This window comes from Kosakonia sp. HypNH10, from assembly GCF_029850615.1.
GTDB lineage: Bacteria > Pseudomonadota > Gammaproteobacteria > Enterobacterales > Enterobacteriaceae > Kosakonia > Kosakonia cowanii.
Genome location: NZ_JAOTIU010000001.1, coordinates 563,918 through 678,613, shown reverse-complemented (window position 1 = coordinate 678,613; position 114,696 = coordinate 563,918). Strand labels below are relative to the sequence as shown.

The 114,696-nt window shown below is 56.4% G+C and carries 101 protein-coding genes and 2 pseudogenes (2 of these 103 only partly in view); 54 read left to right on the top strand and 49 right to left on the bottom strand.

Annotated features, from left to right (window positions below; genetic code table 11):
• Window positions 1–1,110: the 5' portion of an MFS transporter gene (locus N7V53_RS03330; protein WP_023481536.1), read on the bottom strand. 192 nt of this gene lie to the left of the window's left edge; 1,110 of the gene's 1,302 nt are visible here — the first part of the coding sequence; the start codon lies at window positions 1,108–1,110; its stop codon lies beyond the left edge, outside the window.
• A gap of 304 nt (window positions 1,111–1,414) precedes the next feature.
• On the opposite strand from N7V53_RS03330, the gene N7V53_RS03325 reads away from it, so the two are divergent.
• Window positions 1,415–2,488: a LacI family DNA-binding transcriptional regulator gene (locus N7V53_RS03325; protein ID WP_279792073.1), complete on the top strand. Its 1,074-nt coding sequence runs from the start codon at window positions 1,415–1,417 to the stop codon at window positions 2,486–2,488.
• On the opposite strand, the gene N7V53_RS03320 is transcribed toward N7V53_RS03325, so the two are convergent.
• From N7V53_RS03320 to moeA, 6 genes are all read right to left on the bottom strand, one after another.
• Complete coding sequence (locus N7V53_RS03320; protein ID WP_279792072.1) at window positions 2,485–3,750, bottom strand: DUF1479 domain-containing protein; 1,266 nt, start codon at window positions 3,748–3,750, stop codon at window positions 2,485–2,487. The two genes, N7V53_RS03325 and N7V53_RS03320, sit on opposite strands and share 4 nt — an antisense overlap.
• A gap of 145 nt (window positions 3,751–3,895) precedes the next feature.
• Window positions 3,896–4,711, bottom strand: a complete 816-nt coding sequence (locus N7V53_RS03315; protein ID WP_023481346.1) for a Cof-type HAD-IIB family hydrolase — start codon at window positions 4,709–4,711, stop codon at window positions 3,896–3,898.
• Between the two features lie 234 nt (window positions 4,712–4,945).
• Window positions 4,946–7,378 (bottom strand): formate C-acetyltransferase/glycerol dehydratase family glycyl radical enzyme, encoded by a 2,433-nt coding sequence (locus N7V53_RS03310; RefSeq protein WP_279792070.1) that lies wholly within the window; start codon window positions 7,376–7,378, stop codon window positions 4,946–4,948.
• 4 nt (window positions 7,379–7,382) lie between these two features.
• Window positions 7,383–8,282 (bottom strand): glycyl-radical enzyme activating protein, encoded by a 900-nt coding sequence (locus N7V53_RS03305; RefSeq protein WP_279792068.1) that lies wholly within the window; start codon window positions 8,280–8,282, stop codon window positions 7,383–7,385.
• A gap of 151 nt (window positions 8,283–8,433) precedes the next feature.
• Window positions 8,434–9,204, bottom strand: a complete 771-nt coding sequence (gene moeB, locus N7V53_RS03300) for a molybdopterin-synthase adenylyltransferase MoeB (protein WP_279792067.1) — start codon at window positions 9,202–9,204, stop codon at window positions 8,434–8,436.
• A gap of 2 nt (window positions 9,205–9,206) precedes the next feature.
• Window positions 9,207–10,439: a molybdopterin molybdotransferase MoeA gene (moeA, locus tag N7V53_RS03295; protein ID WP_279792065.1), complete on the bottom strand. Its 1,233-nt coding sequence runs from the start codon at window positions 10,437–10,439 to the stop codon at window positions 9,207–9,209.
• 170 nt (window positions 10,440–10,609) lie between these two features.
• Between moeA and gsiA the strand changes: the two genes are divergently transcribed.
• From gsiA to gsiD, 4 genes are read left to right on the top strand one after another with little or no spacing between them, the layout of a single operon-like run.
• Complete coding sequence (gene gsiA / locus N7V53_RS03290; RefSeq protein ID WP_076769605.1) at window positions 10,610–12,481, top strand: glutathione ABC transporter ATP-binding protein GsiA; 1,872 nt, start codon at window positions 10,610–10,612, stop codon at window positions 12,479–12,481.
• A 33-nt stretch (window positions 12,482–12,514) separates the two neighbouring features.
• Complete coding sequence (gene gsiB / locus N7V53_RS03285; protein ID WP_076769606.1) at window positions 12,515–14,053, top strand: glutathione ABC transporter substrate-binding protein GsiB; 1,539 nt, start codon at window positions 12,515–12,517, stop codon at window positions 14,051–14,053.
• 49 nt (window positions 14,054–14,102) lie between these two features.
• Window positions 14,103–15,023 carry a glutathione ABC transporter permease GsiC gene (gsiC, locus tag N7V53_RS03280; protein ID WP_042716730.1) on the top strand — a complete coding sequence of 307 codons (921 nt, stop codon included), beginning with the start codon at window positions 14,103–14,105 and terminating at the stop codon, window positions 15,021–15,023.
• Window positions 15,024–15,025: 2 nt separating this feature from the next.
• A complete protein-coding gene (gene gsiD / locus N7V53_RS03275) occupies window positions 15,026–15,937 on the top strand; it encodes a glutathione ABC transporter permease GsiD (protein ID WP_034813897.1) in 912 nt (303 codons plus the stop codon).
• Between the two features lie 78 nt (window positions 15,938–16,015).
• Here the strand turns inward: gsiD and N7V53_RS03270 are convergent, their stop codons facing one another.
• On the bottom strand, window positions 16,016–16,867 hold the full coding sequence (locus N7V53_RS03270; protein WP_279792060.1) for a nitroreductase family protein: 852 nt from the start codon (window positions 16,865–16,867) through the stop codon (window positions 16,016–16,018).
• 127 nt (window positions 16,868–16,994) lie between these two features.
• Here N7V53_RS03270 and N7V53_RS03265 point away from each other — a divergent pair, with 127 nt between their 5' ends.
• The 3 genes and pseudogenes from N7V53_RS03265 (at window position 16,995) to N7V53_RS03255 (ending at window position 19,954) form a co-directional block, all read left to right on the top strand.
• Window positions 16,995–17,891 (top strand): LysR family transcriptional regulator, encoded by an 897-nt coding sequence (locus tag N7V53_RS03265; protein WP_270222677.1) that lies wholly within the window; start codon window positions 16,995–16,997, stop codon window positions 17,889–17,891.
• 108 nt (window positions 17,892–17,999) lie between these two features.
• Window positions 18,000–18,134: pseudogene (locus N7V53_RS03260) on the top strand (hypothetical protein); the annotation flags it as partial.
• A 224-nt stretch (window positions 18,135–18,358) separates the two neighbouring features.
• The gene (locus N7V53_RS03255) at window positions 18,359–19,954 is read left to right on the top strand and encodes an alpha/beta hydrolase (RefSeq protein WP_279792056.1); all 1,596 of its coding nucleotides are present in this window, start codon (window positions 18,359–18,361) and stop codon (window positions 19,952–19,954) included.
• 357 nt (window positions 19,955–20,311) lie between these two features.
• Here N7V53_RS03255 and N7V53_RS03250 read toward each other — a convergent pair whose 3' ends face one another.
• Window positions 20,312–21,082 (bottom strand): NAD(P)H-dependent oxidoreductase, encoded by a 771-nt coding sequence (locus tag N7V53_RS03250; RefSeq protein WP_279792055.1) that lies wholly within the window; start codon window positions 21,080–21,082, stop codon window positions 20,312–20,314.
• Window positions 21,083–21,171: 89 nt separating this feature from the next.
• Here N7V53_RS03250 and N7V53_RS03245 point away from each other — a divergent pair, with 89 nt between their 5' ends.
• Window positions 21,172–22,065 carry a LysR family transcriptional regulator gene (locus tag N7V53_RS03245; RefSeq protein ID WP_279792716.1) on the top strand — a complete coding sequence of 298 codons (894 nt, stop codon included), beginning with the start codon at window positions 21,172–21,174 and terminating at the stop codon, window positions 22,063–22,065.
• A 56-nt stretch (window positions 22,066–22,121) separates the two neighbouring features.
• On the opposite strand, the gene rimO is transcribed toward N7V53_RS03245, so the two are convergent.
• From rimO to N7V53_RS03225, 4 genes are all read right to left on the bottom strand, one after another.
• Window positions 22,122–23,447, bottom strand: coding sequence for a 30S ribosomal protein S12 methylthiotransferase RimO (gene rimO / locus N7V53_RS03240; RefSeq protein WP_023481461.1), 1,326 nt, complete (start codon window positions 23,445–23,447; stop codon window positions 22,122–22,124).
• 152 nt (window positions 23,448–23,599) lie between these two features.
• Window positions 23,600–23,911 (bottom strand): hypothetical protein, encoded by a 312-nt coding sequence (locus tag N7V53_RS03235; RefSeq protein ID WP_279792054.1) that lies wholly within the window; start codon window positions 23,909–23,911, stop codon window positions 23,600–23,602.
• Window positions 23,908–24,264 (bottom strand): cupin domain-containing protein, encoded by a 357-nt coding sequence (locus N7V53_RS03230; protein ID WP_279792052.1) that lies wholly within the window; start codon window positions 24,262–24,264, stop codon window positions 23,908–23,910. Before N7V53_RS03230 ends, N7V53_RS03235 begins: the two co-directional genes overlap by 4 nt.
• A 73-nt stretch (window positions 24,265–24,337) precedes the next feature.
• A complete protein-coding gene (locus N7V53_RS03225; protein WP_279792050.1) occupies window positions 24,338–25,228 on the bottom strand; it encodes a DMT family transporter in 891 nt (296 codons plus the stop codon).
• Window positions 25,229–25,330: 102 nt separating this feature from the next.
• On the opposite strand from N7V53_RS03225, the gene N7V53_RS03220 reads away from it, so the two are divergent.
• Window positions 25,331–26,665: a PLP-dependent aminotransferase family protein gene (locus N7V53_RS03220; protein WP_279792049.1), complete on the top strand. Its 1,335-nt coding sequence runs from the start codon at window positions 25,331–25,333 to the stop codon at window positions 26,663–26,665.
• Here the strand turns inward: N7V53_RS03220 and N7V53_RS03215 are convergent.
• A complete protein-coding gene (locus tag N7V53_RS03215; protein WP_279792047.1) occupies window positions 26,662–27,411 on the bottom strand; it encodes a nucleotidyltransferase domain-containing protein in 750 nt (249 codons plus the stop codon). The genes N7V53_RS03220 and N7V53_RS03215 overlap by 4 nt on opposite strands.
• Window positions 27,412–27,426: 15 nt before the next feature.
• Complete coding sequence (locus tag N7V53_RS03210) at window positions 27,427–28,176, bottom strand: DeoR/GlpR family DNA-binding transcription regulator (RefSeq protein ID WP_076769609.1); 750 nt, start codon at window positions 28,174–28,176, stop codon at window positions 27,427–27,429.
• A 104-nt stretch (window positions 28,177–28,280) separates the two neighbouring features.
• Here N7V53_RS03210 and N7V53_RS03205 point away from each other — a divergent pair, with 104 nt between their 5' ends.
• Window positions 28,281–28,667 carry an NUDIX hydrolase gene (locus N7V53_RS03205; protein ID WP_279792041.1) on the top strand — a complete coding sequence of 129 codons (387 nt, stop codon included), beginning with the start codon at window positions 28,281–28,283 and terminating at the stop codon, window positions 28,665–28,667.
• A 14-nt stretch (window positions 28,668–28,681) separates the two neighbouring features.
• Window positions 28,682–29,284 (top strand): LysE family translocator, encoded by a 603-nt coding sequence (locus N7V53_RS03200; protein WP_279792038.1) that lies wholly within the window; start codon window positions 28,682–28,684, stop codon window positions 29,282–29,284.
• A gap of 10 nt (window positions 29,285–29,294) precedes the next feature.
• Here N7V53_RS03200 and N7V53_RS03195 read toward each other — a convergent pair whose 3' ends face one another.
• On the bottom strand, window positions 29,295–29,753 hold the full coding sequence (locus tag N7V53_RS03195; RefSeq protein ID WP_279792036.1) for a YbjP/YqhG family protein: 459 nt from the start codon (window positions 29,751–29,753) through the stop codon (window positions 29,295–29,297).
• Between the two features lie 192 nt (window positions 29,754–29,945).
• Between N7V53_RS03195 and N7V53_RS03190 the strand changes: the two genes are divergently transcribed.
• Together N7V53_RS03190 and N7V53_RS03185 are read left to right on the top strand one after the other, a co-directional pair.
• The gene (locus tag N7V53_RS03190; RefSeq protein ID WP_279792034.1) at window positions 29,946–30,611 is read left to right on the top strand and encodes a DUF2625 domain-containing protein; all 666 of its coding nucleotides are present in this window, start codon (window positions 29,946–29,948) and stop codon (window positions 30,609–30,611) included.
• Window positions 30,612–30,744: 133 nt separating this feature from the next.
• Window positions 30,745–31,638, top strand: coding sequence for an alpha/beta hydrolase-fold protein (locus tag N7V53_RS03185; protein ID WP_279792032.1), 894 nt, complete (start codon window positions 30,745–30,747; stop codon window positions 31,636–31,638).
• Here N7V53_RS03185 and N7V53_RS03180 read toward each other — a convergent pair whose 3' ends face one another.
• Together N7V53_RS03180 and N7V53_RS03175 are read right to left on the bottom strand one after the other, a co-directional pair.
• Complete coding sequence (locus N7V53_RS03180) at window positions 31,639–32,220, bottom strand: histidine phosphatase family protein (protein ID WP_279792031.1); 582 nt, start codon at window positions 32,218–32,220, stop codon at window positions 31,639–31,641.
• Window positions 32,221–32,237: 17 nt separating this feature from the next.
• The gene (locus N7V53_RS03175; RefSeq protein ID WP_139568160.1) at window positions 32,238–32,621 is read right to left on the bottom strand and encodes a helix-turn-helix domain-containing protein; all 384 of its coding nucleotides are present in this window, start codon (window positions 32,619–32,621) and stop codon (window positions 32,238–32,240) included.
• Window positions 32,622–32,731: 110 nt separating this feature from the next.
• On the opposite strand from N7V53_RS03175, the gene N7V53_RS03170 reads away from it, so the two are divergent.
• Window positions 32,732–33,781, top strand: coding sequence for an NAD(P)-dependent alcohol dehydrogenase (locus N7V53_RS03170; protein WP_279792028.1), 1,050 nt, complete (start codon window positions 32,732–32,734; stop codon window positions 33,779–33,781).
• A gap of 10 nt (window positions 33,782–33,791) precedes the next feature.
• Here N7V53_RS03170 and N7V53_RS03165 read toward each other — a convergent pair whose 3' ends face one another.
• Window positions 33,792–34,157 (bottom strand): SH3 domain-containing protein, encoded by a 366-nt coding sequence (locus tag N7V53_RS03165; RefSeq protein WP_279792026.1) that lies wholly within the window; start codon window positions 34,155–34,157, stop codon window positions 33,792–33,794.
• Window positions 34,158–34,340: 183 nt separating this feature from the next.
• On the opposite strand from N7V53_RS03165, the gene N7V53_RS03160 reads away from it, so the two are divergent.
• Window positions 34,341–34,724, top strand: coding sequence for a biofilm formation regulator BssR (locus N7V53_RS03160; RefSeq protein ID WP_023481846.1), 384 nt, complete (start codon window positions 34,341–34,343; stop codon window positions 34,722–34,724).
• 130 nt (window positions 34,725–34,854) lie between these two features.
• Entirely contained in the window at window positions 34,855–35,961 is a 1,107-nt protein-coding gene (locus tag N7V53_RS03155) for a PQQ-dependent sugar dehydrogenase (protein WP_279792024.1), read from the top strand.
• 200 nt (window positions 35,962–36,161) lie between these two features.
• Here N7V53_RS03155 and N7V53_RS03150 read toward each other — a convergent pair whose 3' ends face one another.
• The gene (locus tag N7V53_RS03150; protein ID WP_279792023.1) at window positions 36,162–36,791 is read right to left on the bottom strand and encodes a glutathione S-transferase family protein; all 630 of its coding nucleotides are present in this window, start codon (window positions 36,789–36,791) and stop codon (window positions 36,162–36,164) included.
• A 233-nt stretch (window positions 36,792–37,024) separates the two neighbouring features.
• Here N7V53_RS03150 and dacC point away from each other — a divergent pair, with 233 nt between their 5' ends.
• Window positions 37,025–38,227: a serine-type D-Ala-D-Ala carboxypeptidase gene (gene dacC / locus N7V53_RS03145; RefSeq protein ID WP_023481806.1), complete on the top strand. Its 1,203-nt coding sequence runs from the start codon at window positions 37,025–37,027 to the stop codon at window positions 38,225–38,227.
• A gap of 29 nt (window positions 38,228–38,256) precedes the next feature.
• Here the strand turns inward: dacC and deoR are convergent, their stop codons facing one another.
• Together deoR and ybjG are read right to left on the bottom strand one after the other, a co-directional pair.
• Complete coding sequence (gene deoR / locus N7V53_RS03140; RefSeq protein WP_279792022.1) at window positions 38,257–39,015, bottom strand: DNA-binding transcriptional repressor DeoR; 759 nt, start codon at window positions 39,013–39,015, stop codon at window positions 38,257–38,259.
• Window positions 39,016–39,079: 64 nt separating this feature from the next.
• Window positions 39,080–39,688, bottom strand: a complete 609-nt coding sequence (gene ybjG / locus N7V53_RS03135; RefSeq protein WP_279792021.1) for an undecaprenyl-diphosphate phosphatase — start codon at window positions 39,686–39,688, stop codon at window positions 39,080–39,082.
• 252 nt (window positions 39,689–39,940) lie between these two features.
• On the opposite strand from ybjG, the gene N7V53_RS03130 reads away from it, so the two are divergent.
• Window positions 39,941–41,173, top strand: coding sequence for an MFS transporter (locus N7V53_RS03130; protein WP_023481331.1), 1,233 nt, complete (start codon window positions 39,941–39,943; stop codon window positions 41,171–41,173).
• A gap of 31 nt (window positions 41,174–41,204) precedes the next feature.
• On the opposite strand, the gene N7V53_RS03125 is transcribed toward N7V53_RS03130, so the two are convergent.
• Window positions 41,205–42,407: an MFS transporter gene (locus N7V53_RS03125; RefSeq protein WP_270220574.1), complete on the bottom strand. Its 1,203-nt coding sequence runs from the start codon at window positions 42,405–42,407 to the stop codon at window positions 41,205–41,207.
• Window positions 42,408–42,573: 166 nt separating this feature from the next.
• On the opposite strand from N7V53_RS03125, the gene N7V53_RS03120 reads away from it, so the two are divergent.
• The 3 genes from N7V53_RS03120 to N7V53_RS03110 all read left to right on the top strand — a co-directional run bounded on the left by N7V53_RS03120 (window position 42,574) and on the right by N7V53_RS03110 (window position 43,958).
• On the top strand, window positions 42,574–43,041 hold the full coding sequence (locus tag N7V53_RS03120) for a hypothetical protein (protein ID WP_279792019.1): 468 nt from the start codon (window positions 42,574–42,576) through the stop codon (window positions 43,039–43,041).
• 75 nt (window positions 43,042–43,116) lie between these two features.
• Entirely contained in the window at window positions 43,117–43,581 is a 465-nt protein-coding gene (locus N7V53_RS03115; protein ID WP_279792017.1) for a hypothetical protein, read from the top strand.
• A gap of 197 nt (window positions 43,582–43,778) precedes the next feature.
• A complete protein-coding gene (locus N7V53_RS03110; RefSeq protein WP_279792015.1) occupies window positions 43,779–43,958 on the top strand; it encodes a hypothetical protein in 180 nt (59 codons plus the stop codon).
• Window positions 43,959–44,318: 360 nt separating this feature from the next.
• Here N7V53_RS03110 and N7V53_RS03105 read toward each other — a convergent pair whose 3' ends face one another.
• The gene (locus N7V53_RS03105; protein WP_023481407.1) at window positions 44,319–46,004 is read right to left on the bottom strand and encodes an aspartate:alanine antiporter; all 1,686 of its coding nucleotides are present in this window, start codon (window positions 46,002–46,004) and stop codon (window positions 44,319–44,321) included.
• 280 nt (window positions 46,005–46,284) lie between these two features.
• Between N7V53_RS03105 and ybjM the strand changes: the two genes are divergently transcribed.
• The 11 genes from ybjM (at window position 46,285) to N7V53_RS03050 (ending at window position 57,699) form a co-directional block, all read left to right on the top strand.
• Window positions 46,285–46,656 (top strand): inner membrane protein YbjM, encoded by a 372-nt coding sequence (gene ybjM, locus N7V53_RS03100; protein WP_042718565.1) that lies wholly within the window; start codon window positions 46,285–46,287, stop codon window positions 46,654–46,656.
• A gap of 84 nt (window positions 46,657–46,740) precedes the next feature.
• The gene (nfsA, locus tag N7V53_RS03095; protein ID WP_139965040.1) at window positions 46,741–47,463 is read left to right on the top strand and encodes an oxygen-insensitive NADPH nitroreductase; all 723 of its coding nucleotides are present in this window, start codon (window positions 46,741–46,743) and stop codon (window positions 47,461–47,463) included.
• A 73-nt stretch (window positions 47,464–47,536) separates the two neighbouring features.
• A complete protein-coding gene (rimK, locus tag N7V53_RS03090) occupies window positions 47,537–48,439 on the top strand; it encodes a 30S ribosomal protein S6--L-glutamate ligase (protein WP_279792011.1) in 903 nt (300 codons plus the stop codon).
• A gap of 85 nt (window positions 48,440–48,524) precedes the next feature.
• A complete protein-coding gene (locus N7V53_RS03085; RefSeq protein WP_023481410.1) occupies window positions 48,525–49,007 on the top strand; it encodes a YbjN domain-containing protein in 483 nt (160 codons plus the stop codon).
• 349 nt (window positions 49,008–49,356) lie between these two features.
• Window positions 49,357–50,469, top strand: a complete 1,113-nt coding sequence (gene potF / locus N7V53_RS03080; protein ID WP_124968921.1) for a spermidine/putrescine ABC transporter substrate-binding protein PotF — start codon at window positions 49,357–49,359, stop codon at window positions 50,467–50,469.
• A 139-nt stretch (window positions 50,470–50,608) separates the two neighbouring features.
• On the top strand, window positions 50,609–51,742 hold the full coding sequence (gene potG / locus N7V53_RS03075) for a putrescine ABC transporter ATP-binding subunit PotG (RefSeq protein WP_023481693.1): 1,134 nt from the start codon (window positions 50,609–50,611) through the stop codon (window positions 51,740–51,742).
• Between the two features lie 9 nt (window positions 51,743–51,751).
• Entirely contained in the window at window positions 51,752–52,705 is a 954-nt protein-coding gene (potH, locus tag N7V53_RS03070) for a putrescine ABC transporter permease PotH (protein WP_023481728.1), read from the top strand.
• Window positions 52,702–53,547 carry a putrescine ABC transporter permease PotI gene (potI, locus tag N7V53_RS03065; protein WP_023481845.1) on the top strand — a complete coding sequence of 282 codons (846 nt, stop codon included), beginning with the start codon at window positions 52,702–52,704 and terminating at the stop codon, window positions 53,545–53,547. The genes potH and potI overlap by 4 nt, the downstream gene beginning before the upstream one ends.
• A gap of 66 nt (window positions 53,548–53,613) precedes the next feature.
• Window positions 53,614–54,090 (top strand): YbjO family protein, encoded by a 477-nt coding sequence (locus N7V53_RS03060; RefSeq protein ID WP_241174967.1) that lies wholly within the window; start codon window positions 53,614–53,616, stop codon window positions 54,088–54,090.
• A gap of 42 nt (window positions 54,091–54,132) precedes the next feature.
• Window positions 54,133–55,260, top strand: coding sequence for a 23S rRNA (uracil(747)-C(5))-methyltransferase RlmC (gene rlmC / locus N7V53_RS03055; RefSeq protein ID WP_279792005.1), 1,128 nt, complete (start codon window positions 54,133–54,135; stop codon window positions 55,258–55,260).
• Window positions 55,261–55,371: 111 nt separating this feature from the next.
• On the top strand, window positions 55,372–57,699 hold the full coding sequence (locus N7V53_RS03050) for an FdhF/YdeP family oxidoreductase (RefSeq protein ID WP_279792003.1): 2,328 nt from the start codon (window positions 55,372–55,374) through the stop codon (window positions 57,697–57,699).
• Between the two features lie 392 nt (window positions 57,700–58,091).
• On the opposite strand, the gene artJ is transcribed toward N7V53_RS03050, so the two are convergent.
• From artJ to N7V53_RS03020, 6 genes are all read right to left on the bottom strand, one after another.
• A complete protein-coding gene (gene artJ / locus N7V53_RS03045; protein ID WP_023481799.1) occupies window positions 58,092–58,823 on the bottom strand; it encodes an arginine ABC transporter substrate-binding protein ArtJ in 732 nt (243 codons plus the stop codon).
• A gap of 168 nt (window positions 58,824–58,991) precedes the next feature.
• Window positions 58,992–59,660, bottom strand: coding sequence for an arginine ABC transporter permease ArtM (gene artM / locus N7V53_RS03040; RefSeq protein ID WP_023481628.1), 669 nt, complete (start codon window positions 59,658–59,660; stop codon window positions 58,992–58,994).
• On the bottom strand, window positions 59,660–60,376 hold the full coding sequence (gene artQ, locus N7V53_RS03035) for an arginine ABC transporter permease ArtQ (RefSeq protein WP_023481425.1): 717 nt from the start codon (window positions 60,374–60,376) through the stop codon (window positions 59,660–59,662). Before artQ ends, artM begins: the two co-directional genes overlap by 1 nt.
• Window positions 60,377–60,382: 6 nt before the next feature.
• The gene (gene artI, locus N7V53_RS03030) at window positions 60,383–61,114 is read right to left on the bottom strand and encodes an arginine ABC transporter substrate-binding protein ArtI (protein WP_023481785.1); all 732 of its coding nucleotides are present in this window, start codon (window positions 61,112–61,114) and stop codon (window positions 60,383–60,385) included.
• A 19-nt stretch (window positions 61,115–61,133) separates the two neighbouring features.
• Window positions 61,134–61,862 carry an arginine ABC transporter ATP-binding protein ArtP gene (gene artP, locus N7V53_RS03025; protein WP_128483284.1) on the bottom strand — a complete coding sequence of 243 codons (729 nt, stop codon included), beginning with the start codon at window positions 61,860–61,862 and terminating at the stop codon, window positions 61,134–61,136.
• A 209-nt stretch (window positions 61,863–62,071) separates the two neighbouring features.
• Window positions 62,072–62,587: a lipoprotein gene (locus tag N7V53_RS03020; RefSeq protein ID WP_279791998.1), complete on the bottom strand. Its 516-nt coding sequence runs from the start codon at window positions 62,585–62,587 to the stop codon at window positions 62,072–62,074.
• A 100-nt stretch (window positions 62,588–62,687) separates the two neighbouring features.
• On the opposite strand from N7V53_RS03020, the gene N7V53_RS03015 reads away from it, so the two are divergent.
• Both N7V53_RS03015 and N7V53_RS03010 read left to right on the top strand, forming a co-directional pair.
• On the top strand, window positions 62,688–63,533 hold the full coding sequence (locus tag N7V53_RS03015; protein ID WP_034813914.1) for an N-acetylmuramoyl-L-alanine amidase: 846 nt from the start codon (window positions 62,688–62,690) through the stop codon (window positions 63,531–63,533).
• A 35-nt stretch (window positions 63,534–63,568) separates the two neighbouring features.
• Window positions 63,569–64,129 carry a WG repeat-containing protein gene (locus tag N7V53_RS03010; protein ID WP_279791996.1) on the top strand — a complete coding sequence of 187 codons (561 nt, stop codon included), beginning with the start codon at window positions 63,569–63,571 and terminating at the stop codon, window positions 64,127–64,129.
• Between the two features lie 5 nt (window positions 64,130–64,134).
• On the opposite strand, the gene N7V53_RS03005 is transcribed toward N7V53_RS03010, so the two are convergent.
• From N7V53_RS03005 to poxB, 4 genes are all read right to left on the bottom strand, one after another.
• The gene (locus tag N7V53_RS03005; RefSeq protein WP_187801945.1) at window positions 64,135–65,148 is read right to left on the bottom strand and encodes an NAD(P)-dependent oxidoreductase; all 1,014 of its coding nucleotides are present in this window, start codon (window positions 65,146–65,148) and stop codon (window positions 64,135–64,137) included.
• Window positions 65,149–65,238: 90 nt separating this feature from the next.
• A complete protein-coding gene (locus N7V53_RS03000; RefSeq protein WP_279791995.1) occupies window positions 65,239–66,675 on the bottom strand; it encodes a DUF2867 domain-containing protein in 1,437 nt (478 codons plus the stop codon).
• Between the two features lie 9 nt (window positions 66,676–66,684).
• Window positions 66,685–67,683 carry a low-specificity L-threonine aldolase gene (gene ltaE / locus N7V53_RS02995; RefSeq protein WP_279791994.1) on the bottom strand — a complete coding sequence of 333 codons (999 nt, stop codon included), beginning with the start codon at window positions 67,681–67,683 and terminating at the stop codon, window positions 66,685–66,687.
• A 38-nt stretch (window positions 67,684–67,721) separates the two neighbouring features.
• Window positions 67,722–69,440, bottom strand: a complete 1,719-nt coding sequence (poxB, locus tag N7V53_RS02990) for a ubiquinone-dependent pyruvate dehydrogenase (protein WP_279791993.1) — start codon at window positions 69,438–69,440, stop codon at window positions 67,722–67,724.
• A gap of 152 nt (window positions 69,441–69,592) precedes the next feature.
• Here poxB and N7V53_RS02985 point away from each other — a divergent pair, with 152 nt between their 5' ends.
• Window positions 69,593–70,021, top strand: a complete 429-nt coding sequence (locus N7V53_RS02985) for a DoxX family protein (protein WP_124968905.1) — start codon at window positions 69,593–69,595, stop codon at window positions 70,019–70,021.
• 113 nt (window positions 70,022–70,134) lie between these two features.
• Here N7V53_RS02985 and hcr read toward each other — a convergent pair whose 3' ends face one another.
• From hcr to N7V53_RS02970, 3 genes are all read right to left on the bottom strand, one after another.
• Entirely contained in the window at window positions 70,135–71,103 is a 969-nt protein-coding gene (gene hcr, locus N7V53_RS02980; RefSeq protein ID WP_279791991.1) for an NADH oxidoreductase, read from the bottom strand.
• Window positions 71,104–71,113: 10 nt separating this feature from the next.
• The gene (gene hcp, locus N7V53_RS02975; RefSeq protein WP_279791990.1) at window positions 71,114–72,766 is read right to left on the bottom strand and encodes a hydroxylamine reductase; all 1,653 of its coding nucleotides are present in this window, start codon (window positions 72,764–72,766) and stop codon (window positions 71,114–71,116) included.
• Window positions 72,767–72,910: 144 nt separating this feature from the next.
• Window positions 72,911–73,810, bottom strand: coding sequence for a lysine exporter LysO family protein (locus N7V53_RS02970; RefSeq protein ID WP_279791988.1), 900 nt, complete (start codon window positions 73,808–73,810; stop codon window positions 72,911–72,913).
• A 177-nt stretch (window positions 73,811–73,987) separates the two neighbouring features.
• On the opposite strand from N7V53_RS02970, the gene N7V53_RS02965 reads away from it, so the two are divergent.
• Entirely contained in the window at window positions 73,988–75,646 is a 1,659-nt protein-coding gene (locus N7V53_RS02965) for an ATP-dependent endonuclease (protein WP_279791986.1), read from the top strand.
• Here the strand turns inward: N7V53_RS02965 and N7V53_RS02960 are convergent.
• Entirely contained in the window at window positions 75,643–76,599 is a 957-nt protein-coding gene (locus N7V53_RS02960) for a VirK/YbjX family protein (RefSeq protein WP_279791984.1), read from the bottom strand. The genes N7V53_RS02965 and N7V53_RS02960 overlap by 4 nt on opposite strands.
• A 159-nt stretch (window positions 76,600–76,758) precedes the next feature.
• On the opposite strand from N7V53_RS02960, the gene macA reads away from it, so the two are divergent.
• On the top strand, window positions 76,759–77,874 hold the full coding sequence (macA, locus tag N7V53_RS02955) for a macrolide transporter subunit MacA (protein ID WP_270220594.1): 1,116 nt from the start codon (window positions 76,759–76,761) through the stop codon (window positions 77,872–77,874).
• The gene (macB, locus tag N7V53_RS02950; protein WP_279791982.1) at window positions 77,871–79,817 is read left to right on the top strand and encodes a macrolide ABC transporter ATP-binding protein/permease MacB; all 1,947 of its coding nucleotides are present in this window, start codon (window positions 77,871–77,873) and stop codon (window positions 79,815–79,817) included. Before macA ends, macB begins: the two co-directional genes overlap by 4 nt.
• 64 nt (window positions 79,818–79,881) lie before the next feature.
• Here the strand turns inward: macB and cspD are convergent, their stop codons facing one another.
• A complete protein-coding gene (cspD, locus tag N7V53_RS02945; protein WP_023481381.1) occupies window positions 79,882–80,103 on the bottom strand; it encodes a cold shock-like protein CspD in 222 nt (73 codons plus the stop codon).
• Window positions 80,104–80,745: 642 nt separating this feature from the next.
• On the opposite strand from cspD, the gene N7V53_RS02940 reads away from it, so the two are divergent.
• The 3 genes from N7V53_RS02940 (at window position 80,746) to clpA (ending at window position 84,805) form a co-directional block, all read left to right on the top strand.
• Complete coding sequence (locus N7V53_RS02940) at window positions 80,746–81,834, top strand: hypothetical protein (RefSeq protein WP_279791980.1); 1,089 nt, start codon at window positions 80,746–80,748, stop codon at window positions 81,832–81,834.
• Window positions 81,835–82,164: 330 nt separating this feature from the next.
• Window positions 82,165–82,485 carry an ATP-dependent Clp protease adapter ClpS gene (gene clpS / locus N7V53_RS02935; RefSeq protein ID WP_023481436.1) on the top strand — a complete coding sequence of 107 codons (321 nt, stop codon included), beginning with the start codon at window positions 82,165–82,167 and terminating at the stop codon, window positions 82,483–82,485.
• Between the two features lie 31 nt (window positions 82,486–82,516).
• Window positions 82,517–84,805, top strand: a complete 2,289-nt coding sequence (gene clpA, locus N7V53_RS02930) for an ATP-dependent Clp protease ATP-binding subunit ClpA (RefSeq protein WP_023481807.1) — start codon at window positions 82,517–82,519, stop codon at window positions 84,803–84,805.
• A 611-nt stretch (window positions 84,806–85,416) separates the two neighbouring features.
• Here the strand turns inward: clpA and infA are convergent.
• From infA to trxB, 6 genes and pseudogenes are all read right to left on the bottom strand, one after another.
• Window positions 85,417–85,635, bottom strand: a complete 219-nt coding sequence (gene infA / locus N7V53_RS02925) for a translation initiation factor IF-1 (RefSeq protein WP_001040187.1) — start codon at window positions 85,633–85,635, stop codon at window positions 85,417–85,419.
• A pseudogene (locus N7V53_RS02920) lies at window positions 85,563–85,739 on the bottom strand (hypothetical protein); the annotation flags it as partial. The pseudogene N7V53_RS02920 and the gene infA, both read right to left, overlap by 73 nt.
• 185 nt (window positions 85,740–85,924) lie before the next feature.
• Window positions 85,925–86,626, bottom strand: coding sequence for a leucyl/phenylalanyl-tRNA--protein transferase (gene aat, locus N7V53_RS02915; RefSeq protein ID WP_279791978.1), 702 nt, complete (start codon window positions 86,624–86,626; stop codon window positions 85,925–85,927).
• A 102-nt stretch (window positions 86,627–86,728) separates the two neighbouring features.
• A complete protein-coding gene (gene cydC, locus N7V53_RS02910) occupies window positions 86,729–88,450 on the bottom strand; it encodes a cysteine/glutathione ABC transporter ATP-binding protein/permease CydC (RefSeq protein WP_279791976.1) in 1,722 nt (573 codons plus the stop codon).
• A complete protein-coding gene (gene cydD, locus N7V53_RS02905; protein ID WP_279791974.1) occupies window positions 88,451–90,217 on the bottom strand; it encodes a cysteine/glutathione ABC transporter permease/ATP-binding protein CydD in 1,767 nt (588 codons plus the stop codon).
• Window positions 90,218–90,331: 114 nt separating this feature from the next.
• Window positions 90,332–91,297: a thioredoxin-disulfide reductase gene (gene trxB / locus N7V53_RS02900; protein ID WP_023481757.1), complete on the bottom strand. Its 966-nt coding sequence runs from the start codon at window positions 91,295–91,297 to the stop codon at window positions 90,332–90,334.
• A 550-nt stretch (window positions 91,298–91,847) separates the two neighbouring features.
• Between trxB and lrp the strand changes: the two genes are divergently transcribed.
• The 6 genes from lrp (at window position 91,848) to N7V53_RS02870 (ending at window position 101,520) form a co-directional block, all read left to right on the top strand.
• Window positions 91,848–92,342, top strand: coding sequence for a leucine-responsive transcriptional regulator Lrp (gene lrp, locus N7V53_RS02895; RefSeq protein WP_000228469.1), 495 nt, complete (start codon window positions 91,848–91,850; stop codon window positions 92,340–92,342).
• 120 nt (window positions 92,343–92,462) lie between these two features.
• Complete coding sequence (locus tag N7V53_RS02890) at window positions 92,463–96,605, top strand: DNA translocase FtsK 4TM domain-containing protein (protein ID WP_279791973.1); 4,143 nt, start codon at window positions 92,463–92,465, stop codon at window positions 96,603–96,605.
• Window positions 96,606–96,722: 117 nt separating this feature from the next.
• A complete protein-coding gene (gene lolA, locus N7V53_RS02885; RefSeq protein ID WP_094420343.1) occupies window positions 96,723–97,334 on the top strand; it encodes an outer membrane lipoprotein chaperone LolA in 612 nt (203 codons plus the stop codon).
• A 9-nt stretch (window positions 97,335–97,343) separates the two neighbouring features.
• On the top strand, window positions 97,344–98,687 hold the full coding sequence (locus tag N7V53_RS02880) for a replication-associated recombination protein A (protein ID WP_054803086.1): 1,344 nt from the start codon (window positions 97,344–97,346) through the stop codon (window positions 98,685–98,687).
• A 92-nt stretch (window positions 98,688–98,779) separates the two neighbouring features.
• Entirely contained in the window at window positions 98,780–100,072 is a 1,293-nt protein-coding gene (gene serS / locus N7V53_RS02875) for a serine--tRNA ligase (protein ID WP_054803087.1), read from the top strand.
• 299 nt (window positions 100,073–100,371) lie between these two features.
• Window positions 100,372–101,520, top strand: a complete 1,149-nt coding sequence (locus N7V53_RS02870; protein ID WP_279791969.1) for an MFS transporter — start codon at window positions 100,372–100,374, stop codon at window positions 101,518–101,520.
• 75 nt (window positions 101,521–101,595) lie between these two features.
• Here the strand turns inward: N7V53_RS02870 and pflA are convergent, their stop codons facing one another.
• The 4 genes from pflA to ycaO all read right to left on the bottom strand — a co-directional run bounded on the left by pflA (window position 101,596) and on the right by ycaO (window position 107,886).
• On the bottom strand, window positions 101,596–102,336 hold the full coding sequence (pflA, locus tag N7V53_RS02865; protein ID WP_023481584.1) for a pyruvate formate lyase 1-activating protein: 741 nt from the start codon (window positions 102,334–102,336) through the stop codon (window positions 101,596–101,598).
• Between the two features lie 192 nt (window positions 102,337–102,528).
• On the bottom strand, window positions 102,529–104,811 hold the full coding sequence (pflB, locus tag N7V53_RS02860; protein WP_023481517.1) for a formate C-acetyltransferase: 2,283 nt from the start codon (window positions 104,809–104,811) through the stop codon (window positions 102,529–102,531).
• Window positions 104,812–104,862: 51 nt separating this feature from the next.
• Entirely contained in the window at window positions 104,863–105,720 is an 858-nt protein-coding gene (focA, locus tag N7V53_RS02855; protein WP_270220603.1) for a formate transporter FocA, read from the bottom strand.
• Window positions 105,721–106,125: 405 nt separating this feature from the next.
• Window positions 106,126–107,886, bottom strand: coding sequence for a 30S ribosomal protein S12 methylthiotransferase accessory factor YcaO (gene ycaO, locus N7V53_RS02850; protein WP_279791965.1), 1,761 nt, complete (start codon window positions 107,884–107,886; stop codon window positions 106,126–106,128).
• Between the two features lie 137 nt (window positions 107,887–108,023).
• On the opposite strand from ycaO, the gene N7V53_RS02845 reads away from it, so the two are divergent.
• The 6 genes from N7V53_RS02845 to rpsA all read left to right on the top strand — a co-directional run.
• Window positions 108,024–108,716 carry a DUF421 domain-containing protein gene (locus tag N7V53_RS02845; RefSeq protein ID WP_023481687.1) on the top strand — a complete coding sequence of 231 codons (693 nt, stop codon included), beginning with the start codon at window positions 108,024–108,026 and terminating at the stop codon, window positions 108,714–108,716.
• 162 nt (window positions 108,717–108,878) lie between these two features.
• On the top strand, window positions 108,879–109,964 hold the full coding sequence (gene serC / locus N7V53_RS02840) for a 3-phosphoserine/phosphohydroxythreonine transaminase (RefSeq protein ID WP_023481286.1): 1,086 nt from the start codon (window positions 108,879–108,881) through the stop codon (window positions 109,962–109,964).
• 66 nt (window positions 109,965–110,030) lie between these two features.
• The gene (gene aroA, locus N7V53_RS02835) at window positions 110,031–111,314 is read left to right on the top strand and encodes a 3-phosphoshikimate 1-carboxyvinyltransferase (RefSeq protein ID WP_279791962.1); all 1,284 of its coding nucleotides are present in this window, start codon (window positions 110,031–110,033) and stop codon (window positions 111,312–111,314) included.
• A 133-nt stretch (window positions 111,315–111,447) separates the two neighbouring features.
• A complete protein-coding gene (locus N7V53_RS02830) occupies window positions 111,448–112,215 on the top strand; it encodes a M48 family metallopeptidase (protein WP_023481474.1) in 768 nt (255 codons plus the stop codon).
• A gap of 163 nt (window positions 112,216–112,378) precedes the next feature.
• Window positions 112,379–113,062: a (d)CMP kinase gene (gene cmk, locus N7V53_RS02825; RefSeq protein WP_023481374.1), complete on the top strand. Its 684-nt coding sequence runs from the start codon at window positions 112,379–112,381 to the stop codon at window positions 113,060–113,062.
• A 116-nt stretch (window positions 113,063–113,178) separates the two neighbouring features.
• On the top strand, window positions 113,179–114,696 hold the 5' portion of the coding sequence (gene rpsA / locus N7V53_RS02820) for a 30S ribosomal protein S1 (protein ID WP_023481457.1). Its footprint extends 156 nt past the window's final position; only the first 1,518 of its 1,674 coding nucleotides appear in the window; its start codon is at window positions 113,179–113,181; its stop codon lies beyond the right edge, outside the window.

Here is a 114,696-nt window from a genome sequence, read left to right as displayed (position 1 = left end):
GCCTTTGTCGAAGGACTCGACCACCAGCGCGCTCAACATGCAGGAGATGATCTGGTGGCCGAAGCCGCCAATCGAGATCAGCACAATGGTGATATAGGGATCGCGGGTGATCGCCACAATCGCCAGCGAGATCATCAGGAACGCGCCGGTCAGGGAACTGGCAACCACCGAATTGACGCGCGAGCAGCCGAACCAGCGGGTATAGAGTTTGGTGAGATAGCCGCTGGCGACGCTGCCGAGATCGGCGGCGAGGAAGGGGAGCCAGGCGAACATCGCAATCTGTTTCAGATCCATGCCGTGCTCTTTCGCCAGATAGAGCGGCACCCAGAAGCTCAGCACCGCCCATGCCGGTTCCGCCATAAAGGCCGGAATGGCAATGCCGTAAAAGCGCTTGTTTTTGGATACATTTTTCAGCGCGGTGAGGAAGGGCAGTTTCACCGCTGGCGGCTCATTATCCTGCTGAATAAAGGCCAGCTCTTCGCGACTCAGGTTCGGGTGCTTGTCCGGGTTGTGATAAAACGCCCACCACAAAATCACCCACAGCAGCGCCAGCACGCCGGTAAACATAAACGCCCCCTGCCAGCCAAACGAGGCGTGGGCGAAGTAGATAATCGGCGGTGCCAGCATCGCGCCGATGGAGAATCCAACGCCCGCCCAGCCCGCGGCAACCGGACGCTCCGATTTCGGGAACCACTCGCCGATGGTTTTGGCGTTAGCGGGCGTTGCCGCCGCTTCCGACGCGCCCATGGTAAAGCGCAAAATCGCCAGATGGATCCAGCTGCTTGCGCCAGCATGGAACATACAGGCCAGCGCCCAGATGATCGCGCAGACCATAAAGCCCACTTTCAGGCCAATCACATCGATTAACCAGCCACACAGCGGCTGGAACAGGGTATACGCCAGCTGAAATGCGCCGACGATCCATGAATATTGTTCGGTAGTAATACCGAGGCTGGTTTTCAGTTCCGGGGCCAGGATGCCCAGCGAGTTACGGGTGATGTAGTTCACCGTCACGCCAAACAGAAAGAGTACCAGCATCCACCAGCGTAATTTTTTGAAGATCCGGCGACTGCTTGTGGCCGCCACGTCGTTGTTAATCCCCTGGCTCATGGTGTTCTCCGCTCATCGTTTTGTAGGGACGTTGCGTTATCGCGGCCGGGTGAAAAGTTGTTATACCGCCAGGCGCGCGTGATGATTTTTTTCTTGGTTTTTGTCTTAAGAACACACACAACTAGTATGGAAGTTGTATGACACATTTACCGTAGGGGAGAAAAAAGCGCGGCTAAAGTCGATTTTGTGCAAGGATTCTCATCAATTGACCGAATATTGCGGCACACTGCAATCAAAGCCATAAATAACAGGCTTTCCGTCCTATGAAAATTTTCCCATTTCACAAACGGAGCAAGATCACAGAATGGATAAAAAGCTCAAAATCAGCGAAATTGCCCGGCGCACAAATCTGTCGACCAGCACCGTTTCGCGGGTGCTGGCGGGAAAAGCCAACACCAGCGAAAAAGCGCGCGCGGCGGTGCTGGCCTGCGCCCGTGAACTGGGGGTGATGGAGGGGATTGCCGCCGGACGGCTGCTGCTCAATAACCTGATTGTCTTTGCGCCGCAGCGCGCCTTTGATGAGCGCTCCGATATCTTCTACTACCGTGTCATTCAGAGCGTCAATAAAGCGCTCGAGCCACACGACGTGCGGTTGCGCTACTGCGCGCTGGAGGAGCTGGACAGCGACGCTAATGAATTTCTGGCGCGTATGAATGCGCCAGAGACGCAGGCGGCGATCCTGCTCGGCATTGACGATACCCATATTCACGAACTGGCGGCGGATATCGGCAAACCCTGCGTGCTGATCAACTGCCGCGATGGGCGTATGCGCCTGCCTTCCATTGCGCCGGATCACCGCACCATCGGCGAGTTTGCCGCCCGCTATCTTTTTGATATGGGCCACCGCGATGTGGTGAATGTGATGTGCCTGCGCCGTTACACCATGGATCTGCGTCTCGCAGGCATTAAAGCAGCGTGGCATCAGCAGAACCTGCGTTTTAACAGCAAACGGGATCTCATCACCGTACCCAGCTTTAGCGCCAAAGAGGCGGCGCTGCGGGTGGCGGAGTGGCTGAACGATCCGGCAAACAAAACGCCGCCGACCGCATTTCTGGTCAGCGGCGATTTTATGGCGCAGGGGACGGTGCAGGCGCTGCTGCAGCGGGGTTTGCGCGTGCCGCAGGATGTGTCGGTGATGAGTATTGACGCCTTTAACCTCGCGGCAATTCAGGATGTACCGCTCACCGCAGTGCATGTCCCGCGCGATGAGCTGGGCGCGGAAGCGGTGCAGCTATTGCAGCAGCGCCTGATCCGCCCACAGGCACCGACCGGCTCGCTGCTGTTAAACGGCACGCTCGCGGTGCGCGAGTCGGTGCGGCGGATACGTCCGGGACAGCGACGCACAGCAGTGGCCGGCGACGGGCTGTATGATGCTTAACTCTCTATCCCCAGCGCGCGCTTACCGTGCGCATTCAGATCGCTGAGCGTAAAGCGGCCTGACCAGTCGCGCTCATAATCTTCGCGCGGAAAATCGCCGGGCGAAGCGCCTTGTTCCAGTGCGACCTTCACCGTGCGGGCATAAGCAAGGTTCTTCTCGCACAGCGGGGCGGCGGGGATATACATCACATTGCCCCAGCCCTGCTGGTTTTCCACCGGGGCGACCGAGTGGATCACATCGCAGTGCCACCAGACGGAATCACCCGCTTCAAGCGGCGGAATGCTGCTCAGCGCCTCCATCAGCAGCGGGTGCCACTGCTCTGAGACCGGCAGCACGCGGCCGGGTGCCACGCCGCACAGCTCATCGTCCGGCACGTCATCCAGCAGCGGGCGCAGCAGAATATAGGCCATCGCCTCGGGGATCGGCACCACGTGCAGCAACCCCTGACCAGCGATCATATCCGACAGTGCCGTCCAGCCCTGGAAGGTGCGAAACACCGAACATTTAGTGGTGTTCTCAACCGTGTACTCCTCCACCTCGGTGCGGTGCGCCGCATTCCACGGATCGTACTGATCCAGATTGCCGTTAAAGACGTTGGCAAAGACGCGCTGATAGGCCGGCAGCAGCCAGCGCTCCAGCGCGCCGGAATCCGTATGCGCCCCCAGCCCTTTCGAGGTGGTGCCCGGCGGGCGGCGGCGAATGCGATCCGGATAGATGACGCTGATATCGGGGTTAAACCACGTGCGGCCTTCGCTCTCAAACCGCCACAGCCGGTTGAGGAAAGATTGCGCGGCCGCCATCTCATTGCTCTGGCGCGCCTGCATCTGCGCCTGCGACCAGTAGATGGGGTAGATCTCCGGGCGCGACGCCTCCAGCGTGCCGAAGAAGCTGTCGCCGGGGCCTTTATAGAGTTCATCAAAACGGTTTTGCGCCAGGTAGTCGAGCATCGCGCGATCCCAGCCCAGCGCCTGCTCGCGCGGGAAATGGCCTTTGATCACCACGCAGCCGCGACGTTTGATCAACGCGCGCTGCGCTTCTGTTACACGCCCGGCGGCGATATCGGCATAGTTCAGCAGCGGCCAGACGGATTCACCGCGGGCTTTTATCGCCTTAATCTCCTCCACGCGCTCGCTAATACGCGCGCTGAGTTGATCGAAGAGCTGTTGTACATCGCCAATTTGTTCACGCAGCGCCTGTTTCATCTGGCGGATGGCGGCTTTATGGTCGGCAGGAAGGGTTTCATGGGTAAACGTCATAAGCACCTCTTTCTTTCATTCGAAAGTAATTAAGATTACAAATGACAATCTAAGTTAAAAATAAGTTAATGCAAGTTTAAAAACTTGATGGATTGCACAAAGCGGGAAAAGGCAGAGGGAGAGTGCCGACGGCGGGGCGTCGGCAGGGGGATCAGCGGTCGAACGGGGCAGTGTTATCCAGCACCGCCTGAATCACATTCAGCACGCCGTGGTGGTTGTTGTCATCGGTCTGGTGACGAGCGATGGCTTTAATCGCATCGGTGGCGTTGCCCATGGCGAAAGAGTAGTCGGTCATGCGCAGCATCTCGGCATCATTTCCGCTGTCACCCAGCGTCACACATGCCTGCGGGGAGAGGTTCCAGCGCTTGAGCAGGCGCGAAATACCGTTGGCTTTATGCAGGCCGGGGATAATCAGATCGACAAAGCCGAAGCCGCTGGTCACCGGTTTCATAATCCCGTCGAGGGAGGTGTGCAGCTCATCGACCAGCGCCGGGATCTCGCTGTCCGGCAAATTCAGGGAGAATTTGAACAGCGTATCGTCAATCTGCGTGAAGTCGCGCACCGGCTTTAAGCGGTGATAGTGTTCCGCCATCAGATCGACAAACTCTTGCGGCGCGGCTTCGTTGATATAGGCGCTCTCAAGCCCGCAGGCGACAAAGTTCATACCGCCGCCTTTTAACAGCTCGCCCATCACTACCTGGGATTCGTGGCGGGTCAGTTCGCCGTGGAACAGCTGTTGGCCGTGTTCGTAGACCAGCGCGCCGTTTTCGGCGACGAAGGAGATGCGATCCTTAAGCTCCGGGAAGAAGGAGATGAGCTGGTAGTACTGGTTGCCGCTGGCGACCACGAATTCGATATTGCGCTGCTGGAGTTGCTCGAATTGCGCCATAAACCGCGTGCGATCGTACTTTTTGGCGTCATCAAGAAAAGTTCCGTCCATATCAGTGACGATAACTTTGACGGTCATATATAGCGCTCCTGAATGTCATAACGAGGAGCAACATTCTAGAGAGAATGAGACCTGAAGCACAAATTTTATTTCATTCGAAAGTTAACCGTCCTCTTTCGAGCCGCAGGTGTGTTGGCTGCGGTGGCTTACCCCGGTCATTTACTTTTTGTAAACTCCCGGGGATGCGCCACCTTGCCGCCTTCCTGCAATGCGAAATACCTGGTTAACGCGTAATGGTTTCTAACCTTAACATCACAACGTATGTTCGGTGCGGGCAATAATATCGTCCTGCGCATCCGGCGACAGAGCGGTGAAAAACGCCGAGTAACCGGCGACGCGCACTACTAAATCGCGGTACTGGTCCGGGTGCTGCTTCGCGGCCAGCAGCGTCTCGCGCGAGACAATGTTGTACTGAATATGCCAGCCTTTATGCACCTCAAAAAAGGTACGCAGCAGCGCCATCAGCTTCTGCCGGTCGCCGTCATTGTCGAGCGTGGAAGGGTTAAGCTTCTGGTTAAGCAGCACGCCGCCGAGGATCGCGCCAACCGGCAGTTTGCCGACTGAGTTGATCACCGCCGTTGGCCCAAGATGATCGGTGCCGGACGCCGGGCTTGCCCCCTCCGCCAGCGGCGTATGGGCTTTGCGCCCGTCCGGCGTGGCCATGGTTGCCGCGCCAAACGGCACGTTGGCGGAGATCGACGACGTACCGGCGTAATATTTGCCGCCAATCGGCCCACGTCCGTAACGCGGGTTATGATACTGCTTCAGCTCGTCGATATAGGTTTGATACGCGCGTACCAGCAGGGCATCAACATTCTCATCATCATTGCCATACTTCGGCGCGCTGTTAATAAGCCGCTGGCGTAGTTGTTCGTGGCTCAGGCCGTCGAAATCCGCCGCCAGCGCCTCTGCCAGCTGCTGCTGGCCGATAAGGCCTTGCTCAAACACTAACTTTTTCACCGCCGCGAGGCTGTTACCAAGGTTGGCGATGCCTACTTGCAGGCCGGAGACCCAGTCATACTTCGCGCCGCCCTGTTTAATACTCTTCGCCCGCTCAATGCAGTCGTCGACCAGCGCCGAGCAGAGGATATCCGGCACGTTCTCCTCAAGCATGGTGTCGACAACATACTCAATCTCAATCGATTTGCGCGTGTAGTAGCGGATCTGCCGATCCCATGCTTCTGTCACGTCATCAAAATGGCGGAAGTTGCCCGCCGACAGCGCCTCTTTTTGTGGCAGGAAAACTTTGCCGCTGGTGGCGTCGCGCCCGCCCTCCAGCGCCGCCAGCATCACGCGGGCGAAGTTAATAAAGCTCATGCCGGTGCAGCGGTAGCCCCACTTGCCGCCGACGGCGGTCTCGATGCAGCCAATTGCCGCGTAGTCGTAAGCATCAGCAGGCTCCACGCCCAGCGCGATAAAGGCCGGAATGACAATCTCATCGTTATTAAACGCCGGCATGCCAAACCCGCAGCGGATCACCTGTACGCAGGCCTCCAGAAAATCGTCACTCATTCCGGCGTGATAGCGCACGCTGAGGTTGGGCTGAGTGGAGCGTAACCGCCCGCAGGATTCGAGGATGGCGTAGGAGAGCGGGTTAACCGCGTCGCGGATCTGGCCGTTGTGCCACGCCTGCCCGCCGATGGTGACATTCTGGTAGAGCGGGCTGCCCGCCGAGGCTTTCGAGTGGCTGCCGGAGCGGATTTTGTTCACCTCCAGCAGCTTCAGCCAGCAGCTCTGCAACAGCTCAATGCCCTGCTCGCGGTGTAGCGTCTGTTGCAGCTCCACATCGCGACGCCAGAAGGGGTAGAGGTACTGATCCATTCGGCCAAACGACACCGAATGGCCGTTGGATTCAATCTGCAACAACAACTGAATGAAGTAGCAGAGTTGCAGCGCCTGCCAGAAGGTGCGCGGCGGCCGGTGGGCGATAAGCTCACAGTTCTCGGCGATAGCCAGCAGTTCGTCGCGGCGGCTTTCGCGTGGCTCCTCAGCCGCCATGGTGCGCGCAAGGTCGGCAAAACGCATAATATGCAGGCTGACGGCCTCAAGCACGATATCAATCGCTTTCAGGAACTGTTCACCGTGCAGATCCGCAAGCTGCGTCAAATCAATCCGCGCGCGGCGCTCGCGCACCTGCTCACGCAGGCCATCCAGCCCTTCTGCCAGCAGCAGCGGGAAGTTCACCGTCAGGTGCGCATCGCCGGAGGTCATATTGCCTTCGGCTTTGATAATGCCGCTCGCAAGCAATGCTTTTTGTTCGTCGGTAAACATGCCGTAGCAGCGATCCTGCACCGTCTGGCCGCGCCACCACGGGCAGACTTCATGCAGCACGCGCTTATTCGCTTCGCTAACCGCAAAGCCCGCGCCGGGGCGATCCGCCAGCTCATCAATCTCTTTCTCGATCCACGAGACGGTGTATTCCGGGAAGATCGGCGCGGCGCGCACTTCGCTTGCCTGATTGCCGATAATTAACTCGTCATGTTCGATCCAGATAGTGCGCTGCGCCAGGTGATGGGCTAACGCCAGCGCCCGGCGCACCGGCAGCGGTTTGTCCATATGCTGTTGGTAAATCTGCGTGTAGTGCAGCGCGCGTTCGGTGCAGATCGGCGGTTTTACAATCGAGATCAGCGCCTGTTTATGCGCGCGGATGCGCTCAGGCAGCATGTTGAGTTGCATCAGGGTCATAATCTTATCCTCGCAGTGTCGTCGCCAGCCCTTTCTGGCGGGCAAATGCCGCGGCGAATGCCAGCAGTTCAGGGTCGTCGAGCGGCTTTTCAGGGGCGGTACAGGTTTCGCCGAGCAGGTCAAACTTCTGCATGCCCAGCGTGTGATAGGGCAGAAAGTGGATCTCGCCGACGCGCAGCTGGTCGGCAGCGAAAGTAGTGATAGCTTCAATGGAGGCTTTATCGGCGTTAAAGCCGGGGATCAGCGGCACGCGAATAATCATCTTTTTCCCGGCGCGGGCGAGGCGTTGCAAATTATCAAGCACCCGCGCGGCGGAACCGTTCGTCCAGTTACGAAACGCATTCTCATCGACATGTTTAAGATCGGCGAGAAAGAGATCCACCCACGGCAGAGAGGGTTCGATATAACGCCACGGCACATGCAGGCAGGTTTCAACGGCGGTGTGGATGCCCTGCTGATGGCTCTCGCGCAGCAGCGCTTCTGAAAGTTCGGGGTGCATAAAGGGCTCGCCGCCGGAGAGGGTCACGCCGCCGCCGCTGCGATCGTAAAAGGGTTTGTCGCGCAGCACCGTCGCCATCATCTCCGCCACGGATTTCTTCTCGCCGCACACGCTTAACGCTTCGGTCGGGCAGCAGCCGGTGAGGGCATCCAGCGCGTTATCGGTAATCTTTCCACGCTGGATTAGGAGATGATTTTGCGCGCGTTGAATTACCGCAGGCGCGGCGCGTTGGCACAAATCGCAGCCGGTAAGGCAGAGGCGAGGGTCAAACAGCAGGTCGCGCGAGCGGGCGCGGCTTTCCGGGTTCTGGCACCAGCGGCAGCGCAGCGGGCACCCTTTCAGAAACACCACCGTGCGGATGCCGGGGCCGTCATGGGTTGAGTAGCGCTGAATATTGAAAATCATCGACCATCTCCATATATTTCATATGGAGATTAAATAGCTTTCGAATGAAAGTTGTTGTGATGGGGTTCGCGGTTTGCGCCTTGTGCCCGAAAGGGAAATTGCCGGGTGGCGCTGCGCTTACCCGGCCTACAAAACCGCCGTCATCCGGCAATTAAGCCGTGGGCGATGCGCCATCGCCGCACACTTCACACTGCGGATTGCGCATAAGCTTCATCTCGCGGAACTGGCACTGCATCGCATCGTACATCACGATCTTGCCCGCGGCGGGCGTGCCGTAATGGGTCAACACCTTAATCGCTTCCATCGCCTGCATCGATCCGATAACGCCGACCAGCGGTGCCATCACGCCTGCTTCCACGCAGGTCAGCGCATTCTCGCCAAACAGGCGGCTCAGGCAGCGGTAGCACGGCGCGCCGTCCGCCCAGGTAAAGACGCTGATCTGCCCCTCCATGCGGATCGCCGCGCCGGAGACCAGCGGCACTTTATGCTGAAAACAGCCAGCGTTGAGCTGGTTGCGGATCGCTACATTATCGGTGCAGTCCAGCACCAGATCGTGCGCGGCAATCTGCGCGAACAGCGCCGCTTCATCAAGCAGGGCATTAACGGTGACATACTCGACATGCGGGTTGATACGCAGCAGCGATTCGCGGGCAGAGTCAACTTTAGCGCTACCGATATCCGCATCGCCGTGCAGCGTCTGGCGCTGCAGGTTTGACAGCGCTACCGTATCGAAATCGAGCAGCGTCATGGTGCCTGCGCCCGCCGCTGCCAGATACTGCGCCGCCGCGCAGCCAAGGCCGCCGAGCCCGACCACCAGTACGCGCGCGGCTTTTAACCGCTCCTGGCCGTCAAAATCGAACCCGCGCAGAGTAATCTGCCGGTTGTAGCGCATCATCTCGCTGTCGCTGAGCTCTTCTGCCATCGTTAGCCTCCGAAGAGATGGTTAAACATCTCCACATTTACCCATTCGCCCGCCGCCACATTGCCACGCTCGCGCTCCAGCACCACGAAGCAGTTGCCCTGGCTGAAGGAGCTGAAAATATGCGAGCCCTGGTGGCCGGTGGTGCGCACTTCAAGCGTGCCATCTTCGCCGCGGCTGACAATTCCGCGCTGGAAATCGAGACGCCCCGGCGACTTTTTCAGCCCGCCGATAACGCGCGCACGAAAACGCAGTGGCGTCACATCCGCGCAATTGCCGCTCAGTTTCGCCAGCAGCGGCAGCACCAACTGGTAGAAGGTGAGGGTGGCGGAGACCGGGTTGCCCGGCAGGCCGCAGAACCAGCTATTTGTTAGCTTGCCGAACGCAAAGGGTTTGCCCGGTTTGATCGCCAGCTTCCAGAAGGCGATTTCACCCAGCTCATCAAGAATGGTTTTGGTGTAGTCCGCTTCGCCCACCGACACGCCGCCGGTGCTGATCACCACATCCGCCTGGCTGTCGGCGGCGATAAAGGTGTCGCGCAGTTTTTGCGGATCGTCCGGCACAATCCCGAGGTTAATCACCTCATAACCAAGTTGTTCCAGCATCAGGTGGACCGACAGGCGGTTAGTGTCGTAAATCTGCCCGTCAGCCAGCGGCTGGCCCGGCAGTTGCAGTTCATCACCGGTGGAGAAGAGGGCTACGCGCACTTTGCGCACCACGCTCACGTCGGCAATACCGAGGGAGGCCAGCACCGGCAGTTCAGCGGCGGTCAGTTTTGTGCCCGCCGTAAAGACGCTGGCCCCTTTAGCGATATCTTCGCCCGCGCGGCGAATGTTCTGATTAGCGCGCACCTCGGCGGTAAAACGGATGCCGTCGTCGGTCTGCTCCGTCTGCTCCTGCATCACCACCGCTTCGCAGCCCGCCGGGATCGGCGCGCCGGTCATAATGCGTATGCAGGTGCCTTGCGGCCACTCGCCGCTAAAGGGCTGCCCGGCAAAGGCTTTGCCCGCCACCGGCAGCGCGTTGCCGCCGTTGAGATCCGCCAGGCGCACGGCGTAGCCGTCCATCGCCGAGTTATCAAAACCGGGGACATTCAGCGGGGAGATAACATCTTGCGCGACTACGCGGCCAAAACAGGCGAGCAGCGGCAGGGTTTCGTGCTCAGTGAGCGGTGAAATGCGTGACAGCATTTTCGACAGCGCCGTCTCCAGCGAGATCAGGCCATTTGCAGATTCCATAATTTCTATCCAGTCAACGCGAGAAGCGGCCATTATGGCAGAAAAGGGGAGGGGTCAATATGACTTGCGTCTACCTCATTGTTATCACATTGCTTTACATCGTTGTAACGACTTCCTATATTCAGAAATCGTCTTTCCCAAAGGCAGCTATCGTAGAAAAGGAGAGTGGGGTGTCGCAAGGCTTTGAACCAGAGGCAGACGTGGTTCTTGACGTCAGCAATCTGAATATCGCATTTAGCCATGAGAAGCAGCTTACCCCGGTGGTACGTAACCTCTCTTTTAATCTGAAACGGGGCGAAACGCTGGCGATTGTCGGCGAATCTGGCTCCGGGAAGTCGGTTACCGCGCTCTCGCTGCTCAAGTTGATTGAGCAGGCGGGCGGCGAAGTGAACTGCGATCATATCTGCCTGACGCGGCGCAACCGCCAGAAGGTCGATATCAACACGCTCTCCTCCTCGCAGATGCGCAGCGTGCGCGGGGCGGATATCGCGATGATTTTCCAGGAGCCGATGACCTCGCTCAACCCGGTTTTCCCGGTTGGTGAGCAGATTGCCGAGTCGATTCGCCTCCATCAGAAACTGGGCCGCGAGCAGGCGATGCGCGAAGCCCGGCGTATGCTCGACCTGGTACGCATTCCCGAAGCGCAATCCATTCTCTCCAGTTTTCCCCATCAACTCTCCGGCGGCATGCGCCAGCGAGTGATGATCGCCATGGCGCTCTCCTGTCGCCCGGCGGTGCTGATTGCCGATGAGCCAACCACCGCGCTGGATGTCACGATTCAGGCGCAGATTTTGCAACTCATTGCCGTGCTGCAAAAAGAGATGTCGATGGGGGTGATCTTTATTACCCACGATATGGGCGTGGTAGCGGATATCGCCGATCGCGTGCTGGTGATGAACCAGGGCGAAGCGGTGGAGACTGGCAGCGTCGAGTGCGTCTTCCGCAACCCGCAGCACCCCTATACCAAAGCGCTGCTGGCGGCGGTGCCGAAGCTTGGCGCGATGAACGGCAGCGATCTGCCGCGCCGCTTCCCGCTCATCTCGGCGAAAAATCCGCAGGTGCAGGAGCCGGAAACGGAGCAGGATACTGTGGTGCCCGGCGAGCCGATTTTGCAGGTTCGCGACCTGGTGGCGCGCTTCCCCCTGCGCGGCGGCTTGCTTAATCGCATCACCAAAGAGGTGCATGCGGTGGAGGGCATCAGCTTCGATCTCTGGCCCGGCGAAACGCTGGCGATTGTCGGCGAATCGGGCAGCGGAAAATCGACCACCGGACGCGCGCTGCTGCGGCTGGTGGAGAGCCAGGGCGGCTCGATTACCTTTAACGGCGAGCGCATCGACACCCTGCCGGATCATAAGATGAAGCTGGTGCGCCGTGATATTCAGTTTATTTTTCAGGATCCGTATGCCTCGCTCGACCCGCGCCAGACGGTGGGCGATTCGATTATTGAGCCGCTGCGCGTGCACAATCTTCTCGGCAAAGCGGAAGCCCACCAGCGCGTGGAGTGGCTGCTGGAGCGCGTCGGGCTGAAGCCGGAGCACGCCTGGCGCTATCCGCACGAGTTTTCCGGCGGTCAGCGCCAGCGTATTTGCATCGCCCGCGCGCTGGCGCTGAACCCGCGCGTGGTGGTCGCTGATGAGTCCGTCTCGGCGCTGGATGTCTCGATACGCGCACAGATCATCAATTTGCTGCTCGATTTGCAGCGCGAGTTGGGGATCGCGTTTCTCTTTATCTCCCATGATATGGCGGTCGTGGAGCGGATCAGCCACCGTGTGGCGGTGATGTATCTCGGGCAGATTGTTGAGATCGGCCCGCGCCGCGCGGTGTTTGAAAACCCGCAGCACCCCTATACCCGCAAGCTGATGTCGGCGGTGCCGGTGGCCGATCCTGCCCACCAGCCGCCGCAGCGGGTGCTCTTATCCGATGATATGCCGAGTAATATTCGTAAACGCGGGGAAACAATGCAGCGCGTACAGCTGCAAAACGTGGGGCCGGGGCACTTCGTCGCCAGAACGACGCCCGGCAGCACGCAGTCGCGTTTTTAATTGATGACAGACAGGGTTTTTCAGGAGAGCAGCATGACAGAGATCATTTCCCGACACTGGCGGGCCGTTGCAGGCGTGGTTGTCGCGCTGACCGCCCTCCCGGCTTTTGCCGCGAAAGATGTGGTGGTAGCGGTTGGTTCCAACTTCACCACCCTTGATCCCTATGACGCCAACGACACGCTCTCGCAGGCGGTCGCTAAGTCCTTCTATCAGGGGCTGTTTGGCCTCGATAAAGAGATGAAGTTGGTCAATGTGCTGGCAGAGGGTTACACCGTCTCCGACGACGGACTGGTCTACACCATCAAGCTGCGCAAAGGGGTGAAGTTCCAGGACGGCACCGATTTTAACGCCGAAGCGGTGAAAGCGAACCTCGACCGCGCCAGCAACCCGGCTAACAGCCTTAAGCGCTACAACCTCTATAAAAATATTGCCAGCACCGAGGCGGTCGATGAGAGCACGGTGAAGATCACCCTCAAGCAGCCCTTCTCGGCGTTTATCAATATCCTTGCCCACCCGGCCTCGGCGATGATTTCGCCTGCGGCGCTGAAAAAATATGGCAAAGAGATCGGTTTCCACCCGGTCGGCACCGGCCCCTATACGCTGGAAGCGTGGAACCAGACCGATTTTGTGAAGGTGAAAAAGTTTGCCGGCTACTGGCAGCAAGGCCTGCCGAAGCTGGACTCCATCACCTGGCGTCCGGTGGTGGATAACAACACCCGCGCGGCGATGTTGCAGACCGGCGAGGCGCAGTTCGCCTTCCCCATCCCCTATGAGCAGGCGGCGGTGCTGAAACGAAACAGTAAGCTTGAGCTGGTCACCAGCCCATCAATTATGCAGCGCTACATCAGCATGAACGTGACGCAAAAGCCGTTCGACAACCCGAAAGTGCGCGAGGCGATCAACTACGCCATTAACCGCCAGGCGCTGGTGAAAGTGGCGTTTGCCGGTTTTGCCACGCCAGCGACCGGCGTATTGCCGCCGACCATCGCCTATTCGCAGAGCTATCAACCCTGGCCGTACGATCCGGCTAAAGCGCGCGAGCTGCTGAAAGAGGCGGGCTATCCGCAGGGCTTCACCACCACGCTCTGGTCTTCCCATAATCACAGCACCGCGCAGAAGGTGCTGCAATTTACCCAGCAGCAACTGGCGCAGGTGGGGATTAAAGTGCAGGTGACGGCGATGGATGCCGGGCAACGCGCGGCGGAAGTTGAAGCGAAAGGGCAGAAGCAGAGCGGTGTGCGTATGTTCTATACCGGCTGGACTTCCTCGACCGGAGAAGCGGACTGGGCGCTCTCGCCGCTGTTTGCCTCATGGAACTGGCCGCCGACGCAGTTCAACACCGCCTTCTACAGCAACCCGCAGGTGGATAAAGATCTGGCCGACGCGCTGAAAACCACCAGCACAGATGAAAAAGCGCGTCTCTATAAAGAGGCGCAGGATATCCTCTGGAAAGAGTCGCCGTGGGTGCCGCTGGTGGTGGAGAAGCTGGTTTCCGCGCATAACAAAAAGCTGACCGGTTTTTACATCATGCCGGATACCGGCTTTAGTTTTGATAATGCCGATTTGCAATAGATAACTCACGCCGCCTTGCTGAACTGGGGGCGGAGTGAGGGAAGATGAGATGCTGAATTATATTATTAAACGCTTGCTGGGCCTGATTCCGACGCTGCTGATTGTGGCTGTGCTGGTGTTTCTGTTTGTCCACCTGCTGCCGGGCGATCCGGCGCGCCTGATTGCCGGGCCGGAAGCGGATGCCGAGGTGATTGAACTGGTGCGTCGACAGCTCGGGCTGGATCAGCCGCTGTGGGTGCAGTTCTGGCACTACGTCACCAGCGTTCTGCAGGGGGATTTCGGCGTGTCGATGGCGTCGCGCCGCCCGGTGGTGGAAGAGATCGCCAGCCGCTTTATGCCGACCTTCCTGCTCACCCTTACCAGCATGCTGTGGGCGATGCTGTTTGGGCTCGGCGCGGGTATCGCCGCCGCCGTGTGGCGCAACCGCTGGCCCGATCATCTGGGGATGGCGGTTGCGGTGACGGGGCTTTCGTTCCCGGCCTTTGCGCTCGGGATGCTGCTGATGCAGGTCTTCTCCGTTGAGCTGGGCTGGCTGCCAACCGTCGGCGCTGAGAGCTGGCAACACTATATTCTGCCGTCGCTGACCCTTGGCGCGGCGGTGGCGGCGGTGATGGCGCGCTTCACCCGCGCCTCGTTCGTCGAGGTGCTCAATGAGGACTATATGCGCACCGCGCGGGCAAAGGGCGTCAGCGAAAAGTGGGTGATCCTCAAGCACGGCCTGCGCAATGCCATGATCCCGGTAGTGACGATGATGGGGCTGCAGTTTGGTTTCCTGCTCGGCGGGTCGATTGTGGTGGAGAAGGTCTTCAACTGGCCGGGGCTTGGTCGTTTGCTGGTCGACTCGGTGGAGATGCGCGACTACCCGGTGATTCAGGCGGAAGTGCTGCTCTTCTCGCTGGAGTTTATTCTTATCAACTTAGTGGTGGATGTTCTCTACGCCGCCCTAAATCCCGCTATCAGGTATAAGTAAGGATGCGATTGTTAAACTGGCGTCGACAGGCGATTTTAAATGCCATGCCCACGGTAAAACCGGGTCATGTGCGCACTCCATGGCATGAGTTCTGGCGGCGCTTCTGCCGTCAGCCCGTGGCCATGACCGCCGGGCTGTTTGTTCTGCTGCTGATCCTGCTGGCGGTGATTGCGCCGTGGATCGCCCCCTTTGATGCGGAGAACTACTTCGATTATGACCGGCTGAACGAGGGGCCATCGCTGGTGCACTGGTTCGGTGTCGACTCGCTCGGGCGGGATATCTTTAGCCGTGTGCTGGTGGGCGCGCAGATCTCGCTGGCAGCGGGTGTCTTCGCGGTGCTGATTGGCGCGGCGATCGGCACCGTGCTGGGGCTGCTGGCGGGCTACTACGAAGGGTGGTGGGATCGCATCATTATGCGCATCTGCGATGTGCTGTTCGCCTTTCCCGGTATTTTGCTGGCGATTGCCGTGGTGGCGGTAATGGGCAGCGGCATGGCGAATGTGATTATCGCCGTGGCGGTCTTTTCCGTGCCGGCATTTGCCCGGCTGGTGCGCGGTAATACGCTGGTGCTGAAACAGCAAACCTTTATCGAGTCGGCGCGCAGCATCGGTGCCAGCGACGCGGTGATCCTCTTCCACCATATTCTGCCGGGTACGGTCTCCTCCATCGTGGTCTATTTCACCATGCGCATTGGCACCTCGATTATCTCAGCGGCCAGCCTCTCGTTCCTTGGCCTCGGCGCACAGCCACCGACGCCAGAGTGGGGCGCGATGCTCAACGAAGCCCGCGCGGATATGGTCATCGCTCCACATGTAGCGCTCTTCCCGTCGCTGGCGATTTTTGTCACGGTGCTGGCGTTTAATTTGCTGGGAGATGGACTGCGCGACGCGCTGGACCCGAAAATTAAGGGGTGAGAAAAAGCGGGGTCTTAAACCAGCCCTGAGGGCTCAGCAGATGAGCCCTGAAAACTGGCGGAAGGTTGATACCTTCCGTTATTTCAATCTGAAACCGCGTTGTATTATCGTTTCGCGTAATTTGTCTCTGCCGCCTAAATAATCCATGCTGGTTGCGGACTCAACTACGGAGCCAGCCCAGGTTTTGTCGCTCATCTTCTGGCGGCAACGGAATGCCTGATAAGCGGTTTCATACCGTTCAAGATAGTCGCGATACCGATCCTGTTCGTATTGATTGTAATACAGCACCATTGGCTGAGCGGGTCGCGGCCGAATGCTGCTGGTCCTGCTCTCATCCGGCAATCCTACCGCCATACCAAAGGTGACAAAGCTGTACTCAGGCAGGTTTATTATTTCCGCGACCTCTTTTGCGATATTACGCATAATGCCGAGATAGACTATCCCCAGGCCGATAGATTCGGCTGCTATTGCCGCATTCTGCGCGGCAAGTGCGGCATCAATCGAAGCCATCAGGAAAGAGTCAAGGTAGTCGAATACAACCGGCGCTTTCCCCGCATCCTCTGTTAATCCGGCAGCGCGTGACAGATCCGCCACCCAGAGTAGCAATGCGGGAGCTTCCTCAATCCACGGAATACGATCCACAGGAACCGAACGGGCTACCGTGTCGGAAATCCGCTGTTTTAGCTGCGGGTCCGTGATGGCCACCAGGCTCCACTGGTTGAGAGCAGAGGAGTTTGATGCCGACTGCGCCGCAGCAACCATTGTCTCTATTGCGCCTTCCGGAAGCGGATGTGGCAGAAAGGTCCTGACCGATTTATGGCTCAGAAGGGCTTCAACCTGCGGAGTCCAGATTAGGTTGTCTGGTTTTTGTTGCTCTGTACCATATCGGGCCTCAAGTAATGCCTGCCGTTTTGCTTTAACTTCAGTCATGTTTGCTCTCCTTCAGTGCATTTGATGACCGCAGGATAGCTGGAGTGGCAAACGGGATAATCCCCTAATTTATGACTTCAGTTTTCATCTGTGTGTACAATCAGACGAGATAGTCTGGAGTATGACAATGGATCACCTGTTAGCTATACGCACATTTCAGCGCATCGTTGAGACGCGCTCTTTCACAAAGGCCGCAGCACACCTGAGTTTGCCGCGCTCCACTGTCAGTAAAAATCTCAAAGCGTTAGAAGCGCATCTGGGAACGAAACTCATCCAGCGCACCACCCGCTCTATCGCGTTAACGACTGAGGGCGCGGAGTATTACAGACGGATCAGCAAGCTCGTCACCCAACTTGATGAGACCGAAGGCGCAATGCGGGACATTGGTGCGGCTGCGAAAGGGAGGCTGCGAATCGACCTTCACTCCTCGCTGGCTAATTTTGTTCTTATGCCAGTGCTGGAAGAGTTTCGTGAACGCTATCCTCATATTCAGCTGGCGCTTGGGATCGGCGATCGTCCGGTTAATCTCATTGAAGAGGGCGTTGATTGTGCCATTCGCGCAGGGGAGCTGGCGGACTCTTCCTTGATTGCACGCACACTCTATAAAGATCGCTTAATCACCTGTGCAAGCCCTGGCTACCTTGAACAGTGTGGGGTGCCGAAAAACCTTTCTGACCTTGAGAATGGACACAGCATCGTCGGATACTTTAGTGCCGCGACAGGTGAAGCCTGGCCTCTGCGTTTCCGCACCAGGGGAGAGGATAAGCAGTTAGGCGCTTTTGATATCTCCGCCAATGACAGTGCAGCGTTGATTAGCATGCTGGTACACGGCATGGGCATCGGACAAACTCATGCCTCCGTAGCCAGGCGCTTTATTGAATCAGGCGAGCTTGTTCCTGTTCTTGAAGAGCTAACACACAGGCAGTTTCCGGTCTCAATCATTTATCCCCCTACCAGGCAGTTGAATGCTCGGGTGAGGATATTTATCGACTGGATGGTAGCCAGATTCTCTGAAAATAATTGAAAGGTTCAGGCTTGGGGAGAACTAACTAACTGCGCTGGGGGGCTGCTTTGAGCGAGGAGCGGATATTTACATATTTGTCCAAGTAGCAAAATTCAGTTAATCACTTCAGAGCGTGGTGCGCTGCTGTACGGTCTGTTCGGTACGTGCAGGCTCATTGGCATCGAACTGGAGGTTTAACTTCGCCATATCCTAAGCGTACTGTCGAAGTGGTCTTCCAATAAAGTGGCTGAATTTCTGCCCTAGAACGTTGCTCTCACCAATAAATAGCCGTCAATAGGGCACCACCGATTGATTATTCACAATTCTCTCATAGAATTAAAGCATTAATCGAAATCATTTCGGCCAACTCGACTACAGACTGATATTGTAGTAATTTATCTACTGTAACATGTTGAAATGGTGGCTAGATATTTGTATGTTATACGACACCACCTCCTGTAACAGTAATATTTATTTAAGTGAGCCCAATGAAAATCCAAAGATTATCTGAAGCTGACATACTATTATCAGCATTGTATTTAAAGATTTCCGATGACAAACAACAATTAAGAAAAATATCATATAAAAAGCTATTTGATTTAATTTTTATAGATGATTTTCGGGAGCAGGAGGACAGGTTATTATCATTGCTCCCTGAAAATGATATTTATAAAATACAAGGAATCATCAACACAAGAAAACAACAAAGATATATTGATGATCGGGCGGCATTAAGATTAATCAATATCATAAAAGTCGGTGCGCTTGACCACTATGTTAATTATCATATTATTAGATCGGAAAGATTCAAAGAAGACATTTACTTAGCTTTAGGAAAAATCAATGAATCTGTGTTGAATAAAAATAATAAACGCCATAGCAAATCAGATGATGTGTATAACTTCATAATAGAGAGTATTTTAAAGAAAAGAGAATCATTTCTTTCCAGACATGAGATGGAAGTTCTTGCTGAAGAAGTAAAAGAAACATTTGATAAGCGTAGACCATCAGTGGGTGACTTTGAAATAATAAAAAACTCAACGTACAGCAACATTGAAATAACAAGTAATTCTATTTTAACAGATGAAAAAACAAAACTAAAAAATGGATATACACCTTTAAGCATTTTCTGGGGAACTAACAGAAAAAATTCATATTATACAGAAGGGTTATATTTTACAAATGAACGAAACAATAGTGTTGAGAGAAGCGAGCAACTCAGGGTCGGTCGCTCTCTGGTCACCGTACCTGATTTACATAAAAAAGGAGAAATAGAAAGGCCAGAGAAGTGGTGGAAATTCTGGAAAAATACAACAGAAAATGTCAATCAGCATATAGTTATTCACTCCATTGACTTGATGGATAAAGAACAATGGAAGTTATCTTTACAGCAAGAAAGTACTGAAAAGGAAGGCCTTTTATTTATTCATGGTTATAACTGTAGTTTTGATGATGCCATCTACAGAGCGGCTCAATTAAAATTTGACCTAAAATTTTCCGGGTTAACATTCTGTTTTAGTTGGGCTTCTAAAGCTCAAGTTGAATCCTATACAGTTGATGAAGCAACAATTGACTGGAGCACCACACATCTGGAAGAGTTTATTGATTTAATTACAGATGAATTAAAATTATCAAAATTGCATATTATTGCCCACAGCATGGGAAACCGAGCACTTGTAGATGTAATTAAGCAGTGGAATGGCCGACAAGACAAAGTTCATACTGTTGTGTTCGCAGCCCCGGATGTTGATTCTGATAAAATGAAAAACACATCAAATTACTTTAATGCATTTGAAAATGTGACTTTATATTCCTCTATAAATGACATTCCAGTAAATATATCTACTGCAGTACATAAATACCAGAGAGCAGGTAATTCGGCCCCACCACTAGTTATGGATAACGCAGATACGATAGATGTCAGTAAAATAACAAAACCCTTATTCTCTCTTGGCCACAGCTACTACGCCGAAGCTTGTGAAGTGTTTAATGATTTATATTATCTAATTAATGAAAAAATCCCTGCATTAAATCGAAATGGTATAACTTATAAAGATGATTGGAAATGTTTTGTTCTTTCTTGATTGGCTATCCTTTTAAAAGGCGGTGCAATATTTAAATATGCCCCGCCTTTGACTAAACAATTAACGCCTGATCGCAGGCCACGTATGACCAGTGCTATCAATTCAGTGCGCCGCTACATGTTCCTCTGCTACGTATATGTGTTGCTTGGCATCCTTTACAGTTCAAGTAGGCGGGTTTCCATAGGTTTAACATTGATTCCTGCCGACGCTTCTTACTCAAGAAAGGGACTTAAACCTTGGCACTTCGTTGAGTTCCGCTTCTGGCACGAAGCGGACCGAGTCAGGAAGTGGGAGCCATCTTTTAGTAACAAATAGCTTTACCGTCCTGACACTGCTTATGTCAGTTTCAGAACGTTATTAAGTATCGGCAATATGCACTGCAAGCCCTTTTTGTCCCGGGGCAAGGTGATCGGACAGCACATGACGATCAGGGTAATCTCCCGCATTTTGCGCGCGGAAGGGAATCGGAATGTCGTCAAACAGCCCTGCCAGCCGGCCGCGCCAGTTGGCTTCCGCCTCAAATAAGGCGTCAGTGCCGATCCGCCCGCTACCGTAAACAGCAAACGTGGGTAATACCTCCATTCCCGTGTAAAAAAGGGTTCCGTGCGTGATGGGAAAGAGTAGTTGCTCCAGCGGGCCATTAATGCCCCTGTGAGAATAATCACGTTCTGGACCACCAACCGAAACGGCCAGTAGCGCACGCTTACCTCTAAAAGCACCTTCTCCATAACGATGCGCGTTGCCTTTATCCTTATACCCATATGCCAGGCCATACGCCCACACCCGCTCTATCCAGCCTTTCATAATTGCGGGCATGCTGAACCACCAGAGCGGAAAAAGAAAGATAACCGCATCGGCGGCCTGGACCTTGCGTTGTTCTTGTTCGACATCTGCTGTCTGTTGGCCGTGTGTAAAGGCGTGCTTCGACTCTTCAATAAAGGACAGGCGTTCAGTATTGATTCGATCAGGAAAGTCTTCGCCGTCAAATACTGCTTTCCACCCCATAGCATAAAGATCCGATTGAATAACGGTATGCCCCTGAGCCGTTAATAACTCCTGGGCAATATTGACAAGGTGATGTGTTAATGACGTGGTTTCAGGCTGGGCATGGACAAGAAGAATATTCATATAAATAGTCCTTTTAAGTAAGTCCCGACACACTAGCCCCCCATCTGGTATAGTTAAAATGAATTTCTAAAATACCCGGTATTGAAATGATTAATACCTTAAGAAATATTGATTTAAATCTGTTGGTTACGCTTGATGCACTTTTGTCAGAACATAGTGTTACGCGCGCCGCTGAACGCTTACACTTGTCGCAGCCTACAGTCAGCGTGCAACTCGCCAGACTGAGGGAAATATTTGACGATCCTTTGCTCCTGCCAGGCCCGCGTGGTATGCGGCCCACGGCGCGCGCCGACGAGCTTCGTGAACCTCTGCAGCATGCATTAGCCGCTATCCAAAAAGTGATTGCTCCTTCAGGCACCTTCAACCCAGCGCTGGCAAATCAGCACTGGCATGTCGCTGCTTTTGATTATGGTGCAATGACTATCCTGGAGCCCGCCCTGGCAATGTTACGCAGTGCTGCGCCAGCTACACGCATGGCAGTTGTACAAAGTCCTCCTTCACAAGTAGCAAGGAAAGCGGAACAAGGAGAGATCGATCTTGCTTTTATGACAAGTGACGAAGCACCAGTAAATTTACATCGCCGCACGTTGTTCACAGAACGTTATGTGCTTGCTGGACGCGCAGGGCATCCTCATTTGCATAGCCCACTTTCGCTTGAGAAGTTCTGTCAGCTTGAGCATGCCATTGTTTCACCGGAGGGGGCGGGATTTCATGGTGTGACAGATATCGCCCTTGCCGAAAGGGGGATGACGCGCCGTGTATCACTCTCTGTGCCAAATTTCCTGCTGCTTACTGCGGTCCTGAAGAGTACCGATCTGGTTGCAATGGTGCCGTGGCGGCTTGTGTGTGAAAACGATGCGCTGCAGATCACTGAGTCGCCTGTTGAGGTTCCGGGATTTGAGATGGTTATGCTCTGGCCCGAACGTGTTCACCGCGATCTCGCTCATCAGTGGCTACGTGAGCGCATCGCCTGTTCGATATAAATAGTGGGTCATTCTTAAGCACAAAAAACCCGGCGGGTGCCGGGTTTTTTTATCGCTTAAACGCGTGTGCCCCACAGGTCATACTCGTCGGCGTTCTCCACTTTCACGCGAACTATATCGCCTGGTTTGACGTTAGTGTCACCGTTCAGGTAGACCGCGCCGTCGATTTCCGGGGCATCGGCCATGCTGCGGCCAATCGCGCCTTCTTCATCCACTTCGTCGATCATCACCAGGATTTCGCGACCAATCTTCTCCTGCAAACGCTCGGCGGAGATGCGCTGTTGCAGCTGCATAAAGCGGTTCCAGCGCTCCTCTTTCACCTCTTCCGGCACCTGATCCGCCAGTTCGTTGGCGGTGGCACCCTCAACCGGGCTGTATTTGAAGCAGCCGACGCGATCGAGGCGCGCTTCGGTCAGGAAGTCGAGCAGCATCTGGAAATCTTCTTCGGTTTCGCCAGGGAAGCCGACGATAAAGGTGGAGCGCAGCGTCAGCTCCGGGCAGATTTCGCGCCAGCGCTTGATGCGTGCCAGCTGGCGATCGACCGCGCCAGGGCGCTTCATCAGCTTCAGAATGCGCGGGCTGGCGTGCTGCAACGGGATGTCGAGGTAGGGCAGAATTTTGCCTTCCGCCATCAGCGGGATCACGTCATCCACGTGCGGGTAGGGGTAAACGTAGTGCAGACGCGTCCAGACACCGAGTTTCGCCAGCTGTTCGCAAAGACCAACCATGCTGGTTTTCACCGGCTCGCCGTTGTGAAAGCCCATGCGGTGCTTCACATCAACGCCGTACGCAGAGGTGTCCTGCGAAATTACCAGCAGCTCTTTAACGCCGGCATCAACCAGGCGTTTCGCCTCAGAGAGCACATCGCCAATCGGGCGGCTTACCAGATCGCCACGCATCGACGGAATGATGCAGAAAGTGCAGCGGTGGTTACAGCCTTCGGAAATTTTCAGGTAAGCATAGTGGCGCGGCGTCAGTTTCACGCCCTGTTCCGGCACCAGGCTTAAGAAGGGGTTGTGCTGCGGTTTTGGCACATAGTGATGAACATGGGCGAGAACCTGCTCATAGCTGTGCGGGCCGGTGATCTCCAGCACTTTCGGGTGCACTTCGCGGATCTGATCCTCTTTTGCACCCAGACAGCCGGTGACAATCACTTTACCGTTTTCATTCAGCGCTTCGCCGATCGCTTCCAGCGACTCCTGCACGGCGCTGTCGATAAAACCGCAGGTATTGACGATCACCATATCGGCATCATCGTAGCTCGGGACGACATCGTAACCTTCGGTACGCAGCTCCGTAAGGATGCGTTCGGAGTCGACGAGATTTTTTGGGCAGCCAAGAGAGACAAAGCCGATTTTCGGCTGCAGGTTCACATTGCTCATAGTTCAAAAAGTAATCAGTTATAGGATCTTAGGCGAGGGATTGTACAGAGTTCCGGGCGGGATTTATAGCGGATTATCAGCGCAGCGGCATCGCGTGCGGTAAGTTATTTTGCTTCTTTATAGATTGCTGCCTGCGGGTGTGCGCAAAGACTTTAGACAGGATCAAGAATCTCCTGCACCCAGTCATCCCAGCACGCACAGCCAAGGTGTGTGATCACCGCGTTTTCGTTGGTCTCCAGCCACCAGTTTTTAACGATGGCATACTCCTCAGAAGTCAGCGCAAAGGGGCGCCAGGTGCCCATCCGGCAATCCTGGTCGCAAGGATCGCTGCCCCGTAACAAGAACTCATTCAGAAAGGCCAGCGGCGGAAAGTAACCGCTGCCGTCAATGATGCTGAAAATGCCATACGGCACGTGGATATTTGCGGTAAGAATACGTATCGCTTCCGCACTCTGGTTTATCATTGGCTCTTTTCCTGCTGCGCAACATCGGTGCGGTCACCGCGCGGAGTGGGGTGAGAGAAGACGATAAACTCAACCGCCGCATCGGAATCATTGCGCGCCTGATGTTTCGCTAATGGCGGGATCTCAATCCCTTGTAGGGCAGCAATGTGCTGCTTTTCGCCTTCCAGCTCCATCGTCAGCACGCCGCTGAGCACAAAGAAAAATTGCCGCGATACGGAGTGATAATGGCGCTGCTCCTGCGTTCCGGCGGGCATTTTCTCATGGATGATCATCATCTCTGGCCGCTTCACCAGGTACCAGCCGTCGCATCCCTCGCCCCAGTTATAATGCTCGGCATTCTCTTTGGAAATCATTTACTTCTCCTGGTGTTAGCGTCTCTTAACCACCGTTATACCGGGTATCGACGCACGGCATAAGCTGCCTGAATTAGCGGGCGCACTTTCGCGAGCCAATCACGCAGAGGATCACGCCCAGCGTCACCAGTAGCATTAGCGGGCTGACACGCTCGTTGAGCAACAGGGCGGAGAGAGCAAGGCCGAAAAAGGGCTGCAACAGCTGTAGCTGACCAACGGCGGCAATCCCGCCGCGGGCAAGGCCGTTATACCAGAAGATAAAGCCGATCAGCATGCTGAAGAGCGAAACGTAGCCCAGTGCGCACCAGGCTTGCACGCTGATATCAACAAGCGTGCCGGGTTGCGTCAGCCAGGCGGCGGGCAGCATCACCGGAAGCGACAGGATCAGCGCCCAGCAGATCACCTGCCAGCCGCCGAGCGTACGGGTTAAGGTTGCCCCTTCGGCATAGCCCAGCCCGCACACTACCACCGCCGCCAGCATCAGCAGATCGCCGGTCAGCGAAACGGCGTGGCTCTGCGCCAGCGCGAAGGCCACCACCAGCAGGCTGCCAAGCAGTGAGAAGAGCCAGAAGGCGCGCTTTGGCCGCTCGCCGCCGCGCAGCAGCGCAAAAATCGCCGTGCAGAGCGGCAGAAGGCCGAGAAAGACAATCGAGTGGGCGGACGTGACGTGCTGTAGCGCCAGCGCGGTCAGAAGCGGAAAACCAATCACCACGCCGCCGGAGACGATCAGCAGCGAGAAAAGCTGCGCGCGCTGCGGGCGCGGTTCGCGCAAGACACAAACAAGAACAATCGCCAGCAACCCGGCGAGCGAGGCGCGCAGAAAGGTGAGGAAAAAGGGCGACATCTCCAGCACGGCGATGCGCGTGGCGGGTAGCGAGCCGCTGAAAATCACTACCCCCAGCAGGCCGTTGAGCCAGCCTGCCAGCGCGGAATGTGCCGGTTTGTTTAGCGCGGAATTCGCCATCTTGACCTCGTTATCACTGATTAGTGGGAGCTTGAGCATTGATGGGCTGAATGGTAGGTTGAGCCACTTAAGACAATCAAATTATTGTCATGGATACATTTGATGAAAGCGCGCTACAAACAGCTGGTTGATCGCTTCGCTGTGCAGATCCGTGCCGGTGAGCTGCCGCCCGGCACGCGTTTACCGACGCACCGCTGCCTCGCCGGGCAGGAGCATATTTCGCTGGCGACAGCCACCCGCGTCTATCGCGAGCTGGAAGCGATGGGGCTGGTCAGCGGTGAAACCGGCCGCGGCACCTTCGTCAGAGAGATTGCGCTCCCTCCCGGTCACGGTATCGATCAGCTTGCCGTCGCCAGCGATGTGCTGGATCTCAACTTCAACTACCCGGCAGTGAGCGGGCAGGGCGAGCTGCTGCGCGAGGCCCTCAAACGCACGGCGGTGGAGGGCAATATTGAGGCGCATCTGCGTTATCAGCCTCATGGCGGGCGCATCACCGAGCGAGAAGTTTTCGCCGGGCACTTTACGCAGGGCGCGTTTCGCCCGGCGGCTGAGGATCTGCTGCTGGTGAATGGTGCGCAACACGGTTTGACCGTTACGGTTATGGGGCTGCTTAAACCGGGCGATGTGGTGGCGGTGGACGCGCTGACCTATCCCGGTTTTAAGGCGCTGGCCGAGCTTTATCATCTGGAGCTGGTGGCAATTCCGGCAGCGCAGGATGGCCCGGATCTGGCCGCATTGCACCAGCTCTGCCAGCAGCGGCGTATTCGTGCGGTGTATACCATGCCGACAATGCATAACCCGCTGGGCTGGGTGATGAACCGTCAGTCGCGCAAAACCCTGGCCGATATTGCTCGCGCTCACGATCTGCTAATCATTGAAGATGCAGCCTACGCCTGGCTGGTTCGCCGCGCGCCGCCGCCGCTCGCCTGTTTTGCGCCGGAAAGGACGGTTTATGTCAGTGGATTTTCAAAAAATGTGGCGACCGGTCTGCGGGTCGGAGTGGTGATCTGCCCGCCCGCGCTGCGGCCTGCGCTGGAGCGGGCCATCCGCGCCACGACGTGGAATGCGCCGTCGCTCATGACCTCGCTGGTCAGCCACTGGATAGCGGATGGCACGGTAGCCCGGCTGGAAAAGCGCAAGCTGGAAGATGCCCGGCTGCGCCAGCGCATCCTGCAAGAAACACTGGCCGGGCTGCCGTGCGTGACCCACCCCGACTCTTACTTTGCCTGGCTGCCGCTCGCTGAAGAGTCGCGTGCCGATCGGGTGGTGAAGCAGTTGATGGATAACAATATCTCCCTCTCAACCGCCGCACCCTTTTGCACCGCGCAATCGACGCCGCAGGCGCTGCGTGTTGCCCTCGGTTCGGTCGCTGTCGACACCCTGCGCGAAGCACTGCTGTCCATCCGCGAAGCGATAGAGTATGAAGCAAGCCGCTAGCGGCGCGCCTCATCCAGCCAGCGCATCAGCGCGTTAAGCCGGGCGGTGAAGTGCGCCGTATCATCCTCTGGCGTGTGGCACTGTTGCAGCAGCCAGCCGATCGCCTGTTGCTGCTGTGGAAAGCGTTGTATAACCCGGCTGGCGTACTCCTCCAGCGTCTCAGGCCAGTCATTATCTTCTGTGCGGCGTAACAGGTTGGTTGCGCGCAGCAGTTTACGTGCCGCAGCTCGCTGAATTTGTCGCGCATTGCCCGCCTCTGCCAGTTGCTGAAGATAGCCTTGCAGGACGGGAATGAAATCGCCGTTTACCGCCACGGCAATCTCGCGTGAGGGAGTAAAAGGCGTGAAGCGCAGGGAGAGATCCTCGCCCGCCACGCAGCGGCAGTGGTGCTTAAGCCAGTAACCCCAGCTGAACCGGTTTTCGTCGGCCAGCGCCTCTGCCAGCGTGCCACAATCAAAATCGACTTTGCTGATAAGCGGATGCTGCGCCTGCACATGCTCCGCAATTGCACAAACGCTATCGCGCTCCGCCGCGTTCAGCGCGCATTGGGTAATCAGGCAGACGTCGAGATCCGACACACCTGCCACCGCTGTAGCTTTCGCCACGCTGCCGTAGAGGTAAATACTGTGCACCTGCGCGCCGAGCCTGGCGCACAGCAGATCGATGACGTTATCGACGACCGGGCGAAACGCCGGTTGCAGTGGGGTGGCGGGTAAACAGGCGATAAAGCCGTCGGCATCAACCATTGAAAGCGCCTCCGGCTACAGCACGCTGATTTGCAACTGTTTGAACAGGGCGCTCATCTTCTCATCGAGCGGCTCATCGACCAGCAGCGTGCTGGCGAGCGTCAGATCGCCAATGCCAAAGGCCGAGGCGGAGTTGATCTTCTCCGGCGACGCCAGCACCACGGTCTCCGCCGCGCGCTCCGAAAGTGCGCGCTTGACGCAGGCCTCTTCATAGTTGCCGGTGGTAAAGCCTGCCTGCTCATGCACACCGGTGACGCCCATAAAAAAGAGGTCAGCATTGATGCGGCGAATGGACTCAATCATCGATGCGCCCACGGTGACCATCGAGTGTTTATATAACTGCCCGCCGATAACGATCACGTCCACATTCGGCAGGTTAATCAATCCGGCGGCAATGGTCGGGCTATGGGTGACCACGGTAAAGGCCAGATCCGGTGGCAGCAGGGTGACCATCTCTTCCGAGGTGGTACCGCCGTCGATGATGACGATATTGCCCGGCTGAATAAGATTGACTGCTTTCTGCGCGATGACGCGTTTTGCATGAATGTTCACGCTTTTGCGTACTTCAAATGGCGCAATCGCTGCCGACACCGCCAGCGCGCCGCCGTGGACGCGTTGCAGCAAGCCATCTGCCGCTAACTCCCGTAAATCCCGGCGAATAGAGTCTTCAGAGATAGCAAAGTGCTGGCTTAATTCACGGGACAATACCTGCTTATCACGCGCCAGCATCTCAAGTATCTTCTGCTTACGTTGACTGGATAACACGATTTCCCCTTTCACGATTGATCTTGATCTTGCACGATTATGCATGTTAGCGTGCCGCTTGTCAGCCTGACGATCCTAATTTTACGCAGTTTACAGGGGAAACTATGCACGCCATGCTTATTTTAATTGCCGGACCCGTACGCAGCGGCACCAACGGTGATGATGCGTTAATCAAACAGAATCTCGATGCCATGACGCGGGTTGCCGCAAAGGTATTCGAAAAAGGCCATACGCCGGTGATTGGCGAGTGGCTGGCGATGCCGCTGGCGGAATCGGCCGGGTCGAAGAAGATTGGCGATGAGATTAGCCAGGTCTTTTTGTACCCCGTCGCCCATCGCCTGATTCAACACTGCGATGCCATTTTACGCCTGCCCGGCGACTCGGCGGGGGCCGATAACGATGTGCGCATCGGGCGCGAGCGGGGCCTTACGATTTACAGCGCCGTTGATGAGATCCCCGACTGCGCCGCGCGGGAGTCATCTCCGGCTTAACGAAACGGGATGTAATGGAAATCAACATCATGGGGTTTATCCCCGTGCTTTTACCCGTCGCGCTCTCTCCGGGCGCGAGTTTTACCCTCGCGATGAACAGCGCGCTGGCCGGCGGGCGGGGTGGGTTACTGCGCACGCTGGCGGGCACCGCGCTCGGCATCTACACCCACGCGCTGCTGATTGGCCTTGGCGTGACGGCGATGCTCGTCTCCTCTCCCGCGCTGTTTAACGTGCTGAAGTATGCGGGGGCGGCGTATCTGATGTGGCTTGGCGTACAGCTGATCCGCAGCGGGTTAAAGACGAGTGAGATGACGCTACGCGCGGACGGACCGACGGTGACGCTGAAAGAGGCGTGGCTGGCAAACGTGCTCAACCCGAAAGCGATCGTTTTTTATCTCACCGTAGTGTCACAATTTGCCGGCAGCCGAGGCGATGTCAGCCACTATCTGCTGCTGGCCACCGTGCATGTGCTGGTGATGGGTGCATGGCTGATTGCGTTGAGCAACGTGCTGGTCTTTTCGGCGAAAAAAGCCAATCCGGCACGGCTCAAAAAAGGGGTGAATGTGGTGGGCGGCGCGCTGTTACTCATCTTCTCCGCCCTGTCACTGCTGCACTAAGCGGGCGGTGTCAGTAGAGCTTCTGTTCAAAATGCTCTCCGGCGTCAACCACCCGCCAGATTTTCCACTCGCCCGCTTCTTTACGCGTCCAGACCTGAAGATGAGAATGCTTGTTATCTTCTATCCCCAGCCAGACATCCAGCAGCATGTTGTCGCCATCGGGCCGCGCCGGTGAAACTTTGAGGTGCGGGATCCACGCGGGGTCGTAATCCTGGGTGTAGGTGAAATAGTCCGCTGCGAGGATCTCCTGCTCCGGCATCTGATAAATTTCAGCTATACGCCTCAGCAACGTAGCGGAGACATAGTGCCGCATTTCCGCTGTTTTGATCACTTCGTCCGGCGACGTGTTCTCGAAGGCATGCAGATAGAAGTTATAGAACCCGGTCACGTTTTTCTGTACGTCGGTGGCGGTATTAGCGCTGGCGAAGGGCAGATAACAGGCGAGCAGTAGAGAGATAATCAGACGCATGGCGATTCCTGCGAAAGAGAGGTGGGAGAGAAAAAGTGCGCTGATCCTGACATTGACCCAGGGCGGAAGAAAGCCTTTTATGCGCCCCGGCAGGGCAGATTCTGGTAGGTCGAAAAGGGCCTTCACTGCCTTAATGGCGTGCTGCTTTCCGGTATGATGGCAGAGATTTTTACCTCGCCTGCAGGAGAGCGGATGAAGACCTTAACTGAACTTATCGATGTGCACGATCCCGGCTGGGCGGTGGTGCAGGAGTGGCTTAACGCGGCCAGCAACCCTTACGAGGTGCTGACGAAAGAGGAGGCCCGCGCCGAACAGGCGCTGCTGCAATTACAGGTTACCACCCGCTCCCCGCTGGGGGCGCTGGTGTATGAAACCGGCGGGCTGCTGATTGATGATGGCTGGCTGCGTATTCTCGGCTCCGGCAGTGCGCGGCTGGCGCGCGATCCGATGGGCTGGACGCAAACGGCGACAGACGCGGGATCTTTTGGAGCGCTGCTGATTGCCGATGATGCGTCGGGCGGTTTTTTTGCCCTCAACGGCGGCGGGCTTGGAGAGGATATCGGCAACGTCTACTACTTCGCGCCGGACGCGCTGGCCTGGGAAGGGCTGGAAGTGGGCTACTCCGCGTTTATTGAGTGGGCGCTGTGCGGCGATCTGGCGCTCTTCTACCAGACGGTACGCTGGCCCGGCTGGCGGGAAGAGGTGCGCAACCTCGGCGGCGAGCAGGTTTACGCCTTCTTTCCCTTTCTCTGGACCGAGCCAAAGCTGTCGGTTAATGAACGCAAGCGCACGGTAACGCCGATTGAGGAGCAGTGGCGGCTCGCGCAGGAGCTGGCTGAGTCTATCCCTAAGTCGTAAAGGGGCAGGGCAGCGACACTTGCTGCCGCTTACCTGTTGCAATCAATAATGATTCCCATTAACGTTTGCTCTCATTTTGAGTTCAGCCGATGCGGGGAAGCGTGCATGGCTGATGCACAGGGAGAATGGGATCATGCTTTATCGTTTTTACGCCGTGCGCCTGGTGGCGCTGGCTCTGCTCCTCGCCTGGCAAACAAGTTATGCCCGGCCGGATATGGCACCGCTCGGGCCGAACATCGCCGATCGCGGCTCTGCTTACTATCATTTCACGCAAAAGCAGTTCGATTCCCGGGATGGAAAACGCCACTACAACGTCTGGACAGGTGTGCCCAACAAAAGCGCGCCGACTGGCGGTTTTCCGGTGCTCTATATGCTGGATGGCAACGCGGCGATGGATAAGCTTTCGGAGGCGTTTTTACAAAAACTCTTCGCTGCCAACCCGCCGGTGCTGGTGGCGGTCGGGTATCAAACCGATCTGCCATTCGATCTCGATAGTCGGGCGTATGATTACACGCCGCCGGGCACCGACGCGCAGCAGCTGCGCGGCAGAGCGGGCGGCGGCAGTGACGCCTTTCGCCAGTTGCTTGAGGAGACTATCGCGCCAGCGGTCGAAAAGGGGATTACTGTTAACCCGGCGCAGCGCGGGCTTTGGGGGCACTCTTACGGTGGGCTATTCGTGCTGGAGAGCTGGCTCTCCTCCTCCTTTTTCACCACCACTTTTTCCGCCGTGCCTTCGCTGGCGCGCAATGATTTTCAGTTGCTGAAAACGATGGAAGCGGTCTCGCCGCTGCAGGCGGCGGGCAAGCACCTTTATCTGATGGAGGGGGACGGGGATCGCCGCGCGCAGGATGAGAACAGCGAGCCTGGCGTGCTGCCGCGCCTTCGCAACACACTTGCGCAGCTTAATCAGCATGGCGTCCCGGCTACTTACCGCTTATTCCCCGGCCTGACGCACGGGGCGATGTTCACCGCCTCGCTACAGGCGGCGTTACTTCAGCTCTCGCAGGCGGAGAAACAGCCGCTCTGATTATGCCGCCGGGTTATCGCGCCCGGCGGCAGTGAACGTTACTGATGACCAGTAGCCGTTCCCGGTGTGCTCGCGTTTTGCCCAGCCTGCCTTTTCCAGCTCGCGCGCAATCAGCCGGTTGATCACCCCGTGCCCCATGCTGAGCACGCGCTCATGCTGCTGCGCATGGGCGATCAGCGTAAGCGCCATTTTCTCTGCCCGCTGCATCGTCTGCTTTTTGGATTCCGGCCCTGCCAGCGCGCCGCTGAGCCAGCAGAGGCGAAACAGCACCAGCCACGCCTGCGGCGAGAGGCGAAGCCAGGGGAGGTTAAATACCGGTAAGGGCGCTTCATGCAGATCGTCGGCTATCAGATCGGGGGTGAGGTTCATCGCCTGTAGCGACGCGCGGGCGCGCGGCAGCGGGCTGCTGATAATAAAAGCGCGGCGTTTATCCGCCAGAACGGCGTGGCAATCGGGTTCGCCAGTGATGCCGGAGGCATCATAGCCTGCAATCCAGCCGGACATGTCCGTGGCTTTGACCCGTGCGGAACCCTGCTGAGCGCTGAATTCAGGCTCGCCATGACGCATTAAAACTATCTCCATTTACGCTCCTGTGCGTTTTAGCCCTGTGCTTTACGGTAATGGGCTTCCATCTCATCCAGCGCGGCCTGGTTCTCCAGCCCCCACTGGTACATCTGCTCAATCGGCCCGGCGAAGGTTTTGCCAAGCGGCGTGAGGCGGTAATCGACTTTCGGCGGGACAACGTCATAAACGTGGCGGGCGATCAGGCCGCGCTGCTCCAGCTCTTTTAGCGTCTGAAAGAGCATTTTTTTGGAGATCCCCTGCAAGCTACGCTGCAACTCGCCGGTGCGGGCGCGCTCATCAGGCCAGTGGTAGAGCGCGTGTAGCACCATCGTGCTCCATTTGACGGAGAAGAGATCCATCAGGCGGCGCGGCGGCGAATCCGCGTAGAAAAAGAGTTTGCCATCAACCCAGGCTGGCATAAGAAGCCCTCATCTGTGGTCACCAAATGGTAACTACTATCAATTGTGAACCTTGCGGACTATAGTCTGCCGCCTTCACGTTATTAACGCCAGCCCAACCTGGAGGCCTTATGAAAATCAATGCACTGGTCGCGGTCGATGCCGCAAAACCGCTGACATCCGGCGACATTACCCTTCGTCCGCTGCAAAACCAGGATGTCAAAATCGACATTCTTTACTGCGGCGTCTGCCACTCCGATCTGCATATGGCGCGCAACGAGTGGGCGGTAAGCCGCTATCCGCTGGTGCCGGGACATGAGATTGTCGGCCGCGTCAGCGCCACCGGCGCGGGCGTGTCGGCCTTTCAGGTCGGCGATATTGTGGGTGTCGGGGTGATGGTCGATTCCTGCCGCGAATGCCACTTCTGCAAACAGCATGAAGAGCAGTATTGCGAAGCGGGCTTTACCGCCACCTATAACGGGATTGATAAATACACCGGCGACAGCACCTGGGGTGGTTACGCCGAGAGCGTGTTTGTCGATCAGGATTTTGTTGTCTCTGTGCCGCAAAACCTGCCGCTGGCGGGCGTTGCGCCGCTGCTCTGCGCAGGCGTTACCGTCTGGTCGCCACTGCGCCACTTCAACGTAAAAGCGGGTGATGCCGTGGGCGTCGTCGGCCTTGGCGGGTTAGGGCATATGGCGGTTAAGCTGGCGAGCGCAATGGGCGCCGAGGTAACGCTCTTTACCACCTCGCCGGAGAAGGGCGAAGATGCCCGCCGTCTTGGCGCAAAACGCGTAGTTGTTTCGCGCGATGCGGCGCAAATGGCCGCCTGCCACACCTCGCTGGATTTTATTATCGACTGCGTCGCGGCACCGCACGATCTCGACCCCTACCTGGCGACGCTGAAAACCAACGGCCGCCTGGTGCTGGTGGGTATTCCGGATCAGCCGCATGCCTCACCCAATATCACGCCGATGGTCTTTCGCCGCCTGAGCATCAGCGGCTCGTCAATCGGCAGTATCCGCGAGACGCAGGAGATGCTCGATTTCTGCGGGCAGCACGGCATCACGGCGGATGTGGAGATGATTGGCGGTGAAGCAATCGAAAGCGCCTTCGCCCGCATGCTGAAAGGCGATGTGAAATACCGCTTCGTTATCGATATGCAGGCTACGCGCTGGTAAACCGCCAGCCTTACACAAGCGCGACGTGCTCCTGCGGCACCCAGCCGAGGTCGCCGTCCGCTTTTTCTGCCAGATACCAGCCGTTAAGGCTCTGATGCACCGTAAGTTGCTCACCGCTTTGCACGGTCAGTTCGTGTGCGCAGTAGGCCTGCTGGCAGATCCCTTCATGGGCGCTGACTGGCGTAAAGAGCTGTTGCGGTGCCCAGCCCGCTTTTCCCGACTCTAATGTCACCCAAATCCAGCCGCGCCATTGCAGATCGCAGTGGCTAATTTGTGCTCTTTCCCCCTCGCGGAGAGTCAGCGGATCGGGATAGGCCGATTGATAGTCACGAATGACATTTACGGTGTTTTTTACCGGGTAAGAGACTGCTTTCATTCTCCTTATCTCCTGACGTCGCGAAGCGCTTTTTTAACAAGCGAAACGGCAGCCCAGCCCAGAGCTGGCGCGGCCTGTGTAAAAGATCGTCAAAAGGAGAATATTATTGACCAAACCCATGCTTTTGGTCAAAAAGCGGCCATACTATTGATCTGCCCAATGGCTGACAAGGGAGGTAAAAGTATGACCGCTGATGAACTCGCTCGTCGTTTATTAATGAAGTTGATGACTGCCAGAACAGACCTTGCGGCCTATATCCAGATGCGCAAAGCGAAAGGGTATATGTCGGTCAACGAAAACGATCGTCTGCGTGAGATGTTTTTTGCCCTGGCGCTGGAGATCCGCGATAAAAGCGAAAGACTGCAAGAGATACAGGATCGCGATACGCGCAGCGCCATGTACAGTGCCGAAGAGGCGCTCTCTTCCGCCGCCGTTTCACTGATGAGCGGGCGAAGAGATTGCGCCAACTTTATCTCGGTAAACGTCGATAAGCTGGAGCGTTCGCTCAATATCCTCGATTACAGCATTCAATACCTGAATGAGCACTCTCCGCTTGCTGAAGCCTGAAGTGCTTCCGCACCCTGACCATAAGGGGAGCCCGCTCCCCTTTATGCTTAAGCTTTTGTAAAAGCAAACCCACCCGCGAAATCGATGGCTAACCTTTATCCAGGCTTACCGCTTAATAAAGGAGTGCCGTATGCGCCATCTTCCTCTGTCATTACTGTTTCTCTCAACCTCTGTGCTCGCCGCCCCGGCTGCGGTCAACGTCGATGTCCTGCAAACTAAACTCGATCACCCCTGGGCTCTGGCCTTTTTACCCGATGACGGCGGAATGCTGATCACCCTGCGCGGCGGCGAGCTGCGCCACTGGCAGGCGGGTAAGGGGCTTTCCGATCCGATAAGCGGTGTGCCGAAAGTGTGGGCGCAGGGTCAGGGGGGATTGCTTGATGTGGCGCTGGCACCTGATTTCGCCTCATCAAGGCGCGTATGGCTGAGCTACGCCGAAGCGGGACAGGATGGCAAGGCGGGAACCGCCGTCGGCTTTGGTCGCCTGAGTGACGATGGTAAACAGCTGGAGCAGTTCCAGACCGTTTTCCGCCAGCAGCCAAAACTCTCGACCGGTAACCACTTTGGTGGCCGGATGGTGTTTGATGGCAAAGGCTATCTGTGGATAGCGCTGGGTGAGAACAATCAGCGCCCGACGGCGCAGGATCTGGATAAGTTGCAGGGCAAGCTGGTGCGGCTGACGGATCAGGGTAAGGTGCCGGAGGATAACCCGTTTGCAGGCAAACAGGGCGCGCGACCGGAGATCTGGTCTTACGGCATCCGCAACCCGCAGGGGATGGCGATCAACCCGTGGAGCCAGGCGCTGTGGCTGAATGAACACGGCCCGCGCGGCGGGGATGAGATCAACGTGCCTGAAAAGGGTAAAAATTACGGCTGGCCGATCGCCACCTGGGGGATCAACTACAGCGGGATGAAGATCCCGGAAGCGAAGGGCGGCATTGTCGAGGGAACCGAGCAGCCAATTTTCTACTGGAAGGAATCCCCGGCCGTGAGCGGCATGGCTTTTTATAATGCGGACACCTTTAAGCAGTGGCAGAACAAGCTCTTTATCGGCGCGCTAAAGGATAAGGATGTCATTGTGATGAGCATCGATGGCAACAAGGTGAGCGAAGATGGCCGCATTCTTGGCGATCGCAATCACCGTATCCGCGACGTGCGCGTCGGCCCGGATGGGTATTTGTACGTCTTAACCGATGAGAGCAATGGCGAGTTGTGGAAGGTGAGCCCGGCATCGTAATCGCGGCGTGTTATTCCGGATGGCGCGCAGTTATTCGGTGTAGAACAGGTGCGGTTTGTCTTGCCGGATGGCGCGCAGTTATCCGGTGTAGGGCCGGTGCGGTTTGTCTTGCCGGATGGCGGCTGCGCCTTATCCGGCCTACGCGTGCACCATGCTTTTGTAGGCCGGATAAGCGCCAGCGCCATCCGGCAATCAAGCCATCACGTTACCGGGATCATCACGTTATGGCGAAACGCCGGGCGCTCGCAAAGCTGTGCGTACCAGCGTTGCAAATGCGGATGCGTGGCCCAGCTCAGGCCGGGAATATTAAACAGGTTATAGATAAACGGTGCGACGGCGATATCGCCACAGCCAAACGCCTCGCCCGAGAGCCACGGCGTATTTGCCAGTTCATTATCAAGCAGCTGTAACGCGCCGTCGAGCGCCTCTTTTGACGACGCAATCACCGCCTGATCGCGCTTTTCTGGTGCCGTTCGTACCAGGTTCATCAGCAGTGGGCTGTGCTTGGGTGCCAGCATACTCAGCGACCAGTCCATCCACTTATCGCCCTGCGCCCGCTCGGCAGGCGACTCCAGCCACAACCGGCTCTGACCATACTGCGCGACCAGGTAGCGAACAATGGTGTTCGACTCCCACAGCACGGCACCGGTTTCGTCGTCGCGTAACAGCGGCACCAGGCCGTTAGGGTTCATCGCCAGATATTCAGGATCGTGATTAACGCCAAACTCCCGGCCCGCCAGAATATGCTCATACGGCAGCTCCAGTTCATCCAGCAGCCAGCGCACTTTTTTGACATTCGTCGAATTATTCCGTCCCCACAGCGTGATCATTTTTACCCCCGTGCAAAAGTGTGTTTCAGTGAATCTATCGTGGGCGAAACTTAACGTTCTGGCAACGACTTAGAAAAATAATGCACAACAGGCGCGCAACAGGCTGTTATTGCGTAAACTTTAAAAACTTTACCCAGTAGCGGTTTTTTTCGTTTCGTTTGTGCGTTATTACTCACCGTTTGTTACGGCACGGTGATGTGACGTTTTATTGAAAGGATACTCGGGTGGCTTATATGACGCAGTTCTCTCTATCCCTTCGCGGCCTGGCAGCAGGCTCCGCGCTGTTGTTTCTCTTCTCTCCTTCGTTATATGCAGTAGAACAAACGCCTGCCGCGCCGCCGGTCGATGCCCGTGCGTGGATCCTGATGGATTACGCCAGCGGCAAAGTGCTGGCCGAGGGCAACGCCGATGAAAAACTCGACCCTGCCAGCCTGACCAAACTGATGACCAGCTATGTGGTTGGCCAGGCGCTGAAAGCGGGGAAAATTCACCTCACCGATACCGTCACCGTTGGCAAAGATGCCTGGGCGACGGGCAACCCGGCTCTGCGCGGCTCGTCGCTGATGTTCCTGAAGCCGGGCGACCATGTATCGGTAGAGGACCTGAATAAAGGGGTTATTATTCAGTCCGGCAATGATGCCAGCATCGCTATCGCCGATTATGTCGCGGGTAGCCAGGACTCCTTTGTCAGCCTGATGAACAGCTATGCGCAAAAGCTCGGGCTGACCAATACCACGTTTAAAACCGTGCACGGGCTTGATGCGCCGGGGCAGTTCAGCACCGCGCGCGATATGGCGCTGCTCGGCAAAGCGCTGATCCATGACGTGCCGGACGAGTACGCGATCCATAAAGAGAAAGAGTTCACCTTCAATAAGATCCGCCAGCCCAACCGCAACCGGCTGCTGTGGAGCACCAGCATGAACGTGGATGGCATGAAAACCGGCACCACCGAAGGGGCTGGCTACAACCTCGTCGCCTCAGCAACGCAGGGCGACATGCGCCTGATCTCCGTGGTGCTGGGGGCAAAAACCGACCGCATCCGCTTTAACGAGTCAGAGAAACTGCTCACCTGGGGTTTCCGCTTTTTTGAAACGGTAACGCCGGTGAAACCTGACGCCACCTTTGTCAGCCAGCGCGTCTGGTTTGGCGACAGCAGCGAAGTGAAGCTTGGCGCAGGCGAGGCGGGATCGATCACCATTCCCAAAGGGCAGTTTAAAAACCTGAAAGCGAGTTTCACCCTCAACCAGCCGGAGCTTGAAGCCCCGCTGAAAAAGGGGCAGGTGGTGGGCACCATCAACTTCCAGCTCAATGATAAAACCATTGAGCAGCGCCCGCTGGTGGTGATGGAAGCGGTAAATGAAGCGGGCTTCGTTGGCCGGATATGGGATTTTGTCCTGCTGAAGTTCCACCAGTGGTTTGGTAGCTGGTTCTCGTAGCCGCAGGTGACCGTGCCCGGCGGGCGCGGTCAGTAGAGAAGGGTGATCTGCTCTTTTTTCGCCGCGCTGACCAGGCCATCATCCGGTCGGCGGTCGCTGACAATCACATCGAAACGGTTTAACGCGCCCATGCAGGCCGGGCGCACTTTGCCGAACTTGCTGTGATCGACCACCAGCACATGACGCTGCGCGCTGTTCATCGCCCAGTGTTTTACCGGCAGCTCTTCAAGATTAAAGCAGGTTGCGCCCTGTTCCATGTGCACGCCCGCCGCCGAGTAGAAGGCGATGTCCGGGCGCAGGTTGCTCAGGGTTTCATTGAAGTTCAGCGGCTTAAAAATGGCGTTGCTGGCGTGAAATTCGCCGCCGCTGAGAATGGCGCGGCACAACGGTTTCTCCTGCAGTGCCAGAAAGGTGTTCAGCGAGTAGCAGACGGCGGTGAAGGGCAGATCCTGAGGGAGTGCGTCGATGATCCACGGCGTGGTGGTGCCGCAGTCAAAAAAGGCCATCTGGTGCGGTTGCAGCAGGGCGGCGGCGAGTTTTGCCGCGCGGCGCTTCTCCTCGACGAGGCGGTTTTTCTGATCGCTCAACAGATAGTGGCTGGCAGAGCGCGGTTCGAGCACAATATAGCCGCCGAGCAGCACCACCGGGGCGCTGTTGGCACTGAGATCGCGACGAATGGTCATTTCAGAAACGCCAAGCAGGCTGGCTGCCTCTTTCAGATGCAGCTTATCGCTGCGCTTGAGCGCTGCCAGCAGCTGGTTGATCCGCTCGTCACGTCTTGTTTCCATAATTCACCCGAATAAAAGAAAGCCCCGCATAAGCGGGGCCTTTATCTTACCTGCGCCCTGGCGCTTAGTCACGCACCCAGCCGCGGCGGATCGGCAAGGCAAAACAGAGGCGATAGATCTGCTGTGCGGTGTGATAAATCTTCTCGCCGAAGGCCTGCCACAAAATTTGTGCGCTCAGGCAGCCGCAGATGCCGACCAGCAAGCCGCCGAGCATATCCAGCGGCCAGTGGACGCCAAGATAAACGCGCGACCAGGCGATGGCGAACGCCGTCACCATCAGGGCTGCGCCGGACCAGAAACGGTGCCAGGCAAGAAACGCAACGGCAAAGGTGAAGATCACCGTACCGTGATCGCTCGGGAAGGAGTCATCCGCCGCGTGTGGCAGGAAGTTATAACCAACATGATCAACAAAAGGCCTGTCGTGGGGAAAGGTATGGCCTAAAATCCATGAGAGCGAGAGGCTGACGACGATCGCCAGTGCCACTTTGATCACCAGCTGACGCTGGGCGCTGACCTGGCTGCGCGGCCCCCATAGCCAGAGACCAACCGCCAGCAGCGGCACGATATTGATCAGATCTTTGGCAACAATGTGGGCGACGGTCAGGAGCCAGGCGGGCGAGTCGGGCGTGGCGTTAATCCAGTAGAACAGGGTGTGATTCAGGCTCTCTAACATAGACAGATTACTCTTTGATGACAGTCCGGATTGATCAAAGCGCTCACCATAAAAGCGGTGCGGCACAGGGTAAAGGGGTTTTGTCTTACTCCGCAGAGAGTTAGACGATTCCTGGACTCAGAGTACGCCCTGTCACTTAAGCAAACCTTAAACGAGTGAATACGTGCTTTATCCGTTTTTACCGGAGAATTCACTACCGTCGCGCGGTGGCTTTGATTACACTCTGCGCGATTTTTCAAAGGAAGAGATTGCATGCAAAACCATACCCTTTCCGGCCAACGTCTGGGACGACGGGCGCTGTTATTCCCCCTCTGTCTGGTGCTTTACGAATTCTCCACCTATATCGGCAACGATATGATTCAGCCCGGTATGTTAACGGTGGTCGAGCAATATAACGCGGGTATTGAGTGGGTTCCGACCTCGATGACTGCCTACCTGGCAGGCGGCATGTTCTTACAGTGGCTGTTAGGGCCGCTTTCCGACCGCATCGGCCGTCGCCCGGTGATGCTTACCGGCGTGGTGTGGTTTATTGTCACCTGCCTTGCGACGCTGCTGGCGCAGAACATTGAGCAGTTCACGCTGCTGCGTTTTTTACAGGGCATCAGCCTCTGCTTTATTGGTGCCGTGGGGTACGCGGCGATTCAGGAGTCGTTTGAGGAGGCGGTCTGTATCAAGATCACCGCCCTGATGGCCAACGTCGCGCTGATCGCCCCCTTGCTTGGCCCGCTGGTGGGTGCAGCCTGGGTGCATGCCGCGCCGTGGGAGGGGATGTTCGTCCTCTTTGCGCTGCTGGCGGCTTTCTCCTTCTTCGGGCTTCAGCGGGCGATGCCGGAGACCGCCACCCGTCTCGGCGAGAAGCTGTCGTTTAAATCTCTGTGGCGTGATTACGCCGAAGTGCTGAAGAACGTGCGCTTTGTCGCGGGCGCGCTGGCGATCGGCTTTGTCAGCCTGCCGCTGCTGGCGTGGATTGCCCAGTCGCCGATTATTATCATCAGCGGCGAACAGCTCAGCAGCTATGAGTATGGCCTGTTGCAGGTGCCGATTTTCGGCGCGCTGATTGTTGGCAACCTGGTGCTGGCGCGGCTGACCTCGCGGCGCACCGTGCGCGCGCTGATCATCCTTGGCGGCTGGCCGATCGTGGCTGGCCTGCTGCTGGCAGCGGTTGCCACATTTGCCTCTTCCCACGCCTATTTGTGGATGACGGCCGGGTTGAGCGTTTACGCCTTCGGGATTGGCCTTGCCAACGCCGGGCTGGTGCGCCTGACGCTGTTCGCTAGCGAGATGAGCAAGGGCACGGTGTCAGCGGCGATGGGCATGTTGCAGATGTTTATCTTCACCGTGGGTATTGAGGTGAGTAAACATGCCTGGCTGCTCGGCGGCAACGGGCTGTTTAGCCTGTTCAATCTGCTGAACGGTATTATCTGGCTGGGGCTGATGGTGGTATTTCTGCGCGATAAGCGCATGGGGAATTCGCTGGAAGGATAAGGCGGCAGCCCACAGGCCGCCGCCATTGTCGTTAGCCAAGTTCCGCCTGGGCTTGCGGTTCCGGTTTTGCCACCGCGCGCGCCACCAGCGCGGCAATCAGCACCAGGCCAAGCACCACCAGCATCGCGCTGCGCAATCCGTAGTGCTCGCCGAGGAAGCCGAGCAGCGGCGGGCCAACGAGGAAAGCGAGGTAACCCGTTGTTGCCACCACGCTGACGCGCGTTGCGGCATCCGGCCCGGTATCGCTGGCCGCCGAGATGGTCAGCGGGAAGCCGAGCGACGCGCCTAATCCCCATAAAATGACCGAGAAGCCCGCCACCCAGGCGCTGTCGACAAAAATAATCAGGCCGATGCCCAGCGCGCCCATTATTGCGCTGGCGCGCACCACGGCGACGCGGCTGTAGCGGTCAATAAACCAGCCGCCGCAGAAGCGCCCGGTGGTCATGCCCAGCGTAAAACCGGTGTAGATCAGCGAGCCGGAAGTAGGGCTGAAGCCGTGACCATCTACCATCAGCAGCGGCAGCCAGTCGTTAGCAGAGCCTTCGGCAAACGCCATTGCCAGAACCACCACGCCAATAAGCAGCAACTGCGTATCGCGCCAGAAGGGCATCCCTTTTTGACGATTCGCGTGCTCTTCGGCGCTGTTTTGCCCGGTTCCCTCCGGCACGGCGGAGATCGCCAGAATAATCGGCACAATCGCCACCAGCGCCGCCAGCAGAATGTGCAGATCCGCGCTGATGCCCAGGGCAGTTAACGACATCCCGACGCCTGCGCCAACCAGCGTGCCCAGGCTGTAAAAGCCATGCATCATCGGCAGCACGGTTTTGTTCATCTCCTGCTCAACCACCGCACCTTCGATATTCATCGCCACTTCGCCCGCGCCCAGGCTGCCGCCAAAGCAGGCCAGACCGACGGCAAAGAGCAGCGGCGAGGCAAACCACAGGGCAATGCTTAAAATCACCATCCCGAGCACCGAGAAGGACATGCTGGCGCGGATCACCTTGCGCGCCCCGAAGCGCTTCACCAGCCATGCCGATGAGAGAATGCCGCTCATCGACCCGACCGACAGGCCAAACAGCACCGCGCCCATTTCAGCCGTCGAGACTGAGAGCACATCGCGGATCGCCGGCGTACGCGACGCCCATGAGGCCATTAATAATCCGGGGAGGAAAAAGAAGGTGAACAGCGCCCATAAGCGATGGCGCAGGGCTTTTCGGGAGGCGTTTTCAGTCATAGATTCACATCAAAAAAAGTAAGGTGAAGTAACACTAGCATTTTTTGCGTGGTTACGGTGGCAGGAGGTGAATAACAGCCATGAGGTTACTCAATATAATTAAGAAAATGCATACGGTTACGTTAATGATACATTGGGGTAATAGTTTATTGAGGGAGCAATAAAAGTGAGATTTATCATTCATACCGCAGCTGCATTGTTGCTGGCAAGCAACGTGAGTTATGCGCAATCCACTATTACCGACAGTTTCACCTATGAAGCGCACGCCCTGACGTTGCAGGACGAGGGTGAAAAGTGCCAGTTAAGCGTCACTTCACCCGACGGGGCGATAAAGCGTTACGGGCTTGATCTCCATTCGCCATGCTACTTCCTGCACAGCACGGGAACACAACCTAAGCATTTCGCCTATCCGCAAGACGGTATCAAGGCGCTGTTTATCATTCTCGGGAATCCGCTTACGGCGGATGAGCAGAAGATCTGGCGAGTTAAAGACGCATCAACCTGCGGCACAAAAGGCTTCGGGCTGCACTTTGATGGGCAACACTTCAGCCTCAGCAAAACCTCGCACGACAAAATGTTGTTATGCCGTGACAGAGGGGTGGACGAAAAAGTTTTTAACACGCTGCGCGATTGATGGCAGGATACCCGCTTTCCGGGCCGCTAAGGCCCTTTTTTATGAACTGAGCAACATTATGCAGGCAGGGAAGGGATGATTATCAACACGGTAATGTGGTTAGCGTCGACGGCAGCGCTTTTTGCATGGGTATTCAAGGTCACCCTCAAAAACACCTTTAAAACGAATGCGAAATACTTCGGGATATTCATAGCGGTGCATCTGGCGCTGAATATCGGTGCGATGGCGCTGAGCAAGCATGGGGTTGTGCTGGTTAAACACCACTCCAGCGCGATGACGGTCGCAGCCATGACGATCCTGCTGAAAAGCTATATGGTGCTGATGGCGATTATGGGCCTGAGCTTTTTTATCGCGCTCGCAGGCAAAGGCGCAGAGAAAATGACGCAGTTTCACACCACCCATAATGCAGCCAACCTGCACCGTAACCCGATCAAATTTTACCTGCGCAACCAGTCAGGGATTGTTAACGTCTATCGAGGGTTCTTCCTGATAGGTGGGGTTTATATGCTGTGGGCGATGTGGTTCAGGATGAGTTTTTGAAAAGCGCGACCATGATAAATATCTGACGAGACTGAATTTCAAAAATGCGGAGTCATCTTAAAACCAGGTTGCTGAAGTCGTCGTCCTGAAAACCTCTCCCATGAATCTGGATATGTTTTATTTTCTTGCCGAAAAAGAACTGGAGCCTAACCAGATTCACATTCGCCGCTGCCTGATCCAGTGCAAAGGAATTGAGAATGAAATCTGCACATTCCTCTCTCGCTAAATTTTGCAAATTTATCGGGTTTCAGTCTGCCAGCCTTGTTGAAGGCGTATCGACCGGCATTTGCTCTTTTGCTGCTTTTGGTAGCCTGTTTGTTTTGGATGGCTGGCTTAAATTGGCGGGATTTGTGTTTTTTTTATCCTGGCCTATCTGATCGCGTGGTTAATGGACGTTCTGAAAGGCGAAGCATAAAAGCATTAAGACACCGGCACGATATGCAGACTACGGGAGACTCATTCAATGGTGGCCCCTTTTCATTGTTTTTAAATCAATGAAGAGCGAAACCTGAGAGTTTACACTGTTGCCGTTATAGCCTCATCAGTTGGTTTACGTCTGTTTAATTTCTTGTTTTTAATGTTTTTTGGCAACAAAAAACCCATCAACCTTGAACCTAAGCGGCGGGGTTGATGGGCTCCACAATCGGGGGACATCAAAGAAAAGCAGTGGCACTAGTTATGACTGACACCCCACAAAAAAGTTCTGCCAATAAGTGAAATATTTCTTAGCTTCGGAGTTATCCGAGCCCCGGCCAGATAATGATGATCAATGTCCCGGCGAGCGTAAGCAGTACGTTGGCGATGGCGTAGGTGCCAGCATAGCCCAGCGCGGGGATGTTGCTGCGCGCGGTATCGCTGATGATCTCCATTGCCGGTGCGCAGGTGCGTGCGCCCATCATCGCGCCGAAGAGCAGGGCGCGGTTCATTTTCAGCACGTAGGCACCAAACAGGAAGCAGATCAGCACCGGCACGAGGCTGACAAGCAATCCGGCGATCAGCATCTGTCCGCCGACAACGCCGAGACCATTGCCGATGCCGCTCCCGGCGCTTAAACCGACCCCGGCCATAAACACCATCAGGCCGAACTCTTTCACCATCATCAGCGCGCCCTGCGGAATGTAACCAAACGTCGGGTGGTTTGCGCGCAGGAAGCCGAGCATGATGCCAGCGAAGAGCAGACCGGCGGCGTTACCGACGCCGAAGCTGAAGGAGCTGAACTGGAAAGTGATCATGCCGATCATCAGGCCGACAATAAAGAAGGCGCAGAAGGCGAGCAGGTCGGTCACCTGGCTGTGAATGGAGATAAAGCCGATGCGGTCAGCGATGGTTTTCACGCGCCGCGCATCGCCGCTCACCTGCAACACGTCCCCTTTGTTGAGCACGATATTATCGTCGATGGGCATCTCAATCTGGCTGCGGATCACGCGGTTAAGGAAGCAGCCGTGATCGGTCAGCTTCAACTGCGCCAGGCGGCGGCCGACCACATTGTGGTTTTTCACCACCACCTCTTCGGTGACGATGCGCATATCCAGCAGGTCGCGGTCGAAAACCTCTTTCCCGTTACGGAAGCTTGGGTCGAGGCGTGCATGGGCGTCCGGGTAGCCGACCAGCGAGATCTCATCGCCCATCTGTAACACCGCGTCCCCGTCCGGGTTGGCGAGAATACCGTTGCGGCGAATACGCTCGATATAGCAGCCGGTCTGGCGATAGATCCCCAGCTCGCGCAGATTTTTGCCATCTGCCCAGGCCACCAGTTCCGGCCCGACGCGATAGGCGCGGATCACCGGCAGGTAGACTTTGCGGTGAGCATCGGTATCCAGTCCGCGCTCGCGGGCAATCTGCTGGGCGCTGGTCTGTAAATCCTGGTGCTGTAACTTCGGCAAGTAGCGGGCACCAAAGATCAGGCTCACCAGACCAATCAGATACGTTAAGGCGTAGCCGAGGCTGAGATTGTCCAGCGCGCTGGCAAGCTGGCTGCTCTCCATGCCCGAGTGGCGCAGCGTGTCGCCCGCGCCAACCAGCACCGGCGTTGAGGTCATCGAGCCGGCGAGCATCCCGGCGGTTAAGCCGATATCCCAGCCAAAGAGTTTGCCGAGACCGAGCGCAATTAACAGCGCGCTGCCGACTAATACCAGCGCCAGCATGAGGTAATTCTTACCGTCGCGGAAAAAAATTGAGAAAAAGTTAGGTCCGGCTTCAACGCCAACGCAGAAAATAAACAGCATAAAGCCGAGGTTCAGGGCATCGGTGTTAATGCTGAAATGTTGCTGGCCTAATAATAGGGAAACGACTAAAACGCCAATGGAATTACCCAGTTGGATAGATCCCAGTCGTAATTTTCCAAGGCAAAGCCCAAGCGCCAGAACCACAAACAATAACAGTATGTAATTCCCATTTAACAAATCTGCGACGTTTATATTCACGGAGTCTAACTTCTTGTTTACTTGTAAGCTGTTGATAGAAATGGTGATTTGAGCTAGTGTTTTGCCTATGCGCTGGCGGATAAATTAAAGCCGTGCAACACCAGACACCCCGCACAAAACATAAACTGGCCGTTAGTTTAATCTCATTAGATAACAACGGCTAGTGACAATCGTCTGTTTGCACGGGTGTCATTCAGGCAATAATTGCCGCAACGCTTTATCCGTCCGACATTCTTTAAAACGGTGTAAACGTCGATAGAGAAAAAGTCAGGAGGCGTGTTTGAAGAACAGGCGTAGTTGGTTCGGCGTTATCTGCTGTGGACTCCTTTTTATCGCAATTTGTCTCACTCTGGTGATGAATATGCAGGGCAAACTGCCCGCGCCCGGCGATCCGGCGACCGGTTTGCTGCTCTTTACCCTGCCAGGCATCCTCGGCGGTCTGGTCTCCCGTCGCCGCCGCGCCATCGTGCCGCTGGTGGGCGCGCTGCTCGCCGCACCCCTTTGTTATATTTTGATTCATATTTTATTTACCCCGGTACGCACCTTCTGGCAGGAGGTGGCCTGGCTCTTTAGCGCCATGTTCTGGTGCGCCCTCGGCGGCCTTGGCTGCGATTTCGTTTACCGGATTGCGCGCGCGCGGCGGCGCGTCTGATAGCTTCTCCGCAACTTCCGCTTACAACGAGCGCAGCGGCTTAGCCTATACTGAACGACTTGTTTAACTGGGGGATTATTCAACATGACACCTACTATTGAATTGCTGTGCGCCCATCGTTCCATTCGCCACTTTACCGATGAGCCTATTACGGACGCACAGCGCGAGGCGATCATCGCCAGCGCACAGGCGGCATCGACCTCCAGCTTTTTGCAGTGCAGCTCCATTATCCGTATCACCGATCCCGCCATGCGCGAGCAACTGGTAACGTTAGCGGGCGGACAGCCGCATATCGCGCAGGCGGCCGAGTTCTGGATCTTCTGCGCCGATTTCCACCGCAACTTTGAGATCTGCCCGGAAGCAAAACCGGGTCTGGCGGAGCAACTGCTGCTCGGCGTGGTCGATACCGCCATCATGGGGCAAAATGCCTTTACCGCCGCGGAGTCGCTGGGGCTGGGCGGCGTCTATATTGGCGGTATCCGTAACAATATCGAAGCGGTCGGCGAACTGCTGCGTATCCCGAAGCAGGTGCTGCCGCTGTTTGGTCTCTGCCTCGGCTGGCCTGCCGATAATCCGGACATCAAACCGCGTATGCCGGCTTCAATGCTGGTGCATGAAAACCACTACCAGCCGCTCGACAAAGAGAAACTGGCGGAGTACGACGCGGAACTGGAGCACTACTATATGACGCGCGACAGCAATAAGCGCCGCGATAACTGGAGCGATCATATCCGTCGCACCATCATTAAAGAGAGCCGTCCGTTTATTCTCGACTATTTGCATAAACAGGGCTGGGCAACGCGCTAATACCCGTTCATCCTGCCCCGTGCTGCGTGTATGATACGCAGGCTTTTAACTGGTCTTCTGCGCGAGGTGCAGGGTGAAAATAGCCGTATTATCCCGGGATGGAACGCTTTACTCCTGTAAACGCCTGCGTGAAGCCGCTGTGCAGCGCGGGCACCAGATTGAGATCCTCGATCCGCTCTCCTGTTATATGAACATCACCCCGGCCGCCTCCTCGATTCATTACAAAGGCCGCCAGCTTCCCCATTATGATGCGGTGATCCCGCGCATCGGCTCGGCCATCACCTTTTATGGCACCGCCGCGCTGCGCCAGTTTGAGATCCTCGGCAGCTATCCGCTCAATGAATCGGTTGCCATCACCCGCGCCCGCGACAAGCTGCGCTCCCTGCAACTGCTGGCGCGCCAGGGGATCGACTTGCCAATCACCGGCATTGCCCATTCGCCCGATGACACCAGCGATCTGATCGATATGGTCGGCGGCGCGCCGCTGGTGGTGAAACTGGTGGAGGGCACGCAGGGGATTGGCGTGGTGCTGGCGGAGACCCGCCAGGCGGCAGAGAGCGTGATTGACGCCTTTCGCGGTCTAAATGCCCATATTCTGGTGCAGGAGTTTATTGCGGAAGCGAAAGGGTGCGACATCCGCTGCCTGGTGATCGGCAACGAAGTGGTAGCGGCGATTGAGCGGCGGGCGAAAGCGGGGGATTTCCGCTCCAATTTGCACCGTGGCGGGCAGGCGACCGTAGTCGAGATCACGCCGCGCGAGCGGGAGATCGCGCTGGCAGCGGCGCAGACGCTCGGGCTTGATGTCGCCGGGGTCGATATTTTGCGCGCCAACCGCGGCCCGCTGGTGATGGAAGTCAACGCCTCGCCGGGGCTGGAAGGGATCGAAAAAGCCTCAGGGCTGGATATTGCCGGGCGAATGATCCACTGGATCGAGCGCCAGGCGATGCCCGGCTTCTGCCTGAAAACCGGCGGCTAAGAGGATTTTCCTGCCTGAGCATGGTGTGCCCACGGCTTTTTGCGTAAGCTATGGGCAATTTTTTCCCCAACAGAGCACGTTTTCTATGGATTCACTGGTCGTCCCCGGTCTGGACACGCTTCGCCAATGGCTTGATCAACTCAGCATTAACTTTTTTGAGTGCGACACCTGCCAGGCGCTGCACCTGCCGCATATGCAGAATTTTGACGGCGTGTTCGATGCGAAAGTCGACCTGGTCAATGATGTTCTGCTCTTTACCGCCATGGCGGAAGTAAAACCCTCCGCGCTGCTGGCGCTGGCGGCGGATCTCTCGGCGATCAACGCCAGCTCGCTGACGGTCAAAGCCTTCCTCGATATGCAGGATGATAATCTGCCGAAGCTGGTGGTGTGTCAGACCCTCAGCATCGGCCCCGGCATCGCCTTTGAGCAGTTCGCTTGGTTTATGCGCCAGAGCGAAGAGCAGGTCTCGATGGTGATTATGGAAGCCAACGCGCACCAGCTCCTTTTCACGCCGGGCGAGGAAGATCTGCTGGCCGGCGACGACGAGCCGAACAATTTTCTCCACTGATTCCCGCATCGATTAACGTAGCCGCTACCACGGCGGCTGCGTAGCCACATTTTTTATTCTGCTTTTAACCTTTCTTTAAAGAATGATTCACCATCATTCCTCGCCTTCTGGCTTATCCCATAGAGACTTATTGCATAAAAAATTGATAAAAGGCGGTTTTTTATCTGCCCTATAGCCTCAAACCCTGGCTACAGTTATTCTTGCGCTGCTTTAAAAAGCATGCGGCGTCTGCCGGAGCGATTTTGTTCTCCGGCGCAGAGCAGAGTGACAAACTATGCATGAATCTTGCATATCCCAGAAAGCGTAGATTTAGTTCGTAGCTTAACGAGCTTTCCAGAAGGAATGAGATATGAGTGCCTCAAGAAAAAAATGGGTATCGGGTCTTGTTGCGGGTGCGTTAATGGCTCTCTCTGCCAGCACGCTTGCCGCCGGGCAAAAGACGCTGCATGTGTACAACTGGTCTGACTATATTGCGCCGGACACCGTCGCAAATTTTGAGAAAGAGACCGGCATTAAAGTGGTTTACGACGTGTTCGACTCCAACGAAGTGCTGGAAGGCAAATTAATGGCTGGCAGCACCGGGTTCGATCTCGTCGTTCCGTCCGCCAGCTTCCTTGAGCGCCAGCTCTCGGCGGGCGTGTTCCAGCCGCTTGATAAGAGTAAGCTGCCGAACTGGAAAAACCTCGATCCGGAAGTGTTGAAAATGGTCGCGAAACACGACCCGGATAACAAATACGCTTTCCCCTACCTGTGGGCGACCACCGGTATTGGCTACAACGTTGATAAAGTCAAAGCGGTGCTTGGCAAAGATGTGCCGATCGATAGTTGGGATGTGGTGCTGAAGCCGGAAAACCTTGAGAAGCTGAAGAGCTGCGGCGTCTCCTTCCTTGATGCGCCGGAAGAGATTTTCGCCACCGTGCTGAACTACCTCGGCAAAGATCCCAACAGCACCAAAGCGGATGATTACACCGGCCCGGCGACAGATCTGCTGCTGAAGCTGCGTCCAAATATCCGTTACTTCCACTCTTCGCAATACATTAACGATCTCGCCAACGGCGATATCTGCGTGGCTATCGGCTGGGCGGGCGACGTCTGGCAGGCGGCTAACCGCGCGAAAGAGGCGAAGAACGGCGTTAACATCAACTACATCATTCCGAAGGAAGGGGCGCTGGCCTTCTTCGACGTCTTCGCCATGCCGAAAGATGCCAAAAACACCGATGAAGCCTACCAGTTCCTCAACTACCTGATGCGTCCCGACGTGATGGCGCACATCAGCGACCACGTCTACTACGCGAACGGCAACAAAGCTTCTGTACCGCTGATCAGCGAAGAGGTGCGTAACAACCCGGCAATCTTCCCGCCGCCGGACGTGTTCGCCAAACTCTTCACGCTGAAAGTGCAGGAGCCGAAAATTGACCGCGTACGCACCCGCGCCTGGACGAAAGTCAAAAGCGGCAAATAAATCAATCACCTGACTGGTGAAAGCGCTGCACCGCGCCGGTGCAGCCGCCCCAAAACGGGACAGTGGGCGCACCTGCTGTCCCGTCATCTGTACGACAACCTGTTGAAGCAGGGTGATGCTTATGCCGGAGAGCACCGTAGTGAATGACGCTATTCCCCGCCCGCAGGCGAAGAGCCGCAAGGTTCTGACGCCGCTGCTGGAGATCCGTAACCTGACCAAATCTTTCGACGGCCAGCACGCCGTGGATGATGTCAGCCTGACTATCTATAAAGGCGAAATCTTTGCCCTGCTCGGCGCATCGGGCTGCGGTAAATCGACGCTGCTGCGCATGCTGGCAGGCTTTGAGCAGCCGACCCACGGGCAGATTATGCTCGACGGCGTCGACCTCGCCCACGTGCCGCCCTACCTGCGCCCGATCAATATGATGTTCCAGTCCTACGCGCTCTTCCCGCACATGACCGTTGAGCAGAATATCGCTTTTGGCCTCAAGCAGGACAAGCTGCCGAAAGCGGAGATCGCCAGCCGCGTCGCCGAAATGCTGCACCTGGTGCACATGAGTGAGTTTGCCAAACGCAAGCCGCACCAGCTCTCTGGCGGTCAGCGTCAGCGTGTGGCGCTGGCGCGCAGCCTCGCCAAGCGGCCGAAGCTGCTGCTGCTTGATGAGCCGATGGGCGCGCTGGATAAAAAGCTGCGCGACCGTATGCAGCTGGAAGTGGTCGATATTCTTGAGCGCGTCGGCGTTACCTGCGTGATGGTGACCCACGATCAGGAAGAGGCGATGACCATGGCCGGGCGTATCGCCATTATGAACCGCGGCAAATTTGTGCAGATTGGCGAGCCGGAAGAGATTTACGAGCATCCGACCACCCGCTACAGCGCCGAGTTTATCGGCTCGGTCAATGTCTTCGAAGGGTTGCTGAAGGATCGTCAGGAAGATGGTCTGGTAATTGAGTCGCCGGGGCTGGTGCATCCGCTGAAAGTCGACCCCGATGCCTCGGTGGTGGATAACGTGCCGGTCTACGTGGCACTGCGCCCGGAGAAGATCATGCTGTGCGACGATCCGCCGGCCGATGGCTACAACTTTGCCGTCGGCGAAGTGGTGCATATCGCCTACCTCGGCGATCTCTCTATTTATCACGTGCGGTTGCAGAGCGGGCAGATGATCAGTGCCCAGCTGCAAAACGCGCATCGCTACCGCAAAGGTGCGCCAACATGGGGCGATGAAGTGCGTCTCTGCTGGGATGCCGACAGTTGTGTGGTTCTGACGGTTTAAGGAGCGGCGATGAGTACACTCGAGCCACCGGCCCGCGTAACAAAACCGGGCGGTGTAAAGCTGTGGCTGGCGCGCCTGCAAATGCGCCACGGGCGCAAGCTGGTGATTGCGCTGCCCTATATCTGGCTGACGCTGCTGTTTCTGCTGCCGTTTTTGATCGTCTTCAAAATCAGCCTCGCGGAGATGGCGCGCCAAATCCCACCCTATACCGATCTGCTGGAGTGGGCCGACGGGCAGCTGACGATTACGCTTAATCTCGGCAACTTCCTGCAACTGACCGACGATCCGCTCTATATCGAGGCTTATTTACAGTCGTTGCAGGTAGCGGGCATCTCGACGATCTGCTGTCTGCTGCTCGGCTATCCGCTGGCGTGGGCGGTGGCGCACAGTAAGCCGTCGACGCGCAATATCCTGCTGCTGCTGGTGATTTTGCCGTCGTGGACCTCGTTTCTGATCCGCGTTTACGCCTGGATGGGGATCCTGAAAAACAACGGCGTGCTGAACAACTTTCTGCTCTGGCTGGGGGTTATCGATCAGCCGCTGACCATTCTGCACACCAATCTCGCGGTCTATATCGGCATTGTCTATGCCTATCTGCCGTTTATGGTGCTGCCGATCTACACCGCGCTGACGCGTATTGACTACTCGCTGGTGGAAGCGTCTCTCGATCTTGGCGCGCGTCCGCTGAAAACCTTCTTCAGCGTGATTGTGCCGCTGACCAAAGGGGGAATTATCGCCGGTTCGATGCTGGTGTTTATTCCGGCGGTCGGTGAGTTCGTGATCCCGGAACTGCTCGGTGGGCCGGACAGCATTATGATTGGCCGCGTGTTGTGGCAGGAGTTCTTTAATAACCGCGACTGGCCGGTGGCCTCGGCGGTGGCGGTGATTATGCTGCTGCTGTTGATTGTGCCGATCATGTGGTTCCACAAGCATCAGCAGAAACAGACGGGGGAGAAGGCATGAGCAATTTACCGGTAGTGCGCTCGCCCTGGCGCATCCTGATCCTGGTGATAGGTTTCACCTTCCTTTATGCCCCCATGTTGATGCTGGTGGTCTACTCTTTTAACAGCTCAAAACTGGTCACGGTGTGGGCTGGCTGGTCAACGCGCTGGTACAGCGAGCTGTTCCACGATGATGCGATGATGAGCGCGGTGGGCTTAAGCCTGACGATTGCCGCCTGCGCGGCGACGATGGCGGTGATTTTAGGCACCATCGCGGCGGTAGTGATGGTGCGTTTCGGGCGCTTTCGCGGCGCGAACGGCTTTGCCTTTATGATCACCGCGCCGCTGGTAATGCCGGATGTGATCACCGGCCTGTCGCTGCTGCTGCTGTTTGTCGCGCTGGCACACGCCATCGGCTGGCCGGCGGATCGCGGCATGCTCACCATCTGGCTGGCGCACGTCACTTTCTGTACCGCCTATGTCGCGGTGGTGATCTCCTCGCGGTTGCGCGAGCTGGATCGCTCAATTGAAGAGGCGGCGATGGATCTTGGCGCAACGCCGCTGAAGGTCTTCTTTGTTATCACGCTGCCGATGATCATGCCGGCGATTGTCTCCGGCTGGCTGCTGGCCTTTACCCTGTCACTGGATGACCTGGTGATCGCCAGTTTTGTCTCCGGTCCTGGTGCCACTACGCTGCCGATGCTGGTCTTCTCCAGTGTGCGCATGGGGGTCAACCCGGAGATCAACGCGCTGGCATCGATTATTCTCGGCGTGGTGGGGATTGTCGGTCTTATCGCCTGGTTCCTGATGGCGAGAGCGGAAAAACAGCGCCAGCGTGATATCCAGCGTGCAAGACAGGGCTGAACTCATTAGAATCTGGAAATTGTGTCGTTGATGCCGCGCTTGCGCGGCATTTTTCACAGGGAAATCATGGAATTGGGGTTCTTCAACAAAACCACGCACCACGCGACGCCAAATATACCGGCGCTGGTTCAGGTGGCGGCTATCGCCATCATTACCATTCGCTGTGTCGACGTGCTGATGATCATGAACCTGCTCGGCTGGCGCGGGCTGCTCGACTTCGTGCACCGCAGCGCCCAGACCTGGAGCCTGACGCTGATTTTCCTTGGCAGCCTGATGCTGGTCTTTGTCGAGATCCTCTGCGCCTTCTCGGTGATAAAAGGGCGGCGCTGGGCGCGCTGGCTCTATCTGATAACGCAACTCACCTCGACCGCCTACCTGTGGGCCGCGTCACTGGGCTATGGCTACCCGGAACTCTTCAGCATCGCCGGCAGTTCGCGGCGTGAGATCTTCCACTCGCTGGTGATGCAAAAGCTTCCCGATCTGCTGGTGCTGTTCCTGCTCTTTGTGCCGACGCCGAGCCGACGCTTTTTCCGTCTGCAATAACGGTGGTACAATCCCGCCCCCGCAAATTGAAAGGCTTTATCTATGCAGTGCGCTCTCTTCGACGCCGGTCGCTGCCGCTCCTGTGAGTGGATCGACCAGCCGCTCCCGTTGCAACTCTCCGCCAAGATGGATCATCTGCGCGCACTGCTCGCCCCCTTTGCGGTGGAGTCATGGTGCGAGCCGGTGAGCGGCCCGGAGCAGGGCTTTCGTAATAAAGCGAAGATGGTGGTCAGCGGCAGCGTTGAAAAACCGCTGCTCGGCATGCTGCACCGCGACGGGACGCCGGAAGATCTCACTGCCTGCCCGCTCTACCCGGATACCTTCGCCCCGGTATTTGCCGCCCTGAAACCCTTTATCGCCCGCGCCGGGTTAACGCCCTATAACGTGGCGCGCAAACGCGGGGAACTGAAATATCTCTTATTGACCGAAAGCCAGCTCGACGGCGGCATGATGCTGCGCTTTGTGCTGCGCTCAGAGGCGAAAGTTGAGCAGTTGCGCGCCGCGCTGCCGGTGTTACAGGCGCAATTGCCGCAGCTGAAGGTGATCTCGGTAAATATCCAGCCGGTGCATATGGCGATCATGGAAGGGGAGAGGGAGATCTTTCTTACCGACCAGCAGGCGCTGGCGGAGAACTTCAACGGTGTGCCGCTTGCTATCCGCCCGCAGAGCTTTTTCCAGACCAACCCGGCGGTCGCCAGCCAGCTCTACGCCACAGCGCGCGACTGGGTGCGCCAACTCCCGGTCAACCATATGTGGGATCTCTTCTGCGGCGTTGGCGGCTTTGGCCTGCACTGTGCCACGCCGGAGATGAAGCTGACCGGGATTGAGATCGCGCCGGAAGCGATCGCCTGCGCGACGCAATCCGCCGAGGCGCTGGGGCTGCACAATCTTCACTTCCAGGCGCTCGACTCAACCCGTTTTGCCACCGCGCAGGAGTCGGTGCCGGATCTGGTGCTGGTCAACCCGCCGCGTCGCGGCATTGGCGCAGAGCTGTGTGACTACCTGAGCCGCATGGCGCCGCCGTGGATCATCTACTCCAGCTGTAATGCGCAGACGATGGCGAAGGATTTTGCCGCGCTGGCGGATTACCGCGTCGCGCGCGTGCAACTGTTTGATATGTTTCCCCATACTGCCCACTACGAAGTGCTTACCCTGCTTATCAGGCGTTAATTCTTCCGCTTAAAAGCCATTTGGCGCGACGAAATACTGACTTTTTTGCCCCACAGGCGCGTTTTTTGTACCAGGCTTAAGCAAAAAGCGACGCGAACAGTGTGGGGCAATATGAAAGAGCAGAAACAATCAACGGTAGGGATCGCGCCATACGGCGGCTCGGCAGGTGGCTGGGGCGCGTTAAAAGCGGTAGCCGATGCGCTGCGTGGGCAGATGTCCGTTAAGCAGGATGTGATTGCGCTATTTAAAGTAAACCAGCCGCAGGGCTTTGACTGCCCCGGCTGTGCGTGGCCGGATCCGCAGCACACCTCCTCATTTGAGTTTTGTGAAAATGGTGCCAAAGCCGTCTCCTGGGAGGCGACCAGCAAACGCGCGACGCCGGAGTTCTTCGCGGCGCACACCGTCAGCGAACTGTGGCAGCGCAACGCCTTTGAGCTGGAAGGTGAGGGGCGCTTAACCCATCCGATGAAATATGACGCTGAGAGCGACACCTATCAGGCGATTGAGTGGGAGACTGCATTTCAGGAGATTGGCGCGCTGCTGCAAAGCTATGACGATCCAAATAGCGTGGAGTTTTACACCTCCGGTCGCGCCTCCAACGAAGCGGCGTTTCTCTGGCAACTCTTTGCCCGTGAATATGGCACCAACAACTTCCCCGACTGCTCGAATATGTGTCATGAGCCGACCAGCGTCGGGCTGCCGGAGTCGATTGGCGTCGGTAAAGGCACCGTCGAACTGGAGGATTTTGACCACTGCGACCTGGTGCTCTGCATCGGTCATAACCCCGGCACTAACCATCCGCGCATGCTCGGTACGCTGCGGGAAGTCTCAAAACGCGGCGCGACCATCGTCGCCATTAACCCGCTGCGCGAGCGCGGCCTTGAGCGCTTTACCTCACCGCAAAGCCCGATAGAGATGCTGGCCCTTAGCTCAACCAAACTTGCCTCGACCTACTACAAAGTGCGCGTCGGCGGTGATGCGGCGATGCTGAAAGGCGTCATGAAGATCCTGCTGTCGATGCACGAGCAGGCGTTGGCGAACGGAGAGCCGGGCGTAATCGATGAGGTGTTTATCCGCCAGCACACGCAGGGTTTTGCGGAGCTGAAAGCCGATCTCGACGCCACCGACTGGGACCATATCCTGAAAGTCTCCGGCATGGAGCGCGAGGAGATCCAGAACATCGCCCGGCTTTACGCCGACTCTGAACGCACCATTATCTGCTACGGCATGGGTATTACTCAGCATCAGTACGGCACGCAAAACGTGCAGCAGATTGCCAACCTGCTACTGCTGCGCGGCAATATTGGTAAGAAAGGGGCGGGGATCTGCCCGCTGCGCGGCCACTCCAATGTGCAGGGCGACCGTACCGTTGGCATCACTGAAATTCCCTCTACCGAGTTTCTCGATAGCCTTGAACGGGTGTTTGGTTTTAAACCGCCGCGTGAGCATGGGCACGGCGCGGTGGCCGCCATTCAGGCGATGCGCGACGGCAAAGTGAATGCGCTGCTCTGCCTGGGCGGTAATCTGGCTGAAGCGATCTCCGATCCGCAGGTCACCTTCCCGGCGATGCGCAAGCTCGATCTGGTGGTGCATATGGCGACCAAACTGAACCGCTCCCATCTGCTGCTCGGCAAACACAACTACCTCTTCCCGGTGATTGGGCGTACCGAAACCGATGAGCAGTTATCCGGTGCGCAGAGCGTGACGGTGGAGGATTCGATGTCGATGGTGCACGCTTCGCGCGGATCGTTAAACCCTGCTTCACCGCACCTGAAGTCGGAGCCGGCGCTGGTGGCGGCCCTTGCCAAAGCGACGCTGCCGCAGACGGTGGTGAACTGGGACCGGATGGTTAACGACTACAGCAATATTCGCGACGCCATCGAAGCGGTCTTCCCGGCGTTTGCTAATTTCAATGAACGGGTCAAACAACCGGGCGGCTTCCGCCTGCGTAATGCCGCCTCCGAGCGCGAGTGGAATACGCCGTCGGGCTTTGCCGAATTTAAAGTGATGCAGGGGATTAATGAGGATCCGCGCTCGCTCAAGTGCCACGACCTGGTGCTCACCACCCTGCGCAGCCACGATCAGTACAACACCACGCTTTACGGGCTGAATGATCGTTATCGCGGCGTGACCGGGCGACGGGACGTGCTGTTTATCAATGCCGATGAGGCGGAGAGACGCGAGCTGCGCGTCGGCGATCAGGTGAATGTGGTGGCGCTCGATCCCGAGGGGAACCCCACCTCGCGGCGGATGGATAACCTGACGGTTGTGGTGATCGATATGGCACCCGGTTCGGTAGGGGCCTATTACCCGGAGGCCAATATTCTGGTGCCGCTGGACAGCCACGACACCAAAAGCGGCATTCCGGCGTATAAAAGCATCCCGATTGCGATGGAGCGCGTAGAAACGCCGGTCGCCACCTCGGGCGCACGGCGTTAAATGCGAAACCCGTAGGCCCGATAAGCGAAACGCCATCAGGCATTGGCGCGGAGTTCATTGCCGGATGGCGGTTGACGAGAGAATCAGACCGTCCGTAGGCCCGATAAGCGCAGCGCCATCGGGCATTTGTGCAGGGTTCATTGCCGGATGGCGGCTACGCCTTATCCGGCCTACAAAAGCGCGCCATCGGGTATTGGTGTGGGATGTAATTGCCGGATGGCGGCTCCGCCTTATCCGGCCTACAAAAGCGCGCCATCTGGCATGGGTGTGGGATGTAATTGCCGGATGGCGGCTCCGCCTTATCCGGCCTACAAAAGCGCGCCATCTGGCATTGGTGTGGGATGTAAATTGCCGGATGGCGGCTACGCCTTATCCGGCCTACAAAGAATGGCTTACTGCGGGAACCACTGATCGCTGATTTTCTGATACGTGCCGTCGGCTTTAATCGCTTTCAGCGCCGCGTTCAGCTTCTCCAGCAGCGCTTTATTATCCGGGCGCACGGCAATGCCAAGACCGGTGCCGAAATATTGCGGGTCGGTCACTTTTGGCGTTGCCACACCCAGCTGCGGGTTGGTTTTCAGCCACTCATTCACTACCGCGGTATCACCAAACACGCCGTCGATACGGCCATTTTTCAGGTCGATAATCGCGTTCTGGTAGCTGTCATACGCCACGGTGGTCACTTCCGGGTGCTTATCCTGCAAATATTTCTGATGGGTGGTGCCGTTTTCCATACCGATGCGTTTGCCCTTCAGATCGTCGAAAGATTTAAAGGCATCTTTTTTGGCAATCACCAGCGCGGAGTTGGCGTAGTAGGGGTCGGTAAACGCCACCTGTTTGCTACGCTCCGGAGTAATGTCCATACCCGAGATCACCGCGTCATACTTCTTAAATTTCAGCGCCGGGATCAGGCTGTCGAAGGCGTGGTTGGTAAAGGTGCAGTTGGCCTGCATCTGCTTGCAGAGCGCGTTCGCCAGATCGATATCGAAGCCGACAATCTTATTGCCCGCATCCAGGGATTCAAACGGGGGATAGGTTGCCGACACGCCGAAGCTGATCTTATCGGCCGCAAAGCTCCCTGCGGAAACGGTAGCGAGAAGGGCGGCCAGTATCATTTTTTTCATCAGTAAACTCCTGTCTGTCTATCTTCTTGTTGTTACCCGGAGGCATGGGATTAACAATGCCAGCGTATGAATTTATATGCAACTATAATGCTTAATTATTTTATTGATGATAAAAATAAAGGCGAGTAATGGGGTCATTAGCTCGCCTCTACAGATTACCTATGCAGTTTAGTTGCGTCGCTCAAAGGCCAGCGCTTTGCGCTCAATCAGGCGCATCATCAGCGTCAGCAGGCCGTTTACCACCAGATAAATTAAGCCGGCTGCGCCAAACACCGTCACATCGTAGGTGCGTCCATACAGCAGCTGCCCGTGACCCATCACTTCCATCAATGTAATGGTGTAGGCCAGCGACGTACTTTTGAACACCAGCACCACTTCGTTCGAGTAGGAGGAGAGCGCGCGTTTAAACGCGTACGGCAGCAGGATCGCCAGCGTATCTTTCTTACTCATCCCCAGCGCGCCGCAGGATTGCCACTGCCCATCCGGAATGGCGCGAATAGCACCGTAGAAGAGCTGCGTGGTGTAAGCCGCGCTGTTAAGCGACAGTGCAATGAGCGCACAGAGCCACGGCTCAGAGAGCAGACGCCAGATCGCCGGATAGTTCTGCAATGACGGGAACTGCCCCGGCCCGTAGTAAATCAGGAAGATCTGCACCAGCAGCGGCGTGCCGGTAAAGAGCGTGATATAGGCGCGGACAATCTGCGTCAGCACCGGCGTTTTCAGCGTCAGCACAATGGTGAAGAGCAATGAAAGCACCAGCGCGACAATCAGCGAGGCCACCGTCAGCGTCAGGCTGGTGTGCAGGCCTTTGAACAGCTCGGGCATAAACTCAAGCATTATCCCGGCCTCCGTTCAAAGCGCGTTGCGCGCAGATCGATGCGTTTCAGCACCCACTGGCTGAGCAGGGTGATCACCAGGTAGATCGCCGCCGCCACGATATACCAGGTAAATGGCTCCTGGGTGCGGGTGGCAATACTTTTGGTTTGCAGCATCAGATCGTTAACGCTTATCAGCGACACCAGCGCGGTATCTTTCAGCAACACCAGCCACTGATTACCGAGCCCCGGCAGCGCGTGACGCCACATCTGTGGCATCACCAGGCGAAAGAAGATAGCCCCTTTCGATAAGCCCAGCGCCTGGCCCGACTCGCGCTGACCCTCCGGCACCGCTTTTAACGCACCGCGCAGGGTTTGCGAGGCATAAGCGGCGTAGAGCAGGGAGAGGGCGATCACGCCGCAGAGGAACGGGCTGACGTCGAAATTCTCAATCTGCATCTGCACCGGGATCTGCACAACGCCGAGGTTGAGAGTAAAGCCGTCCGACAGCAGCAACAGCAGCTGTGAGGAGCCGAAATAGATAAACAGCACCACCAGAATCTCCGGCAGGCCGCGTAAGATCGTCACCAGCGCGGTGCCGATCCAGGCAATCGGTCGCCATTTGACCGACTCCCAGACGGCAAAGATCATCGCCAGCACAAGGCCGATGATCAGCGCGCAGACGGCAAGGCCGACGGTCATCCCGGCGGCGCTTGCTAATGGAAACATTTCATTCATTCAGTATTACTTCTGGAACCATTTGCTGTAGATGGTCTGGTAAGTCCCATCTTTCTTCACTTTTTCCAGCGCGGCGTTAAATTTCTGCTGCAGCTCGGTGTTACCCTGGCGTACCGCGATACCGAGGCCGGTGCCGAAGTAATCTTTGTCGGTCACTTTATCGCCGACCGCCGCCAGTTTAGCGTCAGATTTCAGCCACTCGGTGACTACCGCTGTGTCGCCGAAGACGGCATCGATACGGCCATTTTGCAGATCCAGACGCGCGTTCTGGTAGCTGTCGTAAGGCACGGTGGTGATTTCCGGGTGCTTATCGGTAATGAATTTCTGGTGCGTGGTGCCATTCTGCACGCCGACACGCTTGCCTTTCAGCTGGTCGATGCCGGTGAATTTACCCTTCTGGCCAACGAACAGCGCAGAGTTGTCATAATACGGGGTGGTGAACAGCACCTGTTTTTCACGCTCCGGCGTGATATCCATCCCGGCCATTACCGCGTCGAAGCGGCGGAATTTCAGGCTCGGGATCAGGCTGTCAAAAGCCTGGTTGGTGAAGGTACAGGTGGCGTCGATCTCTTTACACAGGGCGTTCGCCAGATCGACATCGAAACCGACGATTTTGTTATTGGCGTCGGTCGATTCAAACGGAGGGTAGCTCGCTTCGGTGGCGAAACGGATGGTCTGGGCTGCTGTAGCGCTAAGGCTGATGCTGGCAACAAGTGCGGCGATCAGTAATTTTTTCATTGTCATTATTCCCGAGTCTTCAGTGAGATAGGTAGTATTTAAACGCGTCGGTCTGCGGCGCGGCAAAGCAGCCCGCATCCCCTTGCTCAACAATGTGACCATTTTCCATATACACCACGCGACTGGCCGTCTTGCGCGCCACTTCCACTTCGTGGGTCACGATAACTTGCGTAATACCGGTTTGCGACAGCTCGCGAATGATGCTGACGATCTGTGCGGTGATCTCTGGATCAAGCGCGGCGGTCGGCTCATCAAACAGCAGCACCTGCGGCTCCATCATCAGCGCGCGGGCAATCGCCACGCGCTGCTGCTGGCCGCCGGAAAGGTGCAGCGGATAGCGATCGCTGTAAGGCTTCAGGCGTAAACGCTCGAGCAGCTTCTCGGCGCGCGCCAGCGCCTCATCTTTGCGTAATCCGAGCACGCGGCACGGCGCTTCAATCAGGTTCTGCTGCACGGTGAGGTGCGGCCAAAGATTATATTGCTGAAACACCATGCCCACATTCTGGCGCAATTCGCGAATCGCGTTATCAGAAGGGGTTTTGGCGAAATCGAAATGATTGCCTGCGATGGTCAGCTGGCCAGAGCGCGGCATTTCGAGCAGGTTCAGCACGCGCAGCAGCGAACTTTTCCCCGCGCCGCTTGGGCCGAGCAGCACCAGCGTTTCACCCTGCGGGCACTCCAGTGTGATATCGAACAGCGCCTGGTGTGCGCCGTAGAAGCAATTGATGCTGTTTAATTTAATACTCATCGAAGCAGTCTGATAGCAATTGAGGCCGCAAATAGTAACGTTGACAGAATAGTTATGCAATATTTGTGCGTTAAAACTTAAATATAAACCAAGTTTCTACATAAAGTTAGCACATAACACTGGTCGACGTGGGAACCAGGCATAAATGTCGGCATTCCTAACAGAATGCCAGACATTTTACGGGGGTTATCGATGGGTTTAGTCAATACTTACCGATGTTCAACTGACTGGCGCAGCGTGCCCGCAGGGGCATGCACCGTGCCGCCGAGGTAGCGCACATCATCAACCGCCCAGCACTGGCCTTCGCGGATCATCAGCACCTCGTCCTGCCAGCGCTGATCGCCTTTGGTTAAGGTCACGCGCAGCGGGATATTACGCGCGTCGCTGTTGGGGATGGTAGAAGCGCTGGCGACATCGGCTTTCTCCGGTGCCAGGTTACGGCTGGAGAAAGGGTCGCCCTTCAGCAGCACGTTATTGCGCGCGTCGCGGCTGGCGGCAGTGAGCATTTTGCTCAGATCGTCACTCAGGTAAGGACGCAGCGAAGACCAGTTCGCGCCCGGATGTTCAATGCGGTAGTCATAGAATTGCTGTGCCACACTGTCGGGGCCGCCTTCAACGCAGGCATTGACGCGCGCGCCGGTATCTTTGAAAGCGGGCTCAACGGTGCTACAAGCGCTTAACAGCAGCGCGCACGGCATAACAAGAGTCAAAACTGAATAGCGCATAATGATTTCCTTATTTCTGTTCAGAAGTCGCAACCTTTCAAGAATAGTGTATTGCTCTCATAATGTGTCTGGTAACGCATTGATGGTTAAAAGGAGAAGCATGAAAACGTGGGGAATAGTGCTACTGGCGCTAATACTGGCAGGCTGTGCCAGCGATAAAAAAGATGACAACAAAGGCGTTATTGAGAAACCTGGCTATCAACTGGTGACCCGTTATCAGGCGCAAGCGGCTTATCCCCGCATCAAGGTGCTGGTGATCCATTATACGGCAGATGATTTTGATGTCTCGTTGACCACACTACTCGGCAAAGATGTCAGTTCGCACTACTTAATCCCGGCCAATCCGCCGCGCGATAAGGGTAAACCGCGCATCTGGCAACTGGTGCCGGAGCAGAAACTGGCGTGGCATGCGGGAGCCAGCTTCTGGCGCGGATCGACGCGCATTAACGACACCTCCATCGGCATTGAACTGGAAAACCGCGGCTGGGAGAAGGCGTCTGGCGGCAAAACCTTCGTTCCTTTTGCGCAGGCACAAATCAATGCGTTGATTCCGCTGGTAAAAGATATCGTCGCGCGTTACAACATCCCGCCGCAGAATGTGGTGGCGCATGCGGACATCGCCCCGCAGCGCAAAGAGGATCCCGGGCCGCAGTTTCCCTGGCAGGTGTTAGCCGCGCAGGGGATTGGTGCCTGGCCCGATCCGGCGCGGGTGGCCTTTTACCTTAATGGCCGCGCGGAGTATACGCGGGTCAGCAATGCGGCACTGCTCGACCTGCTGGCGCGTTATGGTTATGACGTCAAATCGTATATGACACCGCTGCAACAAAAGCGGGTCATCATGGCATTTCAAATGCATTTTCGCCCGGCGAAGTGGGACGGCGTAGCTGACGCCGAAAGCTTAGCGATCGCCGAGGCTTTACTGGAAAAATATGGTCAGGCAGAGTGATCTCTGCCGACCGGCTTATGACGAGGTCAATGGAGATGGGTTTACGCATCCTTACCGGCGCGCTGCTGATGGCGGCTTTTACCGCCCACAGTGCGCCGACACCGCCCTTTAGTTGTTCATACTGGGATAAAAAAACGGACAACGTCGAGACCCTCGCCAACTGCGCCACCCTGCAGGAGGGCAAGCTGGTGTTTCTGCCGGAGCTGTTCGAAAAGAGTCAGGATGTGGATGGCATGTCGTGGGTTGGGTTGTATGACTACACCCGCCAGGCCGGGCTGCCGGATGCCGATTACTATGTCCGCGCGCCGGATCGCTACCTGCCGGTAGTGCATTTCGACAACGGGCCGGACTGGTTTGTCGAAGGGCTGGTGCGCGCCCGGCAGAATGGCAAAGTGGGCTACTGGGACGATTCGTTCCGCAACCATATTGCGCCGCAGTTTGACTACGCCTGGCAGTTTCAGGAGGGTAAAGCGCTGGTCTGTAACGGCTGCAAACCGCAGCGCGAGGGCGAACATATGGCGCTGGGCGGCGGCGAGTGGTTTTACATTAATAAAAACGGCCAGCGGGTTTCCGAGATCAGGTCTGGGCCGTTTTGAGTCGCTTAGCGGTGCAGCTTGCCGTGATCTTTTAGCCAGAACGCCGTGCGTCTGATGCCCTCATCGAGCGTGACAATCGGCGTGTAGCCCAGCTCCTGCTGCGCGCGTTTGATATCCAGCGTGAAATCAAAATTGAGCTTTGAGACGCCGTAGTGCGTAAAGGCGGGCTCTTTCGCGCGCTTGTCGCCGAAGCGCTCCATACTGCGCGCCACCATATCCAGCATGGTGTAAGGCACGGAGCGAATACGGCAATCGATGCCCAGCTCATCAATCAACGTCTGCACAATGGTGCGCAGCGAGCGCGGTTCGCCGTTGGTGATATTAAAGGCGCGCCCGGAGGGAAGGGTGTCGCACTCGGTCTGGCTCGCCAGCCACATCGCATGCACCGCGTTTTCGTAGTAGGTCATATCGACCAGCGCATCGCCGCCGCGCGGCAGTAAAACGCTGCGGTAGTGCTGCATCATCTGCGCCAGACGCGGGATAAAAACTTTATCGTGCGGGCCAAACAGGCTCTGCGGGCGCAGAATGGTAAAGCGGGTTTGCGGGTTTGCCTGCGCCAGCAGATCGATAACCTGCTCCCCGGCGGCTTTACTGCGGGCAAACTCGTTAGCGAAGCGCCGCGGGCGGAAGGCTTCGTCAATGTCGCGGTGGTGGTGATAATCGAAATAGAGCGACGGGGAGGAGATATGGATAAAATTACGCACGCCCCAGGCAACCGCCCATTCGCCGAGACGGCGCGTGGCGCGCACGTTGGCGAGATCAAACGCTTCCTGAGTCCCCCAGGGTGAGGTAAAACTCGAGCAGTGCCACAAAGTGTCGATACCCGCGAGCATCACTTTCGCCTGCGAAGAGACCAGCTGGGTTAAATCCGCCGGTACAAATTCAGCGCCCATCTTGCAGAGCAGCTTACCCATCGCTTCGTTGCGGCCCGTCGCCCGGACTGCAATGCCTTTTTGCCGCAGATATTCGACCGCGTTTCGGCCTAAACCGCTGGTTGCGCCCGTGACCAGAACCTTCATAGCAATCCACTGTGTTAAGCGTTTATCGCGCGCATTCTTTCGTGAATCACGTCGTGATGCAATGGGATTGTTAAAAGAAAGGCGACAGGCTCAGACTTTTTCACTGCTTTTTTCCGCAAGCCTGGCGATACGTTGCGCCATACCGCGAAAAATAAACAGATGCGCCGGAAACATCAGCAGCCAGTAAAAGAGCCCCGGCATACCGTGCGGATGCCACCAGGCGCGCACCTCCAGCACCCGGCAATCGCCCTTATCCGTCACGGTAAAAACTAACCGCCCAAGCCCCGGCGCTTTCATGCCAAACAGCAGGGCAAGCTGCTGCTGCGGCTCAATGATAATCACCTTCCAACTGTCTACCGCATCGCCAACCTGCAAATAAGGGCGTTGCGGCCGCCCGTGTGCCAGCTTATGGCCGATAAGCCTGTCGAGCGCGGCGCGGGTTTGCCACAGAGGATTGCCAAAAAAGTAGCGCTCTTTACCACCGATGCCGTTGATCACCCGCCATAACGCCTGCGCGCTGGCCTGCGTGGTGACGCTGAAACCGGCCTGCTTCGGGTAGTAGCCATATTGCGGACGCCAGCGGGAGAAAGCCTGCGGATCGTAGCCCCAGTCGCTGGAGTTCACCAGCTTCTCCTCCTCCTTGAGCGTACGGCGCACCGCTTCATCAAAGGAGATCAGCGTTTGCGGAATTAAGGCGCGCAGGGCGCGATCATCCGCCAGCAGGTCATGTTTCAGCCCCTGGATTAACGCTTTCGCAATAGAGGGCGGCACGGAGGTGATGAGGTGTAAAAACCACACCGAGATAAGCCGCGTCGGCAGCGGTAGCGGGATCAGCGGGCGCTTGACGCCGCTCACCGCCATAAAGCGGATAAACTGCTGCTGATAGGTGAGCACCTCCGGCCCCGCGGCTTCAAACACCCGGTGCGTATCGGTCGGATGGTTGAGCAACTCAAGCAGGTAGTGCAGCAGATTCTCCAGCGCGATAGGGGTAGTGCGCGAACGCACCCAGCGCGGTGGGGTCAGCACCGGCAGGTTAAAGACCATGTCGCGCATCACCTCAAACGCCGCCGAACCGGCACCAACAATGATCCCGGCGCGCAGCTCGGTGACCGGCACGCCCGCGGCGCGCAGCAGATCGCCGGTGTGCTGGCGGGCCAGCAGATGATCGGAGTCGCTTCCCTCGTGGGCTTGCAAGGAGCTGAGATAGATCACCTGTTTCACACCGGAGCCTTGTAGCGCATCGCGCACATTAAGGGCGATCTGCCGCTCATGTGCGACAAAGTCGCCGCTCTCGCCCATGCTGTGCACCAGATAGTAGAGGGTATCGACATCCTCCAGCAGCGCGGGCAGCGCCTGCGGCCAGAAGAGGTCAATCTCATGCAGCGAGACATTCGCCAGCGCCAGCTTTTGCAGCCGCCCTAAGCGCCGCGCCGCGGCTTTAACCTGATGACCCTGCTCACTGAGGGCTTGTACCAGCCGTTGCCCGATATAGCCGCTGGCACCGAGCACTGCTATCCGCTGCGCCACATTTGCTCCTTAGCGCTGCAAAAAGGCCTGCCAGTGGCGAACCACCTCGCCAAGCTGCTGGCGGCTGACATCAAGATGCGTCACCAGCCGCACCACGCTGCCTGCGGTGATCGTCACCCCGCGCTCGCGCATAAACGCGCCCAGCGCCTGGGCGTTATCCCCGACGCGGACAAACACCATATTGGTATCGTGGCGCATCACGTCGACGCCGAGTTCGCGCAGTTGTGTCGCCAGCCAGGCGGCGTTCTCATGATCCTCTTTCAGCCGCTCAACGTTGTTTTTCAGCGCATAGAGCCCGGCTGCGGCCAAAAAGCCCGCCTGGCGCATGCCGCCGCCTGTCATCTTGCGCCAGCGGTTAGCGCGGGCGATATAGGCTTTATCACCAACCAGCAGCGAGCCAACCGGCGTGCCGAGACCTTTGGAGAGACAGATGGTGAAGGAGTCGCAATATTGCGCGATCGCTTTCAAATCGCAGCCATACTCCACCAGCGCATTAAAGATGCGCGCGCCGTCAACGTGCAGCGCCAGCCCGCGCTCGCGGGTGAAATTCCAGGCCTGTTGCAGGTAGTCGCGCGGCAGCACTTTGCCGTTATGGGTGTTTTCAAGGCTCAGCAGTTTAGTGCGGGCAAAGTGGATATCATCCGCTTTGATTTTGGTCGCGACCTTATCCAGCGGCAGCGTGCCGTCGGCGGCAGCATCAATCGGCTGGGGCTGAATACTGCCGAGCACAGCCGCACCGCCCGCTTCGTAGAGGTAGTTATGTGCGCCCTGGCCGACGATGTACTCTTCGCCGCGTTCGCAGTGGCTGAGCAGGGCGACCAGGTTAGCTTGTGTGCCGGTAGGTAAAAAGAGGGCGGCCTCTTTGCCGCTCAGTTCAGCGGCGTAGGCCTGAAGTTCATTAACCGTTGGGTCATCGCCATACACATCATCCCCGACCGGGGCGGCCATCATTGCCTCCAGCATGGCGCGTCCAGGTCGGGTCACGGTGTCACTGCGTAAATCAATCACGGCATTTCCTTATCTTGCGATGGGTAATGCCCTCTGTTTTACCTGAGCCAGTTGGTTTTCGCCAGTTCAACCACCTCGTCGCCGCGCCCGTTAATGATCGCGCGCAGCATATAGAGGCTGAAGCCTTTCGCCTGCTCAAGTTTGATCTGCGGCGGCATGGCCAGCTCCTCCTTGGCGACGGTGACGTCAATCAGTACCGGGCCATCAATGGCGAAGGCACGCTGTAGCGCCTCGTCAACGTCGGAGGATTTCTCTACGCGAATGCCGGTGATGCCGCACGCTTCGGCGATGCGGGCAAAGTTTGTTGCCTGCAATTCGGTGCCATCGGTCAGATAGCCGCCCGCTTTCATCTCCATCGCCACAAAGCCGAGCACGCTGTTGTTAAAGACGACAATTTTCAGCGGCAGCTTCATCTGCGCCACCGAGAGGAAATCGCCCATCAACATGCTAAAACCGCCATCACCACACATTGCCACCACCTGGCGCTGCGGGAAGGTGGCCTGAGCGCCAATCGCCTGCGGCATGGCGTTGGCCATCGAGCCGTGGTTAAAGGAGCCAACTAACCGGCGCTTGCCGTTCATCTTCAGGTAGCGCGCGGCCCAGACGGTCGGTGTGCCGACATCGCAGGTGAAAATGGCGTCATCATCGGCGAAATCACTGATGCGCTGGGCCAGATATTGCGGGTGGATCGCCTTGTCGCTCGGCTTCGCCAGATCGTCAAGCCCTTTGCGGGCATCGCGGTAGTTCTCCAGCGCTTTATCGAGGAAGGCGCGATCCGTTTTCTGCTCCAGCAGCGGCACCAGCGCCGCCAGCGTCGCTTTGATATCGCCGACCAGCGCCATATCCACTTTACTGTGCGCACCGAGGCTCGCCGGGTTGATATCAATCTGGATGATCTTCGCATCGCTCGGGTAGAAGGCGCGGTAGGGGAACTGGGTGCCGAGCAGCACCAGCGTGTCGGCATTCATCATGGCGTGGAAGCCGGATGAGAAGCCAATCAGCCCGGTCATGCCGACATCAAAGGGGTTGTCATACTCAACGTGCTCTTTGCCGCGCAGGGCGTGAACAATCGGTGCATTCAGCTTACCGGCGAAGGCCAGCAGCTCTTTATGCGCACCGGCACAGCCGCTGCCGCACATCAGCGCGACATTGCTGGAGTAACGCAGCAGTTGCGCCAGCTTTTGCAGCTCCTCCTCGGCGGGAACCACCACCGGCTGCGGGGCGCGATACCAGTGGCTGCTGGCGTTTTCCGGTGCCGCCTGCAGGGCGACATCGCCGGGCAGCACTACGACGGAGACGCCACGGTTGAGGATCGCTTTGCGCATGGCAATCGCCAGCACTTGCGGGATCTGCTCCGGGTTGGAGACCAGCTCGCAGTAGTGGCTGCATTCACGGAAAAGCTCCTGCGGATGCGTCTCCTGAAAATAGCCGCTGCCGATTTCGCTCGACGGAATATGCGCGGCGATGGCCAGCACCGGTACGCGGTTGCGGTGGCAGTCAAACAGGCCGTTGATCAGGTGCAGGTTGCCCGGCCCGCAGGAGCCTGCGCACACGGCCAGTTCGCCTGAGACCTGCGCTTCTGCACCTGCGGCGAAGGCAGCTACCTCTTCATGGCGGGTGGGCATCCAGTCAATGGTGCCCATGCGGTTCAGGCTGTCGCTCAGCCCGTTGAGGGAGTCGCCGGTGACGCCCCAAATCCGTTTTACGCCCGCCTGTTCGAGGGTCTTGGCGATATATGCGGCCACTGTCTGTTTCATATTGAGGCTCCTTTTTGTGATCACGATTACAAGCTTAGACAATCAACAGGTAACGAGACGGGAATATTATACCCATAAGTGAAACAGGGGTTTATTTTGACGAAGAAGAGGCATAGGTTGGTGTCATTCAACGAAAACAGGAATACTTTCAGATGGTTAAATCATTGTTAAATTCAGTTAATAAGATGTTTTCGCATGAGGATTTGGGGCGCTTGCTGCTGCGTCTGGCGGTGGGCGGGCTGATGCTGTTTCACGGCGTGCATAAGCTGATTGGCGGGGTTGATGGCATTGCCGGGATGCTGGCGGCCAAAGGGCTGCCGGGGTTTATCGCTTACGGTGTGCTGGTGGGGGAAGTGCTCTGTCCGGTGCTGATTATTCTCGGTATTTTTACCCGCCCGGCGGCGCTGGTGCTGGCGTTTACCATGGTTGTCGCCTGGCTGATGGTGGGGATCGGCGAAACCGGTTCGCTTGATGTGACCGGGGCGTGGGCAATTGAGAGTATTGTTTACTTCTTCCTTGGCGCGCTGGCAGTGGCGTTTATGGGGGCAGGGCGTTATTCCGTGGCGCCCGCGTGGAAGTAATGGTGATGTAAAAATGCCGGATGGCGGCTGTCGCCTTATCCGGCCTACAAAGGCATATCACCTTTTTTGTAGGCCGGATAAGCGCAGCGCCATCCGGCATCAACATCGGCTCATTACGCTAAAACCAAATCCCCCTGCGGGTTGCAGGAGCAGGCGAGCACAAACCCCTCGGCAATCTCCTTTTCGGTCAGCGTCATGGTGCTGCTGACCGAATACTCCCCGGAAATCACCTGCGTTTTGCAACAGCCGCAAACACCTGCGCGACAGGCGGCGTTGACCGGCATTTTATTGCTCTCCAGCGCCTCCAGCAGCGTGCTGCCCACCGGCGCATAGAAGGTTTTCATCGGCGACAGCTTGCTGAACTTCAGCCCGCTGGTGGCGGCTTCGGCAACCGGGGTAAAGAACTGCTCTTTAAAGAAGCGGGTGACGCCGAGCGCTTTCACCTCCTGCTCAACCCATGCCATATAGGGCGCCGGGCCGCAGGTCATCACCGCACGCGCACTCAGATCCGGCACAGCGCTCAACAGTTCGCGGCTTAAACGCCCCGCCACAAAACCGTCGGCGGCATTGTGCTCCGCCACCAGCGTCACCGGGTAGTTTCGCCACTCATCGGCAAAGATCACATCCTGCGGCGAGCGCACGCTGAAAATCACTTTTACATTCGCCTGCGGACGGTACTTTGCCAGCCAGCGGCGCATCGACATAATCGGCGTCACGCCGCAGCCTGCCGCCAGCAGCAACAGCTTATCGTTCGGTTCGTTATCGCAGGTAAATTCCCCCTGCGCGTTGGAGAGCCAGAGATAATCGCCGCGCTTAACCTCACGCGTCAGCCACTGCGAGCCGGCACCCTCATCAATACGGCGGATGGTCAGCGTAATGTATTCACTGACGCCCGGCGTTGAGGAGAGTGTATAAGCACGAAGCGTGTTGGCGCTGTTGCCAATACTCACCAGCGCATACTGCCCGGCGCGGTAGGGGTAGTAATCATGGCACAGCAGCGAAAGCGTCCAGACATCCGGCGTCTCCTGGTGGATATGATGCACCTGCATCCGCCACGGGCATTGAGGGGTTGGCATGCTCATTTTTCGCTCCTTATGCGCTCAGTAACTGCTGCATATCCTGCTCGACGGTGGTCACCTGGCGCAGGCCAAACTTCTCGTTCAGCACCGCCAGCAGGTCCGGCGTCAGGAAGCCCGGTGCGGTGGGGCCGGTGACAATATTTTTCACACCCAGCGAGAGCAGGGTCAGCAAAATGACAATCGCTTTCTGTTCAAACCACGAGAGCACCAGCGAGAGCGGCAGATCGTTAACACCGCAGCCGAGTTTGTCGGCCAACGTTACCGCCAGAATAATCGCCGAGTAGGCGTCGTTACACTGCCCGGCATCGACCAGACGCGGCAGGCCTTCAATATTGCCAAAGTCGAGTTTGTTGAAGCGGTATTTACCGCAGGCGAGCGTCAGGATCAGGCAGTCATCCGGCACCTGGGTGGCAAAATCGGTGAAGTAGCTGCGCTCCCCGCGCGCGCCGTCACAGCCGCCGACCAGGAAGAGGTGACGCAGTTTTTCACGGCTCACCAGATCGATCAGTGTATCAACCGCGCCGAGCAGTGTCTGGCGACCAAAACCAACGGTGATCAGATGCTCGATCTCGCTAAACGGGAAGCCGGACATCTGCTGCGCCTGGCGGATCACCGGGGCAAAGTCGTCGCCTTCAAGGTGGTTAACGCCCGGCCAGCCGACGATGCTGCGCGTCCAGATGCGGTCATCATAGGAACCGACGGTTGGGTCGATAATGCAGTTGGAGGTCATCACAATCGGGCCGGGGAAACGGGCGAACTCAACCTGCTGGTTCTGCCAGCCGCTGCCGTAGTTACCGACCAGATGTTTGAATTTACGCAACTCCGGGTAACCGTGCGCTGGCAGCATTTCGCCGTGGGTATAGACGTTAACGCCGGTGCCTTCGGTCTGTTGCAGCAGGTTATAGAGATCTTTCAGGTCGTGACCGGAAATAAGAATACATTTGCCTGCCACCGCTTTGACGTTCACTTGGGTTGGCGTCGGGTGGCCGTAGAGGCTGGTTTCACCGGCGTCGAGAATGCTCATCACGCTGAAGTTCATCTTGCCGATCTCCATCGCGCACTCCAGCAGGGCATTCATATCCGCTGGCCAGGTGCCGAGCCACGCCATGATTTTGTGATAGCGCGCGTAGAGATCGTTATCGTACTGACCGAGCACGTGGGCATGTTCCATATAGGCCGCCGCGCCTTTCAGGCCATACAGGCAGAGCAGGCGCAGGCCAAGAATATTTTCGCCAATCGCCGCTTTATCTTTGTTTGGGGTAAATTCCGCTGCCTGGCGCTGCAACGCGCCGAGATCGTCGCTCACCAGCTGTAAATCTGCCATCGGGTTGTCTACCTGCGCCTGCGGATCGATCGCCAGGCAGAGGGCTTTCAATGCTTCACGTTTGGCAATCGCTTCCCGGGCATAACCGATAATGCGCACGGAATCGAAGTTAACGTTGGTCAGGGTGGAGAAGAAGGCGCGCGGCGCGAAGTTATCAATCTCATGGTCAATCAGATCGTAGTCGCGCGCTTTGCAGGCCCAGGCGGAAAGCCCCTGCAGGGCGGCAATCAATAGATCCTGGAGATCGGAGGTTTCAGCGGTTTTCCCGCACATCCCCTGCGCGTAAGAACAGCCATTTCCTGCCGGGGTACGGATGGTTTGTTCACATTGCACACAAAACATGGTCACACCTTCTTTAAAGTTATATTTAAAATACATGTTTAAGATTAATAGTGCGGACGAAGGCGTGAAAGGTCTTTTAGCGGCTATTTACGCAGAGATTGATTTAGCGCAAGTTTGGCGGCAGAAACCCACCGCCGAAGGCGATCAGGCGGAGAAGAGGGCCATTAATAGCGGTACCAACAGGCTGAGCACGAATCCGTGGACAATGGCGGCGGGGACCATCTCCAGCCCGCCAGAGCGCTGCAACACCGGCAGGGTGAAATCCATCGACGTCGCGCCGCATAACCCCAGCGCCGTGGAGCGACTGCGACCAATAAGACCAGGAATTAGCATAATGGCGATCAGTTCGCGCGCCAGATCGTTAAAGAACGCCGCGCTGCCAATCACCGGACCAAAAGATTCGGTCAGCAGGATCCCGGAAAGGGAGTACCAGCCAAAGCCGGAGGCCATCGCCAGCCCGGTTCTCAGCGGCAAATCGAGGAGTAGTGCGTTGATCACGCCGCCCAGCAGCGAACTGGCGGTAACCACAACTGCGATAATCATTCCGCGGCGGTTAAGCACAATCTGTTTCAGGGTCATGCCGCTGTTACGCAGCTGAATACCAACCAGCAGCAGCAGGAAGATCAGCGTGTATTCGCTGGCTTCGGTGGCGTGCTGCAAAAACGCAAGCCCGCTCAGGCCAATCACAAAACCGAGCAGCACCACGCCGCACAGGCGCAACGACTCCAGCGCCATCGCCAGCCGCGACGGCAGCACTTCCTGCTGGTGGTGATGGTGCCACGGCAGGGATCGCTCCAGCCACAGCAGCGCACAGGCGTTGCAGAGTAAAATAATCACCACGCTGACCGCGGAATAATGCAATATCGACAGCAGGTTAGCGCTAAGGTTATCAAGGAAGGCGAGGCTGATACCCATAAAAAAGAGGATCACGTAGACAATCCAGCTGAGCAGTTTATTGATCAGTTTGAGCGCAGCAGCATGACGCAGCGGAATGAGGTAGCCCGCCACCAGCGGCAGAAGAATAATTAACAATCCTGAAAACATGAACAGCCCAAATCCTTACGTAAATTTATATGCACTGCGACACACTACAGAAAGGCTGAAAGTGAGTAAAGCTGCGAAAAGTGAGCGATTTTATGCAAATGCAGATTTCAATGGCGTTTCCCGTATGCCGTTATGCTGTTGGCGCAGGGAGAGGGCAACACACCAGGAGGATGAGACATGATTCTGGAGCGAGTTGAGGTTGTGGGATTTCGGGGTATTAATCGCCTCTCATTGCAGCTTGAACAGAACAACGTGTTAATTGGTGAGAACGCGTGGGGCAAATCGAGCCTGCTGGATGCGCTCACTTTACTGCTCTCGCCGCAAAACGATCTCTACCACTTTGTGCGCGATGACTTCTGGTTCCCGCCGGGGGATATCAACGGCCGCGAGCACCATCTGCACATTATTCTCACCTTTCGCGAATCGGAACCGGGGCGGCATAAAACGCGGCGCTACCGCCCGCTGGCGGAGTGCTGGGTGCCCAGTGACGATGGTTATCACCGCCTCTTTTACCGCCATGAAGGGGAGCTTTCGGCCGGGGGCGAAGTAAGGACGCTGCGCGGTTTTCTCGACACTAAAGGCGAACTGCTGCCGCTGCGTGACAGTGATGAGATGGCGCGCCAGCTGATTCGCCTCTCGCCGGTGCTGCGCCTGCGCGATGCGCGTTTTATGCGGCGGCTGCGCAGCGGTGGCACCCCGGAAACCCCGCTGCTGGAGAGTACAGCGCGCCAGCTCGATTTTCTCTCCCGCGAGCTGGTCTCACGCCCGCAAAACCTGACCGATGCGCAGATCCGCCACGGCTTGTCGGCGATGGTGCAACTGCTGGAGCACTACTTTGCCGAGCAGGGCAGCGGCACGTCGCTGCCACGCCTGATGCGCCGCCGCTCCCATGATGAGCAGCGCAGCTGGCGCTATCTCGACACTATCAACCGCATGATTGATAAGCCCGGCGGGCGTATGTACCGGGTGATCCTGCTGGGCTTTTTTTCCACGCTATTGCAGGCCAAAGGCTCTGTGCGCCTCGATCGCGATGCGCGTCCGCTGCTGCTGGTGGAGGATCCCGAAACACGGCTGCATCCGATTATGCTCTCCGTCGCCTGGCAGTTGTTAAACCTGCTGCCGTTGCAACGTATCACCACCACGAACTCCGGTGAACTGCTGTCGCTGACGCCCGTCGAGCATGTCTGCCGGCTGGTGCGTGAGTCATCACGCGTTGCGGCCTGGCGTCTCGGGCCGGGCGGGCTGAGCGCAGAGGATGGGCGGCGCATCGCGTTTCATATTCGCGTCAACCGCCCCTCATCGCTGTTTGCCCGCTGCTGGCTGCTGGTCGAGGGGGAGACGGAAACCTGGGTGATTAACGATCTTGCGCGCCAGTGCGGGCACCACTTTGATGCTGAAGGGATAAAGGTGATTGAGTTCGCCCAGTCCGGCCTGAAGCCGCTGATCAAATTCGCCCGCCGGATGGGCATTGAGTGGCATGTGCTGGTGGATGGCGACGAAGCGGGGAAAAAATATGCCGCCACCGTGCGCGGCGTACTCGATAACCATCCCGATCAGGTGCGCGTTCATTTAACCGAACTGCCGGCGCGCGACATGGAGCACTTTATGTATCGCGAAGGGTTTGATGATGTCTATCACCGCGTGGCACAACTGCCGGCAAACGTGCCGATGAACGCGCACCGGGTCATCACCAAAGCGATCCACCGTGCGTCAAAACCGGATCTGGCGATTGAAGTGGCGATGGAAGCGGGCAGGCGCGGCGTGGAGGCGATCCCGCCGCTGCTGCGTAAAATGTTCTCCCGCGTGCTGTGGCTGGCGCGCGGGAGAGCCGATTAACGCTGGCAGCGCTCGGCAGTCTGGCTTTGCAGGCTGTCGAGCAGCTCATACCGGCGGCGATACTCTGCGCGTTTTTTGCTGGCGATCTCCTCAATCGGTTTACGCGGCATCATCAGTGGCAGCACAAAGTCTTTTTGCCCATCGACAACGCCACCCAGCGATGCCCAGAAGCTGTTGTAATCCGCATGCAGCTGGCGCAGTTTTTTCTTGCGATAGCGCAGGCTCTGGTAAATGTGCGTTTCATTGCTTACCGCGCGGATCGCTTCCACTTCGAGGAACTGCGCCAGCATCATTGCCGCTTCCACCAGCAGCCGTTTCGGAAACAGCCCGTGGCAGGCTTTGGTCGCGCCCTGGATTGCTTCGTGCGGAACATGGGATTTTGGCCCTTGCAGCCCGCCAATATAGAGCGTGGTCAAGCCGTTAAACGGGCAGACGGTGAAGGTGAGGCGCGCCAGCGGCGTCTCCAGCGCGTCATAAAAGGTGAGCGTCGCTTCGCCCTCTTTATCCAGCGCGGCATCTGACCAGAGGCGGATGGTGTAACTCTGCTCATCTTTCCCGGTCAGCCGGGCCAGCGTGCAGCCCGACGTCGTGAGGTAGCTGTTCACCATCCCTTCGGGTAGCAGGCGGTTAAAGCTGTCGTAATGCCAGCAGATCGCCTCGCTGGTCTGCTGACGCGTCAGATTGACGGAGAGCCAGGGGCGATGTAACCGGCACGGCAGACCCGGCTGCATATGCAGCTTGCGGGCGAGGTGCGGCTGGTCAACGAGACGTGACAAAAAGTGCGCGGTAGCAAAAGGCATCGCCAGCGAGCGCAGCAGGAATTTACGCCGATGGGAGCCTTTCTCCCAGGCGGGTCCCGGCACGAGATCGCCGGAAAGAAGAGAAGCGAATAGCTGCCAGGCCGTTTTCGGTAGCGGCCGTTGAGGTTCAAAAACAGTAGCGATAACGGACATGGTGCAACTCACATTTCATTAAGAGATGTCAATTTCATCAGGTGCTGACTCAACGCCTCTTCAATGGATAAGGGAGAAAATGCGAAGATGAGGTTTCGTTGAGCCGCGGTTTAGTTAAAATTGCACTTTCCATCGCATGTCCGATTATCTGGAAATTTTATGAAACTGAAGGGAAAACGCAGGACAGGGTTGTTTGTGCTGATCGCCATCATTGTGCTGGCGGCTTTCTGGCTCTGGAGCAAGTTAAATGCGCCGGTGGTGCAGTATCAGACGCTGATTGTTAAGCCGGGCGAGCTGCAACAAATGGTGCTGGCGACCGGCAAACTCGACGCGCTTCGCAAAGTTGACGTCGGCGCGCAGGTCAACGGTGAGTTACAACGCCTGACGGTCAATATCGGCGATAAGGTGAAGAAAGATCAGCTGCTGGGCATCATTGACCCGGCGCAGGCGGAAAACCAGATTAAGGAAGTGGAAGCGACACTGATGGAGTTGCGGGCGCAGCGCCGCCAGGCGCAGGCCGAGCTGAAGCTGGCGCAGGTGACTTACGGACGTCAGCAGCAACTGGTGCAGAGCCACCTGGTGTCGCGCCAGGATCTTGACACTTCGGCCACGGATGTCGCCGTAAAGCAGGCGCAGATTGGCACTATCGATGCGCAGATCAAACGTAACCAGGCGACGCTCGATACGGCAAAAACCAATCTTGATTACACCCGCATCCTCGCACCGATGGACGGCGAGGTAACGCAAATCACCACTCTGGAAGGGCAGACGGTGATTGCGATGCAGCAGGCACCGAACATTCTGACGGTCGCGGACATGAGCACCATGCTGGTGAAGGCGCAGGTTTCCGAAGCGGATGTTATTCATCTCAAACCGGGGCAAAAAGCGTGGTTCACCGTGCTGGGCGATCCGGGTACCCGCTATGAAGGGGTGCTGAAAGATATTCTGCCGACGCCGGAGAAGGTCAACGACGCCATCTTCTACTATGCGCGTTTTGAAGTGCCCAACCCGCAGGGCGTGCTGCGCCTGGAGATGACTGCGCAGGTGCAGATCCAGCTCACCGGGCAGAAAAACGTGCTGACCATTCCGCTGGCGGCGCTCGGCGAGCCGGTGGGTGATAACCGCTATAAGGTCAAAGTGCTGCGCAATGGCGAAACGCGCGAGCGGGAAGTGATCCTCGGCGCGCGAAATGATACCGATGTGGTGGTGGTCAAAGGGTTAGACGCGGGCGATGAAGTGGTGATCGGCGAGCGGAAAGAGGGCGCGGCGCAATGACCGCCCTGCTTGAACTGAAGGAGATTCGCCGCAGCTACCCCTCCGGCGATGGTATGGTGGAAGTGCTGAAAGGCATTACCCTCACCATAAACGCCGGCGAGATGGTGGCGATTGTGGGCGCGTCCGGCTCCGGTAAATCGACGCTTATGAACATTCTCGGCTGTCTCGATAAGCCGACCCGCGGCACCTATCGCGTGGCGGGAACGGATGTTTCGACACTTAGCGGCGACGCGCTGGCGCAGCTGCGCCGCGAGCACTTTGGTTTTATCTTTCAGCGCTACCATCTGCTCTCCCATCTGACCGCCGCGCAGAATGTTGAAGTGCCGGCGGTCTATGCCGGGACGGAGCGCAAAGCGCGGCTGGCGCGTGCTAAAGAGTTGCTGACGCGCCTCGGGCTTGGCGATCGCAGCGAGTATCAACCCTCGCAGCTCTCCGGCGGCCAGCAGCAGCGCGTCAGTATTGCGCGTGCGTTGATGAACGGCGGGCAGGTGATCCTCGCCGATGAGCCGACCGGCGCGCTGGATAGCCACTCCGGCGAAGAGGTGATGGCGATCCTCCATCAACTGCGCGATCGCGGCCACACGGTGATTATTGTCACCCACGATCCGCAAGTTGCGGCGCAGGCCGAGCGGATCATTGAGATCCGCGATGGCGAAATCATTGCCAATCCGCCGGCAAAAACCGCCGCCACCTCTGCGGCAAAGCATGAAAGCGTTGTCACCTCCGTCGGCGGCTGGCGGCAGTTCACCAGCCGTTTCCAGGAGGCGCTGACCATGGCCTGGCGGGCGATGGCGGCCAACAAAATGCGCACCTTGCTCACCATGCTCGGCATTATTATCGGTATCGCCTCGGTGGTGTCGATTGTAGTGGTGGGCGATGCGGCCAAACAGCTGGTGCTGGCGGATATCCGCTCTATCGGCACCAACACCATTGATGTCTACCCCGGTAAAGATTTTGGTGATGATGAGCCGCAAAACCAGCAGGCGCTAAAGTATGACGATCTGCTTGCCATTCAAAAACAGCCGTGGGTGCGCTCAGCCACGCCATCGGTATCGCAAAACCTGCGTCTGCGTTACGGCAATATCGACGTAGCAGCCAGCGCGAACGGCGTCAGCGGGCAATATTTTAACGTCTACGGTATGACCTTTAGCGAAGGCACCGCATTTAACGCCGAGCAGCAGGGCAGGCGCGCGCAGGTGGTGGTGCTCGACAGCAATACCCGGCGGCAGCTCTTCCCGGATAAGGCCAGCGTGGTGGGCGAAGTGATTCTGGTCGGTAATATGCCGGCGACGGTGATTGGTGTGGCGGAGGAGAAGCAGTCGATGTTCGGCAGCAGCAAGATCCTGCGCGTCTGGCTGCCTTACAGCACCATCGCCGGGCGAATTATGGGCCAGTCATGGCTTAACTCCATTACCGTGCGCGTAAATGAGGGCTACAGCAGTGAACAAGCCGAGCAGCAGTTGACGCAACTGCTCAATCTTCGCCATGGTAAAAAGGACTTTTTCGTCTGGAACATGGACGGGGTGCTGAAAACGGCGGAGAAAACCACACGCACGCTGCAGCTCTTTTTAACGCTGGTGGCGGTGATCTCGCTACTGGTGGGCGGGATTGGCGTGATGAATATCATGCTGGTGTCGGTCACCGAGCGTACCCGGGAGATTGGCATCAGGATGGCGGTGGGCGCACGTGCGGGCGACGTGCTGTCGCAGTTTCTGATAGAGGCGGTGTTTGTCTGCCTGGTGGGTGGTGCGCTCGGCGTCATGCTGTCGATGCTGATCGCCTTCACTCTACAACTCTTCCTCCCCGGCTGGGAGATTGGCTTCTCGCCGGTCGCGCTGTTAACGGCGTTTTTGTGCTCCACCTTTACCGGCGTGCTGTTTGGCTGGCTTCCTGCCCGCAATGCCGCCCGGCTCGATCCGGTGGATGCGCTGGCGCGGGAGTAATAAAAATGCCAGCCCACTGGGCTGGCATTTCACTGCACTCTAGTACACAACGAAGCCACAGGCGTCAGGCTATCGCTTCCAGTTCTACTGGCACGATAAGACTGGCATGATTGCCTTTAGGGCCCTGGTGTACATCAAACCGGACCGTCTGCCCGGCTTTTAACGTTCTGTAACCATCCATCTGGATGGTGGAGTAATGGGCGAAGATATCTTCACCACCGCCTTCCGGGCAGATGAAGCCAAACCCTTTGGCATTGTTGAACCACTTTACAGTACCCATTTCCATGCTTCGACATCCTTCGTAAAACTTATTTAAGTAAGATGGAATGAACCGGTGGCGGAGCGACGGGTTGTTCAAAACCTCGCCAACTCACGACTCTACAATTTAGATAATTCGTATAACGCGTCAAGTATTTGGCAAGCATTCTGGGAGACAGCGCATCAATTTTTTGAAGCAGTTAACGCTATGGTGAAAAAATGTGATGCAGGTCTCGAATATGGCTATTCCACAGTCATATGTTGCGCAATAGAAAAATTAATTACCAGCGGTTTAAAATATAATTTAAGCAGTAATTAATTCACGTGAATTATCCTAATTCAAATAAATTAATCACTCTTTTTCCTCAATGCGATTATTCAAAAAATATCTGAGAGCATTCTTGTATATTAATCCACTTTAAGGGCTGAAAAGAAAAGCACTGCGAAAGGTACTATTAGCGACGCAACGTTGGTGTAAATAAAAAAGGATGAAGTTACATTGAAAACTTTAAAGAAGTTATCTTTAGCGCTATTGGTATCAGCTTCGCTTATTAATTCCTCTTTCGTCGCGGCGGAAACGGTCGACGCGGCTCCACAAAACATGGCCCAAAAAGGAAACCATTATCCCCTTATTTTTGTTCATGGTGTTGTAGGCTGGGGCCCCGATGAGATGCTGGGTTTCAAATATTGGGGCGGGTTTGATGACACCATCGCCTATTTAAATAGCAATGGGGTTGAGTCTTATGCCGCCGTTGTCGGCCCGGTTTCCAGCAACTGGGATCGTGCGGTTGAGCTCTATTACTATATTAAAGGCGGCACCGTTGATTATGGTGCCGCCCACTCCCTGAAAGCGAACCATGCCCGCTACGGCAAAACCTACCCGGGCATCTACCCGCACTGGGATGAGCACCATAAGATCCACCTCGTTGGGCACAGTATGGGCGGGCTAACCAGCCGCCAACTGGTGGATATGTTGCAGGATGGCAGTGAAGAGGAGCGCGCTTACCACGAATCGCACCCGGAAACCGAGATCTCCCCGCTTTTTGAAGGCGGAAAAGATTATGTTTTCAGCGTCACGACAGTCGCCACGCCAAATAACGGCAGCTCGTATGCACAAGATAAGAACCTGATCGTTGGCCTGATTGAAGATATGGTCCGCAAAGCGGCAACTATTGCTGGCGTATCGTCGCTCTCTTCATTTGTTTATGATTTCAAACTCGATCAGTTTGGGCTGCGTCGTGACCCGGATGAGAGCCTGGCTGAATATATTCGCGATGTTTTCACCAGCAGTATCTGGGATTCGAAGGATATTGCCTCTTACGATCTCTCGGTAGTTGGCGTCAGTGCGAATAAGCAGTACCTGGAGACTAAGCCCAACGTCTATTATTTCTCACACACCGGTAAAACGACTGTTGGCGTGTCGTTTACCTCTTTCCAGATCCCCGGTGTCTATACCAATCCGCTGTTGGTGCCGTCAGCAACCTATATGGGCAAAACCATTACCGATCCGCAAACGTCGTTAATTAATGCCACCTGGACGACGAATGACGGGCTGGTGAATTCGGTTTCCAGCTATTACCCCTTTGGAGCCGATGCGAAGCCCTATGATGGTCAGCCGAAAAAAGGGCAGTGGAGCTATTACCCGGTAATGAACGATTGGGATCATCTCGACTTTATGGGATTTGATGTCATCCCGCAGGCTTATGTTAATGCTTTCTATGCTGATGTTGCGAAGTCATTACTGGAGCTGGATAAATAGCCCAGAAATAAATAAAAAGACGAACCCTCAGCGGTTCGTTTTTTTATTTAGCACGATGTTTAAAAATTAAAAAATAGAAAAATAAGATACATTGAAATCTTTTTACACAGGTGAAATGGCAAGGATCGCCAAAAAAACCTATAATCGAGCCATATAATGTGCACTAGCAGGACGTCTTCACATAACCATCCACTTTATGTTGTTATTCAAACGTAGGGCGATCCATTATAGTTGCCTGACATCTGATGCTGATTGAAAATGCATCTAAACTCATGTAATCGGCCGATTAGACGTGCGCCGGAACCTGTAACCTAAGATGAAGCGCTAACGATGGGCAAGAGCAATAGCTGGCTGGATTTTGAGCAATTGGCGGAAGATAAACTGCGCGACGCGCTTAAACCGCCATCGATGTACAAAGTGATGATCATGAACGATGACTACACGCCAATGGAATTTGTTATTGACGTGCTACAAAAGTTCTTTTCTTATGATGTTGAACGTGCAACGCAACTGATGCTAACGGTTCACTATCACGGTAAGGCTATCTGCGGTGTTTTCACCGCTGAGGTCGCGGAGACGAAAGTTGCCATGGTGAACAAGTATGCAAGGGAGAACGAGCATCCGTTGCTGTGTACGCTGGAAAAAGCCTGACGTCAGGCAATAAAACTTGGGGGAGGTGCCTATGCTCAATCAAGAACTGGAACTCAGTTTAAACATGGCTTTCGCCAGAGCGCGCGAGCACCGACATGAGTTTATGACCGTCGAGCACTTGTTACTGGCTCTGCTCAGTAACCCATCTGCCCGTGATGCGCTGGAAGCGTGTTCCGTGGATCTGGTGGCGCTGCGGCAGGAACTCGAGGCCTTCATAGAACAAACCACACCCGTCCTGCCGATGAGCGAAGAGGAGCGTGACACGCAACCGACGCTCAGCTTCCAGCGCGTTCTGCAGCGCGCGGTGTTTCACGTTCAGTCTTCCGGACGCAGCGAAGTCTCCGGTGCGAACGTGCTGGTTGCCATCTTTAGCGAGCAGGAGTCGCAAGCGGCTTACCTGCTGCGCAAACATGAAGTCAGCCGCCTTGACGTGGTGAACTTTATCTCTCACGGCACGCGCAAAGACGAGCCGGGTCCATCCTCTGACGCGGGCAGCAGCAGTAGCAGCCAGGCGAGCAGCGAAGAGCAAGCAGGCGGGGAGGAACGTATGGAAAACTTCACCACCAACCTTAATCAGCTTGCTCGCGTGGGCGGAATCGATCCGCTGATTGGACGTGGCAAAGAGCTTGAACGCGCCGTCCAGGTGCTGTGCCGCCGCCGTAAAAATAACCCGCTGCTGGTGGGTGAATCGGGCGTTGGTAAAACCGCGATTGCCGAAGGGCTGGCATGGCGAATTGTGCAGGGCGACGTGCCGGAAATCATGGCCGACTGCACCATCTACTCGCTGGATATCGGCTCACTGCTTGCGGGTACCAAATACCGCGGCGATTTCGAAAAACGCTTTAAGGCGCTGCTGAAACAGCTTGAGCAGGACAGCAACAGCATTCTGTTTATCGATGAGATCCACACCATCATCGGCGCAGGCGCTGCGTCCGGCGGGCAGGTTGACGCTGCGAACCTGATTAAGCCGCTGCTCTCCAGCGGTAAGATCCGCGTAATGGGCTCCACGACCTATCAGGAGTTCAGCAACATCTTCGAAAAAGATCGCGCCCTTGCGCGCCGCTTCCAGAAAATTGATATCACTGAACCTTCCGTTGAGGAGACGGTGCAGATTATCAATGGCCTGAAGCCGAAATATGAAGCGCACCACGATGTGCGTTACACGGCGAAAGCGGTACGTGCCGCGGTTGAGCTGGCGGTGAAGTACATTAACGATCGCCATCTGCCGGATAAAGCGATTGACGTCATCGATGAGGCTGGCGCGCGGGCGCGGCTGATGCCGGTCAGCAAACGCAAGAAAACGGTTAACGTGGCGGATATTGAATCCGTGGTTGCCCGTATCGCGCGTATTCCTGAGAAGAGCGTCTCCCAGAGCGATCGCGATACGCTGAAAAGCCTCGGCGACCGTCTGAAAATGCTGGTGTTTGGTCAGGATAAAGCCATTGAGGCCTTAACCGAAGCGATCAAAATGAGCCGCGCAGGGCTGGGCCAGGACCATAAACCGGTCGGCTCCTTCCTGTTTGCTGGCCCAACCGGCGTCGGTAAAACCGAGGTGACGGTACAGCTATCGAAAGCGCTGGGCATTGAGCTGCTGCGTTTTGATATGTCCGAGTATATGGAGCGCCACACCGTGAGCCGTTTGATCGGTGCGCCTCCGGGCTATGTCGGTTTTGATCAGGGTGGCCTGTTGACCGACGCGGTGATTAAACATCCGCATGCGGTTCTGCTGCTCGATGAGATCGAAAAAGCGCATCCTGACGTCTTTAACATCCTGCTGCAGGTGATGGATAACGGGACGCTGACCGATAACAACGGACGCAAGGCCGATTTCCGCAACGTCGTGCTGGTGATGACCACCAACGCCGGGGTGCGTGAAACCGAGCGTAAATCCATCGGCCTTATCCACCAGGATAACAGCACCGATGCGATGGAAGAGATCAAAAAGATCTTTACGCCGGAGTTCCGCAACCGTCTGGACAACATCATCTGGTTCGATCATTTGTCTACCGAGGTGATTCACCAAGTGGTCGACAAATTTATCGTCGAACTTCAGGTGCAGCTGGATCAGAAGGGCGTCTCGCTGGAAGTCAGCCAGGAAGCGCGCGACTGGCTTGCAGAGAAAGGCTACGACCGTGCGATGGGCGCCCGTCCGATGGCGCGTGTGATTCAGGACAACCTGAAAAAACCGCTCGCCAACGAGCTGCTGTTCGGATCGCTGGTTGATGGCGGCCAGGTGACCGTCACGCTGAATAAAGAGAAGAATGAGCTGGAGTATGGTTTCCACAGTGCGCAGAAGCACAAACCGGAAGCAGCACACTAATCTCTGCGTTAACCTTATTAAACCGGGCCCTGTGCCCGGTTTTTTTATGCCTGTCTGATAAGCGCGTGAAAAAGCGGCGTGCAGTTTCCACTTCGTCAATGTAAGACAATTTGTCTCCATGGCATTAAACCGTGCGGTTAACTCCATTTGCAGAGCGAACTGCGCTGTACAGTGTAAATAATCTTAACCCAACTTACTGATATTATTAAAAATATTGCTATTGGCGCTGTTATTTTGTACGTTGTTTTTATGTGCAATAGCACTGAGAGGGGTTATTGCTTTGAAAAGGATTCACAGGTTGGTCAAAAAGGAGAAGATAAGATGAAGACTATTTTTATACCCGTTCTGCTGAGTTTTTTACTGCTTGCTCCGCTTGCAGCAAAGGCAGCCGTATGCAATGTATACAGCGAATGGTGGCCTCTCTGCCGCCAGGATCCCGCAGAGGGGCCAGACGTCGGCACATCAGAGTGGAGAGCCTGTCGTGAGCGGGGTGGCTGCTACTATCCCTGATCGTTAAAAGCGGTTTTTGAAATAGCACTTGAAGCAGAAACAGAAAAGGCCGGGATTACCCGGCCTTTAAATTAGGTGCGCAGTTGCGCTAGCGGAAGATCTTAGCGGCTACGGAAGACAATGCGGCCTTTGCTCAGGTCGTACGGGGTCAGTTCCACAGTCACTTTATCGCCCGTCAGGATACGGATGTAGTTTTTACGCATCTTACCAGAGATATGCGCAGTGACCACGTGACCGTTTTCCAGTTCTACGCGGAACATCGTATTAGGTAACGTTTCAAGAACGGTACCCTGCATCTCAATATTGTCTTCTTTGGCCATCTAATCCTCGGGGGTATCACTACCATAATTTTTTGAATCGGCAAGATAATGCCGAAGTTCGTGTGTTAAGTAAAGATTTGTGCTGATAAAACGCAGCAAAACAGCTTTTGCCGATTCCCCGCACGCCGCAGCCAGAGCGCCAGTAAAGCGCAACCGTAAAGGGGAGCGGTAGAGGTAAACGAAGGGCATCCCTGATACGAACGACTCCCGGATGGGGCGGGGCAACAGGCAAAAGCTGCTACGAGCGACCATTATAACACTCTGAATACAAATGTGCCGAAAACATTCTTCAACGAGCCGGAAAGAGCCGACGGGGCACCCAAAAGTGCGAAGGCAGCGCTACCTTACGTAGCTCCTCGAGATGGTGCAGATAGTCGCGACGGGGGATCTCCACCGCACCAAGGGAGGCGGTGTGGCTATTAAGCACCTGGCAATCAATCAGCTTACCGCCAAGTCTCGCAAACTCTTCGCTAAAGGCCAGCAGGGCCGTTTTCGAAGCATTTACGCGTCGGCTGAACATCGACTCACCACAGAACAGCGATCCCTGCGCAACGCCATACATCCCCCCAACCAGCTCGTCGCCTTCCCACACTTCAATCGAGTGTGCATGGCCCAGTTCATGTAAGCGATGGTAGGCCATGACGATATCGGGCGTAATCCAGGTGCCTTCGTCGCGATCGTCTGAACAACCATCAATGACCTGGCCGAAAGCGTGGTTCAGCGTCACGCGATAAGGTGAGGTTTTATGAAAGCGCTTCATGCTGCGGCTGATGTGAAAGTTTTCCGGCCATAATACGGCGCGCGGATCGGGCGACCACCAGAGGATAGGGTCGCCGGGTGAGAACCACGGAAAAATCCCGCGCTGGTAGGCCATCAGCAAGCGCGCCGGACTTAGGTCGCCACCGAGCGCCAGCAGGCCGTTGGGTTCACGCAGCGCCGCTTCCGGCGAAGGGAATGCAATAGAGTGACGAGAAAGCTGAACCAGGCGCATGACCGCAACGCTCCACAATGCGACAAGTGACTTCTGTTAATATCGTCATCTTTCGCCCTCGCTTCAGTATTGGCGACGCGAGAGCGAAAATGAGTCAAACCGCTACAGACGCTGCTTAAACTGGTAGTACCGCCCCTGTTTCGCCATTAACGCTGCGTGATTACCTTGCTCAATTATTTGCGCGTTGTCCATTACAATTATCCGATCGTAATTTGCCAACCCGCGCAGACGATGGGTGACCATTAACAGGGTTTTGCCTTTCATCACTTCATTAAGAAGATCAAGGATTTGGCTCTCGGTTGAGGCATCAAGCCCTTCAGTCGGTTCATCCAGCAGCACCAGTGGGGCATCATGCAGCAGCGCGCGCGCAATCGCCAGGCGGCGCAGTTCACCGCCGGAGAGCTGACGTCCGCCTTCACCGAGCCAGGCGTTAAGGCCATTCTCATCCAGCAGCTTCTCCAGACCCACGCGTTCCAGCGTCGCGCTCAGCTCCTCATCGCTTGCCTGCGGCGAAGCCAGCAGTAAGTTATCGCGCAGCGTGGCGCTAAACAGATGAACGCGCTGCGGCACCATACTGATAAGCGAGCGCAGATCGGCCTCGGCATATGAGCTTAATGGCCGATCATGTAAACGAATCTCGCCCTGCTGCGGATCCCAGGCGCGCGTCAGCAGTTGCAGCAATGTCGATTTACCACAGCCCGTGCGGCCTAAAATGGCAACATGCTCGCCTGCGGCAATCGACACGCTGAGACTCTCCAGCGCCCGCTGCGGTTGTCCCGGATAGCTAAACGACACATCGCTAAGCGCCACGCTAACCTGCTGCGGCACAGCGGTGCGCGTTGCAGGAAACGTGACTTCCGGCTGACAGTCGGTAAGTTGCGTCACCCGCGTGGCAGACGCGATAACTTGCCCAAGGTGCTGGAAAGCGCCGGTAACCGGGGCGAGCGCTTCGAACGCCGCCAGCGCACAGAAGACAAACAGTGCGATCAGCGCGCCAGGCTCGGTATTACCGCCGACATCACCGGAGGCGAACCACAGCATGACGATTACTGCCGCGCCGCTAATCGTCAGCATCACTGCCTGCGACACGGCGCTCAGATCGGACTGGCGGCGCTGCGCCTCGTGCCAGCTTAATTCGGTATTTTCCAGCTGCTCGCGGTAACGCTGGCTGGCACTAAAAATGGTGAGCTCTGCCTGCCCCTGTAACCAGCTGGTCAATTGCTGACGATACTGCCCGCGCAGTGCGGTGAGGTTTTCCCCCGTCGCTTTGCCGGCGCGATAAAAGAGGGGCGGCAGAATAAGCAGCGTCGCCAGCATAATGCCGCTTAGCATCAGAGCCAGCGAGAGATCGAGCACGCTCAGGCCGACCAGTACCACAATAATAACCACCAGCGCGCCCACCAGCGGCGAAATGACGCGCAGATAAAGGTGATCAAGCGTATCGACATCGGCAACCACACGGTTAAGCACATCACCCTGACGAAAACGCGCCAGTCCGGCGGGGGAGAGGGGTAACAGCTTGCTGAAGGTAGTGACGCGCAGATGTTCCAGCACGCGGAACGTGGCATCGTGGCTGACCAGCCGCTCGAAATAGCGCCCGGCGGTACGGGTGATCGCCGCCCCGCGCACACCAGCGGCGGGCAACATATAGTTGAAACTATACAGCCCGGCGACGCCGACCACCGCCGAGGCCGACAGGAACCAGCCGGAAAGCGTCAACAGCCCAATACTGGCCAGCAGCGTAACGACCGCCAGCACCACGCCCAGCGTCAGCATCCATTTGTGGCGTTTATATAATGCGAGATAAGGCAGCAAGGCGCGCATTTAAATCTCCTCCTGACGGTGTGCCAGCAGCGCGGCAAACACGCCTCCGGCGGCGGCAAGTTCGGCATAGCTGCCCTGTTCAATAATGCGTCCCTCCTGCATCACCCAAACGGCGTCCCACTCTGCGAGGTTTTCCAGCTGGTGGGTCACCATCAGCGTCGTTTGCTGGTGCGACGCGGTGGTCAGCGCCTGCATCACACGCTGCTCGCTGTGGGCATCAAGGCTGGCGGAAGGTTCATCCAGCAAAAGTAACTGGCATGATGAGAGCAGGGCGCGGGCAACGGCAACGCGCTGCGCCTGGCCAACGGAGAGACGAACGGCCTGATCGCCAGGCTGCGTCTCTAGCCCTTCCGGTAACAGCGGCAGAAACTCGCTTACCCATGCCTTATCCAGCGCAGCGTGCAAGGCCGCTTCGCTGGCATCCGGGCGTGATAACAGCACATTCTCGCGCAGTGTTGCGGCAGGCAACTGCGGGTTTTGGCCGACCCAGCTTATCGCGTTGCGCCAGCTGTCGGGATCGATCGCGCTCAGTTCAATACCGTTAACGCGCAGCGAGCCTTCATAAGGCAGGAATCCTAACAGCGCGTTAATCAGCGAGCTTTTTCCCGATCCGCTGCGCCCGACCACCACAACCCGTTCTTTTGAGGAGAGGGTAAAGGTAAGCGGCCCGGCCAGTACCGCGCCTTCAGGCGATTTAACGATTAACTCTTCTGCCGTCAGGGTAATAGGTTCACCCGCGTTGAGCGTGATATCGCCGCGTTGCGGATGGGCGAGCGGTGCTTCCATAAAAGTTTTCAGGCTATCCGCCGCTCCCACTGCCTGCGCTTTCGCATGATAAAAGGTACCCAGATCGCGCAGCGGCTGGAAAAATTCCGGTGCCAGCACCAGCGCGAGGAAACCGGCAAACAGCGTTACGCCGGTACCGTAATGGCCGAAGTTGAGTTCGCCCAGATAGGAGAAGCCAAAGTAAACGGCAACCAGCGCAATGGAGAGCGACGCGAAAAACTCCAGTACCCCGGAGGAGAGAAACGCCAGGCGCAGCACTTCCATGGTGCGGCTGCGAAAATCCTGCGACGCACGGCGGATGCTTTCCGTTTCCGCTTCGCCACGGCCAAAAATACGCAGCGTCTCCATGCCGCGCAGGCGGTCAAGGAAGTGGCCGCTCAGGCGCGCCAGCGCTTTAAAGTTGCGGCGGTTGGCATCGGCTGCGCCCATCCCGACCATTGCCATAAACAGCGGGATCAGCGGCGCGGTGCCAAGCAGGATCAGCGCGGCCGCCCAGTTAATCGGAAAAAGGGTAATCACAATCAGCAGCGGGACGCTTGCCGCCAGCGCCATTTGCGGCAAATAGCGGGCGTAGAAGTCATGCATGTCGTCGATTTGCTCAAGGATCAGCGTCGCCCAACTGCCGGCGGGTTTACCCTGAATCCATGCCGGCCCGGCCTGTTGCAGACGGTCCAGCACGCGGCGGCGTATCGCAAAGCGGATCTGCGCCCCAGCATGAAATCCTACTCGCTCGCGCAGCCAGACCACCCAACTGCGCAGAATAAAGACCAGCACCAGCAACGCAAAGGGCAGCAGCAGTGCCTCGCGCGGAATGTGCTCAATAATCATATGGTTGAGAATGCTGGCGAGCAGCCACGCTTGCGCGACGATCAGGACGCCGCTGACCACGCCAAGCAGGCGGGAGAGCGTCAACCAACGACGGGAGATAATGCTTTGCTGTTTTAACCAGCGAGTGAGTTCTTGCTGACGGGTTTTATTCATTGCGCGCTTTGCAGGTGAAGTTATCGGATTTTTAGCCTGCGCAATGTTACAACGGTGCAAAAATAAAGGCGACTTAATGTCGCCTTATTTACCTTTGTTACTGACTTGTAAAGATTATTTCTGAACAGCCAGCCCGTCGAGGTAGCGTTCAGCATCCAGCGCAGCCATACAGCCAGTGCCCGCGGAGGTGATCGCCTGACGATAGATATGATCCATCACGTCACCTGCGGCAAACACGCCAGGAATGCTGGTTTGCGTCGCATTGCCATGAATACCGGACTGCACCTTGATGTAGCCGTTTTCCAGCTCAAGCTGACCGTCAAAGATCGCGGTGTTCGGGCTATGGCCGATAGCGACAAACAGACCGGCAACGTCCAGCGACTCGATATTATCCGCGTTTTGCGTATCGCGCAGGCGCAGACCGCTAACGCCCATCTGATCGCCCGTCACCTCTTCCAGCGTGCGGTGCGTATGCAGCACGATATTGCCGCTCTCAACTTTATCCATCAGACGTTTGATCAGGATCTTCTCCGCGCGGAAGGTATCGCGGCGGTGGATCAGGTGCACTTCAGAGGCGATATTCGCCAGATAGAGCGCTTCTTCAACGGCGGTGTTGCCGCCGCCGATAACCGCGACTTTCTGGTTACGGTAGAAGAAACCGTCGCAAGTGGCGCAGGCAGAGACACCACGGCCTTTATAGGCTTCTTCGGAGGCGAGGCCTAAATAGCGCGCGGAAGCGCCGGTGGCGATGATTAGCGCATCACAGGTGTACTCTGCGCTATCGCCAATCAGACGGAACGGGCGGTTCTGCAAATCGACGCTGTTGATATGGTCAAAAATGATTTCAGTATCAAATTTGGTCGCATGTTCATGCATGCGCTCCATCAGACCCGGGCCGGTCAGATCGTGCGGGTCGCCCGGCCAGTTTTCCACTTCAGTGGTGGTGGTGAGCTGACCGCCTTTTTCCATACCGGTGATCAGCACCGGCTGCAGGTTTGCACGCGCAGCATAGACCGCTGCGGTATAACCGGCAGGGCCTGAACCAAGGATAAGCAGCTTACTGTGTTTGGCCGTCCCCATGAGATCCTCATTATTGTTTGGCAGACATTGGGCTGGATTGTAGGGAATTTGCGGGCGTAAAAAAAGGGCGTAGCGATTTTGTTAACGATGTGTGTGATAGAAAGGACCGATGGCGGGGCAATGATTTAGGCCGAAAACATAACAACTTCTACTGAGAAAAAGGCAGTTATAAGATGAATAAATGAGGATAAGGAATCGACCTTGATGAATATCTGGCATGTTGTACTAAAAAAAGATGTTTTGCTTTGACAATCCCCTGCGCTTTTGCGAAAACATCAAAGGAAGAAAAAAAGCAGTATTTCGCGCGTAACGCACGTTTACGCATGTAAATGCCATTTTACCGGGCTAGCGAAATCTACGCATGGCGTGGACAGACGCCATCCGTGATATCGATAGCTGCCGCAGGCACCGGTCTTCTCAACACAGCCCCTGGGATTATGCAACGGTCAGCATGCTGGCGCGCGGCACAATACGACGGGCAAAGATCCTGAACAGTGAAGTGCACAGGGTCAAGACAGGAGTAGGGAAGGAATACAGAGAGACAATAATAATGGTAGATAGCAAGAAGCGCCCTGGCAAAGATCTCGACCGCATTGACCGCAATATTTTAAATGAACTGCAAAAAGATGGGCGTATTTCCAACGTCGAGCTTTCTAAACGAGTAGGGCTTTCGCCAACGCCGTGCCTTGAGCGCGTGCGCAGGCTGGAAAGGCAGGGGTTTATTCAGGGCTATACGGCGCTGCTTAACCCGCATTATCTGGATGCATCACTGCTGGTCTTCGTTGAGATTACTCTGAATCGTGGCGCACCTGATGTGTTTGAACAATTCAACGCTGCAGTACAAAAACTTGAAGAAATTCAGGAGTGTCATCTGGTTTCTGGTGATTTCGACTACTTGTTGAAAACGCGCGTACCGGATATGTCGGCCTACCGCAAACTGCTGGGCGAAACGCTGTTACGCCTGCCAGGCGTAAATGACACCCGCACCTATGTGGTGATGGAAGAGGTCAAACAGAGTAATCGTCTGGTTATTAAGACGCGCTAATACGGAACAGGTGCACAATCGCTGTTTTTTGATTACACTCCTGTTAATCCATACAGCAACAGTGCCGGGGAGACCCGGCGCTGTTGTCCGTTTTAGCATCAAGGACCTGGAGAGCCTGTCTTGAGCCAGGAATACACCGAAGACAAAGAAGTCACTTTTAACAAGCTAAGCAGCGGACGCCGACTCCTCGAAGCGTTGCTGATCCTCGTTTCCCTTTCTGCCATCTGGCTGATGGCGGCGCTTCTCAGCTTTAACCCATCCGATCCAAGCTGGTCGCAGACCGCATGGCATGAGCCGATCCACAATCTTGGCGGCGTGCCCGGCGCATGGCTGGCGGATACCCTGTTTTTCATCTTTGGCATTATGGCCTACACCATTCCGGTCATTATTATCGGCGGCTGTTGGTTTGCCTGGCGTCATCGCGCCACTGAAGATTACATCGACTATTTCGCCGTCTCGCTACGCCTGATTGGCGCGCTGGCGCTGATCCTCACCTCCTGCGGGCTGGCGGCGATCAACGCGGATGATATCTGGTATTTCGCCTCGGGCGGCGTGATCGGCAGCCTGCTCAGCACCACGCTGCAGCCGTTGCTGCGCAGCAGCGGCGGAACGCTTGCGCTGCTCTGCATCTGGGCCGCCGGGCTGACGCTCTTTACCGGCTGGTCATGGGTCACTATCGCTGAAAAAATTGGCAGCGTTATTCTCAATATTCTCACCTTTGCCACCAACCGCACCCGTCGCGATGACACATGGGTTGATGATGAAGAGTATGAAGAAGAGGATGAGTATGACGAGGACGAGGCAAGCGATGCGCCTCGCGAATCCCGCCGCGCCCGCATTCTGCGCGGTGCGCTGGCGCGCCGTAAACGCATTGCTGAGAAGTTCGCCAACCCGATGGGGCGCAAAACCGACGAAGCGCTCTTCTCCGGCAAGCGGATGGATGATGACGAGGAGATCGCCTACAGCGCGCGCGGTGTGCCTGCGCAGCCAGACGATGTGCTCTTCTCGGGACATCGCGCGACGGAAGTTGAGCAGGAGTACGATCCGCTGCTCAATGGTCGCAGCGTGACTGAACCCGTTGCGGCGGCTGCCGTTGCGACAACCGTTGCCGCGCAAAGCTTCGCTGCGCCGACGGAGCCGGTTATGCAAACGCCACAGCCCGCTGAATGGCAGCATGCGCAGCAGGCACCAGGCTATCCTAATCAACAGGCCGCTTATCAGCCGCCTGTGCACCCCGAACAACAGGCCGCTTATCAGGCGCCAATGCATGGCGATCCGCAGGCCGGTTATCAACCGCCGATGCACCCCGATCAACAAGCTGTATATCAAGCACCGATGCAGGGTGATTCCCCGGCCGCTTATCAGCAGCCAGCGCATTATGACGAAACGGCTGCTTACCAGCCGCAGGCCGTTCCAGAGTGGCAGCAGCCAATCGCGGAAGAGCCGTGGACGCCAGATGCGCCGGTAACGCCGCAGCCGCAGCAGGAAGAGGTCTACTGGCAGCCGCAGCCTGCTGCCCAGCAGTGGCAGCCTGAACCGCAAATCGCCCCCGCGCCGGATCCGGTTATTGAACCTGAACCTGCCGTGGAAGAGACGAAGCATACCCGTCCGCCGCTCTACTACTTTGAAGAAGTGGAAGAGAAACGTGCGCGTGAGCGTGAGCAGCTGGCCGCCTGGTATCAGCCTATTCCGGAGCCTGCCGAGCCAGAGCCGGTAGCCCGACCAGCCGCGCCGTCGATGCCTGCTCCACCTGCTGTGGATCCGGCCATTGCGCCTGCGGCTGAGAGCGTTCTGCCCACTGCCGCTCAGGCTGCTTCAACTGCCGCTGCAGCAGCAGCCAGCGCGCCGGTGTTTGGTCTCGCCGGTGGCGCGCCGCGCCCGCAGGTAAAAGAGGGCATTGGCCCGCAGCTGCCGCGTCCTAACCGCGTGAGGGTGCCGACGCGTCGTGAGCTGGCCTCCTATGGTATTAAACTGCCTTCGCAGCGCATGGCTGAAGAGCGCGCGCGCGAAGATGAGGTGCGTCAGCCAGATCAACATCTCTCTGATGATGATGCTGATATGCTCCAGCAAAACGAGCTGGCGCGTCAGTTCGCCGCCACGCAGCACGATCGCTACGGTGAAGAGTATCAGCATGAAACGCCGCAGTTTGACGCTCCTCAGCCTGAGTTTAATGAAGCCGAAGCTGAAGAGGCGGAGCTGGCTCGCCAGTTCGCCGCATCTCAGCAGCAGCGCTACGGCGGTGAGCAGCAGGCCTATACGCCGGAAGATGCCGACGTCTCGCCGATGAACACGGCCCCTGTTGAGCGCGCAACCGCACCGCTGTTCACGCCGCAGCCACAAGCCGCTGCACAGCCTCAGTACCAGCAGCCTGCCCAGCAGCCGCAGCAGCACTATCAGCAGCCTGCCACGCAGCCGGTTCAGCCGCCTGCCTATGGTCAGCCTGCCCAGCAGCCGCAGCAGCACTATCAACAGCCTGCCGCACAGCCGGTTCAACCGCCTGCCTATGGTCAACCTGCCCAGCAGCCGCAGCAGCACTATCAGCAGCCCGCCGCGCAGCCGGTTCAGCCGCCTGCCTATGGCCAGCCTGCCCAGCAGCCGCAGCAGCACTATCAGCAGCCCGCCGCGCAGCCGGTGCAGCCGCCTGCCTATGGTCAGCCCGTTCAGCAGCCGCAACAGCATTATCAGCAGCCGCAGCAGCAATCTGCTCCTCAGCCGCAGGAGAGCCTGATCCATCCGCTGTTGATGCGTAACGGCGACAGCCGTCCGGTGCAGAAACCGACCACGCCGCTGCCGTCGCTCGATCTGTTAACGCAGCCGCCAGCGGAAGTGGAGCCGGTGGATACCTTTGCGCTTGAGCAGATGGCTCGCCTGGTTGAAGCTCGCCTGGCCGATTTCCGTATTAAAGCGGACGTGGTCAACTACTCGCCGGGCCCGGTAATCACCCGCTTTGAGCTGAACCTCGCGCCTGGCGTGAAAGCGGCGCGAATCTCTAACCTTTCACGTGACCTGGCGCGTTCGCTCTCTACCGTTGCTGTGCGCGTGGTGGAAGTGATCCCGGGTAAACCGTACGTTGGCCTTGAGTTGCCGAATAAGAAGCGCCAGACCGTCTACCTGCGTGAAGTGCTGGACTGCGTGAAATTCCGCGAAAGTCCGTCGCCGCTCACCGTGGTGCTGGGTAAAGATATCGCCGGCGATCCGGTGATTGCCGATCTCGCGAAGATGCCGCACCTGCTGGTCGCCGGTACCACCGGCTCCGGTAAGTCAGTCGGCGTGAACGCCATGATCCTCAGCATGCTCTACAAAGCGACGCCGGAAGATGTGCGTTTCATCATGATCGACCCGAAAATGCTTGAGCTGTCGGTCTATGAAGGCATTCCGCATCTGTTGACCGAAGTGGTCACCGACATGAAAGACGCGGCGAATGCGCTGCGCTGGAGTGTCAATGAGATGGAGCGCCGCTATAAGCTGATGTCTGCGCTGGGCGTGCGTAACCTCGCGGGCTACAACGAGAAGATCGCCGAAGCCGCGCGGATGGGACGTCCGATCCCGGATCCCTACTGGAAGCCGGGCGACAGCATGGCAACCGAACATCCGGTGCTGGAAAAACTGCCGTACATTGTGGTGATGGTCGATGAGTTTGCCGATCTGATGATGACGGTTGGTAAAAAGGTCGAGGAGCTGATTGCCCGCCTGGCGCAGAAAGCACGCGCCGCCGGTATTCACCTGGTGCTGGCTACTCAACGCCCCTCAGTGGATGTGATCACTGGCCTGATTAAAGCCAACATCCCAACGCGTATCGCCTTTACCGTATCGAGCAAGATCGACTCCCGTACCATCCTCGATCAGGGCGGTGCGGAATCGCTGCTCGGCATGGGGGATATGCTTTATTCCGGCCCGAACTCAACCTCTGCCCCGGTGCGTGTCCACGGCGCGTTTGTGCGCGATCAGGAAGTTCACGCCGTGGTGCAGGACTGGAAAGCGCGCGGGCGTCCGCAATATGTTGACGGCATCACCTCCGACAGCGAAAGCGAAGGCGGCGGCGGTGGTTTTGACGGCGGTGAAGAACTTGATCCGCTGTTCGACCAGGCCGTTAACTTTGTCACCGAAAAGCGCAAAGCCTCGATTTCCGGCGTGCAGCGCCAGTTCCGTATCGGCTACAACCGTGCGGCGCGCATTATTGAACAGATGGAAGCGCAGGGGATCGTCAGCGAGCAGGGGCACAACGGTAACCGTGAAGTGCTGGCTCCGCCGCCGTTTGAGTGATGCAAAGTTAGGTAAATACTGCAAATTCAGTTTTTTCTTCTGTCACTCTGGCGTTTCGCTTTCTAGAGTGACAGAAGGATTCTCCCACGTCGGGAGTGACGTATCAGAGGAATGACAATGAAAAAAATCGCCATGGTTTGTGCACTGATGGGCTCCTTAGTGGTCAGCAATGTCTGGGCTGACGCGGCAAGCGATCTGAAAAGCCGCCTCGATAAAGTCAGCAGTTTCCACGCCAGCTTTACCCAGAAAGTGACCGACGGCAGCGGCGCTGCGGTACAGGAAGGCCAGGGTGATTTGTGGGTTAAACGCCCGAACCTGTTTAACTGGCATATGACCCAGCCTGACGAGAGCGTACTGGTTTCCGACGGCAAAACGCTGTGGTTCTACAACCCGTTTGTTGAACAGGCGACGGCAACCTGGCTGAAAGATGCTACCAGCAACACGCCGTTTATGCTGATTGCCCGTAACCAGACCAGCGACTGGCAGCAGTACAACATTGCGCAGAAGGGCGATGATTTTGAACTGACGCCAAAAAGCAGCAACGGTAACCTGAAACAGTTCACCATCAATGTCGGCCGCGACGGCACCATCCATCAGTTCAGCGCCATCGAACAGGATGACCAGCGCAGCAGCTATCAGCTGAAAGCGCAGCAGAACGGCGCTGTCGATGCATCGAAATTCACCTTTACCCCGCCGCAGGGCGTAACGGTTGACGATCAACGCAAGTAAGAGGCGTGCATGAGTAACATGTCGCTCGATTTTTCCGAGAACACGTTTCAACCTCTGGCCGCGCGTATGCGGCCAGAAAATTTAGCGCAGTACATTGGTCAGCAGCACCTGCTGGCTCCGGGCAAACCCCTGCCACGCGCCATCGAAGCCGGTCATCTGCACTCGATGATCCTCTGGGGACCGCCGGGCACCGGCAAAACCACGCTGGCGGAAGTGATTGCGCGCTATGCCGATGCTGATGTCGAGCGCATCTCTGCGGTCACCTCCGGCGTTAAAGAGATCCGTGAAGCTATAGAGCGCGCCCGCCAGAATCGCAATGCCGGACGCCGCACCATTCTGTTTGTCGATGAAGTCCACCGTTTCAACAAGAGCCAGCAGGATGCTTTTCTGCCGCATATTGAAGACGGCACCATCACCTTTATCGGCGCGACCACCGAAAACCCTTCATTTGAACTCAACTCCGCACTGCTCTCCCGCGCGCGCGTTTACCTGCTCAAATCCCTCACCACCGAGGATATTGAACTGGTATTGACGCAGGCGATGGAAGATAAAGCGCGCGGCTACGGCGGCCAGGATATCGTTTTGCCGGACGAAACCCGGCTGGCGATTGCCGAGCTGGTAGGCGGCGATGCGCGCCGGGCGCTCAACACGCTTGAGATGATGGCGGACATGGCCGAGCTCGATAAGAGCGGCAAGCGTGTGCTCAACCCTGAGTTGCTTACCGAGATTGCCGGTGAGCGTAGCGCGCGCTTTGATAATAAAGGCGACCGTTTTTACGATCTCATCTCCGCGCTGCACAAATCGGTGCGCGGAAGCGCGCCGGACGCTGCGCTCTACTGGTATGCGCGCATTATCTCGGCTGGCGGCGATCCGCTCTATGTTGCACGCCGCTGCCTGGCAATCGCTTCCGAAGATGTCGGCAATGCCGATCCGCGCGCTATGCAGGTCGCTATCTCAGCCTGGGACTGCTTTACCCGCGTTGGCCCGGCTGAAGGAGAGCGCGCCATTGCGCAGGCGATTGTCTACCTGGCCTGTGCACCGAAAAGTAACGCCGTCTATAAAGCTTTCAAGGCTGCGATGGCCGATGCGCGACAGCGCCCCGATTATGATGTGCCGCCGCATCTGCGCAACGCACCGACCAAATTGATGAAGGAGATGGGTTACGGGCAGGAGTATCGCTATGCCCACGATGAGCCCAATGCCTTTGCCGCCGGGGAGGAGTATTTCCCGCAGGAAATGGCAGAAACGCGCTACTATCAGCCGACGAACAGAGGTCTTGAAGGCAAGATTGGCGAAAAGCTCGCCTGGCTCGCTGAACAGGATCATAAAAGCCCTATAAAACGCTACCGCTAGTGCGGGCGTTGCGGTAAGGTTACGGCTCATACCCTCGATCGCACTCTGCGGTCGGGTTCCTTTTATTTCAATTCGATAAGCACAGGAAAAGCATGCTCGATCCCAATCTGCTGCGTACCGAGCCAGACGCAGTCGCTGAAAAACTGGCACGCCGGGGCTTTAAGCTGGACGTAGAGAAATTACGCGCGCTCGAAGAGCGTCGTAAAGTCCTGCAGGTCAATACTGAAAATCTGCAGGCAGAGCGTAACTCACGATCGAAATCCATCGGCCAGGCGAAAGCACGCGGGGAAGATATCGAGCCATTACGCCTGGAAGTGAACAAGCTGGGTGAAGAGCTGGACGCGGCGAAAGCCGAGCTGGAAACGCTGCTGGCTGAGATCCGCGATATCGCGCTGACCATTCCGAACCTGCCTGATGACAGCGTACCGGTTGGCCGTGACGAGAATGATAACGTTGAAGTCAGCCGCTGGGGCACACCGCGCCAGTTTGATTTCGAGATCCGCGATCACGTCACTCTCGGTGAAATGCACAGCGGCCTGGATTTTGCCGCTGCGGTGAAGCTGACCGGCTCCCGTTTCGTGGTGATGAAAGGGCAGATCGCCCGTATGCACCGCGCGCTGGCGCAGTTCATGCTTGATCTGCACACTGAGCAGCACGGCTACGCGGAAAACTACGTGCCGTACCTGGTTAACCACGACACCCTGTACGGTACCGGCCAGCTGCCGAAGTTTGCCGGCGACCTGTTCCATACCCGTCCGCTGGAAGAGGAGTCCGACAGCAGCAACTACGCGCTGATCCCGACCGCGGAAGTGCCGCTGACCAACCTCGTGCGCGATGAAATTATCGATGAAGAGAGTCTGCCGATCAAAATGACCGCGCATACACCGTGCTTCCGCTCTGAAGCGGGATCTTACGGTCGCGACACGCGTGGTCTGATCCGTATGCACCAGTTTGATAAAGTCGAACTGGTTCAGGTGGTTCGCCCGGAAGATTCCATGGCGGCGCTGGAAGAGATTACCGGGCATGCAGAGAAAGTGCTGCAGCTGCTCGGTCTGCCTTACCGCAAAGTGCTGCTCTGCACCGGCGATATGGGCTTTGGTGCCTGCAAAACCTACGATCTCGAAGTGTGGGTTCCGGCGCAGGGCACCTACCGCGAAATTTCCTCCTGCTCCAACGTCTGGGATTTCCAGGCGCGCCGCATGCAGGCACGCTGCCGCAGCAAGTCCGACAAGAAAACCCGTCTGGTGCATACCCTGAACGGCTCTGGTCTGGCAGTAGGCCGTACGCTGGTTGCGGTGCTGGAAAACTACCAGCAGGCCGATGGCCGCATTGAGGTGCCGGAAGTACTGCGCCCTTATATGAACGGGCTGGAGTACATCGGTTAATCTTGCCGATACAGCACATTTTAAAAGCGCCTGCGGGCGCTTTTTTTATTGTCTTTTTTCGTGCGTCTCAACCATTAATCTTCATGAATTTTTTCAACTGAAATATTGGCACTGGTTATTAATTAATGGTTTTTTATCAACGAGATATAACGCGGCGGTACGCGCTAAGTGGCAAAGAGGATAAGTTTTACAAATCGTCGTCGATAAAAAGCGCTCGCTGGCGAAAAACAGTGGATTGACAATGTTTTTGCCGGTGGCATGATGCGCACGCAATCTGAACTTCCTCACGGTTTTAACCCATGACCACCTATACCCGGCCAGTGCTTTTATTGCTCTGTGGCCTGATGCTGTTGACCCTGGCTATCGCGACGCTGAACACGCTCGTGCCCCTTTGGCTCGCCCATGAAAATCTGCCTACCTGGCAGGTCGGCATGGTTGGCTCCTCCTATTTCACCGGCAACCTGCTGGGCACATTACTGACCGGTCGACTGATCCGCCAGATGGGCTTTAACCGCAGCTACTACATCGCGTCGCTGATTTTCGCCGCAGGCTGCGTCGGGTTAGGGCTGATGGTGGGTTTCTGGAGCTGGATGATTTGGCGTTTTATCGCCGGCGTCGGCTGCGCCATGATTTGGGTGGTGGTGGAGAGCGCGCTGATGTCCAGCGGCACCTCTCAAAACCGTGGTCGCCTGCTGGCGGCCTATATGATGGTTTACTATATCGGCACCGTGCTTGGCCAACTGATGGTCAGCAAACTGCCAACCGAACTGATGAGCGTGCTGCCGTGGGTTACCGGTATGGTGCTGGCGGCAATGCTGCCGCTGCTCTTTACGCGTATCGTTAATCAGCACAGCGAAGAGCAGGTGGCTTCTTCAATCTGGCCGATGCTGCGTCTGCGTCAGGCGCGCCTTGGCGTTAATGGCTGCATCATCTCCGGGATTATCCTCGGCTCGCTCTATGGCCTGATGCCGCTCTATCTGTCGCATCAGGGCGTAAGCGACTCCGGCATTGGTTTCTGGATGGCGCTGATGGTCAGTGCAGGGATCATCGGTCAGTGGCCGATTGGCCGCATCGCCGACCGCTTTGGTCGCTTGCTGGTGCTCCGCGTGCAGGTCTTTGTGGTGATCATCGGCTGCTTCGGCATGCTGAGCAACGCGGCAATGGCACCGGCGCTGTTTGTGCTGGGCACGGCAGGCTTTACTCTCTACCCGGTGGCAATGGCCTGGGCCTGTGAAAAAGTTGAACACCATCAACTGGTGGCAATGAATCAGGCGCTGCTGCTGAGCTATACCATTGGCAGCCTGCTGGGGCCGACGCTCACTTCTATGCTGATGCAGAGCTACTCTGACAACCTGCTGTTTGTGATGATTGCTGGCGTATCGCTGGTCTACCTGGTGATGCTGATGCGCAAAGCGGGCCACCACCCGACGCCGGTGGCACACGCCTGACGGTTCTCCGGCTCATCCGGCAGACAACAAAAAAGCCACAACATAACGTTGTGGCTTTTTTATTCGTTTCGCGGCTCAATACATCACTTTATGGCCGTACTGCTCGAGGATCCCTTTCACGCGCTCCATGGTCTCTTTCTTCGGCGGGTGAATGCCATCCAGCTTGTACTCTTCGCCCATCGCCACCCATTTGTGTTTGCCAAGCTCATGGTAGGGCAGCAGTTCGATTTTCTCGACGTTGCCCATGTCGCGGGTAAACTCGCCGAGACGGTGCGCGGAGTCGTCATCATCTGACCAGCCCGGCACGACGACGTAGCGGATCCAGACCTTAATCCCTTTCTTCGCCAGATACTGGGCGAACTCCAGCGTGCGATGGTTGGAGACGCCGACCAGATTCTGGTGGATCTCATCATTCATCTGTTTCAGATCGAGCATCACCAGATCGGTGACCTCCAGCAACTCATCGATCACCGGATCGTAGCGGCGAACAAAGCCGTTGGTATCAAGGCAGGTGTGAATACCCTCTTTTTTACAGGCGCGGAACCAGTCACGGACGAACTCCGCCTGCAAAATCGCTTCGCCGCCCGAGGCAGTCACACCGCCGCCGGAAGCATTCATAAAATGGCGATAGGCCACCACGTCTTTCATCAGCTCTTCAACGGTGATCTCTTTACCGCCATGGGTATCCCAGGTATCACGGTTATGGCAGTAAAGGCAGCGCATCAGGCAGCCCTGAAAGAAGGTAATAAAGCGGATGCCCGGGCCGTCGACCGTACCGCAGGATTCGAAGGAGTGTATGCGACCAATAGCTGACATTGCGGTGTTTTCTCCAGATGTGGCCCATCCGGGGCCTGTGTCTGTGCAGTTTCATTCCTTCTGCACTAAGTCTGTTTTGGCAGGCATCCGGTAAACAGATGGCTGACGAAGCAGGCTGTGGTTGTGAAAAAGGCCCCACAGACGTGGAGCCTTTAGTGTACGCTTTTTACAAGCTTCTTTCAGCCAATACCATTACATGGTCTGGGTGAAAGTACGGGTAATCACGTCCTGCTGCTGCTCTTTAGTCAGGGAGTTAAAGCGTACAGCGTAACCGGAAACGCGGATGGTCAGCTGCGGATATTTCTCCGGGTTTTCCATCGCGTCGAGCAGCATTTCGCGGTTCATGACGTTGACGTTGAGGTGCTGACCACCTTCGATTGAGGCTTCATGGTGGAAGTAACCATCCATCAGGCCTGCGAGGTTAGTTTTACGCACTTCATCATCTTTACCCAGCGCGTTCGGCACGATAGAGAAGGTGTAAGAGATACCATCTTTCGCGTAGGCAAACGGCAGTTTTGCAACGGAGGTCAGAGAGGCAACAGCACCTTTCTGGTCACGGCCGTGCATCGGGTTAGCACCCGGTCCAAACGGTGCACCAGCGCGACGACCATCCGGGGTGTTACCGGTTTTCTTACCATACACAACGTTAGAGGTGATGGTCAGAACCGACTGAGTCGGGATCGCGTTGCGGTAGGTGGTCAGTTTCTGAATTTTCTTCATGAAACGTTCTACCAGGTCAACCGCCATGTCATCGACGCGGGCGTCGTTGTTACCAAACTGCGGGTATTCGCCTTCGATTTCGAAGTCGATAGCCAGACCGTCTTCGTCACGAATCGGTTTAACTTTCGCATATTTGATAGCAGACAGGGAGTCAGCGGCAACTGACAGACCAGCGATACCGCAAGCCATGGTGCGAACTACGTCACGATCGTGCAGCGCCATCAGAGAGGCTTCGTAGCTGTACTTGTCGTGCATGTAGTGGATAACGTTCAGGGCGGTGACATACTGTTTAGCCAGCCAGTCCATAAAGTGATCCATACGTTCCATCACTTCGTCGAACTTCAGCAGGTCGCCTTTGATAGGTTCAGATTTCGGACCTACCTGCATTTTCAGTTTTTCATCCACGCCGCCGTTGATAGCGTACAGCATGGTTTTCGCCAGGTTTGCACGGGCACCGAAGAACTGCATCTGTTTGCCGACAACCATCGGGCTTACGCAGCAGGCAATCGCGTAGTCATCGTTGTTGAAGTCCGGACGCATCAGGTCATCGTTCTCATATTGCAGAGAAGAGGTGTCGATGGAGACTTTAGCAGCGAATTTTTTGAAGTTCAGCGGCAGTTTTTCAGACCACAGAACGGTGATGTTCGGCTCCGGAGACGGCCCCATGGTGTAAAGGGTGTTCAGGAAGCGGAAGCTGTTTTTGGAAACCAGAGTACGGCCATCAACGCCCATACCACCGATAGATTCAGTTGCCCAAATCGGGTCGCCAGAGAAGAGTTCATCATACTCAGGAGTACGCAGGAAGCGGACCATACGCAGTTTCATGACCAGGTGGTCAATCATTTCCTGTGCGTCCTGCTCGGTGATTTTGCCCGCTTTCAGGTCACGTTCAATGTAAACGTCCAGGAAGGTGGAGACGCGACCGAAGGACATTGCAGCGCCGTTCTGAGACTTAACCGCGGCCAGGTAGCCGAAGTAGGTCCACTGAATTGCTTCCTGAGCGGTGGTTGCCGGACCGGAGATATCGCAGCCATATTTTGCTGCCATCTCTTTGATCTGACCCAGCGCGCGGTGCTGTTCAGCAATCTCTTCGCGCAGACGGATAGTCGCTTCCAGGTTTACGCCGTTTTCCAGGTCAGACTGCAGAGACTGGAACTGGGCATATTTGTCTTTCATCAGGAAGTCGATACCGTACAGCGCAACGCGACGGTAGTCACCGATGATACGACCACGGCCGTAGGCGTCCGGCAGACCGGTCAGCACGCCAGATTTACGGCAGTTCAGGATATCTTTGGTGTAAACATCGAATACGCCCTGGTTGTGGGTTTTACGGTATTCGGTGAAGATTTTTTTCAGCTGCGGGTCCAGTTCGCGGTTGTACGCTTTGCAGGAACCTTCAACCATTTTGATGCCGCCAAACGGGATGATCGCGCGTTTCAGCGGTGCTTCGGTCTGCAGACCAACGATCTTCTCAAGCTGCTTGTTGATGTACCCTGCATCATGAGAAGTGATAGTGGAAGCAACGGAGGTGTCGAAATCAACTGGCGCATGCGTGCGGTTTTCCAGTTTCACGCCTTCCATGACTTTGTCCCACAGCTTGGTGGTCGCGTCAGTGGCGCCCGCCAGGAAGGACTCGTCACCTTCGTACGGAGTGTAGTTTTTCTGGATAAAATCACGTACGTTTACAGCGTTTTGCCATTCACCTTGAGTAAAACCTTCCCAGGCTGCGGCTAATTTTTCGTTAAGTTCGGACATGTAACACCTACCTTCTTAAGTGGATTTTTTATTTACTGCCTGAAACGATCTTTAGTGGTGATCGTTGCCACGCAGGTAAATGACCCAGTATGTCAACCCGACCAGTAAGCCTCCACCGATGATGTTCCCGATTGTTACCGGGATCAGGTTATCGGTAATAAAGTTCATTACGGTCAGGTGAGAAAAACTTTCCGGGCTGGAACCTACGGCGGTCCAGAACTCCGGGCTTGCAAAGTTGCGAATCACGATGCCCATCGGGATCATAAACATGTTCGCGATACTGTGCTCAAAACCGCTGGCGACAAACATCGCAACCGGCAGCACCATAATCATTGCTTTATCCATCAGGCTGCGGCCGGAGTAACTCATCCATACCGCCATGCAGACCATCAGGTTCGCGAGGATACCTAACGCCACCGCTTCGACGAAGGTGTGGTGCACCTTGTGGTCGGCGGTCTGCAATACGTTTAAGCCCCAGCCGCCGTTGGCGACCATATATTCGCCGGAGAGCCACATTAATAAGACGAAGAGCAGCGCACCCACCAGGTTACCAACGTAAACGTTGATCCAGTTTCGAGCCAGTTGCCCCCAGGTGATGCGCCCGCTGGCTTTTGCCACAACAATCAGCACCGTGGAGGTAAAGAGGTCGGCGCCGCAGATAATGCAGAGAATCAACCCAAGTGAGAAACAGATGCCGCCGATAAGTTTAGCAATGCCGTAAGGCATCGTTGCTGTACCGGTGGTAGCCGTTATATAGAAAACGAACGCAATGGAGATAAACACACCGGCGGTGATCGCCAGGTAGAAGGTCTTAAGCGGATGTTTAGTCGCTTTATAGACACCAGCCTCTTCGGCCACTTTGGCCATCTCTGCTGGAAGTATAAGATCAAAAGGGTTGTCAGCTTTCACACTAACTCTCTCTTTATTAAGTCGGCGACGAGATACTAACAAAGCATTATAGAAGACAAATTGATATGGATCATATCTCGCCTGGCTTATAGGACCGCAAAGCGTATGGTTTTTCTGCTAAAGCGGAGTAACGTGTTGATTATCAAAATAAAAATAAATTTTAAAATTTATAAGAAGCGTTGAATTTTTTTGTGCACTCCTCCGTTAATGGTTAATTAATATGGAGTAATTGCTATTAGAAGTAACAATGTTAACGCTGAAAATATAATTATATTCACCCGCGGTTAACTTAAATATTACATTTAAGATTCATCAGCAAAATATAATAAAAAAGGGGCAATAAAATTGCCCCGTAATATAGCGTAGACTTGCGAATAAGCCTACCGGTTGTAGTGTTATTTATCGTTACTTAGACCAGTAAGCGACTTTCGCACGTTGTAATTTTTCGTAAGCGGCTAACAGCGACTGATGAGCCGGGAATGCCTGCAGGGTGCCGTCGGCAGGCTGCAGATCGTAAAACGACGCTTCACCGCTGAGGGCGGCACTGGCGGCTTCCACGGCCTGTGCGCCATACATGCGCACAAAGGCGTTAAGGTATTGCAGCGGTTGGCGCTCCTCTTCCTGCGCCAGCAGGAGCAGCGTTTGCAGGCAGCGGTAGTAGTTGGCGCGCTCAGGGCTGAAGATTGAGGCGTTAAACTCAATCGTCCACTCGGTCCAGGCCAGTGCCTGATCGAGATCGCCGCCCGCCAGCGCTAGCATCGCTTTCAGTTCGCCAATGCGCAGGGTGTACCAGCCGTTATCTTTGCCCGTTGCCAGACCCAGCAGCTCACGCACGCGCGTAAAGTCATCGTGACCTTCATCATCCAGTTGGGCGATAAGATCGAGATAGGCCTCTTTATCCCACTCGCTGCCAGGCAGGGAGAGGATAGTTTCGCGCAGGTGCGTACCCATGGTGTTATTCGCCAGCCACAGATCTTCCGCCGGATAGATATCCGACATGCCCGGCACCAGAATACGGCAGGCGTAGACGCCCAGGTGCTCGTAATCCGCGATGTAAACCTCTTTATCTTCCTTCTGGAAGATACTCATCAGCGTCGCGAACTCCTCTTCCGTGGTGCCAGCAAAGCTCCAGTCGACAAACGGATAATCGGCATCCTGTTTAAACAGATCCCAGGAGATGAGACCGCTTGAGTCGATAAAGTGCGTTTCAAGGTTGGCGTGTTCTGCCACTTCTTCATCATCGAAGGTCGGCGGGGTAAAGACATCCAGATCCTTCAGACCGCGGCCCTGCAGCAGTTCCGTAACCGTACGCTCCAGCGCCACGCCGAAGTCCGGGTGCGCGCCAAACGAGGCGAAGCAGGTACCATTCGCCGGGTTGAACAGCACCACGCAGATCACCGGATAGTTACCGCCCAGCGAGCCGTCGTAGGCAAAGATGGGGAAACCTTCCGCTTCCAGTTTGGCAATCGCTTCGACCACGCCCGGATAGCGCGCCAGCACCTCCTGCGGGATCTCCGGCAGGCTGATGCTCTCGGCGATAATGCGGTTTTTAATGTGACGTTCGAAAACTTCAGACAGCCCCTGCACGCGCGCTTCGTTACGGGTGTTGCCCGCTGACATGCCGTTGGAGACATAGAGGTTGCCGACGATATTCATCGGGATATAGACCGTCTGCTCATCCGACTGGCGGGTAAACGGCAGGGCGCAGATCCCGCGCTCTTCATTACCGGATTGCAGATCAATCAGCATACCGGCGGCCAGTTCGTTTTCCGGATCGTAGTAGGCGCGCAGACGCGCATCGAGAATGCCTTCCGGCAGCGAGTCATCTTCCGGCAGCGGGAACCACTTCTCATTCGGATAGTGGACAAACGGCCCCTGGGCAATGGCGTCGCCAAGCCAGAAATCAGCAAAGAAGTAGTTGGTGGAGAGACGTTCGAAATATTCGCCGAGCGCGGAGGCCAGCGCCGCTTTCTTCGTGGCACCTTTACCATTGGTAAAGCAGAGCGCGCACTCTTTATCGCGGATATGCACCGACCAGACGTTTGGCACAGGGTTTAGCCAGGAGGCCTCTTCAATATTGAAACCGAGATCGGTCAGTTTCTGCTGAAAGCGGGCGATGGAGTCTTCCAGCGCGGCGTCTTTACCGGGGATAAATGTTTGGGTCATGGCGGTCACTTTTTTCGTACGTAAAGCGCGCAATGATACGGGTTTTACGTGGCAGGCGCTATCGTCCTTCGTGGTGCGGCGAAAATAAAAGTTCTGGCTATGCTTATCAGGAGTAACTCACTGTTAAGGCAATAAAAATGAAAGCGTTTGACCTGCATCGCATGGCGCTCGACAAAGTTCCCCTCGAATTTCTGGGCGAAGTAGCGCTCCGCAGTCTCTACACCTTTGTGCTGGTTTTTCTGTTCCTTAAAATCACCGGCCGACGCGGCGTACGGCAGATGTCGTTGTTTGAAGTGTTGATTATTTTGACTCTCGGTTCGGCGGCGGGCGACGTCGCGTTCTATGATGATGTCCCCATGCTGCCGGTGCTGGTGGTCTTTATTACTCTCGCGCTGCTTTACCGTCTGGTGATGTGGCTGATGTCGCACAGCGAAAAGCTGGAGGATCTGCTGGAGGGTAAGCCGATCGTCATTATTAAAGAGGGCGAGCTGGAGTGGGAGAGGCTGCATAAAGAGAACATGACAGAGTTTGAGTTCTTTATGGAGCTGCGCAACAGCGGCGTCGAACAGCTCGGGCAGGTGCGGCTGGCGATCATGGAGACCAACGGTCAGCTCAGCGTCTATTACTACATTGATGAAGAGGTCAAACCCGGGTTGTGCATTCTGCCAGAGGGGTGCAGCGAGCGTTTTATCACCGTGCCGGAAGCGGGCGATTATGTTTGCGTCCGCTGCAGTAAAATTTCTGCGTTGCAGGCGGGTGAAAAAAAAGCCTGCCCGCGCTGCGCAAATCCGGAATGGTCGAAGGCCAGCAGGGCGATTCGCGTCACATAACAGGGTTTTTATCGGAACTGCTTTCGACTGACAAAACATTCTGCTATGTGATGGGACGCACAACTTTCCCCTGCCTCTGATTACTCGTTGCGGCCTGTGGCGGTGAATGATAAAACCGATGTCACAGGAAAAACGTTTTGCTTTATAGGGTGGTAAGGGGAAATGACGCAGGTTTTCAATTTTAGTTCTGGCCCGGCCGTATTACCGGCGGATGTGCTTAAGCAGGCTCAGCAGGAGTTATGCGACTGGCAAGGTCTCGGCACGTCGGTGATGGAAATCAGCCACCGTGGCAAAGAGTTTATCCAGGTGGCGGAAGAGGCAGAAAAGGATTTTCGCGATCTGCTCAATATCCCCTCCAACTATAAAGTGCTGTTTTGTCACGGCGGCGGGCGCGGCCAGTTCGCTGGCGTTCCGCTCAATCTGCTGGGTGATAAAACCACGGCGGATTATGTCGATGCCGGTTACTGGGCGGCCAGCGCAGTCAAAGAGGCGAAGAAGTACTGCACGCCAAACGTCATTGATGCCAAAACCACTCTCGACGGCCTGCGCGCGGTTAAACCGATGCGCGACTGGCAGCTGAGCGACAACGCAGCCTATCTGCACTACTGCCCGAACGAAACTATCGACGGCATTGCCATTGACGAAACGCCGGACTTTGGCGATGTAGTAGTGGCTGCGGATTTCTCCTCTACCATTCTTTCTGCTCCGCTTGATGTCAGCCGCTTTGGCGTGATCTACGCCGGTGCGCAGAAAAACATTGGCCCGGCAGGATTAACGCTGGTGATTGTACGTGAAGATCTGCTCGGTAAAGCGCACCAGTCCTGCCCGTCGATTCTTGATTACAGCGTGCTTAACGATAACGATTCAATGTTCAACACCCCGCCGACCTTTGCCTGGTACCTCTCCGGCCTGGTATTTAAATGGCTGAAGCAGCAGGGTGGCGTGGCGGCAATGGACCGCATCAACCAGCAAAAAGCCGATCTGCTGTATGGCGTGATCGACGGTAGTGATTTCTACCGTAACGATGTGGCTAAGGCGAACCGCTCGCGCATGAACGTGCCTTTCCAACTGGCTGACAGCGCGCTCGATAAACTCTTCCTCGAAGAGTCCTTCGCAGCTGGTCTGCACGCGCTGAAAGGCCACCGTGTGGTGGGCGGCATGCGTGCTTCCATCTATAACGCCATGCCGCTGGCGGGCGTGCAGGCGCTGACGGACTTTATGGTTGAGTTCGAACGCCGTCACGGTTAATGCAGTAATGACGATCCCCGTAGCCCCGCTGCGGGGTTTTATTTTGTCCGTAGAGAGTGAAGTTTCATGGAATCCCTGACGTTACAACCCATCGCGCGCGTGGATGGCACCATCAATCTGCCTGGTTCAAAGAGTGTTTCAAACCGCGCCTTGCTGCTTGCCGCATTTGCCCGTGGCACTACCGTGCTGACCAACCTGCTGGACAGCGACGATGTTCGCCATATGCTCAATGCCCTGACTACGCTGGGGGTTCACTATACGCTGTCAGCCGATCGCACACGCTGTGAAGTGACCGGCGTGGGTGGCCCGCTGAAGGCGGCAGAAAGAGTTGAGTTATTCCTCGGTAATGCCGGCACGGCAATGCGTCCGCTGGCCGCCGCGCTCTGCCTTGGCGACGGCGATGTGGTGTTGACCGGCGAGCCGCGCATGAAAGAGCGCCCGATTGGCCATCTCGTTGACGCGCTGCGTCAGGGCGGGGCGAAGATTGATTACCTTGAGCAGGAGCACTATCCGCCTCTGCGCCTGCGCGGCGGGTTTAACGGCGGCGAAGTGAGCGTTGATGGCAGCGTCTCCAGCCAGTTCTTAACCGCGCTGCTGATGACCGCGCCGCTGGCACCGCAGGATACGGTGATCACCATCAAAGGCGATCTGGTGTCGAAACCCTATATCGACATTACTCTGCATCTGATGAAAACTTTTGGCGTTGACATTGATAACCAGCAGTACCAGCGTTTTGTCGTGCGTGGCGGGCAGCACTACCAGTCGCCGGGCCACTACCTGGTTGAAGGCGATGCCTCTTCGGCCTCCTACTTCCTTGCGGCGGCGGCCATTAAGGGCGGGACGGTCAAGGTGACCGGTATTGGCCGTAATAGCGTGCAGGGCGATATTCGTTTCGCCGACGTGCTGGAAAAAATGGGCGCGACCGTAGTCTGGGGCGAGGACTATATTTCCTGCTCGCGTGGCGAACTGAACGCCATCGATATGGACATGAACCACATTCCCGATGCGGCGATGACCATCGCCACCTCGGCGCTCTTCGCGAAAGGCACCACCACGCTGCGTAATATCTACAACTGGCGCGTGAAGGAGACCGATCGCCTCTTCGCCATGGCGACGGAGCTGCGTAAAGTGGGCGCAACGGTGGAGGAGGGCGAAGACTTTATTCGCGTGACCCCGCCGGCCGCGCTGCAGGTTGCAGAGATTGGCACCTATAACGATCACCGCATGGCGATGTGTTTCTCGCTGGTGGCGCTGTCGGATACGCCGGTCACCATTCTCGATCCGAAATGCACGGCGAAAACCTTCCCGGATTACTTCGAGCAGTTAGCGCGTATCAGTACGCCTGCCTGATATTCTTACCGCCCCGCATCCTCTGCGGGGCCAGTTACCCGCCATTGTTGAGAGGGTGAAAAGCCGCTGCGCTGTGCTACCATCTGCGCGGGACTCTTTCCCTCAATTCAGTTAGTTAATACATGGACTGTCAATGAAAAAAACAATGATTTTTAGCTGCCTCGTAGCAGCAACGCTGGTCTCTGGTTGTAAGAACATGGGTGGTATTGATACGGATGCGCTGACCAAATCCGGTATGTCTGCTTATAAAGCGGCGACGCTGAGCGACGCGGATGTGAAAACGCTTTCTGAGCAGTCATGTGCTGAGATGGACAAGCAAAACACCATCGCGCCTGCATCGAGCACCTACGCGAAGCGTCTGAACAAGATTGCTAAAGCGCTGGGCAACAACATCGATGGCACGCCGGTCACTTACAAAGTCTATATGACTAAAGAAGTGAACGCGTGGGCGATGGCGAACGGCTGTATCCGTGTCTATAGCGGTCTGATGGACATGATGACCAACAACGAAGTTGAAGCGGTTCTGGGCCATGAAATGGGCCACGTTGCGCTGGGTCATAGCCGTAAAGCGATGCAAACCGCGTACGCCACACTGGCCGCGCGTGATGCGATCTCCGCCAGCAGCGCGGCAGGTGCACAGCTCTCCCAGTCTCAGCTGGGCGATCTGGGTGAGAACCTGATCAACTCTGCCTTCTCCCGTAGCCAGGAGTCCGCAGCGGATGATTTCTCCTACGATCTGCTGAAAAAACGTAACATCAGCCGTCAGGGTCTGGTCACCAGCTTTGACAAGCTGGCGAAGCTTGATGCCGGTTCTGAGAAATCAATGTTTGATTCTCACCCGCCGTCAGCCGAGCGTGCGAAGCATATCCGCGACCGTATCGCCGCAGATAGCAAGAAGTAAGTTTTATTCCGGGCTGGTGCAAATCAGCCCGTACTCCCGCGCAATTAATCTACACTCAGCCTCATACTCTTCCGTTATTCGCACGCAGCAGTAACTTTCGTGCGCGTTGGCGCGTATAATGCGCGGCGTTATATAACGATATGCCTTGATTAAGGAGAAAAAGATGACGGCAATTGCCCCGGTAATCACCATTGATGGGCCAAGCGGTGCGGGAAAAGGCACGCTTTGCAAGGCAATGGCGGAAGCGTTGCAATGGCATCTGTTAGATTCAGGCGCAATTTATCGTGTGCTGGCGCTGGCCGCACTGCATCATCACGTTGATGTCTCTTCGGAAGATGTACTGGTGCCGCTCGCCGTGCACCTGGATGTGCGTTTTGTCTCAACCGACGGTCATCTGGAAGTGATCCTCGAAGGCGAAGATGTCAGCGGCGAAATTCGTACTCAGGAAGTGGCTAATGCCGCGTCGCAGATTGCTGCGTTCCCGCGCGTGCGTGAGGCGCTGTTGCGTCGCCAGCGCGCCTTCCGTGAAGCGCCCGGTCTTATTGCCGATGGCCGCGATATGGGCACGGTGGTTTTCCCCGATGCGCCGGTAAAAATTTTCCTCGACGCCTCGGCGGACGAGCGTGCGCATCGCCGCATGCTACAGTTGCAGGAGAAGGGCTTTAGTGTTAACTTTGAACGCCTTTTGGCTGAGATAAAGGAACGAGACGACCGCGATCGTAATCGTCCTGTTGCACCGCTGGTTCCCGCTGCCGATGCTTTAGTGCTGGATTCTACCCGCTTAAGCATTGAGCAAGTGATTGAAAAAGCGCTACAATACGCCCGCCAAAAGTTGGCTCTCGCATAAGCGACCGAATTCGTAGTACCCCCTGCTGCAATGGATTGTGAGCAGGCATGTGAAACAACCCCATCCGGCATGAAGCCAGGTGGACGTTAAATTGAAGAATCCTGAAGATTATCAATATGACTGAATCTTTTGCTCAACTCTTTGAAGAGTCCCTGAAAGAAATCGAAACCCGCCCGGGTTCCATTGTCCGCGGTGTTGTTGTTGCTATCGACAAAGATATCGTACTGGTTGACGCCGGTCTGAAATCTGAGTCCGCCATTCCGGCTGAGCAGTTCAAAAACGCCCAGGGCGAGCTGGAAATCCAGGTTGGTGACGAAGTTGACGTTGCTCTGGATGCAGTAGAAGACGGCTTCGGTGAAACCCTGCTGTCCCGTGAGAAAGCGAAACGTCACGAAGCTTGGATCACGCTGGAAAAAGCTTACGAAGACGCAGAAACTGTTACCGGTGTTATCAACGGCAAAGTCAAGGGCGGCTTCACTGTTGAGCTCAACGGTATTCGTGCGTTCCTGCCGGGTTCCCTGGTAGACGTTCGTCCGGTCCGTGACACTCTGCACCTGGAAGGCAAAGAGCTTGAATTCAAAGTAATCAAGCTTGACCAGAAGCGTAACAACGTTGTTGTTTCCCGTCGTGCGGTTATCGAATCCGAAAACAGCGCAGAGCGCGATCAGCTGCTGGAAAACCTGCAGGAAGGCATGGAAGTTAAAGGTATCGTTAAGAACCTCACTGACTACGGTGCATTCGTTGATCTGGGCGGCGTTGACGGCCTGCTGCATATCACTGATATGGCATGGAAACGCGTTAAGCATCCGAGCGAAATCGTAAACGTTGGCGACGAAATCACTGTTAAAGTGCTGAAGTTCGATCGCGAGCGTACCCGTGTATCCCTGGGCCTGAAACAGCTGGGCGAAGATCCGTGGGTTGCTATCGCTAAACGCTACCCGGAAGGTACCAAGCTGACTGGCCGCGTGACCAACCTGACCGACTACGGCTGCTTCGTTGAAATCGAAGAAGGCGTTGAAGGCCTGGTTCACGTTTCCGAAATGGATTGGACCAACAAAAACATCCACCCGTCCAAAGTTGTTAACGTTGGCGACGTAGTGGAAGTTATGGTTCTGGATATCGACGAAGAACGTCGTCGTATCTCCCTGGGCCTGAAGCAGTGCAAATCCAACCCGTGGCAGCAGTTCGCTGAAACCCACAACAAGGGCGACCGCGTTGAAGGTAAAATCAAGTCTATCACTGACTTTGGTATCTTCATCGGCCTGGACGGCGGTATCGACGGCCTGGTTCACCTGTCTGACATCTCCTGGAACGTTGCAGGCGAAGAAGCAGTTCGTGAATACAAAAAAGGCGACGAAATCGCAGCCGTTGTTCTGCAGGTTGACGCAGAGCGTGAGCGTATCTCCCTGGGTGTTAAACAGCTCGCAGAAGATCCGTTCAACAACTACGTTGCACTGAACAAGAAAGGCGCAATCGTAAACGGTAAAGTCACTGCAGTTGACGCTAAAGGCGCAACCGTAGAACTGGCTGACGGCGTTGAAGGTTACCTGCGCGCTTCTGAAGCTTCCCGTGACCGCGTTGAAGACGCAACTCTGGTTCTGAATGTTGGCGACGATGTTGAAGCTAAATTCACC

What these genes read in the sequence shown, in the direction of transcription:
- macA (WP_270220594.1), top strand. Translation starts at nt 76,759, where the DNA reads ATGAAACTGAAGGGAAAACGCAGGACAGGGTTGTTTGTGCTGATCGCC.
- N7V53_RS02830 (WP_023481474.1), top strand. Translation starts at nt 111,448, where the DNA reads ATGAAAAAAACAATGATTTTTAGCTGCCTCGTAGCAGCAACGCTGGTC.
- rlmC (WP_279792005.1), top strand. Translation starts at nt 54,133, where the DNA reads ATGCAGTGCGCTCTCTTCGACGCCGGTCGCTGCCGCTCCTGTGAGTGG.
- nfsA (WP_139965040.1), top strand. Translation starts at nt 46,741, where the DNA reads ATGACACCTACTATTGAATTGCTGTGCGCCCATCGTTCCATTCGCCAC.
- N7V53_RS03270 (WP_279792060.1), bottom strand. Translation starts at nt 16,867, where the DNA reads ATGACTGAAGTTAAAGCAAAACGGCAGGCATTACTTGAGGCCCGATAT.
- N7V53_RS03190 (WP_279792034.1), top strand. Translation starts at nt 29,946, where the DNA reads ATGAAGACCTTAACTGAACTTATCGATGTGCACGATCCCGGCTGGGCG.
- potI (WP_023481845.1), top strand. Translation starts at nt 52,702, where the DNA reads ATGAGCAATTTACCGGTAGTGCGCTCGCCCTGGCGCATCCTGATCCTG.
- dacC (WP_023481806.1), top strand. Translation starts at nt 37,025, where the DNA reads ATGACGCAGTTCTCTCTATCCCTTCGCGGCCTGGCAGCAGGCTCCGCG.
- clpS (WP_023481436.1), top strand. Translation starts at nt 82,165, where the DNA reads ATGGGCAAGAGCAATAGCTGGCTGGATTTTGAGCAATTGGCGGAAGAT.
- N7V53_RS03235 (WP_279792054.1), bottom strand. Translation starts at nt 23,911, where the DNA reads ATGATAAACCAGAGTGCGGAAGCGATACGTATTCTTACCGCAAATATC.
- N7V53_RS02970 (WP_279791988.1), bottom strand. Translation starts at nt 73,810, where the DNA reads ATGTTTTCAGGATTGTTAATTATTCTTCTGCCGCTGGTGGCGGGCTAC.
- N7V53_RS02985 (WP_124968905.1), top strand. Translation starts at nt 69,593, where the DNA reads ATGGTTAAATCATTGTTAAATTCAGTTAATAAGATGTTTTCGCATGAG.
- rimO (WP_023481461.1), bottom strand. Translation starts at nt 23,447, where the DNA reads ATGAGCAATGTGAACCTGCAGCCGAAAATCGGCTTTGTCTCTCTTGGC.
- artM (WP_023481628.1), bottom strand. Translation starts at nt 59,660, where the DNA reads ATGCTTGAGTTTATGCCCGAGCTGTTCAAAGGCCTGCACACCAGCCTG.
- potH (WP_023481728.1), top strand. Translation starts at nt 51,752, where the DNA reads ATGAGTACACTCGAGCCACCGGCCCGCGTAACAAAACCGGGCGGTGTA.
- N7V53_RS03155 (WP_279792024.1), top strand. Translation starts at nt 34,855, where the DNA reads ATGCGCCATCTTCCTCTGTCATTACTGTTTCTCTCAACCTCTGTGCTC.
- N7V53_RS03020 (WP_279791998.1), bottom strand. Translation starts at nt 62,587, where the DNA reads ATGCGCTATTCAGTTTTGACTCTTGTTATGCCGTGCGCGCTGCTGTTA.
- N7V53_RS03250 (WP_279792055.1), bottom strand. Translation starts at nt 21,082, where the DNA reads ATGAATATTCTTCTTGTCCATGCCCAGCCTGAAACCACGTCATTAACA.
- N7V53_RS03195 (WP_279792036.1), bottom strand. Translation starts at nt 29,753, where the DNA reads ATGCGTCTGATTATCTCTCTACTGCTCGCCTGTTATCTGCCCTTCGCC.
- N7V53_RS03265 (WP_270222677.1), top strand. Translation starts at nt 16,995, where the DNA reads ATGGATCACCTGTTAGCTATACGCACATTTCAGCGCATCGTTGAGACG.
- moeA (WP_279792065.1), bottom strand. Translation starts at nt 10,439, where the DNA reads ATGGAATCTGCAAATGGCCTGATCTCGCTGGAGACGGCGCTGTCGAAA.
- infA (WP_001040187.1), bottom strand. Translation starts at nt 85,635, where the DNA reads ATGGCCAAAGAAGACAATATTGAGATGCAGGGTACCGTTCTTGAAACG.
- N7V53_RS03160 (WP_023481846.1), top strand. Translation starts at nt 34,341, where the DNA reads ATGACCGCTGATGAACTCGCTCGTCGTTTATTAATGAAGTTGATGACT.
- N7V53_RS03005 (WP_187801945.1), bottom strand. Translation starts at nt 65,148, where the DNA reads ATGAAGGTTCTGGTCACGGGCGCAACCAGCGGTTTAGGCCGAAACGCG.
- N7V53_RS02845 (WP_023481687.1), top strand. Translation starts at nt 108,024, where the DNA reads ATGAAAGCGTTTGACCTGCATCGCATGGCGCTCGACAAAGTTCCCCTC.
- aat (WP_279791978.1), bottom strand. Translation starts at nt 86,626, where the DNA reads ATGCGCCTGGTTCAGCTTTCTCGTCACTCTATTGCATTCCCTTCGCCG.
- N7V53_RS03010 (WP_279791996.1), top strand. Translation starts at nt 63,569, where the DNA reads ATGGGTTTACGCATCCTTACCGGCGCGCTGCTGATGGCGGCTTTTACC.
- N7V53_RS03085 (WP_023481410.1), top strand. Translation starts at nt 48,525, where the DNA reads ATGGATTCACTGGTCGTCCCCGGTCTGGACACGCTTCGCCAATGGCTT.
- trxB (WP_023481757.1), bottom strand. Translation starts at nt 91,297, where the DNA reads ATGGGGACGGCCAAACACAGTAAGCTGCTTATCCTTGGTTCAGGCCCT.
- N7V53_RS03310 (WP_279792070.1), bottom strand. Translation starts at nt 7,378, where the DNA reads ATGACCCTGATGCAACTCAACATGCTGCCTGAGCGCATCCGCGCGCAT.
- N7V53_RS02870 (WP_279791969.1), top strand. Translation starts at nt 100,372, where the DNA reads ATGACCACCTATACCCGGCCAGTGCTTTTATTGCTCTGTGGCCTGATG.
- N7V53_RS03220 (WP_279792049.1), top strand. Translation starts at nt 25,331, where the DNA reads ATGAAAGCGCGCTACAAACAGCTGGTTGATCGCTTCGCTGTGCAGATC.
- cydD (WP_279791974.1), bottom strand. Translation starts at nt 90,217, where the DNA reads ATGAATAAAACCCGTCAGCAAGAACTCACTCGCTGGTTAAAACAGCAA.
- N7V53_RS03050 (WP_279792003.1), top strand. Translation starts at nt 55,372, where the DNA reads ATGAAAGAGCAGAAACAATCAACGGTAGGGATCGCGCCATACGGCGGC.
- artQ (WP_023481425.1), bottom strand. Translation starts at nt 60,376, where the DNA reads ATGAATGAAATGTTTCCATTAGCAAGCGCCGCCGGGATGACCGTCGGC.
- N7V53_RS03130 (WP_023481331.1), top strand. Translation starts at nt 39,941, where the DNA reads ATGCAAAACCATACCCTTTCCGGCCAACGTCTGGGACGACGGGCGCTG.
- potF (WP_124968921.1), top strand. Translation starts at nt 49,357, where the DNA reads ATGAGTGCCTCAAGAAAAAAATGGGTATCGGGTCTTGTTGCGGGTGCG.
- artP (WP_128483284.1), bottom strand. Translation starts at nt 61,862, where the DNA reads ATGAGTATTAAATTAAACAGCATCAATTGCTTCTACGGCGCACACCAG.
- N7V53_RS03165 (WP_279792026.1), bottom strand. Translation starts at nt 34,157, where the DNA reads ATGAAAGCAGTCTCTTACCCGGTAAAAAACACCGTAAATGTCATTCGT.
- gsiD (WP_034813897.1), top strand. Translation starts at nt 15,026, where the DNA reads ATGCGATTGTTAAACTGGCGTCGACAGGCGATTTTAAATGCCATGCCC.
- N7V53_RS03110 (WP_279792015.1), top strand. Translation starts at nt 43,779, where the DNA reads ATGAAATCTGCACATTCCTCTCTCGCTAAATTTTGCAAATTTATCGGG.
- aroA (WP_279791962.1), top strand. Translation starts at nt 110,031, where the DNA reads ATGGAATCCCTGACGTTACAACCCATCGCGCGCGTGGATGGCACCATC.
- artI (WP_023481785.1), bottom strand. Translation starts at nt 61,114, where the DNA reads ATGAAAAAATTACTGATCGCCGCACTTGTTGCCAGCATCAGCCTTAGC.
- macB (WP_279791982.1), top strand. Translation starts at nt 77,871, where the DNA reads ATGACCGCCCTGCTTGAACTGAAGGAGATTCGCCGCAGCTACCCCTCC.
- N7V53_RS03125 (WP_270220574.1), bottom strand. Translation starts at nt 42,407, where the DNA reads ATGACTGAAAACGCCTCCCGAAAAGCCCTGCGCCATCGCTTATGGGCG.
- hcp (WP_279791990.1), bottom strand. Translation starts at nt 72,766, where the DNA reads ATGTTTTGTGTGCAATGTGAACAAACCATCCGTACCCCGGCAGGAAAT.
- N7V53_RS03060 (WP_241174967.1), top strand. Translation starts at nt 53,614, where the DNA reads ATGGAATTGGGGTTCTTCAACAAAACCACGCACCACGCGACGCCAAAT.
- cydC (WP_279791976.1), bottom strand. Translation starts at nt 88,450, where the DNA reads ATGCGCGCCTTGCTGCCTTATCTCGCATTATATAAACGCCACAAATGG.
- serS (WP_054803087.1), top strand. Translation starts at nt 98,780, where the DNA reads ATGCTCGATCCCAATCTGCTGCGTACCGAGCCAGACGCAGTCGCTGAA.
- serC (WP_023481286.1), top strand. Translation starts at nt 108,879, where the DNA reads ATGACGCAGGTTTTCAATTTTAGTTCTGGCCCGGCCGTATTACCGGCG.
- N7V53_RS02960 (WP_279791984.1), bottom strand. Translation starts at nt 76,599, where the DNA reads ATGTCCGTTATCGCTACTGTTTTTGAACCTCAACGGCCGCTACCGAAA.
- N7V53_RS03325 (WP_279792073.1), top strand. Translation starts at nt 1,415, where the DNA reads ATGGATAAAAAGCTCAAAATCAGCGAAATTGCCCGGCGCACAAATCTG.
- N7V53_RS03305 (WP_279792068.1), bottom strand. Translation starts at nt 8,282, where the DNA reads ATGATTTTCAATATTCAGCGCTACTCAACCCATGACGGCCCCGGCATC.
- N7V53_RS03185 (WP_279792032.1), top strand. Translation starts at nt 30,745, where the DNA reads ATGCTTTATCGTTTTTACGCCGTGCGCCTGGTGGCGCTGGCTCTGCTC.
- N7V53_RS03170 (WP_279792028.1), top strand. Translation starts at nt 32,732, where the DNA reads ATGAAAATCAATGCACTGGTCGCGGTCGATGCCGCAAAACCGCTGACA.
- cspD (WP_023481381.1), bottom strand. Translation starts at nt 80,103, where the DNA reads ATGGAAATGGGTACTGTAAAGTGGTTCAACAATGCCAAAGGGTTTGGC.
- N7V53_RS03180 (WP_279792031.1), bottom strand. Translation starts at nt 32,220, where the DNA reads ATGGAGATAGTTTTAATGCGTCATGGCGAGCCTGAATTCAGCGCTCAG.
- deoR (WP_279792022.1), bottom strand. Translation starts at nt 39,015, where the DNA reads ATGGAAACAAGACGTGACGAGCGGATCAACCAGCTGCTGGCAGCGCTC.
- N7V53_RS03315 (WP_023481346.1), bottom strand. Translation starts at nt 4,711, where the DNA reads ATGACCGTCAAAGTTATCGTCACTGATATGGACGGAACTTTTCTTGAT.
- N7V53_RS03255 (WP_279792056.1), top strand. Translation starts at nt 18,359, where the DNA reads ATGAAAATCCAAAGATTATCTGAAGCTGACATACTATTATCAGCATTG.
- lolA (WP_094420343.1), top strand. Translation starts at nt 96,723, where the DNA reads ATGAAAAAAATCGCCATGGTTTGTGCACTGATGGGCTCCTTAGTGGTC.
- artJ (WP_023481799.1), bottom strand. Translation starts at nt 58,823, where the DNA reads ATGAAAAAAATGATACTGGCCGCCCTTCTCGCTACCGTTTCCGCAGGG.
- ycaO (WP_279791965.1), bottom strand. Translation starts at nt 107,886, where the DNA reads ATGACCCAAACATTTATCCCCGGTAAAGACGCCGCGCTGGAAGACTCC.
- lrp (WP_000228469.1), top strand. Translation starts at nt 91,848, where the DNA reads ATGGTAGATAGCAAGAAGCGCCCTGGCAAAGATCTCGACCGCATTGAC.
- N7V53_RS03200 (WP_279792038.1), top strand. Translation starts at nt 28,682, where the DNA reads ATGGAAATCAACATCATGGGGTTTATCCCCGTGCTTTTACCCGTCGCG.
- gsiC (WP_042716730.1), top strand. Translation starts at nt 14,103, where the DNA reads ATGCTGAATTATATTATTAAACGCTTGCTGGGCCTGATTCCGACGCTG.
- N7V53_RS03115 (WP_279792017.1), top strand. Translation starts at nt 43,117, where the DNA reads ATGATTATCAACACGGTAATGTGGTTAGCGTCGACGGCAGCGCTTTTT.
- ybjG (WP_279792021.1), bottom strand. Translation starts at nt 39,688, where the DNA reads ATGTTAGAGAGCCTGAATCACACCCTGTTCTACTGGATTAACGCCACG.
- N7V53_RS03015 (WP_034813914.1), top strand. Translation starts at nt 62,688, where the DNA reads ATGAAAACGTGGGGAATAGTGCTACTGGCGCTAATACTGGCAGGCTGT.
- N7V53_RS03225 (WP_279792050.1), bottom strand. Translation starts at nt 25,228, where the DNA reads ATGGCGAATTCCGCGCTAAACAAACCGGCACATTCCGCGCTGGCAGGC.
- N7V53_RS02965 (WP_279791986.1), top strand. Translation starts at nt 73,988, where the DNA reads ATGATTCTGGAGCGAGTTGAGGTTGTGGGATTTCGGGGTATTAATCGC.
- hcr (WP_279791991.1), bottom strand. Translation starts at nt 71,103, where the DNA reads ATGAGCATGCCAACCCCTCAATGCCCGTGGCGGATGCAGGTGCATCAT.
- poxB (WP_279791993.1), bottom strand. Translation starts at nt 69,440, where the DNA reads ATGAAACAGACAGTGGCCGCATATATCGCCAAGACCCTCGAACAGGCG.
- clpA (WP_023481807.1), top strand. Translation starts at nt 82,517, where the DNA reads ATGCTCAATCAAGAACTGGAACTCAGTTTAAACATGGCTTTCGCCAGA.
- N7V53_RS03205 (WP_279792041.1), top strand. Translation starts at nt 28,281, where the DNA reads ATGCACGCCATGCTTATTTTAATTGCCGGACCCGTACGCAGCGGCACC.
- cmk (WP_023481374.1), top strand. Translation starts at nt 112,379, where the DNA reads ATGACGGCAATTGCCCCGGTAATCACCATTGATGGGCCAAGCGGTGCG.
- N7V53_RS03175 (WP_139568160.1), bottom strand. Translation starts at nt 32,621, where the DNA reads ATGCCAGCCTGGGTTGATGGCAAACTCTTTTTCTACGCGGATTCGCCG.
- N7V53_RS03215 (WP_279792047.1), bottom strand. Translation starts at nt 27,411, where the DNA reads ATGGTTGATGCCGACGGCTTTATCGCCTGTTTACCCGCCACCCCACTG.
- pflA (WP_023481584.1), bottom strand. Translation starts at nt 102,336, where the DNA reads ATGTCAGCTATTGGTCGCATACACTCCTTCGAATCCTGCGGTACGGTC.
- gsiB (WP_076769606.1), top strand. Translation starts at nt 12,515, where the DNA reads ATGACAGAGATCATTTCCCGACACTGGCGGGCCGTTGCAGGCGTGGTT.
- N7V53_RS03150 (WP_279792023.1), bottom strand. Translation starts at nt 36,791, where the DNA reads ATGATCACGCTGTGGGGACGGAATAATTCGACGAATGTCAAAAAAGTG.
- N7V53_RS02880 (WP_054803086.1), top strand. Translation starts at nt 97,344, where the DNA reads ATGAGTAACATGTCGCTCGATTTTTCCGAGAACACGTTTCAACCTCTG.
- N7V53_RS03230 (WP_279792052.1), bottom strand. Translation starts at nt 24,264, where the DNA reads ATGATTTCCAAAGAGAATGCCGAGCATTATAACTGGGGCGAGGGATGC.
- moeB (WP_279792067.1), bottom strand. Translation starts at nt 9,204, where the DNA reads ATGGCAGAAGAGCTCAGCGACAGCGAGATGATGCGCTACAACCGGCAG.
- N7V53_RS02940 (WP_279791980.1), top strand. Translation starts at nt 80,746, where the DNA reads ATGCTGGGTTTCAAATATTGGGGCGGGTTTGATGACACCATCGCCTAT.
- pflB (WP_023481517.1), bottom strand. Translation starts at nt 104,811, where the DNA reads ATGTCCGAACTTAACGAAAAATTAGCCGCAGCCTGGGAAGGTTTTACT.